Source organism: Qipengyuania vulgaris (assembly GCF_009827325.1).
Taxonomy (GTDB): Bacteria; Pseudomonadota; Alphaproteobacteria; order Sphingomonadales; family Sphingomonadaceae; genus Qipengyuania; species Qipengyuania vulgaris.
Genome location: NZ_WTYC01000012.1, coordinates 1 through 115343, shown reverse-complemented (window position 1 = coordinate 115343; position 115343 = coordinate 1). Strand labels below are relative to the sequence as shown.

The window sequence follows — 115343 nt, the reverse complement described above, 5'->3', positions numbered from 1 at the left end:
CCGGTGAACCGAACCCCAAATATGACGCGGTGACGGTCAAGGGAACCGGTCGATTGCTCGACGCACTTCAGGATTTCGAAATCGACCAGTTCGTGTTCGTGAGCACGATGCTGGCCCATGCCCCCATCAAGGGCGGCGGGCTGATCGACGAGACCTCGCCGCTGGACACGGATCTGCCCTACCGCGAATCGAAGGTCCGCACCGAGCAGTTGATCCGCGAGAAGCGCGGCGACATCGATGCGGTCTTCGTGCGGCCTGCGGGCGTATACGACGATGAAGGCCATTCGGCGTTTCTGGCACAGCAGGTCGCGCGAATTTACGAGAAGCGGCCGAGCGCCCGCGTCTATCCCGGTGACCTCGACACCGGACAGCCATATTTGCACCTTGAGGATTTGCTCGACGGGATCGAGCGAATCGTCGACCGGCGGAGCGAGCTTCCCAGTGAATGGCCGGTTCTTCTCGGCGAAGATGACGTGATGTCCTATGGCGAACTGCAAAAGTCGCTTGGACGCCTGATCCACGATGAGGACTGGACGACGCGCACGGTGCCGAAGGGCCTCGCCAAGACCGGCGCCTGGGTCGAAAACGAAGTGCTTGGCGAAGAGACTTTCATCCGGCCGTGGATGGTGGACATTTCGGACGACCACTACGAACTCGATCTCAGCAATGCGCGGGAAAGGCTGGACTGGACGCCGCAGCACAGGCTGAGGACCGCCCTCCCGCGGATCGTCGAAGGTCTGAAAGCCGATCCTTCGGCCTGGTACGCTGAGAACAAGCTCAATGCCGCGCGGGTGGCCGGCAGCAATTTCGATGAAGCCGATGAGGCAGAGCCTGCCCCGCTAAGCGAAGATGCTCTGGCGGACCACGCCGGTCACATGCGCAAGATGCATTTCAACATGCTCTGGGTTCATTGGTTTACGATGTTGCTCGGCCTATGGCTCGCGACCACACCGTTTGTCTTCGGGACCTTCGACCAGAGCGAATTTACCGCTGCAGTCACGCGCATAACCGAGGATCGCGATCTCTGGGATCCCGCGCTACGAAGCTGGCTGACAGCCTGGAACGATTTGGTGAGCGGCGTGCTGATCATGATCTTCGCGGCCATTTCCCTTTCGCCGCGCGGAGGCTGGGCGCAATGGGCGAACACCTGTATCGGCATCTGGCTGCTCGGCGCCCCGTTGCTGTTCTGGACGCCCGATGCTGCCGTCTATGCCAACGACACTTTCATCGGCGCACTGGTGATCGCTTTCACCATCCTGGTGCCCATGATGCCGGGCATGGCTCCGGAAGGCATGATGGACGACAGCGACGTGCCGCCGGGTTGGACCTATTCGCCCTCGACCTATGTCCAGCGCATGCCGATCATTATTCTCGGCGCCGTCGGTTTCTTTCTTTCACGTATCCTCACGGCATATCAGCTCGGCCATATCGACGGCGTGTGGGAGCCGTTCTTCGCTTCGCCAAGCGCGCTCAACGGGACCGAATACATCATTACCTCCGATGTCTCCAAGGCCTGGCCGGTGGCCGATGGCGGCATCGGTGCGATGAGCTACATGTTCGAGATCCTGATGGGCGTCATGGGCGGCAGGGCCCGCTGGCGGACCATGCCCTGGATGGTGACACTGTTCGGCATCGTCGTCGTGCCCCTCGGCGTGATCAGCATCTACTTCATCATCATCCAGCCGATCATGATCGGCACCTATTGCACGATCTGCCTCATGGCGGCGGCCGCGATGCTGATCATGATCCCCTATTCGCTCGACGAGCTGGTCGCGATGGGCCAGTTCCTGGTTCTCAACACGCGGCGCGGGCGACCGTTCTGGCGCTCGTTCTTCCGCGGCGACGCGCTGCCAGGCGGCAGCAAGGACTCACATCCCGGTTTCGATGCTCCGCTCGCGGCGATCGGCGGTTCGGCGGCGCGCGGGGTCACGGTCCCATGGACATTGGCCATCAGTGTGCTGATCGGTGCTTTCCTGATGTTCTCCAGGCTCGTTCTTGGGAATGTACCGCCTCTTGCTGACAGCGACCATCTGGTCGGCGCGCTGGTCATCACGGTATCGGTAATTGCCATGGCGGAGGTCGCAAGGCCATTGCGCTTTCTCAACGTCGCGTTCGGTGCCTGGCTCATCGTGGCTCCGTGGCTTATGGACGGAGGCGCCAGTACTGTTGGCAACGTTGTCGGTACGATGCTCGGAGCGCTTCTGATTGTACTGAGCCTGCCAAGAGGGCATCGGAGCGACGAACATTACGGAAGCTGGGACCGGTTCGTTGTTTAGCGGATCGGCATGGCGATGGCGGAGCCAATGCAATAGGATGGTGAGCTTTGGAGCCTATTAATACGGGTAGGCCCGAAGCAGTGTGGCGGGGCGCGCATCCCGCCCTGTGGATCGCCATTTTCGGCGGACTGATTGCCTTCGCCTGGGAAATGTTCCAGCTCCCGTTCTACAGCACTGACGGGCTTGGTCCTGTTGAAGCCGCATACCGATGTGGTCTGGCATCGTTCGGTGACGCGGGTATCATGGTGGCGGCCTATCTGGGCGCCTCGTTGGGAAACCGCCGAACACCTTGGCTTGTCGACTGGCCAATATCCCGCTTCCTTATCTATCTCGCCATCGGTCTCGCGATAACATCCGTGGTCGAAATATTGGCCGTTGGGGCTGCCTGGGGCTGGACCTACAGTCCCACTATGCCGCTAGTCCCTGGGACAAAGATCGGACTCGTTCCCATAATCATGTGGGTTCTTGTCCCGACCGCGACCCTTTGGCTCTCACGAAAAATGGGACTTGGGTCAGCCTAGTCGAAGCGAGCGAAAGTGATTCCTAATGAGCAGCGGTCGCCGGGATGAGCAGCGCGACGAATTGCATCAAGACTGTCACCATCAGGAGAGACAATCGTTACCCGGCCGCCGAAAACATCACCGTCTCCGGAGTCCACCGCAAGGATGGTTTTGATGGACCAGTACTCATGCGGTCACCTGCAATAATTGAAAGCGGTTGGCCTTCAATGGGCTTTGAAAGGAAGTTAGCGTAAGCCAGCAGAGGTCGTGCTATCACGTAACTGCCTGTCGGAGTCCCTTCTCAAGCAGAGCGCAACTCACCGCGCGCTTGACCGAATACCTCAATACTGCCCCAAATTGCTAGGCTGGCCATAATGGCGGCCACGACCAGGTCGGGCCACGCGCGCCCGGTTCCGAAGACACCCAGCGCCGCGCCCAGAACCGCTACATTGCCGATCGCGTCGTTGCGCGAGCAAATCCACACCGAGCGCATGTTGGCATCACCCGTGCGAAACCGGAACAACATCGCGGCAACTGCGAGATTCACCGCAAGCGCGACGGTTCCGATAATGCCCATGGTCCCGGCGTCCGGCGAGGCACCGACAAAGAAACCCCAGATCGCGGAGCCAAGCACCCATAGCCCGAACGCCAGCATGGTCGCTGCTTTGGCAATGGCTGCGCAAGCGCGCCACGCAAGCGCCATTCCGGCAACGCAGAGACTTATGGCGTAATTTGCCGCATCGCCCAGAAAATCGAGTGCGTCAGCCTGCAATGCACGCGAATCAGCAGCAAGGCCCGCCACGATTTCGACGCTGAACATAACCGCATTGAGAATGAGAGCGATCCACAGGATACGGCGCCACAGCGGATCATTATTCGCCTCGACGTCCTCGACAGGACCGCAGCAATTTTTTCCCATTCGCTCGACTCCTTGTGTCGAATCGATTTATACACCTTGTAGTCGCTACAAGGTCAAGCGATCGAGGGAAGCCTATGCGGATCGGTGAACTCGCCCGCGCGGCGGGCGTAAAAGCGGAAACCATCCGTTACTATGAACGCGAGGGCGTTCTCGCGTCCCCGCCCCGCACACAGGCCAACTATCGCGACTACGGTCCCGAGCACGCCCGGAGACTGAATTTCATTCGCCGCGCGCGCGACCTGGGGTTTTCCATGACGCGCATTCGCGAACTTCTCGAACTGGCCGACGACCGGTCGCGGGCCTGCCATGCGGTCGACACGCTGGCACGAGCGCACCTGGGCGAAGTCAACCGCAAGATTGCCGATCTGGAGGCTCTCCGAAGGGAACTGCGCCGGATGCTGGAAAACTGCGAGCAAGGAACGGTCGGCACCTGTCTGGTCATTGAAGCGCTCGCCGAGGGGACTGAAGCGTGAACGCGATATGGATCTATCCCCTTGCCGCGCTCGCCGAGATTGCGGGGTGCTTTGCGTTCTGGGCCTGGTTCAGAATGGACAGGAGCGCCTGGTGGCTCCTTCCCGGAGTATTGGCGCTCGTGTTGTTCGCCTATCTCCTTGCTCGCATTGAGGCGGATGCTGCAGGGCGAGCCTTCGCCGCCTATGGCGGCGTCTATATCACCGCGTCGCTTGGCTGGCTCTGGCTCGTCGAAGATACACAGCCGGATCGCTGGGATCTGCTAGGAGCATTGATCTGCCTCGGCGGTGCCACAGTCATCCTTTTCGCGCCACGCGTGGCCTGAAAGATCGCGACGAATCCCTGATACTGAAAACACCGGTCGACTTTTCAGGGATACGATTGTCGTTCGAGAACCAGGATTCGCGGACGAGCTCACCCCCAGGCGTCCGCAACAGTCTTGGTGGGGAGTTCCGCCCTGCCCAATCCCGTCTGGCATTCGATCTAGGGTCAGCTTTCATCTCAGTTCTCGCCTCCAAGCACGCAAAATGAAGGGGGCGCGAACATCAACGCCAAAAGCCTCACGCGGAGTTTAAAAACTGACCCGAGCACCACCCACAATGCGCCGCGGAACCCCTGGTCGCAGACCGAACGGGCGCCTGCTCACGGCGTATTGATTGTCGAGAACATTGTCGACGCGCGCAAACAGGGAGAATTTGTCAGTCAGCGCGTAACTTCCCGCAATATCGAAGACGATGCGATCATCGATCCTCTCGTTTTCAGCAACGGCTCCGCTTCCTGGATTGTCGCGCAACTCGGAAACGTAGTTGGCGCCAACGGTAGCCGCCGCACGTCCCATGTTTACCCCCGCTTCGACATAGAGCTGATGGCGCGCGATGTACGGCAGGTCATCGCCTTCGTTTACGTCGCCAAAAAATTCGCTGTCGAAGCTGCTGTCGAATTCTGCATCCGTGAACGTGTAGGCAAGCGAGAGCGGGAACGAGACCGAATTGGAAAGGCGAGGTTCAACCGCCGCCGACAGTTCCAGCCCTTTGACCGTAACCGCGCCGCCATTGAACTGATCGCCAATATCACCGACGCTGCAGCCCACGGATTGAGTGCAGTTGCCCAGAAGGTTCGAGTAGTCGTTGTAGAAGCCGATCGCGGAGACCTGGACCTTGTCGCTCCGATAGCGGACCCCGGCTTCGTAGTTCCAGCTTTCCTCGGCCCGTGCATCAGGATTGCCTGGACCGGGAGGTGAGAAACCGCGCGACACACCTGCCAGCAATATGGCATCACCCAACTCGTAGGTGGCGCCAAGACCTGGCAACCACTGATCGATATTGGTCTGACGGACACGTGTCGGCCCATTTGAGCGATCCGGGTCCGACCCGGCATAGTCGAGCCGGGTCAGGTCAATCCCTTCATACCTCAAGCCGGGAGTCAGTGTCAGGGCACCGATCTCGATCCGGTCCTCGATATAGAACGCGATCGCCTTTGCTTTCGCTTCCCGGTTGGCTTGCTGACCAAGATCGGTCTGCCGTTCGAAGACGAGATCACCCCCGATCTGTGAGTAGAATTCCTCGTTTTGCAGCCTGTCTTCCTCATCCTCGTGGTAGCGGACAGATACGGCAAGGTTGTGCCTCGCGCCGCCCATCTCGAAGGGGCGCTCAAGCGAAATCTGAGCGCCTTCGCTGCGATAGACGCGGTTGTTGTTCCGTATGCGAACCGCGCCCTCGAAGCTATCCGCCCCGCGCAAGATGCTAAGCGCCCCGGCATTGTCCTCTGGATTAACGAAAACCGAGCTAATTGAATCGAAGCTGCCATCGCCGTCGAAGTCGATATCCTGGAGCTTGGACCAGCTGCGGGCAAAGTCGTTCCGGTACAGCGTAGCTGTGATCCTCGTTCCGTCAGAAAATGCCAAGCTGCCGGTAACGCGATATTGATCGTGCTCACCGGAAAAAGCGTCGCGCTGGCTTGCCGCATAGCGACGATAGGGCTCCGCGGCGAAATCGGTGTCGGCAAGTCCAAGGTACGTCTCGTTGGCTTCAAGGTCCGATCGGCCATAGACGAATTCCAGTCGCGCCTCGACAGGCGCGTCCGGTGCTGTGTGAACAGCCAAGCGTCCACGGTAATCCTGTCGCTCGAAACCGGTGTCGGCGTCGGGAAGCCCATCAATCGTCTTGAAGCCGTCGCTGCCCTGCTGGTAGGTTTCAAGCAGCGCGCCGACGTAGTCCGTGTCTCCACCGACCCAGGCCTGTCCCTGATAATAGTCGCGCGACCCGTATTGCCCGAAAGCGTAGCCAGCCAGCCCGTCGGCCGGAATGTCGGTCGACCGAAGATTGACCGCCCCGCCGATCGTACGGGGCCCATAGCGAATGGCGGCGGCCCCTTTCGTGACTTCGACCGCCTGCATGCGCCCGATGGCCGGGAAATAATACGCTGCCGGCGCGGCATAGGGAGCAGGCGCGATCAGCACGCCGTCTTCCATGAGCGTGATGTTGCTCGAACGTTCGACCGGACTGCCGCGCAGACCGATATTCGGGAACAAGCCGAACCCGTCTTCCTCCTGCGTGTTGATGCCGGGGACCTGCCGCAGGACGCGATTTACATCCCCGTAATCGAACCGGCGCAGATCCTCGCTGTCGATAAGATCGGCCGATCCCGCGATACGGTAGGGATCGATCCGGCCGCCGACCACGATGATCGAATCCACCGGATTCTCCCGGCGCTCGTCTGCAATCTGTTCGGCGCGCACCTCTCCGTCATCAGGCCCGGTAGTCTCTTGTGCCACCGCCGGTGCGGACAAAGCGATTGCGAGGGACGAGACGGTAGTACGATACATAAAAACTTCCTGTTCTCCGAGTGTGGAAATCCGGGCCCTAACCTTATTGCGATTGCCTCGCAAGAGCAAAAACACGCTTTGGGAAAACTTCTCGGTAGCGCTCGTGCGCGTAGCTGTGCAGCGCAGCGCGGGGGATTTGCGACACCGATGAGGCAAGGATGTGGTGATTTACCTGAGCTTCAAAGAGTAAGCCTGCGGTCGGCTGTTTTCCTTTGTAACCGAGCAACTGCAACGCATTTAACACCTTGCGCAGCGCGGTCCTTTTTGCACGAGCAGGGCCAGGCCGATGGCAAGCCCGACAATCCTCGCAAGCCTGAGTTAGGGTTGTTCAACGAACACTCGTACGCACCCAAACCTTGCGGCCGAGCTTTGACGGCCCGGGTTTCCGGTTTTTCAGCAATTATCGTGGTCTGCAGACGTCATCGAATACGCACACAAATCTAAGGCTGATGGGGTCCGCCAACTTCATGCGGATGTGCGGTTTGATGCGCGGGAACGAGATCGGCTTCGCAGTCCGTTTCAAAGCACGCTTCGAATGTCGCATGCTCAATTTGAAATTCTTCTTTCAACATCGACCTAGCCCGGCCCTTCACTTTCTCGAATTGCTCAAGTGAAGCGCCTTCAGGGGTTACATGCGTTTCCAGCGCCCGGTGATGCTCGCCGATCGACCAAACATGAACATGATGTACTCCGTCGATCCCATCCAACTTTTCGAGTGCCAAAACGATCCGATCAAACTCCAGCTCGTCGGGAACCGCGCCCATCAAGAGCCGGACTGTCCGCGGCATCAGGGTCACCCCCTGCCAGATGACATAACCGGCGATGATTAGGGTGATGATCAGATCCGCGATGTAGAGATCGTATAGCAGGATCAGCGCGCCAGCAACGATCACACCGACCGACGCGAGAGCATCGGAGACGTTGTGCAGAAAGGCCGCCTTCATGTTGATGCTGTCATGCGAACCGCGATAGACGATGAAGGCAGTCACCAGATCGATGACCAGCGCTATGCCCGCCACGCCTATGACGGTCCATCCCTCGACCGGTTGGGGATCGGCGAACCGGTTGATTGCCTCCACCAACAGGTAGAAGCCGATGATAAGCAGCGTCGTGAGGTTGATGAGTGCGGCGACGACTTCGCCTTGCGCATAACCGAAGGTCATAAGTTTGTCGGCGGGTCGCCGCCCGATTTTGCGCGCGAACCAGGCCAGGCCAAGCGAAGCCGCATCGCTGAAATTGTGCAAGGCGTCGGCTATGAGCGCGAGCGACCCTGAGACGATCCCGCCAATGATTTGGGCAACTGTAAGCAAAACGTTGATCGCCACTGCAAAGATCAGCTGGCGATCGCTGAGATTTTCTTCGCCGTGACTATGTCCGGCGTGACCGTGGGATTGCTCCATTACTCGCGTCCCATTGTGAAGGGTTCAATGCTAAACGCGACTGCCGGTCGCTCTGCGGGATGCTCCAAACCCGAATTCGGAAGATCCACCGCGTCTGATAATTCATCAAGCCCGGCGAAAATGAGTGCGAGAAGGGCGAACCCGACGAGAAAAACAAGAAGCGATTTGAAGTGCCCCGCTGTGTGTGCCGCTTGATGAAGAAGCAAAGCTCTTACCGCCGCAGCCAGGAGCAACCCTGCAAGGACGGTGAGGAGCCAAGGCAGCCCGAAACTATCGACACTGTGTACCATCCAGAATGCCAACAGCGCAGAACCGATGAAGGCCAGAGCGAGACCGACCTGTAGCGCGATGCGGTCCATTCGGCTTGAGCTAGCGGCTATGAACCTGGAGCCAATCTGACGACTGACCAAGACATTCGCCATGGCCAACCCTGCCGCGGTGACTATTGCCAAAGTCACGGAAGCGGCTGCTGCAATACCGAGGGTCAAACCATAGCCGATCAGATCGACGATGGAGAAGATCGACGATACAGCAACATTGGACAAATCCTCGTCATGATCATGCTGCTTTCTTTTGCCGTCCGCGAAACGGCCTCTGAGATAGCCGGCTGCCTTGCACAGAAGAACATAGGCTCCTCCACCGAGCAAAAAGAGCACAGGGATGGCCCAGCTGTCGACTGCCGATTGGACGAACGGCGTAACCGCTAGCGCAGCGGTCGCAAACAGAACGCCCGCAGCAGCAGGATACAACAGATCGGACCGGCGCAATCCCGCCCCCACACGTTCGACCCACAACGTCCCTACGACCAAGCCGGTGCTTGCGAATATCGCAAGAAGCAAAACATGCGATCGGCTTTGTGTCTCAAAGATAGTGTCGAAAAGGCTCATTAGCTTTTCAAACCCCGTACCGCCGGAAGTTCGTCTGCGACTTTCTTCCGCGCGACAGGCAAATCTCCATCAAAATCTTTTCGGGGAGATGTCCTCATAAGCAAGGGCTGATCGTCATGATCCTCTTCGCGGTGGCTATGGCCGCTCCGTTCACCCTGATCTCGGTTGTCATTGCTCATCCGGCTCCTCCGGAGACTTGCAAAGGCTTCACCCACAGGAATATTACGGCAATAAAAGCCGCATTGGCTGCCCAGAACGCGAAGATGTGCCATCGACCAAAGCCTCTTTTCTCTTCGTCTCCCAACGAAAGAAAGAGAGCGTATAGCGCGGCCATCAGCACGACGAACGCGAGACTGACCCAGAAGAGTTGAAAATTCTCGATCGGCGTTCCGATGATGGTGAGCGGGATGAAGGCGAGCGTCATGGTCACGACATGGTCGCCGATCACGCTTGTGCTGGCGGAGGTCACCTGACCGGAGCGCGCGACGCTCCAGGTCGTGAACACCTCGGGCAGCGATGCGACGGCGGCAGTGATGAAAAGACCGCCGACGATATTCGGGATGCCGAGTGCGCTCACGATCCTTTCGGTCGAGAATACGGTGAAGTAGGCCCCGACCGCCAGGGCGCCGACGCCCGCTATGGCCATCCATTTCTCCTTTAGACTCCACTCTACCTCCTCTCCCTTCTCTCGGCCCCGAACGAGAGCCTGAAGGAGATAGGCGAGATACGCGATCAGCAGCAGCCATCCATCGATCGGCTGCAACCCGCGCCAAGGGGCGGGAAGCGTCAGTAGAGCGAAGACCGCGAGGATCGCCAGGTAAGGCAGCGCCTGGACGGTAAGAGCCCCCTTATCGACCGCGACGTAATGATCACGACGATGCTTCTTGTGCTCCTTGTCAGCACCTTCAAGGGCCCCTTTACGGGTCGCCAGATAAGCGGTCGTCACGATCACCGGAATCACCAGAACGGTCGAACCCAGCATGGCGCCAAGGCCGATATCGGACACATCACGAGCAGCGCTCGTCACATTGATGCCCATCTCTGGCGAAGCGGCGGCTAGACCTAAAAAGGAGCCCCCCGCCGCGACGGAGAACCCCCATTGCTTGCGTAATTTCTTGAGCGGTGCGGACAGGCGTTCCGCGCCCCAATGAGCGGCCCAGACGGCGGCGAGGAGAACCGCTGCCCAGACCGCGATCACTTGCGCCAGCCCTCGTGCTCTGTGCCCTCTTCCTCATGGATGTCCATATGCGCATCGCGCAGGATCTCGATGCCGCCGTAGATCGCTATGCAGGCCACACCGATCCCGACGACGAGATCGGGCCAATTCGATCCGGTGAAAAACACTACGATACCCGCTATGATAATCCCGCCGTTCGAAACGAAATCATTCAAACTGAACGTGGTGGCTGCACGTAAATTGACATCCTTATTCTGCAAACGTTTCAGCAGGTAAAGGCACCAGAGGTTCACCGCACCGGCAACCAGCGCCATCACCATCATGACGCCGCCGATCGGATCCGAACCCTCCATGAAGCGCCGGATGGCATCGAGAATCACACCGCCTGCGAACACAAGCAGCATGACCCCGGAAAAACGCGCGGCTCCGCGCTTCCAGACCCGGGAGCGGGTGAGCGCAAGCAGGCTCAATGCATAGACAATCGCGTCCGACGAATTGTCGAGCCCATTGGCAATCAGCGCGTTGGAATCGCCGATTACCCCGGTGATGAAAAACCCTATCGCAATCGCCACATTGAGCCAGAAAACGATCCAGAGAGTGCGGCGCTTTTCGGCCGAATCGAGGTTGAGTTCGCCTTCGCCGCTCATGACGCATTCCTTCCGTCTCTCGCCCAGCTTTCGGCGGCAACCCGCTCGACAGGTGTGAAAAACCTCATCTCCGCGCGGAATAGCGGATCGAAAAGCTTGGTGCCCCACTCTTCCCAACTACTATCGCCGACCATCGCGATCCGGCCGAAGCTGTCCTTGTGCTTCGCATCGAATTTCAGGTCGCGCCAGAGACCGCCCATATCCCAGCCAGAAAAGTCGGGAGCAAGTTCGATAAGCATCGGAACCGTCCCAGGAACTCGCGCCGCGACGCGCTCGAAAAACGGAACGAAGCGGTCATAGTCGCTATCGGAAAGCGTTCCGTCCGCCCTGATGAGCAACAGACCGTTATCTTCGATTGCGGTGAGCATGGCGATTTCTCCTCTTGAATGTTCCGCGCGACCGTCGAGCGGCTTTGGCGCGTCCTCTGGACAGCGGTAAAAGATGCGCTCGAAACCTCGATAGTTGCAGGTGAAGGGCCGTCCCGGGCTACAATCTTCGATCGTAAGATGGCGCACTTGCATTGGCCGCGCATGCCGTTCGAAGGGCTTATGGTCATGGTATATGCGATGGCCTCACCCTCATCGCGCCAGATGCCGACAGCGGACAGATCACCGTCCGAAGGTTGCACCTCTGCATAGAAGCCATCGGCGAAAAACACCCACGCCGTGCCCGTATCGCAGCCGGGCGTTCTGCCGAGGCTCCGCGCGCCCGCAATTGAGTCCGATACCGGATCGCTTCGAGACTTGTCAGTCCCGAAGCGATCTGAGGCAGACAAATTGACCTAGCTAACTTCAATTAGCCCTCCCCTTCAAGTAACATCCCGAAGTTCTTTACGTTCCTCAGGCGTGACGTTGCGACGCAGGCGGTCCCACCATCTTTGGCGCCAGCTTCGCTTCTCCTTGCCATCATCGAGTACCAGGCGAGCGATCGCTGGCAAAACGAACAGCGTGAGCGCAGTGGCTGTGATCAGCCCGCCGATAACCACCGTAGCCAAGGGACGTTGCACCTCAGCACCTGTTCCTGTGGCAATCGCCATCGGCACAAAACCCAGCGACGCCACCAACGCGGTCATGAGCACCGGTCGCAGTCGCGCCAGCGCGCCATCGGCAATCGCCTCATCCAGTGACATCCCGCTGTCGAGTCGCTGCCGGATCGCGGTCATCATGACGAGACCGTTGAGCACCGCCACGCCGGAAAGCGCGATAAAGCCGACCGCTGCCGACACCGAGAATGGCAAGCCTCGCAGCGCCAGAGCGAACACCCCGCCAGCCAAGGCCATGGGAATGGCACTGAACACGGCAAGCGCTGGAACCCATCCACCCAAAGCCATGAACAGCAAGAGGAGAACCAGAGCGAAGGCAATCGGGACGACGATGGTGAGCCGCGCCTGCGCTTCCTGCAGGTTCTGATACTGTCCGCCCCATTCGATGAAGGAGGCCGGCGGCATATCGACGCCGGTCGAAACCCTTTCCTGCGCTTCCTCAACAAAGGAGCCGAGATCGCGCTCGCGTACGTTGGCCGAGACGATCACAAGCCTTCGGCCCTGCTCTCGCCGAACCTCGGCAAGGCCATCGACGACCTGAAAATCGGCCAATGTCCGCAAAGGAACGGTGACCCCGTTTTCAAGCACGATCGGGAGCGCGCCGAGCTGGTCGAAATCGTCGCGCGTAGCATCCTCGAGGCGCACGACAACATCGAAACGGCGATCGCCCTCGAACACCAGTCCTGCTGGCCGCCCGCCGAGCGCGATAGCAACCGACTGTGCCACTTCCTCGACGGTCAGACCATAGCGCGCGATGGTCGGGCGATCGAAGGCGATGTCCAGCGTAGGAAAGCCGGTCACCTGCTGCACCTTCACGTCCGCGGCGCCTTCGACACCTCCAAGCACGCCCGCGACCTCGCCCGCAGCTTCGGTGAGCGCAGTGAGGTCATCGCCGTAGAGCTTGACCGCGACATCGCCGCGCACACCGGCGATCAGCTCGTTGAAGCGCAGCTCGATAGGCTGGCTGAACTCGTAGAGATTGCCGATGAGGCCTCCGAGCGCGCTTTCCATTTCACCAACAAGCTCATCTTTCGGCAAATCGGGATCGGGCCATTCGTCGCGAGGCTTCAGGATGACATAAGCGTCCGAAGCATTGGGGGGCATTGGATCGCTGGCGACTTCGGCCGTGCCCGTCCGTGAGAACACAAGATCAACTTGGGGAAACTCTTCGAGCCGGTCTTCGACCCGCCGCTGCATCGCCAGCGAGCGTTCGAGCGATGTCGAGGGGATGCGCAAGGATTGCACCGCGATGTCGCGTTCATCGAGCTGCGGGGTGAACTCGCTGCCCAGAAAGCCGAACACAAAAACCGCTACTGTGAAGAGACCAACCCCGGCACCAATCATCGGCCAGGGCCGCGCAATGACCTTGCGCACGGCGGGACCGTAGCGCTCTTTGGCCCAGCGAATGGGCTTCACCTCCTTTTCGGTCAGCTTCTTGTTGAGCAGGACCGCAATCATCGCTGGCACGAAGGTCAATGAAAGAACGAAGGCCGAAGCCAGCGCGAGCATCATCGTGATCGCCATGGGCGAGAACGTCTTGCCCTCGACCCCGGTAAAGGTCAGCAGCGGCGCGAAGACGAGGAAGATAATCGCCTGACCGTAGACGGTCGGTTTGATCATTTCCTGCGCTGCGAGACGCGTTTCGGTCAGCCGCTCACCCAAGGTAAGCAAGCGTCCTTCGCGATGTTGCCGGGCCGCAAGCCGGGCGACGCTGTTCTCGACAATGATGACCGCACCATCGACGATCAGCCCGAAGTCGAGCGCGCCCAGGCTCATCAGATTACCTGAGACACCAAGCCGGTTCATCCCCACCGCTGCCATCAGCATCGAAACGGGAATGACCAGTGCGGTGATTATGGCGGCGCGGATATTGCCGAGCAAGAGGAACAGGACGGCGATCACGAGCAATGCGCCTTCGAGCAGGTTCTTTTCGACGGTGGAGATCGTCGCATCGACTAGTGAGGAACGATTGTAGACAATCTCAGCGACAACTCCGTCCGGAAGCGATGCGCGGACCTCTTCAAGTCTCTCGGCAGCACCAGCCGCAACGGTCCGGCTGTTCTCGCCCGCGCGCATCAACACGGTTCCCACCACCGCCTCTTCACCGTTCAGTGAAGCAGCACCGGTTCGCAGGTCGCCGCCGATCTCCACATCGGCCACATCGCCGATGCGGATGGGCACGCCCTCGCGGGTCGCAATGACGGCTTCTTCGATGTCGGCAATGCTGCCCAGCCTCGCGTCCACGCGGACAAGCAGGGCTTCGTCGGCACGATCGACGAAATTGGCGCCTGCCGCCAGATTGGCGGCTTCTAGAGCATCGATGAGTGAGTCGAATGACAGGCCATAGCCGGTGAGACGTGCCGGATCGGGCTGAACAAGGAATTGCTTTTCGAACCCGCCAATCGAATCCACGCCGGCCACGCCGTCGATCGAGCGCATCAACGGCGCGACCACCCAATCCTGCACAGTGCGCAGATAGGCCGCCTTAGCCACCTCACTCTCGAGGCGGTCGCCGCGTTCGGTGATGAAGCTGCCATCGGACTGCCAGCCTGTGCGGCCACCAGTGGTCGCACCCTTGCCACCGGGATGCTCATACTCGATCGTATACATCAGCACTTCGCCAAGGCCGGTGGAGATCGGCCCCATGGTAGGCTCCGCTCCTTCGGGCAATGAAGCGCCAATCGGCGCGAGCCGTTCGTTCACCTGCTGCCGGGCGAAGTAGAGGTCGGTGCCCTCCTCGAAAATCGCGGTGACCTGGCTGAAGCCGTTGCGCGAAATCGATCGTGTCATCTCCAGGCCTTCGATCCCGGCAAGTCCGGTTTCGATGGGGAAGGTCACCTGCGTCTCGACCTGCGAAGGTGAGAGCGCGGCAGCGCTGGTGTTGATCTGGACCTGCGTGTTGGTGATGTCGGGAACCGCGTCGATCGGCAGGCGCACCAGATTGAACGCTCCGTAGATCGCTGCGAACACGGTCAGGACGATGATCGCCCAGCGGAAACGAACGGCGACATCGAGGATGACTCCGATCGGGCCGTGACGGTGGCTACCTTCGTCCGAAGACATGGGAGAAGATGCCGTGGTTTGATCAATGGCCATGTTCTGCGCCCTCCTTTTCGAGCTCGGACTTCAACAGGAAGGCATTGGCAGTCGCGATCCGCTGACCGGGCTCGAGCCCGGAGAGGATCGTCACCATTCCGGCAGACCGGCTGCCGATCTCGACCTCCCGAGCCTGAAATCCGCGTCGTGTCCGCACGAAGACAACATCGCGTCCTTCGAGCACCTGCACAGCATCTTCGGGTACCGCGATACGGCTCTGGTCCAATTCGCCCGAGGGGCGAATACGCGCCTGAAGGAACGATCCGGGCTGCAGACCGGGAACGGCGCGCGTCAAGGTAAGAACCGCTGTCGCGCTACGGCTCTCGGCATCGAGCGAAGGCGTTACCGACCGGACGCGAGCGCCGATCTCCCTTCCATCGCCGAGGATCAACGCAGCCTCGTCGCCAGGCTGGATGCGTGAAGCATCTTCGGAAGGCAGCGCAACCTCGATCTGCAAGCCGCTGGGATTGACCACGCTGTAAAGCTCCTCCCCGGCGTCGACGAACGAGCCGAGCACGATTGGAGCGGCGGTCACACGGCCCGAAAGCGGACTGGTGACAGCGAGCGAGCGTCCATCGCCGCTCACGCCTGCCGCGGCGACGGCCGCCTGCGACCGGTTCAGTTCGGAACGGGCAACGTCAAGATTGGCGCGCGCCGCTTCGAGATCCTGGCGTGCGGTCACGTTGGCTTCGAATAGCCGGCGCTCCCGTTCATAGGCCGCCGAAAGCTCGGTTACGCGGGCGCGGGCGGCACTAAGCTGGGAAGCGAGTGCAGCCGCATCGGCGCTTTCGATCCGAGCGACGGTCTCGCCCTGCCGGACATAATCGCCAAGCGTCTTGCCAACGCTGCGCACGACACCGGAAGCCCGTGCATCGATGCGTGCGCTGGCGGTCGGACTTGCCGCAACCGTTGCAGGAAATACGAGTTCGACAGCGGCACCCGTTTGCACCGCTGCGACCTCGATCTCGGCGGTGCGGATCTGCTCTTGCTCGATTAGCACGAGCCCCTCGGGCAGTTCTGTCTCTGCGACCTCTTCGTCCGCGTGGGTGTCGACCTGGCTGTCAGGCCAGAACATCAGCATCAAGGCCGAAACAAGTATGACAATTCCGGCGATGATCGCCAGTCTTTTGCGGTTCATTTTGGTATTCCTCATTGTGCGGCCAGCCTGATCAGTTCGGCGGCAGCTTGTCCCCGGTCTTCTTGCGCAGCAATCAACGCCTCGCGAATGGCATCGCGCGCTTCGGCTGCGCTCAACACTTCGATCAACGGAAAACGGCCATTGCGATAACCGATGCGGACGAGCCGAAGAGCCTCCTCGGCCTGGGGGAGTGATGTCGTGGAAAGCGTCTCGACGCGCGCTTCGGCAGCAAGATATTGCGATCGTGCGCGCGTCACGGCTTGCTCGAAATCGGCCAACGCTACAGCCTCGCGAGCATTGGCGGCGCGCAGCCTTGCTTCGGCTGCAGCGATATTGCCCTGATTACGATTCAAGAAGGGAAGCGGGATCGAGACACCGAGAAGAAAGGCACTGTCATTGCTTTCCTCGAAGCGTCGAACACCGGCGGAAACGACGGGATCGGGAATGCGCAGGCTGCGCTCACGATCGATCTCGGCGGCGGCGGCGGTGCTTTCCGCACGCGCCACTCGCAATTGCAGACCGCTTGCTGTCGCCATTACAGCACCGGGCGGTTCGATCCCGGGGAACCTGCTCGGAACAAGCGGCGGCGCCCCCTGATCGCCCCATAGCGAGGCGAGGGCCGTTCGGGCTGCAAGACTTGTCGCTTCGGCGGCCTGAAGTTCGGCTTGCGCTTCCGCCAAGGCCGCTTCGGCCCGAAGAGCACGGAGCGGGGGCTCGCGCCCGACTTCTACGAGGAGACCGGCAATGCGGGCGAGCTCTTCGTTTCGCTCAACCACATCGAGGGCCAGTTCGACGCGCGAGGCTGCTGCAGCCGCTGCTACGTAGCGTTCACGGACAAGAAATCCGAGTTCGGCCCCCGCAAGGTCAGCCCGCAGATCCGCCAGCTGTGCCTGCGCCCGGGCAGCCTCGACGCGTGTGCCGCGTTTACCTCCAAGTTCGAGCCGCTGTCCGACAGCAAGCGTATATTCGGTGGCGCTTAGCCCGGAGAAGGCCCCACTCCCGGCGATGTTCTCGACCTCGAGCGATATTTCAGGGTTGGGCCGCAACCGCGCCTGTCCGACAAGAGCCTGCGCCGCCTCGGCTTCCGCTCGAGGGCCGACGATGCGCGGGTTTAACTCGGTGTTAGCGGGTTCGGCAACCACGCCTGTCCGGCCCAACGCCTCGTCGAGCGTCAGAAGCTCCCGCTCCTGCGCTGCCACAGGCGTGACAATTGCGGCGAGGGTTAGCCCTGCTATCAGGGCCCCTCGCCATTTGATGGCTGGCATTTTTCAAAACTCTCTCTGCTGACAAATCGAAATGCGCTGCGTCAAGCAGCGCAGTGACGGTCGTCAGGCGCGAGGAGGGCGTTTGGGTAAATTGCTCGCATCGCCGAATAATTCTTCGGCCATATGCGACCCAACCGTGATGTTAAGCCGGTCGGGCATGTCGTTTAAAAGCTTCGATTTCAGTGCTGCGGCGACGTGATGGCAATGCCCGTGGGCGCATTCCTGCTGCTCCGGGCTTTCGTTTTGCGGGCTCTCGTCCGCATCAATGTCGAACATCTGGACCGAATAGGCTATTTCTGACAGCTCGTCCGCACATTGCGCTGCTTCGACCGCCGGAGACGCCATCAGCGCTGCGACCGCCAAAAGGGCGGCGACAATCCTGACGGGAATCAAGGCGTTCAGATCGAACATCCTGTGGCCCCTAACAAGGTGAAACGAAAGTTGAAACAAAAATCTTCTCGGTTGCTGTAATGTGATATTGTCACGAAGCGTCCGGACAATGAATATTGTTCGAGTAGTTTCTTTTTCGACCAAATTCCATGGAATGAATGCAGCGTTCTTATAAGGCGAAAGCTGATTAATATTCAAATTACCCAAGTTCCGTCATAATCAGCCATCCAATCCTAGATCACGACATCAGAATCTGGATTATCACGATGATAACGCTTCCAGCGACTGGAGGTGCAAGCACTTTTTTTGCTGTCTGGGTTCGGTGTCCATAGTCCCATTATAGCTTTCGCGTCAGCGACCCGCGGAAGAGGCGGCTGGGTTTCGAGAAAGCGTTTCGATGATTTTGCATTCGGAAACCTCGCCGCCCGTGCAGGCCGCGACCACACTTCTCAGTTCGGAACGAAGCGCTTGTAGCCGACTGATGCGCTCGTCCACGGCTCGAAGGTGCCGCAAAGCGATGTCACCCGCCTCGTCACAGCTCTGATCCGGTCTCGCCTTCACGCTTAAAAGCGAGCGTGTTTCATCGATCGAAAACCCCAATTTTCGAGCATGCCGAATAAAGGAAAGGCGCTCGACGTCCTGCTCTTTGTAGGTTCGCTGCCCCGCTGCCGTACGCGCGGCTTCGGGCATCAGTCCGATATCCTCATAAAACCTTATCGTATTGACCTTGGTGCCCGTCGCCTTCGAAAGACCTCCGATAAGCATGAACTCACTCCTCCAGCTCCGAAACCGCGAACCATTCGCAATTTTGGCTTGCTCCTACAGTTGCTAGAGGTGTTACCTAATGCCTCATGTCGAATAACGAAACATCGGATTGCGGCTGCACAGGCGATACGCAAAGAGCAGGCGCAGACCCCGCCTATCGCCGCGCCCTTTGGATCGTCGTATTGCTCAATCTGGGCTTTGGCGTTTTCGAGGCCTTCGGCGGGTTTCTGGCGGACAGCCAAGCGCTCAAGGCCGACGCTCTCGACTTCATCGGCGATGGATCGATCACGCTCATCGGCATCCTTGCTCTTGCGTGGACTGCCCGCACGCGCGCCCGGGTCGCGCTGGCACAGGGGCTGTTTCTGGGCGTACTAGGCCTCGGAGTGATCGGTCTGGCGGTCTGGCGATCGCTTAACGCGGTCGCGCCGGAAGCCGGCTTGATGGGCGGGATCGCCGTCGCAGCCTTGATAGTCAACATCGCGGCGGCGCTTGTGCTGATGCGGTTTCGCGAAGGCGACGCACATGTATCCGCGATCTGGCTGTTCAGCCGCAATGACGCGATCGCCAATGTCGGAGTGATCATCGCTGCTGCCCTGGTCGCCTGGACCGGGCAAGCCTGGCCCGATCTGCTGGTCGCAGCGGTGATCGCACTGATCTTCCTGCATTCGGCCTATCTTATTGTCCGGCGTGCCACCGAGGAACTTCGCGCGCAGCATGTTTCGGCTCTCGGAAAGGCCGCCTCCAAATGACGCTACGTGCTTTTGCGGTCCAATTGATCGCTTTCCTGTCGATCGCAGTCGCAATGCCCGCTTCTGCAGGCACGCATGACGCGGTTCAGACGACCTGGCGCCTGCTCGATTACATCGCCGTGGATTACACCGAAGCCGTTAGCGGCGGTGAAGTCACGAACGAGCTGGAGTATGCCGAAATGCAGGAATTTTCTGCCTCGGTAGCCGAACGCATGGCTGCCCTGCCCGCAAACGCGCACCGTGCCCAGCTGGTTGCGGAGGCAGAGGCTCTCGTCGAGTCAATCTCGACGAAGGTGGAGCCTGCTGTCGTCGCACGAGACGCGCGCAGATTGGCAAGCGAGCTGATCGCGGCGTTTCCCGTTCCGCTTGCTCCCGAGGCGGCACCCGACCTCGCGCGAGGTGCCGCGCTGTACGCCCAGAACTGCGCAAGCTGTCATGGCGTGAGCGGAGGAGGCGACGGCCCCGCGGCAGAGGGACTCGATCCCCCGCCAATCGCGTTCGACGACGTCGTCCGTGCCCGCGAGCGAAGCGCTTTCGCGCTCTACCAGGTCATTGGACAGGGTCTGGAGGGAACGGCCATGCCGGGCTTTTCCGATCTCGGGGCGGAAGATCGCTGGAGCCTGGCCTACTATTCAGGGTCGATCGCATTTGAGGATGTGGAGCGCGGCAGACGGATCTGGAACGACGATCCGGAAATCCGGGCGCGTATTCCTGACCTCGCCGCTCTATCCGGCCTTACGCCGGCAACCCTTGGCGAGGCGATCAGCACCGAGCGTGCCGATGCCGTTATGGCCTATTTGCGGGCTCATCCCGAAGCCATGGCGAGCGATACGACCGGCTCACTCGCTTTGGCACGCAAACGCTTGCAGCAAAGTCTTGCCGCTTACGAAGCGGGTAATGAGGCCGAAGCGCGCGAACTCGCACTCTCGGCCTATCTGGATGGCTTCGAACCATTGGAAGCCGTTTTAAGCACGCGCGATGCAGACCTGCTCGCATCTGTCGAAACCGGCATGGCGGAGCTTCGAGCGGCAATAGGTCGCGGGGATCCGCTGGCCGCCGTCGCCCAAAGGGTGAATGCGCTCGACGTTCTTTTCTACCGCGCCGAGACGGTCCTCGCCCCGGACAATGCCAGTGAGGCGTCGGCATTCGCAGGAGCCTTTGCGATCCTGTTGCGCGAAGGGCTCGAGGCATTGCTGATCGTGATCGCGATGATCGCGTTCCTGCGCAAGGCCGAGAGAACGGAAGTTCTGCCCTTCGTCCATGGCGGATGGCTGTCGGCCCTTGTCGCCGGTGGCCTGACTTGGGTGGCAGCGACTTACCTGATCGGCATAAGTGGAGCAGGCCGTGAACTCGTAGAGGGGTTCGGATCGCTTTTTGCCGCGCTCGTCCTGCTGTCGGTCGGTATTTGGATGCACGGCAAGTCGCAGGCCGGCGAATGGCAACGCTATATCCAGAAAACCATGCAGCACGCTCTCTCGCGCAGGTCCGCATGGTTTCTGTTCGGGCTGGCGTTTCTGGTGGTTTATCGGGAGGTCTTTGAAACGATTCTCTTCTTCGCGGCGCTCTGGACTCAGGGGCATGCCGACGCAATTCTCGGCGGCGCCGCCTCCGCAGTCGTGTTGCTCGGACTAATCGCCTGGGCGATGCTGCGCTACAGCCGCCGACTGCCGATCGGAACCTTCTTCGCGTACAGCTCGATCCTGATCGGCATTCTTGCCGTCGTTCTGGCCGGGAAGGGCATTTCGGGCCTCCAGGAAGCCGGTCTGCTGGGCATCACCCCGCTTCCGGACCTGCCCCGCGTTCCGATTCTGGGCATTGCACCAGCACTCGAGCCGGTGGCAGCGCAAATCCTCACACTCGCCCTGATCACGCTGGGTTATTGGCGCAACAGAACGAAAGGCCTGCAAGTGCGGACGCCGCAAGCCGAATCCGGCTAGCGGCGCTCCGGTCGCAGGAAAGCGATATGATCGACAGACGTTCCATTCTTGGCGGTGCGATGCTTGGCGCAGGTGCATTGGGGATAGCCGCATATGCCGGGCGCGACCTATTGATAGGCAAGAAAGCAACGCTTGCTTCGGGAACGGCACGCTCGCAACTTCTCATTCCTCCTCTTTATTCAGGCGAACGAGAAGGCGGCGAGAGGGTTTTCGATCTCAATCTGCGCCACGGCGTCTCGCAATTTTTTGACGGGATCGAAACGCCAACCATCGGCATCAACCAGCCCTATCTCGGCCCCACGCTTGAACTGAACGCGGGCGATACGGTGCGGATGAATGTCACGAGCGATCTATCCGAAACGGCGACCGTCCACTGGCACGGCTTTCATCTGCCTGCGCGCGCCGATGGCGGACCGCATCAACCGATCGAGCCAGGAGGCAGCTGGACCGCGCGTTTCGATGTCCGCCAGCGCGCATCGATGTTCTGGTATCATTCGCATGCGCACCGCCGCTCGGGGCCACAGGTCTATCAGGGTCTGGCCGGAATGATCTACGTTCGCGACAGCGCGAGCGAAGCGCTCGACCTTCCGAACGATTACGGCGTCGATGATATACCGCTGGTCGTACAGGATCGCGCTTTCGCGCGCGATGGAAGCCTCATTTACTCCACACGCATGCATAATGTCATGATGGGGATGATGGGTGATACAATGCTGGTCAATGGCATCGTCGAACCCGTCTTTGAAGCAAAGTCTGATCGCCTTCGGCTGCGTCTGGTCAATGGCTCGAACGCACGCTTTTACCGTTTCGGGTTCGACGATGGCCGCAGCTTCCATCAGATCGGAACCGACGGCGGTTTGCTCGCCGCGCCGCTGCCAACCGACAATGTTGTTCTCGCCCCGGGCGAACGCGCGCAGGTAATCGTCGATGTCAGCGACGGAAGGCCGGTTTCGCTGCTTGCGGACGGGCTCGAAATCATGGGCATGGGAAATAGGGGCCGGGGAATGAGAGGGCCCGGACCCACGCGCGATTCCGACCGGCCGGTGGACAATTGGATGATGGGCGAACGGGAGCGTCGCGATGGGATGATGGGCGGTATGATGGATGAAAGGCGTCGCTTTACCGTGCTGGACATCCGGCCGGCCGCAAGCCGCAGGCGGGCGATCGCTATGCCGCGCCAGCTCGCTACCTTGCCTCAGATCGATCCAGGCGACGCGGTCCGGACGCGCCGTTTCGTTCTCGATATGGGCATGGGAATGCGCATGATGCGTGGAGGCGGTTTTACCATCAACGGCAAATCGATGGACATGCAGCGTATCGACGAGACAGTGCGGGTCAATACCACCGAAATCTGGCAGGTCGAGAATGCCTCGATGATGGCGCATCCGTTCCACATTCATGATGTGCAGTTCCGTATCCTCGACCGGAACGGCCGGGCACCTGAGGCGGCGGAACAGGGGTTAAAGGACACGGTCGTCGTCTATCCGGGCGAGACCGTGCGGCTCCTTTTGCGGTTCGAGGACTACACCGACCCGGATTTGCCTTACATGTACCACTGCCACATCCTCGAGCACGAAGATGCCGGCATGATGGGGCAATTCACCGTCACAGCCTGAATCAGTAGCCGAGCAGAAGACCTGCCACCGACAGCCTCCAGGCCCTCACCAATGCGAGAACCATTCCATGAAAGCATCCGATCTTCTTGTCGCCGCGTTGGAAGCCGAAGGCGTCGAGTATATCTTCGCGGTTCCGGGCGAAGAAAACCTCGATCTTCTGGAGTCACTGCGGACCTCGTCGATCCGTCTGATCGTTACCCGGCACGAGCAAGGGGCAGGGTTCATGGCGGCAACCTATGGACGTCTTACCGGTAAAGCCGGCGTATGCCTTGCCACGCTGGGACCAGGGGCGACAAACCTCACGACGCCCGCAGCTTATGCCGCTCTGGGCGCTTTCCCTCTGGTCATGATAACCGGCCAAAAACCCATCAAGGTCTCGAAGCAGGCGCAGTTCCAGATCGTCGATGTTGTCTCGCTTTTCACTCCCTTGTGCAAGATGGCGAAGCAGATCGTGAATGGGGAGCGCATTCCTTCGCTCGTGCGCGAAGGTTTCAGGAGAGCTCAGGAAGAGCGACCCGGTGCAGTTCTGCTGGAACTGCCTGAAGATATTGCCGAGGAAGAAACCTCCGAACCGGTCGTTGCGCCCCACCCCCGCCAATATGCGGTGGCCGGAGATGCCGCGCTAGACGAAGCTGCCGAGCGAATTCTCGCCGCCGATCGCCCGCTGCTTTTGGTTGGTGCCGGGGCCAACCGACGTAGCGCCTGCAAGGCGCTCCGAAAGTTCGTCGACGATACCCAATTTCCGTTTTTTAATACGCAGATGGGCAAGGGAGTGCTCGATGAGGCAAGCCCCCTGTATCTGGGAACGGCGGCTCTATCGTCGGATGACTATGTTCATTGTGCCATCGATCGCGCAGACCTGATCGTCAATATCGGCCATGACGTGGTCGAGAAACCGCCCTTTTACATGGAGCCTGACGGACGCACCGTTATCCATATAAATTACAAGGCCGCAGAGGTCGACCAGGTCTATTTTCCGCAGCTGGAAGTCATTGGCGATATTGCCGGATCTGTCGAGCGACTAGGAAACCGGCTGCGCGGCAAACACCCTAGTGACCCGGCAGCCTACGCCAAAGTCCATGAGGACATCGCGGCGCACATCCGCCAAGGCAGCGACGATGGCCGCTTTCCGATGGTGCCCCAGCGCATCGTTGCAGATGTACGGGCGGTCATGGGCCGCGACGACATCGTCGCACTCGACAACGGCATCTACAAGATCTGGTTCGCCCGCAACTATATCGCGCATGAGCCGAACACGATTCTGCTCGACAACGCGCTGGCGACGATGGGAGCGGGTCTCCCCTCGGCGATGATGGCAGCGATGCTGTCGCCCGAGCGCCGCGTGCTCGCCGTATGCGGCGATGGCGGGTTCATGATGAATTCGCAGGAGGTGGAAACCGCGGTCAGGCTCGGCCTCAACCTCGTCGTACTCATCCTCAATGATTCCGCTTACGGTATGATCCGGTGGAAGCAGGAAGAACTTGGCTTTCCCGATTACGGTCTGAGCTTCGCCAACCCCGACTTCGTTACCTATGCGAAGAGTTATGGTGCGACGGGCCACCGGATCGAAAGCAGCGAAGCACTGGTACCGACCTTGAATGAAGGGTTTGAAAGCGGCGGCGTTCACCTTGTCGACTTGCCGGTGGATTACTCCGAGAACCGCAAGGTTCTGATCGATGAACTCAAGGCGATGGAGTGTCCCCAATGACGTGGCAGGTCCTCAATCCCTACGACCAGGAATGCATTGGCAGCGTTGAGCTGGTCGACTGGCCGCAAGTCGATCGTTGGCTCGACGAGGCGCGCGCGCTGCACGAAGACCGACAAGCGCGGCTCCCCGCGCATGAACGCATCGCCATCCTGCAGCGCGCCATCGGGCTGATGCGCGAGCGCGCGGAGACACTGGCAATGCAGATTGCGCTCGAGGGCGGTAAACCCATCGTCGACGCGCGCGTGGAAACCAGTCGCGCCATTCAGAGCGTCGAATTGTGCATACACGAATTGTTCGCCAGCGGCGGGCGCGAAATCCCGATGGACCTGACGCAGGCGGGGGCAGGACGCAAAGCCTATACCTTCCGTGAGCCGATTGGGCCGGTCGTGGCGATCTCCGCTTTCAATCATCCTCTGAACCTGATCGCCCATCAGGTGGGACCGGCAGTCGCAAGCGGATGCCCTGTTCTGGTGAAACCGGCCAAGGACACGCCCCTTTCCTGCAAGAGCTTCGTCGAAATCCTTTATGAAGCCGGACTCGATGAACGCTGGTGCCGCTTTGTGCCATGTTCGAACGATGTCGCCGAACAAATGGTCATCGATTCGCGGACGGCATTTTTCTCCTTCATCGGTTCGGCCAGAGTTGGCTGGATGCTCCGCTCCAAACTGGCGCCGGGCACCCGCCTGGCACTGGAACACGGTGGCGCGGCTCCGGTCCTCGTCGATGAGGGCGTCGCAAGCGGCAAGGTAATTCCTCCTCTCCTGAAAGGCGGCTTTTATCATTCTGGACAAGTCTGCGTCTCGGTGCAGCGCGTGTTCGTTCCGCGCGCCGAACTGCCGGACTTCGCTGCCGAGCTCGCTGAGGGAGCAGAAGCGCTGACTGTGGGCGATCCGACCAAAGCGGAAACCCAATGCGGTCCGCTCATTCGTCCTGCCGAAGTCGACCGCGTCGCATCCTGGGTCGATGCAGCCGTTCAGGGCGGCGCCAGGCTCGCCGCAGGGGGTAAGCGCATGGGTTCCACCCTTTACCAGCCCACGGTCCTTGTCGATCCGCCGTGCGACGCCGATGTATCGCGCAAGGAAGTGTTTGGCCCTGTGGTCTGCATTTACGGATACGACGACGTCGATGCTGCGATCGGCCAAGCGAACGCGCTTCCCTACGCCTTTCAGGCGGCTGTGTTTTCCGACCGAATGTCCTGGGCCGATTACTGCGTCGAAACGCTGGCCGCGTCAGCCGTAATGGTCAACGATCATACCGCATTTCGCGTCGACTGGATGCCGTTCGCAGGACGTCGTCAGTCGGGTCTCGGAACAGGCGGTATAGGTTATACGATGGTCGATATGAGCGAAGAAAAGATGGTGGTCGTGAATGCACCATCCAGCGTCCGATGACCTTGAGCGCGGCGAAACGGCTTGCGCCCGTTTTGATTCTGGTTAGCTTCGGCCTCGACCAATTGTCGAAAACCTGGGCGCATTCTTTGGTTGGTTCGGGTAACGTGATCGCAGTGTTCCCGGGCTTCAATCTAGTCGCCATCGCCAATAGCGGCGTGGCTTTCGGACTGGCCGGTGGAGCAGCCCCCGTGATCCTTATCGCGATCGGCGTTCTGCTTTCGGGCATGCTCGGGATTTGGCTGATGAGAACCCGATCCCCCATCCATGCGCTCGGCTTGAGCTTGGCGATTGGCGGAGCGCTCGGCAACGTTGCAGACAGGCTGATGTTTGGCGCCGTCAGGGACTTTATCGATTTGTACTGGGACAATTTTCATTGGCCATCATTCAATCTGGCCGACGTCGCGATCGTAGCGGGACTGGGGCTTTTGATCCTGGTGGGCGAAGACCAGCCTGAAACCAGCGCGAATACGAGCTGATTAAGACCGGACGCAATGAGAAAAGACGAACGCTTCCGCATAGCGCGGAAGGTCGCCACACCAGCACGCTGGCGATGCCGTCTATCGCGTCTGAACGCCGCTTGGTCGCGATCTCGGTTGCACCTACAGCAACTGTAGCACCCATCTGTACGTGTAGCTGCGTTGCTTTAGCGCTCACCACAGGAGATTTTCAATGACACTTCAACTTGGCGACACCGCACCCGATTTCGAGGCCGACACAACCGATGGCACGCTCAAATTCCATGAATGGATGGGTGACGACTGGGCGGTGCTGTTCTCGCACCCTGCGGATTTCACTCCTGTTTGCACGACGGAACTTGGTGAGGTTGCCCGCCTCAAGCCTGAATTCGACAAACGCGGCGTCAAAGTGATCGGTCTCAGCGTCGATCCGCTCGAAGATCATCGAGCTTGGGCGGGCGACATTGCCGAAACCCAGGGTCATGCTCTCAACTTTCCGCTGGTCGCGGACCCGGATCGTGAAATCGCTGATCTCTATGGAATGATCCATCCGCAGGCTGATGATTCATTCACCGTCCGCTCGGTGTTCATCATCGGTCCCGATAAGAAAGTGAAACTTACGCTCACTTATCCCGCGAGCACGGGACGAAATTTCGAAGAGATCTTGCGGATTATCGATTCGCTGCAACTGACGGCGGACCACAGCGTGGCCACACCTGTGAACTGGCAGCAGGGCGAGGACGTCATCATCGTGCCTTCGCTCAGCGATGAAGAAGCGCGTGAGAAATTCCCCAAAGGCTGGGAGACGGTAAAACCTTATCTGCGCGTCACACCGCAGCCGCAGGATTGATCGCAGCATAAGGGGCAATGCGAGACTTATCGGCGGGAGCATAATCAAAAGCGCGCCGGTTGGTTTTGCCGTGCCTGGCTCGGCACCGATATGCCAAATCGAGAGGACGGTATTGGTCTATGAAACGTTCCATAAAACAGAGCGAAGAACTCATACCGCGAGGGCCCTTCGACAGCACACTCCATTTCCTGAGGCGGCCCTATGACTTCGTAAACACGGTCTGCTCGCGAACCGGTGGCAATATGTTCGAAACCCGCCTGTTGCTCCGGCGGACTGTGTGCCTGCGCGGCGAAGCTGCGGCCGAGATGTTCTACGATAAAGCGCGAATGTCGCGCGACGGCGCGATGCCGGAACCGGTTCGGGCGACTTTGACTGGCAAGGGCGGAGTCCAGGGTCTGGATGGCGAGCGGCATCTGCGGCGCAAGGAAATGTTCGTGTCGTTGCTGACGCAAGAGCGTGTCGAGGCTCTGGGAGAGAAATTCGAGAAAATGTGGTTGGCCCAGCTCCCGGCATGGACCCGGGAATCGCAGGTAATCTTCTACGAAGCGCTGCATCCCATATTGGCCGAAGCAGTGTGCGACTGGGCCGGTGTGCCACTACCGGCTGAAGAGCGCATCAAGCGAACTCGCGACCTTGTTCTACTCTTCGACCGCGCGGCCGCGCTCGGCTTGGGCCATTTTCGGGCCCGGCGCGCTCGCAGCCGTTCCGAAGCGTGGCTTGCTCGCGTCATCAAGGATGCGCGTGACCGCCGTCTGGTCCCACCCGCTGAATCGGCGCTGGCTGTGATTGCTGCGCACCGGGATGAGGATGGTGCGCTGCTAAGTCCCAGGATCGCTGCCGTCGAACTGCTGAACGTTCTGCGCCCAACCGTCGCTACGTCTGTCTATATCACTCTCCTGGCGCATGCTCTCCATTCATTTCCCGATGTGGCTCCGACCCCTGCATCCGATCGCTCTGAGTTAGGCCGTTTCGTGCAGGAAGTGCGCCGGTTCTATCCGTTCTTCCCTGCGGTCGCTGCCAGGAGCCGAAAGGACTTTCGCTGGCGAAATGTCCGTTTTCCCGCCGGCCGACGTTTCCTGCTCGACTTACACGCAACCAACACTGATCCTCATCTCTGGAACGAGCCGGAAATCGTCAATCCGGATCGCTTTCGCAAGGAAGACTTTTCCGCGTTCGCATTAATCCCTCAGGGCGGCGGCGATGTCTCGAAAAATCATCGCTGCCCCGGTGAGACAGTCGTGCTCGAAGTGATGGAGCGCTCGTTGCGAATGCTTCTTTGCGAAATGGAATATCGGCTTCCCGCGCAGGATCTGCGCATCGATCGTTCCCGGATGCCGGCGCTGCCAGGCAGCAAGATCATTCTCGAGGATATCCGGCGCAGTGAGCGGTCTTTGAAAGAGACTTGAGGAGAGCCGGGAACGCGTTGAGATCTCTCAGAAAGGAACGTCCGATTGCACAGCAGCTAAGACGAAATCGCTCTTTGAGAAGCACCGACGCCTCATGGGAGGGCAACATGATGCTCGGATTTGGCTGGGCACTTCTCGACGCCCAAACAGGAGAGAACCGTCCGCACAGTCATCTGGCACACCAGATCAGTCTTTCGCTGGTCGACTCTTGCAGCATTAACGCTGACCGAGATCTTCGCTTGTCGCCCGGTGAAGCTGTTCTCATCCCTGCCACCACGGTTCACCGCTTGACGCCATCCGGTGCCATCCTGCGAAATCTGTATGTCGATCCGTTTTTCATGGGAACCCGTGACCTCAACAAGAGTGTTGGACTGGAACGGCTTTCGACCGCTGAAGCGAATGCATTGGCTCTGGTTGGATCTGGGAACGAGGCACGCAAATGGATGGAAGGCTTTTTGAACCGGAAGGGTTCGAGCCAAATCGACCCGCGCCTCCGCTCTACGCTGCAACGGATCGAACCCGGGGCGACACCTTCGGAATTGGCCAAAGCCGTCGGTGTTTCGACCACGCGGATGCGGGAAATTGCGGTTCGGGATTTTGGAGTGCCGACAACCAAGCTCCTGCAATGGTTACAGGTTCAGCGTGCCATCGAGAGCTTCGACCAATCTCATAGTGTCGCTGCCGCAGCGGCCGCGGGTGGGTTTTCCGATCAAGCGCACTTTACCCGTCGTTTGGTCGAATGGTTCGGCGTGACGCCATCACTGGGTCTTGCAAAAATCGCGATTACCATCGTGCGTTAAAACACCACCGAAACGTTCAAGACCGGTGGGCGACGGGAGCGTAAATGGATCCATCGTTTGATGGAGGCTCCAGTGGTCGTTTTTCGTTATCTCTATGCCCCACTCTATTTTTTTGGTTTTGTCGGGGGCGCTACGGCGATCGTGTCCTCGGATAGTTCGCCGGCCTGGCTGTTAGTTCTGGTCATCGCTGCGATCGGGACCTCACTTGCCGCCGAGCATATCGCGCCTTTCGAAAATCAGTGGAATTCGAGCCATGGGGATGGCGGGCGGGACGTTTTGCATGCCCTTGTAAACGAAGGGTCTCTTGTGGCTATGGTGCTGCTTCTTCCGCTCATCGCAAGCCTTGTCCCTTGGGAATCAGCCTGGCCAACGACGCTGCCCTTATGGGCTGATGCGGCCATCGCGATCGTGCTTCTCGACCTAGGGATAACCCTTGCCCATTTCGCCAGTCACAGGGTTTCGTTTCTCTGGCGTTTTCATGCCGTGCATCATTCGGTACGCCACATGTACGGCTTCAACGGGCTATTGAAGGTACCCATCCGGTGAGGCCCGCCTTGTCCGGCGAGTGAACGACCGGTCTTAAGAGCGCTCGTATGAGCGAGCTTAGGAGCGGAGCATGGGTCAGATCACGGTGATGACGGGGCCGGAGCGTCGTCGGCGTTGGAGCGAGGAGGAGCGGATTGAGATCCTCGCCGAGGCCTTTGCGCCGGGCGCCTGCGTTGCCGATGTATCGCGGCGGCGCGACGTTTCGACCAGCCTGATCTACACATGGCGTCGCAAGTTGCGCGAACAGTCGGCGGCTGCGTCCTTGCCGGTACCGGAGATAAATTTCGCCCAGGCCGTGCTCGCCGATGATGAGCAGCCTGCCGATCACGATCCGTGTGCCGCGGTCACGGTCGATCTTGGCAATGGTCGGTGCGTGCGCATTTCGTCGAATGCGCCTGCCGCACTGGTTTCGGCGACCTTGAAGGCGCTGCGATGATCCCATCGGGCGCGAGGGTCTGGATCGCGATGGGCCACACGGACATGCGCAAGGGCATGCAGGGGTTGGCCTTGCAGGTTCAGCAGGGCCTGAAGCGCGATCCACATGGCGGCGACCTGTTCGTGTTCCGAGGGCGGACGGGATCGCTGGTCAAGATCATCTGGCACGACGGCATCGGCATGTCGCTTTATGCCAAACGGCTCGAGAAGGGTCGCTTCGTCTGGCCCTCGGCGAGAGAGGGCATCGTCTCGCTGACCAATGCCCAATTGTCCTGCCTGCTGGAGGGGATCGACTGGCGTAACCCGCAATATTCATGGCGTCCGCAGAGCGCCGGATAGGGGCTGCATTTTCTTCGTTGGCTGGCGCATTTTGGGCTTTGACCGAAGGCCGATCTGTGATTCCATGCCCCTTATGGACACGGCCGCATCGCCCCTGCCGGACGACGTCGAAGCGCTCAAGGCGCTGCTGGCCGCCGCGCTCTCACGCGCCGATGATGCCGAGGCACGCCTTGCCAAGGCCAGGGCCCGCGAGAGCGCGATCGAGGCGCTGATCGCGCACCTCAAGCTGCAGATCGCCAGGCTGCGTCGCGAGCAATATGGCGCCAGCGCCGAACGCAGCCGACGTCTGCTCGACCAGTTGGAATTGCAGCTCGAAGATCTCGAGGCCGATGCCTGCGAGAATGATTGCGCTGCCGAAGCCGCTCCGGCGAAGACGAGCGAGGTTGCCGCGTTCGACCGCAAGCGCCCGAGCCGCAAGCCGTTCCCCGAACATCTGCCCCGCGAACGCGTCGTCATCCCCGCGCCCTGTTCGTGCCCGTCCTGCGGCAGCGCGCGTCTGTCAAAGCTGGAAGAGGATATCACCGAGACGCTGGAAGTGATCCCGCGCCAGTGGAAGGTGATCCGGACGGTGCGTGAGAAGTTCTCCTGCCGGGATTGCGAGACGATTACGCAGCCCCCGGCGCCGTTCCATGTCGTGCCGCGCGGATGGGCCGGGCCCAGCTTCCTCGCCATGCTACTTTTTGAGAAGTACGGTCAGCACCAGCCCCTCAACCGGCAGGCCGAGCGCTTCGCCCGCGAAGGCGTAGCGCTCAGCACCTCGACCCTGGCCGATCAGGTCGGTGCCGCCGCCTTCGCACTCATGCCGCTCTACCGGCGGATCGAAGCCCATGTGCTGGATGCAGCCCGGATCCATGGCGACGATACGACCGTGCCGGTCATGGCGAAGGGCAAGACCGATACGGCGCGCCTGTGGGTTTATGTGCGCGATGACCGGCCCTTCGCCGGCTCCGATCCGCCAGCAGCCTTGTTCCACTATTCCCGCGATCGGCGCGGTGAGCATCCACGGGAGCATCTGGCGTCCTGGGCAGGGATCCTGCAGGCCGATGCCTATGGCGGCTACAACGAGCTTTACGCTCCCGGTCGTCAGCCAGCACCCGTGATCGAGGCGGGCTGCTTCGCGCATGCACGGCGCAAATTCTTCGAGCTGGCCGATGTCGAGGGAGCCGCGCGCAGGAGAAGCCGCGGCGGACGCAACGGCATGATCTACCCGATCGCGCTAGAAGCCGTGCAGCGCCTCGATGCCCTGTTCGAGATCGAGCGCGGCATCAACGGCAAAACGCCAGGCGAGCGTGTTGCACTCCGGCAGGAACGCAGCGCGCCGCTGATGGCGGGCCTGCACGCCTGGCTCACCGCGCAGCTCGCGAAGCTGTCGCGCAGCCATGATATGGCCAAGGCCATCAACTATATGCTCCGGCGCTGGGGTGCCTTCACCCGGTTCCTCGATGATGGCCGGATCTGCATCACGAACAACGCTGCCGAGCGGGCGCTGCGCTGTGTGCCGCTTGGCCGCAAGGCATGGCTGTTCTGCGGTTCCGACCGCGGCGGACAGCGCGCGGCCGTGCTCTACACGCTGATCCAGACGGCCCGGCTCAACGATGTCGATCCGCAGGCGTGGCTGGCCGATGTCCTCGCGCGCATCGCCGGACATCCTGCCCACCGGATCGACGAACTACTGCCCTGGAACTGGGAATCTGGGCGAGCCAGAATCGCAGCTTGATGGCGCACGTTAACAAGGTCCATTCGGTCAGCACGATCGCACTCGTAGCGCGTCATCTAAGCGTCGAAGAAGATCTGATTGCTGAACTCGCGTCGGGCATGGACCCGGAAGACGGGCTGATCTGGGTGTACAGCCTTGATCGTCCGGACGGCGCGATGGCATTTACCGAATACGGCGTCGAAAACCTCACAACGCTCATCGCCGACCACGATATATAGCACTGCCGCGGCCTTCACCGGATGGGTACTATTGAAGCATCCGGTCCACCAGTTCTTCGAGGTTTCCGCCGGTGCCTTGCCATGGCTTCTATTGGGGATTCCTCTAGATGTCGCTGCCGTGGCTTCCTTTGCGGTGTTGATCCAGCTCCAGTTACAGCATTCGAATGTCGAGATGCGGGTCGGGCCGCTGGCATATGTCTGGGCCGTCGCCCCTGTCCATCGGCACCACCACCTTGCGTCCCAAACGGACGGCGACGTCAATTTCGGTCTGTTTCTAACGCTCTGGGATGTTCTGCTTGGTACAGCGCGCTTTGGATCGAGTGAGCATATCAAAGCCGGGGCGATCGGCCTCGCTGGCATCGAAGATTATCCTAATGCGTACCTCGCACAGTTGGCCGAACCATTTAGAACGCAGGCGTAAACTGGCCGGCGCCGACGCCCGAAGCGAAGGATGGGCATGACGGAACAGCAAGTATCCTACGCATCACCAGCCGGTTGTCGTGCCCTCACTCCGCTTTTCGGCATGCCGGAGAAATCCAATATGTCGCCGAATGCCTGAGAGCAACGACGCAACCCAAAGTTACCGCGGCAAGCGAACTGCTCATATAAGGCCTTCTCCCGCTGCGGAAGCATTGAGCGCTTAAGTTCCGCCACCTATTCCAAGTGCCAAAGCCGTCGAGATCTGATCGCTCAGTGTTGCGATTCCGAGCAGCGTAATGCGCGTAGCCGCAAATTGTCGGCGGATCTTCACCTTACCATCAGCAGGCCGATCGCGCCCAGCACCATCGAGGCCGATCCGAAGATCGTCTTTGCGAGGGACATTTTGCGAGCGACGGCACCTCGACAAATCCGCTTTCTGACCTTGTCCAGGCCGGTTCTGAGGCCTGCCGTTCCGTCCCAGACATCGATCATTCCCCAAGTGAGGAGAGCGCCAGCGACGATACAGGCGTAGCTGTCGGCCTCGAGACGACCCATGGCGAACGATATGGTCGCACCTGCCATCACGGGCAGCATAATGATCTTCACGACGTCGATCGCGCTCAGAACCGACCGATAATGCCGCGAGGAGATGAAAGGGAGCAGGAAAAGGGGCCGTGCGCAGAGCGTGCAGGTTTTGCCGGGATAGCGCGACATCCATCCCGGCATAAGACCCCTGCAGAAGGGGCATCGGACCTGCGGCTCGTCGATGATCGCGGCCCTTCCTCCCGAGCTCACGCCTTCTTTTGGCATTTCGTTTTCCGGCAATCATTCCGAACATCGCATTTCGCCTGATCGCCGCAGTCCTGCTTCTCCTGTTTGCAGTCGTGGCATTTGACCATTTCGTCCAGCGACATACGGCGCTGCTTGCGCTCGACACTGTCTTCGAGCGTCGCTTTCGCCTTCGCTTCCCGGGCGACAAGATCGAGCATCTGCCGGGCCACATTGCCGGTGCTCTGATTCACCCCATCGGCGATCGTCTTCGTGGCGGCAGCGTGTTCGTGCATTTCATCCGCCGCTAAGGCATCCTGTGCTGCTGCCGGTACGGCCATGAAAGCTCCTGCCATTGCAGCGGCTGCCATCATCTTCTTCAACATTGTTAGTTCCCTCTTCTTTCCGGTTGCCCGGGTGGTTGATGCGCCGGTGGCGCGTGATGCCCCTTGCGGAGCGGTTTCGCGGAAGGTGAATGCCTCCCGGACCTTTGAGGCGCTTGCGCGCGAGCATGGGCGTCATCGCCAGAAGCCGTCGCGCCTTTCGCCGCTGCGGTTGTCGTAATTTTCCTTGTCGTCGTATCCGCTCTTGCGAATGCCGACCTCGACGCGATCGCCTCCGGCGTTGCGGATGTGGAGGTCGCGCAGGTCCACCCTGTTACGGTGTGCCCAGTCCTCGGCGGCTCGCTTGCTTCCGAATGTGCCTACGTCTTCGTAATCGAACGCCATCGTGGTCCTCCTTCAGGTTTGAGTTGCTTGCCAGGGTGATTGGGTTCGGTGCGCAACGAGCGGTCCGAGCGCGGCTTCGATGTGCCGTTCGACGCTCGTCTTGGTCGGCCGCTCTCCGGCCGGAAGGCGGACGGTCGTATAGCCTGCGTGTCGGGTGAGAGCGTCGCGATCGGTATCGCTGCGGCGGCACCTTGAGACGGGAGAGCTCCCGGCGCGGCAGACCGCTCCAGATCGCGGCTGTCGCGATGATGACGCCGGCGATGACGAGGAACAGGAGGGTCTGGCTTGTCCATGACGTCAGTTCTCCGTCGATGAGCGCGGGTCGGCCCAGAAGATCAAGGGTCAGTCCGGTCGCCACGGCGAGGACGACGCCGGTCGCGGAGAGCTCTTCGGGCGTGGCGGGGAGAAAACCCCACGGGCCCGTCAGGAGGTGTGTCATGTCGTACTGCCATTCCAGAATTCGTTCAGGCGGCGCGGAAAGAGCGCGTAGACGCGGTTCATTCCGAGCGGCGCTGCGAACTTTGTTGCGAGATTGACGAAGGCCACGGCGATCGAACCAACGATCACCGCGATGAGGATGGCGAGACCGATTGCGACGCATTCGGCTACCATCTGCTGGTTCGCGACCATTTCGCGCATGTCGGCGCATCCCTGGACCCCGTGCAGATCCAGATCGCACGCCACGAAATTGTCCCCCTCCACCAATTCGGCGAGTTCCTGCAGTCCCGCCTGCTTCACGAAGTTGGAAAGCGTCGGCTGTTGCTCGAGAACGGAGTTTAGACTGTCCTTCTGCGGGGCGTTGGCGATCAGGTCATGCTGGGTCTTGTCCATTGCCGGTCTCCTATCGGGCACGTTCGATGTTGCGTTCGGGAAGGTCGATCTGCGGCACCGCGCGCAGGCTCTCTTTGTCGACCGAGGGCAGGCGATCCGCGCTTGCTTCTCCGACCTTCAGGTGTTCGGGGATCTTCGGATTGAAGTCGGGGGCTGCGCGATCAATGCGGGCATCCGCGATCCGCTTCTCGCCAAGCGTCTCGAGCGCGCTGGTCTTGTCACCGGGGTTGCGGCCGATCTGGGCGAGCAGCTGGTCCCTGTCGTTGGTGACGATCGTGATGTCGTCGCGCACGCGGGTCATCATCACCAGCGCGAGCCGCTGGTTCGAGAGATGGCGCGCCGACGAATGCATCTCGCCGATCGCCATATCACGGGTGTCGCCCTGCGCCTGGTGCATGTTGATCGCGTAGGCGAGGCCCATGCGCTCGAGCATCTTGTCGTTCTGCTTGAGTTCGACCGTTTCCCCGTGACGGTTCTCGACCGTGACGACGCCGTCCTTGACGCCGAGGATCTTCGCCTCCTCTGACTTCATCAGCTTGCGGGCGTCGTCCTTCTCGGTCCAGCGGACCTTGTCGCCCTCGTGGATGGTTTCCTTGGTCTTCTCGGACAGACGCAGTGCGTCGCGTTTGTCGACCGGGTCGATGCGCGACGGGTCGAAGCGCTTCAGCTTGCCGTTTTCGTCGCGCAGAAACACCCTGCCCTTCGCGTCCAGGCCCTCGACATCGTATCTGCCGCGAGAAAGCCCTCCAGGGGCATTCTGGCGCATCACCTCGAGCAGCTGACCCTTGGCGTAGGTTGCTGCGTAGCGAAGCTCCTCGCGGGTCGCATGGGCCGGCCTGAGCGTATCGAGCGTCAACCCCTCGCCCTTGATCGATCCTTCGGCGCGCAGCCCGTCCTGCACCATCCGGTTGAGCGATGCGCGTGCGTCGCGACCGGAGGAATAGATCGCGGTCCGCTCGCGGTCCTCCGGGGGTAGATCGAGCCAGGTCTTCGCCGCAACCTCCAGATGGTCCTTGCCCGCCTCGACCACCTTGTCGCCGAGCAAGGCGAAGCTCTCCCGGAACCTGCCCGCGCGGGCGAGGCCCGAGGCTTCCTTCATGTGCTCGGTGCGCTGACGTAGGCTCGTGTCGAGCCGGGCCAGCGCGGGATAATCCGCCTGGATCAGCGAGAAGCTCTTGCCCGCCTCGATCGGTTGCAGCTGCGCCTTGTCGCCGATCATCACCAGCTTCTCGACACCCAGGCGATTGGCGATGGTGAGGAGGTCGTTCATCGGCTTGTTCGCGACCAGCGAGGCTTCGTCGAGCACGAGGACCTTGCCCTCGAGCGCAGCGCGCGATGCTTCGAAGGTTGGTCCGCTGCCATGAAGCGCACCGCGCAGGTGCTGGTTCACGAACGAGGAGACGGTCCTAGCTTCGATGCCCTCCTTCACCGCCTCGCCGTTCGCCGTGCGTATCTCGGTCTCGTTGCGCAGGTCATTGACCATCTTGTTCGCGAAGGCGAGGCCGATCACGTCCCTGCCCTCCTCGCGCGCAACGCTAGCGATCGCGGAGATGAGCGTCGTCTTGCCGGCTCCGGCCACGCCCTGAATGACGACGGTGCGGTCGTCGCTCGACAAGGCCAGCGTGCCGGCAGCGATCTGCTCGGCGTTGAGATCGTACTCGCCCGACACCGCGCGCAACCGCTCGGGGGCCCCGCTAGCCTTTATCATGCCTGGACTCGCGTCCTTCCCCGCAGTCACGTTGGCGAGGGTCGCCCGCTCTATCGCCACGTGTTCGGGGGTGGTGTATTTCTCGATCGCCCCATCGAGCCGGGCGCTCTTGCCTGGCAGCATCTGGCCCTTGTCGACCAGCGCTTCCATTCGCGCTTCGACGCCTTCGACTGTCACTCCCCTGGCGCCGAGGTCGAGCGCGGTCTTCACCAGCTCGCCGCGCGTCCACGACGTCTCGCGCTCGCCGATCACGCGAACAGCGGATGCCGTTACGAGTTCGGTGCGCAGCTGCGTCGGGGTCAGACCCATGCGCTGCAGGCCGTTCGTGGTCAGTTCGTCGGCGGGACGCGTGTAGAGCTGCGCGGTCTCCTGGACCGCTGCGATCACTCCGCGGACGCGTTCGGCCGTTCCCAGCGGTCCCTCGCGGCCGTTGTCGATGCGGGCGCGCGTTTGTTCGACCATCGCCTTGGCATCGAACTCTAGTCCTTCGGCGCGCTTCGCCCATTCCTGGCGAAGCGCCTGCTTGTCATCAGGATTGAGTTTCGGATCCCGGGTGTTCTTGGTGACGCCTCGCAGGAATTCGGTCTCGTTCGCGCGTCGGCCGAGCTTTTCGGCTGTCGCGAGTATGTCCAGTCTACGTTGACTGAAGGCTTCGATCACCTCACGCGAGACGCCTTGGATCTCGAACTGTCCGTGTTTTCCGGTAAGCTCGGTCCGATAGCCAAGCTTCTCGAGGTTCGTTCGGAGCGCGGCATTGTAGATCGAGCCCAGGACGGAATTGTTCTTCCAGACCTCGCCGTTCCAGAGTGCCTTCCAGTTGCCCGCCTTGTCCTGGGTCATGGCGGCGATGACGGCATGGGTGTGGTTCTGCGGATCGAGCTTGCGGCTCGTGTCGTGCTGGAAGAGCGCGTACAGCAATTTTCCTGTCTGAACCGCTTCGCCATTCGGATTGCGCGAATAGTCGCGCGCCTCGGCGAAATGCTTCTCGAGATAGGTCATGGTCGCCTTGACCGCCGCCTCCTGCGCGGTGAGGACGCGCTTGTCTCCGCCGAGCTGCGCCATGAGGCTTGCGGACTTCGGCATGGAGAAGGTGAGGTCGATCCCAGCTCTCCGGTTCTCGTTGCCGTTGACGATGGTCCCGTCGGGCAGCTTGCCATCGAGGACCTTCTCGAAATCCTCCTTCGTGACGGGACCGCTCAGGCCCAGCGCCTCGGCACCCTTGCCGCCCCACTCGCTGAGCTCGGCAGGGCCATCGCCGACATAGTAGTCGTCCTTGGCGAAGTAGTTCGCTGCTCCGCCTGCGGAGGAAACCGATGCGACGGACAGCATCAGACGCTCCCGAGCCTGATTACTCTTCGAAGCATTCGGCCGCGGCCGCGGAGGAGCCAGTCGGCGCTTATGCCGAATTGCTCGCCGCCGATCCCGGCTCTCACCTCATTGTCGAGGAACCGCGTCTTCGTAGCTTGATGGGGCAGCGCGGCGATCATGTGGTCGCTCCGGCTTCGGCGCATGGATGGAGAGGGGGTCACCGGCCCATCTCCTGATCCTCTTCGATGGAGACCTCATGGTGCTCTTCCGTCTCACGGCCGAACCCTTGACGGTTCTCCCGTTCGAGGATGCTTTCCTGGCCGTCGTCGCGTCCTCTGACCTGGCGCGTCTGCGCGACGACGTTCCGATTGGACGCGTTTCGCTCTTCGACGTCCCGCTGGGCCAGGCGCTGCCGTTCGCGATCGTCGCGCTTGCCGGTGTGCTTGAACTTCGACAGGTCGTCGTGAACGCGCTGGTCGCTGGTTCCGTCGACCACTTCCTTGGCAGCGGTCCTGTGCTGCAATTCGCCCGCGGTTTGCTCCACCGAACGATCGAGCGAACCCTCCACCTCCTCCCGCAACTTCTCGGCTTCGATCTCCGCCTGGCTGAGGACGACATCCACCCCGTCGCGCGTGTCCTTCGGCACGTTGTCCGGCCCCTCCCCCTCGCGCCCCCCGACACCCATTTCCGTGGCTTCCTCTTCGGTCGGCACGTATTCGGCAGCGCGCATGTCGGTGACGCGGCAGAAGCCTTCGGCGCGTTCGGGATAATCGTTCCAGGTGAGCCGGATGCGTGACGCCGGGAAGCCGTCGGGGAATTTGATGAAGCCGGTCAGGCTTTCCAGATTGCTGATGTCGTCCGGCATCACGAGCTCTTCGACATCCGAGCGCGGCGTGATGGTGGATGCGTCGCGGCTGTTGTTGTACCCGTAGGAATAGGCTTCATCCATCAGCCGAACCTTGCGGTTGCCGATGAATTCGGAGCATCGCCGGGAGGTTTCCGGATCGGCAGTCTTGAGGATCAGCTTCGTGCCGGCAAGCGAAGCGAGATTGGTCGCGCCATGCTCGCCGTAGGTCTCTTCCAGCTTGTCGAAGGAATGCATTCCGAGGACGAACGCACCGCCGAACGCGCGGGCGGTCTGCAGGCCGTGATCGATTGCGGGAAGGCGGTGGAGCGCATGGACCTCGTCGATGAGGAACCATGTGCGCAGATTCCGGCTCCGCCTCATTTGGAACAGGGCATTGACGGCAAGGTCCATCCACAGCGTCAGCAGCGGCCGATTGAGTACGAGATCGGGGTGGGTGGAGGTGATGAAAAGGATCGAGCCTTCCCTAACGTCCTCGCTCATCCATCGCTTGATCGAGAAGCCCTCTTCGCCCGGCTTGGGTTCGGGCAAAAAGCGGAAGGCGTTGGCGTTGGCGATGAAGGTGGTCCGGATCGATTCCGCCATCTTCGCGGCGGATGGGGACATCATCGGTCCGGCAATCGTGCCCTCGAGCTGGGCATGGATCGTCTTGAGGTCCGACATCATCAGGAAGTAGGCGAGACCCCCATTCGAGCGGACGCCCATCTTGAGCATCTTGACGCACATCTCGACCATGAGTGTGCGGGCTGACTTCTGCCAGAAATCGTCCTCGACCGATTGCCCGCTGGGAACGAGCGCTGTGGCCGCGCTCATGAACTCGGCGTAGTTGCTGCAATCGTTGAAAATGGACCAGGGTTTGCAGCGCTTGTCCATCGGGTTGAGGATCACGTCGGTGTCCTCGTTGTAGAAGCTCTCGACGAAGGTTCCTGTGAGGTCGAAGATTACACAGCGATGGCCGCGTTCGCGCGCCTGCTTGACGATCTTCTTGAGCTCTGTGGTCTTACCGGCGCCGGTCGTGCCGACGAACATCGCATGGCTTTGTTCGAGGCGCCACGGATAGGGCAGTCCGGCAAGCCTGTAGGGGTGGTGAAGGCCGCGTCGGATTCGGTCTTTGAGCGGCTCTTTCAGAACAGCGTTGGGATCTTCCGGCGGGGTGCGCGAGAGGCATTCTTTCTGATGCTCGCGCCAGTTGTGGGCGAGGATGGATTGCTTGAGGATCGAACGCTCGACCAGGACGGCGCCGCGTTCGTGGCGCTCGGTCAGGATGTCCGATCCGCGCTTGCGCGAAAAGTCGATGAACCAGATGGTCAGCGGGACGCAGATGAAGGCCGCGCCGAGCATCGAAGATACGGTCACTTGGATAGCCCGCGACCACGCGGCTTCGACGGCGGGATGGTAGGGCACCATCGACATCGTCCCCTGCACCACCTGGCCGGAAGGAAGCGTCAGGTTGATCGCCTTCATCGGATCCAGCGACATCCATCCCCAGACCGAGGAAAGAAGCTTCATCAGGACGAGGTGGATTTCGTGATTCTTGAACGTGAAATAGCCCAGCACGAAGAGCAGGAGGACGGTGGTTCCGATCCATGTGTAGAGCGGGATTCTGATCCCCGCCCAGGTCATCAGGATCTCGTGATGGAACAGCTGCGATCCCCGCGTGAAATTGCCCGCGTTCCGCTTCACTTTTCCGCGCGCAGAAGCGTGCGTCAGAGTGATCGCCTGCTTGTTGTATCTGATATCCTCACGCATGGTGCTCTCGCACGTTGCGCATGGCCGCACGGATCAGCTCGTCACTGTCCTCCGGATACTGCCTTTCGACCAGGAGGGAGAGCGCAAGCTGGGTGTGCTCGAGGATGGTGAGCGCACGCTGGCCATTGAGTGCGATACCCAGCTTGAGCATCGGCAGGCCGATATTGACGGAGGTGCGTATTACCTCGGCACGCGTTATGCCTTGTGCGGCCGCGTAGGCGTCGAGGGCTTCGAGAGCATCGGGGGAGAACCCTACGCCGATGCCTTTGTAGGTACTGGCCATGCAAACTCTTTCCGAGTTGTGCATGGTTTCTCTATCGCAAGCCCTTTATATATCCGCCGAAACGGAAAGGGAAGCGCGTTTGCGGAAGAAAGATATTTCGGCGCTAACGCGCTGATGTACCGGCATATTCCGATCATATCGCTTCTTTCGTCTTTCGCCGAAATATGTTTCGGGAGCGCCATTCTGAACTAAGTGGCTGTTCCAAAGCCTATTTTGTCCCGAAAAGAGCTACGGCGCAGCCGTGTTCGGTGTGCATAAATCAGGGACTTGGCGGTTCTTCTCTTGGTCTGCTGGTCTTGGGGGAGTCGTAGAGGAGCTGGTCATCCAGCTGGAGGTGCCGGCTTTCTAGCCGGAATGAACCTCACGCTTGGTCCGCAGGGCTGATCCTCGATACTGCCAGGGCGGACAAGAGTGGACCGACAGGTCCACGTCGATCGTGACCCGCAGGGCCGAGACAGGCATCGCCCGGCTCGGTGGAGCTTGATGACGAGACGGCCCTAGCGAAGCCAGGGCAGTGAGGAACCTAGCGCAATAGAGCGCGGTCCTGAGCGGCGCAGTCCGCGAAGGATGGGCCGAAACCCTCCTTCCCGAAACGATAAAAGAGCGAGAGCAGATCGCAAAAAAACATCTCGAAATTGCAGTCAGGATCGGCCATCAGATTCCACCTCGATCATTCCGGAAATGGAGTTGAAAATGGTGTCGAAAGTGGAACGCGAACGGGCGGCGTTGGAAGCGGCCGAACAGGACATTGCCGAGCGCAAGAAAAGGCTCGCGCAGATGGAGAAGGAAGAGGCCGGAAAGGAGCTTGCGCGACTGGTCCGCAAGGTCGGGCACGAACGGTCCGTGAGACTGTTGGAGCTGGCCGTCAGCGTGAAGCCGAAGAGCGCGATAGAGGCGCTCGAAAAGATGGAGCCTGCGGGTCAGAAGCAGGCGTCCTGATGGGCGGCGTCCGAGAGGTCTCGGCGGCCGCCCATACCCGTCAGTATTGGTCGTCCATCTTGCCGGTTGCGGTGTAGACTATGTCGTCGATGAGGTGCATCGGGAGCTCGCCGTAATCGCCTTCTTCTATCAGGATGTAACCTTCCTCCGTCTGGACGACATGGACGTCGAAGAAGGAGTGGTAAGAGCGCCGCTCCGCTTGCAGAGTCTTCTCATCGAGTGCGATTGTATCGGTGTTGATCTGGCGCGTCGTGGCGGTGTCAGCTTCGAATGTTTCCGTGGTGTAGCACATGGGTAGCCTCCTGTCGTTGGCGGCTCGTCCGCCATGCCATGAATCAGCGCTCCGGCGGTGCGCGGGTCACCGGAGCGAAGCGGAGGGGAAACGAAAATTGATCGAGTGGTGCGGAAGGTGCGCAGCACCTTCACGGTCGGTCCATTTTCGTTTGACCCGTGCATGGCCGGAGTGCTCATGGCGATGGTGGCGGACGGGCCATCGGCGGGAGGCTTAGATTATCTCTGCACCGCATGTTCGAGGCGCTGCCGGGATGCGCCAGTGCTCCGATTGGCTTGCATGAGAAAAGGGTGCCGCGGCGCGTGGCCGGGCACCCTTCCCCAGGCATCGTTCCAGCGGGGAGGCTAGTCGCTGGTCGATGGGATTTCGCGAGAGGCTGCACTCTGTTCGATCGGGCAACACTGCACGCAATGTGGAACGCCGGTGACGGGATGCGGCTGCATGACATGTCGTTCGCCCGAAACGCAGTTTTCGGTCAAGCCTTCGTCGGGTTCTGATCCCATGATCGCGCCGGTTTCGATGTCGATCCTGTCGAAGTGGTCATCCCCTTCGTGCTCGCATTCGATTCAGGTTTCACGATCGTAGACGCCGCCCAGCTCCCGTCGCTGATTGGTCTCGTCCCAGGCGGCCCACGCGTCCTTGCAAATCGATTCCGAACCGCAGTTTGGGCACCGCATCTTTAGCTTGGGGCGAGGCTTTGCGACCGCGTTCATGAGGCCCACGCCAGAACAGGACGTTGTTCGCCGCAATTCGTGAATGCGAGGTATGCCAGGCTGTCGTAGATCGGCATGATCTTTGCGCCGCGGAACGCGTCGTAGGTGCGATGGTTCTGCAACAGGGTCCGCAGGCTATCGAGCGTGAGTTCGCCGGCATCCGCATTGTCCCGGCCGAGCGCGAACAGCACCTTTCCCGCGAGGTCTGGTCCCATCATCAGATCGCGCGCGAGAGCGATATGCTCGGAGACCTCGATCGTGATCGGAGCGAGACGGCCGAGGTGCCGGACGCGCAGCGTTCGCCCGAGAAATTGCGCCTCCTCGACAATCGCGATGATCTCGGCGCGGTGGTCGAAGCAGGCCGTGAAAGCGGCCATCGAAAGTGAGTTCGCGTTGATCTCGAAGTTGAGCGGCGCAGCTCCGAATTCGTTCGCATCGACGTCCAGTGCGATATCGCTTGCATGAAGCCGCCGTGTCAGCGCGGCGAGTTCGAGCGCCGAAATTTCGGCGGGCGTCGAATGAAGCTGGGTGCGCGTGTCTTCGATGCGGAATGTGACGAGCATCCTTGCCTCCTATGATGGCTCGTCTCCCTCCTTCCCTCTCCCCTTTGATGCGCTGCCCTGGCATTGTCGGATGAGCTTGCCGGTTGCGCAGAGCCGTCGGCATTCGGCTAGGCGACAACCTGCTCCGGCAAGTGACCGCTGTCTCAGGAGGATTGTGATGGCGAAGCGCAGGCGAACGTATGTTCGTCAGCGAGCCGGAGCGATGCGGTCGTGGTCAGCCGTTCGAACGCGAGGGTTTGATACCCGAGGAGGGCGACGATATCCGCAGCGGCCTGTCTTTACGTGGCGGTGGCACTGACATGACTCGCCTCGGCAGGCGACACCTCCATGTCGGAAAATTGGGTGGGGAGCAGAATGGCAGCTTTTGAAAACGACGTTCCGGAAAACCGCCGTTGAGCGAAAGACTATCCTAACTTGCTCTCTAACCGAGCTTTCTTCGCATCGCGAAGAATTTCCAGAGCTTCCTTGACAACATACAACCCTATCGCTGCGCCCACGAAGAGGTCGAAATAGCCGATACTGGTAAGCAGAACCGCAACGCCTGAAGCAATGACAGCAGAGTTGGCTACGATGTCCGCGCGCGTAAAAATCCATGCCGCGCGGATATGGACCTCGTCCCGTCGCTGCTTACTCAATAGGCGAAGAACAATGATGTTCACGAGAAGCGCGACCAGCGCGACAGCGATCATCCAACTGCCTTCGGGAGTTGACCCGACAATCGCACGTCGGACGACATCCGCAAGAACTCCGATGCCGACGAGCATGAGCAAGCTACCGCTCAGTGTTGCGGCTTTGGCTTTGAAGTTTGCGCTTCGCCCAATTGCTGCCAATGCAATCGCGTATGCGCTTGCGTCCGTCAGCATGTCCAAGCCGTCTGCGATCAGGCCAGTCGACTGGGCGATAATGCCCGTCGTGGCTTCGACGACGAACATGATGCCGTTCAAGATCAATGCGATCCACAAGGCACGGCGCTGCTCTTTCGTTTCGGCTTCGGTTGGTCCGCACCCACAATCGCTCATGGATTGCAGATAACCGAGTGTCGCAAAGCCGTAAACACGTGGTCCCCCAACGATCTAACCCGAGAACACGTTGGTATTGCCCATGAGCCTGCCGACAACTCGATCACGGCCGATTACGGCGATTTCATTCGGAAATGGCTGTGACTGCAACGAGGTCGGAAGTTGCCAGCGCAAGCCATGTTGAATGCCACCGCCATTTACCCGCAGTCGACTGGCCTGACCGCGAAGGCTCCAGAAACATCTAAATCCGGGCAAGGCAGCCATGCCGGTTCGGCCAAGGCGGACCGCGCTATGCGCAGGCGACTGAATAGTCGCCAGCGAGCAAGTGATCGCCGGGGTCCTGTGATGCGCCCACACGGGCGACGGGGGCTCGATGCCACCCGAGCCCGTTCTGCTGAGACAGAAAAGGAAGGGAGGCCCCGGCTTCCGCCGGAGCCTCCCGAGAGGCGCTCACCCGAAGGTGGACGCGCCGACCCGCTGCGTTTGCGGCCGCTGATCGGCGATGCGGCGGACGTGAACCGGCACGCCTGCCTGCCGCAGTCGCTGTGCCAGGTTCGACTGGATGCCGGAGCCTTCGCCCACGACTGCTTCGACCGGGCTCAGCTTGACCATGTTCTCGTTGCGGAGGAACGGAGCGCGGTTGCCGTGGCGTCGGTCAGGCATGAAGAGGATCGTCTGCACGCCGTTCTTCTGTGCCCATGCGTTGGCCATCGCGTCGACACCCTTGCGCATTCCGGTCGTTCCGAGGACCATGTTGGGCACGCGCGACTTGATGTCGTCGAGGATGTCCCAGATCATCTCGTAGTCGTGCCATTCCTTCATACCGCCCGACACCACGACCAGCGGCCCTTCGGGCTGGAACTGCGCCCTGCGGTCCTTGGCCCGTGCGGCGAGGAAGTCGCGTGCCTGGATCTGCGAGGCGGTCACGCCGTTCTTGCTGACCTGCGATCCGCGGGTGGCGGTGAACGGACGTCCGGTCTCGACCCGGTATAAGTCCGAAGCGTGATCCCGCATCGCCTCGAGCGCTTCGCGGCATCCCTGAAGGGTCTGCACCAGCATTTGCGTCTCTTCGAGCTCGACCGCGTAGATTTCGGAAGGATCGAAGTGGCGAGCCATCTCTCCCAGCTTCTTCGCGGCATCGTCCTCACGTCCTTCGACCAGGCGGGCTGTCATGTGGAAGGAATTGACCATCCCCCAGGCGAGCTGCTGGGCGAATTCCTCCATGCGGGTGTCCTTCAGGACGTCGAACACGGTGCCGATCGCCAGTTCTACCGCAGCCCGGGCCATGTCCGGATCGGGCATCTCGGCGGCCATCGGCTCTTCGACGACGCTCAGCTTCGCCATGTCGCTCTGCTCGAGGAAGGCGCCATCATACGCGGTGGTAACATCGGAACGGGTGTCTGCCAGTTCCATGCGGGCGTTCGCGAGATCGGCGAAATTGTTGAACTTTTGCATTGTAAGCCTCCATTGGTTTTGTGTCCGTCATCTTGTGATGACGGGGTCCAATGGTGCGCAGCGGACAAGCGAGGTCAGGGACGTTGACCGGGAAGCCGGCACGTCAGTGCCGGACCCCGGTTAACGCCTACGGGCCGTGGGGGAGCCGATTTTTTCCCGTCTGCTGAAAGCAGACAAATGCGGGGAAAAAATTGGGGGAACCGCGGATCCTTGACCGGATCCTTGCCGCAAGTATCCTTCGGACCCCATCACACGAGGATGCAATCAAACACACCCTCCCCCTCCCCTTTGCTTGAGAATATCGGGCTCCCGCAGGAGCTGCGGCAGACAGGCCGGGGCGTCTCGCGCGCGCGGCAACGCCAGGGGTCGTTGCCCTCGCGCGGCCGCTTCGGACGCGAGCGGCGGGACCGAGAGCCCGCGGTGTGGAATCATAAAATGGAGGCCCGACCGTAGGCCGCATCGCCCTCTTTGGAGCGCGGAAGTCTGTTGGACGCCAGTTAGCCTTCGAGGCCATGCGGGCCGCAGGACGAGCCGATGCATTCTGCCCCGCTCTTCTGGCCGCAGCGCGATAGCGCGGTGCGCGGCTGTCCCGCCATGCGATCGTGACCCGGATGGGCCGAGACCCGCAGGGTCTCGGTGGAGCTTGATGACGCGGCGAGCCCCAGCGAAGCCAAGGCCGCAAGGAAGCTAGCGCAATAGAGCGCGGTCCCGGCCGGAGGACGGGAGGCGGCAACTATTATAGTGTCACCTGCGCAAGAGTCTCACTATCCTGACGACAATCATGGAACGTCCAAGGCACTTAAACAGTCTCGGCTATGTAATTGCAGGGAGCGCCACTGAGCGCGCGTCCTCCCAGGCTATGATCGCATGAGGTGAGAAGCCGCGAAGAGTGGGACCAGTACCTTGGAAAAAGCGTATGATCCTTTTGGTTCGGTAATGCTGGAACCGCTGCAGCGCGAACTTGATCTGTGGGCGGCCACTGGGTTTTCGTTGGGGTAAATCTATGGCGAAGAAGCGGATCTCTCGGAGTTCTTCAACAACAACCCTCGGTCAATTCAACAGAATGCGGAAGGACCGACGCTTCAACAACCTGCGTTGTACGGCGCGGGCGGCTCTGGCCCCCGCCCCGGCACAGCTGGTTTGCAACATATACGGCCGCTCGTAGAGCGCCGTCAGGGCTCCCACACATAGGGGACATAATCGTCCGGCTTCACGACGTAGTAGCGGGCGGAATGCGGCCCACTGTGAAGCTGGTTCATGCTCTGAGCTTTCTCTTCGGCGGCCCTTGCACTCAGGCCGGTCGAGACGACGCGGTCGCTGATGTGGTCGCGGCCGAAATTGTCGATCGCGATAACTTGCATGGCGAGATCTCCTTTCAGGCTGCGCGCGGAAGCGTTGCGGCGATCTCGGCACGTTGTGCTTCAAGCGTCGCGAGATGGTGAACATAGATCGGGCCGAATGCGAGCGTTTCGGCAAGATCCTCGTCGGTCTCGAGAATGTCGAACGCGGTGTTGCGATCGAGTGCATCGAGATCGATGGTTTCCAGAAGCTGTTCGCGACGTTCTGCGAAGCGGGTGAAGTTGTTGAGCTTGCGTTGCGCATGTGCGGCGTCGCGCTCGGCAAAGAGACCGAAGTCCTTCATGGCCATTCTCCTGCGATAGATGGTGAAAGGGCGGCGCTTTCGCGCCGCCCCCCTGGTCGGTCAGATGAACTCGACGTTTTCGGCGATGATCTCGCAGCCGTAGCGATCGTTGCCGTCGGCATCCTGCCAGCGCGAGTAGTGCAGGCGGCCGGAGACAGCGAGCTGGTCGCCCTTCGACTTGTGCTCGCGGAGCGGAAGACCCATGCCGTTGAAGACGGTGATCTTGTGAAACTCGGCGTCCGTCTTGGTGTAGCCGGTTTCCGGATCCTTCTGGACGCGGCCGTCGCGGATGACGGGACGTTCGGTGACGAGCAGCAGCTCGGTGACCTTGGTCTTGGCGCTGTCGCGGGCGATGGGGTCCTTCGCCAAGCGGCCCACCAGATTGATGTTGTTCATTTCGTAATCCTCCATTGGTCCCGGCGGACCGTCCGCCGGTGCCCTCAACGAGCCCCGGAAGGAGGGATGGGTCACCGCGCACTCGTGCGCGGGAAACCTCGAAAATCGAGGTGGTGCGGGCAGCTCGCGAAGCGAGCAACACGGCTCGCATTTTCAGGTTGGCCTTAATCCCGATCGGAGGGGCAGGGGCACTAGGCGGCGGACGGACCGCGCAGGGAGCAATGGGACCGATCCGAGTATCGACGACGACCGGCATGGTCGCTTGGCCCGTAGGACCTTGCTCGCGACTTTAGCGAGATCGCGCCAGCCACGCTGATTTCGGCTAACCAGTGAATTCGGCCACAAGGCCGTGATATCCGGTTCGAACCGCTACTCCTCTGGAGCCGGTCGCAGGATCATCGTCTCCGGGCGTTTCTCGCGGAAGTGACCATGTGAGTGCCCCTGCCCATCGGACGCTATGATCGTGCCGGGAAGCCGGGGGCTATACGCTGACATGGGAGCATCCAGAACGCAGTTCGCGGCGCAGGGGCGGTGCGCGAGGGCCGCTCAGTTTGGCCCGAAGCCCGATCGACTGTCTGCTACAATTGGATAACGGTTTTCAGCGCCACGATTTGTCGTTTTTCGGAAGGCGGCGGTCCTGATCGATTACGCGTAGTATGGCCTCGCTATTCAGGTTCCAGGCCCATAGTGCGACATTCTCGAGGTCATTGTGCATGGATGCATAGGACGCTCCATGAAAACCGTCGGCAGCAAGGGTATCTGCCAGATCCCAGGTCGGGGCTTGGGTCTGCTCCACTACGTGTGTGTACCAATTGGTAGCGAGCAAATCAGGGGTGATATCGTACTGGGCGTGTGTGTTCGGATCACGTGTATCGAAAACTCTGGCATTGCGCAGTACGTAGGAGATGAGCGTGACAGGTTTGAACGGGTCTAGACTGGGCTGGCTCTCGACCATCGCTGTGGTCGGGTCGGCACTCAGATAGAGCATTTCGACTCCTGGCGGATTCCAGCGTCCTCCGTTTGAAGCGGCTCCTGCACCGCTCAGAGGCGCGCAGGAGCTGGCCGCAGTAAAAAGGCCCGCCCGCGGGGTCGCGCGGACGGGCCTTCGCAGTTGGCCTGTGCGGGAGGAGTCGCACCGGCCCGGGGGACGCTGTTGGTCAGGCGTCGGCGGTCTCCTTCGCCTTGGTCTTCGCCTTCGGCGAGGGAGCGGTGCTCTCGCCCAGGCCGTCGCCGCCGACGGTGGAACCGGGCTGCTCGGGCTCGCTGCCGGTCGCGGTCGCGTTCAGCGGCGGCAGCGCCTCCTCGCCTTCGCTGGCCATGCCGGGGAGCGTGCGCTTGCGCTGCGGGCGGCGCCAGGCGACGTTGTAGGCGCCGTCTTCCTGGCGGAACATGGCGACGTCGATCGGCTTGTCGAGCGAGGGATCGTCGACCCGGCCCGAGAGGAACACCTCGCCGGTGTCGTTCGACGAGTATTCCCACAGCGCGCCGACCTTCACCCAGCTGCGGCGGTCGGCCGACAGCGCCATGACGTCGAAGGCGGGGGCGCGCTCGTTGGTCGAGACGAACTCGCGCAGGGCGATGGTGGCAGCGAATGCCATGGTGACGATGCGACCGATGTGAACGCCGTCCGCATTGGCTTTGAGGGTACCGATGTTCATGGGAAGTTCTCCTGATGCTTTTGCCCGAACCCCTTGTCCGGACCACCTTCCTTCATCCCTCCTTCCCCCCGGGCGCAGCCCGGCAGCGCGCGAACGCGCGCAATCCGCACCCGGACCCTAGGGCGGGTGCGTCACCGACTTGTGGTGGTTGTTAGGCCAAGTCGCGCTTGTCGCGGGCTTCGAGACGAGCGAGGAAAGCCCTCGCTTCGACTTGATTGGGCCCGTCGGTTTTCGCGAGCGTCTTCATTCTGTCGATCTCGAGACTGGCGGCGGTCTCGGCGGGAATGTCGCAGTAGGGCTCGAGCAGCCTGATCGCATCGATGGGCCGCGGCAGTTCGGCCTCGACGGTTCCTTCCCACAGGATCGGAACCTCTTCATCCTCGTCCTTCGGGTCAGTGGCGAAGACCTGTGCGAAGAAGGTACGCAAAGGACGATCCCAGCCTATCCATGCGGATGTCGCGGGCACGCCGTCTCGCAGCTGAAGCTGATGGCGGCTCATGCTTGCGTCCTCGCACGGCGGTGGTCGCAGTTGCGCCTTGCCCTTTCGATACTTTTGATGGCGTTTCGCACTTTTTCGAGGACGCGTGGGCAGTTCGTTTGGCGGAGTTTGGTTCGGCCCGCACGCAGATGGCGCAGCGCGCTCTCAACGCTCGCATGGGTTGAATCGTCCGCTGTCCTGATCGTCATGACTCAGTAGTCCTCGGGTTTCATGAGCGTAATCGCTCGCCGTGTCTCTGCCGCGTTCGCCGGATCTTCCGAACCGTACTCGAACGCGGCGTCGTAGTAGTCGATTTTCATCATCACCTTCACTCCGTCGACCTCGAACCAGGCCATGTCCCTCTCGGGTGAATCGTCTGAAAAGGTGCAGTCGCGCATGGCCTTCATGATGCGCGCCTGTGCGAGGATGTCGTTGCGGCGGGTTCCGTCGCTGAGGCTGTCGAGCAGATTGAGCGTGAAGATAATTCGCGCGGTACAATCGAGCCCGAGCCGGGCGCGGTCGTTTAGAGTGGCGATCCTTTCAGTCGTCGAAGGTGGGGGTTGAACAAGCATGTCAGGCATGGTGGATCTCCTGTGCGTGGAACCGCTCGAGCCAGGTCGACATCGGTTCGCGAGCTTCGACGGGTTGCTGCGCGGCGCGCTCCTGGAAGGCGACCAGGTCGGACGGGGCGCTCTCGATGATGCGATTAATCTCGGCCTCTTCGAGGAGCGCTTCGCCGTGGATGAAATCGGTCATTCGTCCGGGCCGCGTCTTTGTCGACTTCCGCTATAATCCCTCTACCGTCTTGAGCCGCGGCGCCGCGCGCCCCGATCAGAACGATCGTGCGCAGCCATTCAGCGGATAGTGCGCGGACCTCGTCGGGTTTCGTTGTCCGTCACGCGGTGACGCATCGTAACCGATGTAGCGCACAACCTTGGCGCCTTCCGCCCAGGCGTCGATGGCTGGTTGCCAGGGCTTGTTGAAGGCTTCCTGCGGGGCGGCCTTGTATTCGAGACTGCAACTGTGCCGCTCGAAGGCGATCGATGGGGGGCACCCGTTGGTTAAGAGCAATTCCGTGAGGTCGCGATATGGCGGCCAGTTCTTGGAGCGCTTGGCCTCGTAGCGCACGACTTCGTACGCGATGGAGCGCTCCGCCATCCAGCGCCCATGATTTCTTGGAAGGCGTAGATCTCGATTTTCTCCGCGCCGGTGTCCGCGGTGAGGACGAGATCGGGGGCCTCGCGATTTGCCAGCTCGATCAGCAGGGCGGTGCTGTCTACGCCGATACCATAGCAAAGAACGCTTGATGGCTTCACGTCGCCTGCTCCAGATCGGAAACGGCCACATCGATCGGGCTGTCGTGCGTAAAGCCGATCGTTACGCTTTTACCCTTGGGCAGAGTCCACATGATGCGCGCCACCGCGTCGCGGAATTGGGATGCGATGGCGGCGTTCTCGCCGACCAGGATGCGGTATGCGAGCTCTCGTGCGTCCCGGAGGAACCGGTCGTGCTGTGTGTCCCAGCTGTCGGCGTCGGAATCGTTCCAGGCTGAGAAGCACGCGTTGTCTAGGAGGTCCACGAGGCCATCGGGCTGAAGGCTATCCGATGACACGTAGGCGATGGTAACGTCCTCGATCCCGTCGGAGCAGCAACCGTCCGGGAAGGTGAGAACGATGTCGGCTTTCACCCGTTCGCGCTGAGCGGTGCTGCAGCCTTGCTCCTTGATCGCGTATTCGAGGTGGATTTCCTGCGCGGCGCTGATCGCGGGGAGGGGCGGATCGGCGGCGATCGCGTCGACCGTGTGGATCGTACCATCGGCGTGCACGATGAAGGTCGGATCGCTGAGCTCGCGCAGCTCGTCATACCAGCTATACCCTTCGAAGGCGGTGTTACGATCGACCAGTTTGGCGCGGATTGGAGTGCCGTGCAGCGCGCGGGCAATGATTTGTCCGAAATGCGCTTCTTGGGCGTCCATCAGGAATTCCTCACTGGTGATCGTCCGGCGCTGCCCGGCCTCGCTGCCGCTTTCGTTGTCGGCAATGTCCGGTTCCCACGCATTGAGAACGGCCTCGGCCTCCGCGAGGTTGATGCCGAGCTCGGCGGCTCTGCGGTAGCGTTCGAAGCTGAGGCTGTGCGACGTCTGGGCCGCGATCGCGCGGTAGCAGGCGGCCTCGCAGGCGACTTTTAACGCGTCCAACCCGGCGTTCTCCACGAATTCTTTGCGTGCCGGGAGAACGAGCTGCAGTTCGGGCGTATGCCCGATGTCGATCCGGGCGTGCATTTCTTGCTTGCCGATCTGCGGTATTTCGAAAAGCCGCGCGAAGACAGCGACGCCGTGGAAGTTCACCGTCGGTGCCCGGTGATAAGTTCGGCCTTGGAAGACGCCGATACGACTTCCGCGCCAGTCTTCGACATGGATCGCTCCGCAGAGGAAATCCTTCTTGGGCATTTCCTTGCCATGAAAGCAGACGGGCACCGGGAAGAATTGCACGGCTTCCCGAAGGGCGTTTTCGGCTGTGCCTTCGTCAACGCCGGGGACAACGAATGAGACTGAGGTTCCCGTGGTCCTGTTGGAGCGGTCGACAACGATATCGACGTCTCCCGTCCAGGCAGCGGGCGCGATTTCGATCCGCCAGGCATCGCTCGACGAGCTAGGTCGGGATTCGATCACCGTTGCCTTACCGGCCAGGCTGAACACGCCCATTCCTGCGGGGTCTTCGCCGTTGGCGACGGCGGCGTCCCATCGCGATGCTCCCAAGGCGAGAACGCGTACCGGATCGTCAATCCCGCAACCATTGTCGTCGAGGGTAATTCGCAAACCGTTCTTTTGAGGCGTCGTGGTGACGTTGACGACGCTCGCGCCGGCCCGGCGAGCGTTCTGCAGGAGTTCGTTCAGGATGTCGCTTAGCGAGCCGTTGAACAGACGCGTTACCTTTCCGATCGTCTCGGGGCTCACGCTCGCGCGAATGGGTTCGTATTTCATCGGGTTCCTCCTTGTCGGACTGATTCCCGTCTTCCTCTCCCCCTCCTCTTTGCCCGAGATGGCCTGAAGCGATGGCGCGGGCGTTGCCCGAATTTCTTCGTCGGTGGTCGATCAAGCCGCCTTGGCGGCGTGAAGCTCGGCAAATCGCTCGCGGATCGTCAGCGCGTCGGGCCAGTGGTTTACGAGGTTGTGCGTGGTGGTCATTTCCCTCCGCACGCGGTGAATGGTGTGTGCTTCGTCGAGCGTGGGAACGCGCGGTGGCCACCCCTTCATGAACCGGAGGTCGTTGGGTAATTCGCTCTCGATTGTACGGCGGCGTTCCGCCATCAATTTGGCTTTCCTGATCGCAGCCGTTCCCTGCGCGTCGAGGAGCTGTGGGCTGACGTCGGCTAGCCAGCGCCCCGGTTGGAACGAGAATCCGGATTTGGCCTCGATCCCGACGATGGCGCGATAGGCCGGGTGGTTTCCCTCGCATGTCGACGAGACGGCGAGGTTGTTGAGTCCTGCGAGCACGCAGTAGCTGCAGCTCAATCGGTCCGCTCCGCGGCCGTAGGCCTCGTGCAGCGGGATGCGGCGCGTGGCGTGATAGGCGAACACGTCGCGCGCCGACCATTCGACTATCGGATGCCACGTCAGCATGGTCGTCCCTGCCCGGTTTCCGATAGGCGCAAAGCGGGTATCAGGCTTGCTGATCGGGGCCTTGGACCGGACGATGCTTTCCTCGCGGCGAATGCCGACCACAGAAATGACGGTTTCCCCGGCAAACCTCTTCCTGAGATTTGCGCCGATCGGTTGCACCTTGGTCTCACCCGTACAGAAGCGCAGGCGTGCGGAGGAAAATGGCGGCACGAGCTGGTACGTCTCGAGGTTCTCGTATCGGCGGAGCGAACTCTTCCAGCGCTGTTCCCATCGCTGAACAAGCCCGCCGGCCTTGCGCCTCACGACGGATAGGTCGACCGCGAGCATCGTCGCGATTGTTTCGACGAAGCCTGATGTGGATGGCCATTCGATCATGCCGAGATCCGCATGGATTGCATGGCGCCGATCGCGCGGATGTCCGATCCGGTCGAGGTAGGCATCGACAACAAAGGCGGCCGCGCTGGAATCCTTCCCGCCCGAAAGGCTGTAAACGACGTGTGTGCCATCGGACAGAGCCGAGGCGACGGCGTCGTCGATGGCGATGTCGTTAACCTGCGTGGTCATGCCACTCTCTTCGACCGAAGCTCGGCGGGCGGATCGATAATTTCATGCGGTATCGAGGCGAGCATGGTGACCTCGCCGCGCTGGGCGTAAGCATCCTTGTCGATCAACGCGCAAACCTCATCGTCGGCGTACGTTGGGCGCCCGAGGTGATTTACCGACGTGAGCCGGCGAGCGATGACGCCGGTCTTACCCTGCGGGACCCAATCGGCCCAATCGCCCCACGCGCTGGTCGTGCAGAACTCGCCTATGGCGGCTTGGTATGCTGCACGAGTACGCAGGATATGCGATTCATTGGGCGCGACGGTTTCGCTGGTATGCGCCGTGAACCGGTCTGAGTGCCAACACCGGGCGGTGTCCCGCGCGAGCTGCAGGAAGCCTGCAGTGCAGGTTTTCTGCTGTGCAAGTTCTCCTTCGAAAGCCAGGTAGACCAGACACCAGTCGGCGTCTTCCTCGTAGGCGTTCTCATCGAGACGGAGCACATCGGGCATTGCGTCCTGTCGCGCATCCGAGAGGAGAAGGCCGCCGTGGCTGGCCGTCATTACGGACCAGATGCCCGGTGCGAGCTGATCGGCCTGCTGGATCGCCCCCCAGGGCGAATTTACCGGTCGTGGCGTGGCGGGGAATACTGACATGAGCGAAACCTCCTGATTGTTCGCTCAAATCCTTCCCCCTCCCCCTTTCAGCTTATGATCTGTCTCGCGCGTTCGGCGATGATCTGTACTGTGATCTCATCCAAGGGCAACGCTACGACCGGGCCTATCTCGAGAAGGCGCTCGTGTTCTATGCTGCGCAGTTCGAGATAGCCGCTATCGGCAGACTGGAGGATCTGCAGGGCGAAGGTAATCTGTCGCTGCGACGCCTGGTCTTTCACCGCCACAAGGAAGTCAGGTCTGGCTGAACCGTGTTCGGTCTCGATATCAAAGAGGATTTTCTTGACCGCCATGCGGATGCCGTGACGCCGTAGGCTGTATTGCGCTTTCTGGAGTTCCAGCAGGATATCCCGATCGTGGTCTCGTTCTGCCGGTACGAACTGGTTGCCGGTGAATACGGGCTGCGCATAGGCCCGCAAAGCTCGGTAGCCCTCACGCTTGCTGTGTTCACCGACGACGGCGAGAACTAGGAAAGGGGGCTGGACTTCGGCTCGAATGATTCCGGTGTGCTGTATGCGATTTCGGATCTGCACTGTGCCGAGCCCGGTCACGATCTCGCTGCTTGTCACCTCGCTCGCTTCAAGAAGGAGGAAGGCCTGCGGCGCGTATTCTTCCGGCCAGTCGTCTTCGGCCTCGCGCAGCCTCGCATGGACCTTGCATTTCTCGTACTCGATCGCGTTCGTGTAAAAATGATGAGCGAGCTTGATGCCCGGGGCGATTTCGAACTGTCCGGCCACCTCGCGCAAGCGCCTCATCTCTGCGCTTATCGAGCCGTCGCGCGGACCCTCTGGCGGAAGCTCGCGCAATACGTTTGATCGCGCGCGTTCGAGCAAAAGCCAAAGGAGTTTGCCGAGCCTGGGGATGGCGACGCCGCGGGATCGGTCGTCTGGCTCGCTTTCATCAGGTTTCTGGGCGAGCTTCTCTGGCGCTTTCTGGTGCGCGTTGAACAGTCCCTTGGGCTGCTTGATCTCGTAGAGTGTGTCGCGGCCGGTTTCGCGGATACGTTGTGGCGCTTGCGGCATGTAGAACGGGCACCTGGGGCTGTGGCTCGGACGAGCGGTCAGGCGGCGGAGATAATAGGTTTCCTGGAAGCTGAGATAAGCGGGGCTCATGAGCGGCGGCGATCGATCTTCCGCCAGACAGTCGCAGGCTAGCCATTTACCGTTTTCGCGTGAGGTCACGACGAGCGAGACCGAGGCTCGGTGATCCGCCTCGTCGCCTTTGCCGATATACCATCGCACCAGCGCCGCTTTCAGCCCGTCGCTGATAGCGACGCGGTTCGTCATGCCGCTGGTATCTTTGGGTATGAGCCACATGATCTAGACCAGTTGACGCGCCTCTTTGTTCACTCTATGTTCATCGCATAGAGGAGTTTTGCGTGATGAACAAGGCATTCGCGGTTGGTCGGTTCGATCTGGATATTGCGCTTCGCGATGCGTCGCTCGACGAGATGAACCGCGTTGCCCGCCGGTCGCTGGCGAATGCGTCGATCGGCGTCGAAGCGTTCGACGCGTATCATTCGGCCCGAGAGCTTTTCGAGACTCTTGAGGCCCTTCACGAAGGCCAGCGCGGAGCCAAGCGCAAGCTCGCCCAGGTTCTTTCTTGCGAGTGCGACGATTATCAGCGTTGTCTGTATTACACGGTTGCCGGTCGCGGTGTCTTGCAGATGCTGGACGATCTGGAATGGCTGATCGACCTGCTCAAGGCGCGCTGCGAGGTTTCTGCCGGTCTCTTCCGTTCAGGGACGCTGCCGCTCGTGCAGATCAATCCTTACGTCTCGGCCGAGCCGGATGGACCTGTACCGGCGCGTGGTGGCGAGTTCGAGCAGGGCGCTTCGTGGTTCCTGGATCCGGCCCTCGGCGGCCAAGTCGGCGAGTAGTCAGAGCAGGATCACCTGCAGCTCGAATGTTGCCGGATCATGGCCATGCGACGGCATGACGCGCAGCGGCTGCAGCGGGCACTCGGTGCGCACGACGGCGTGATCCTCGCCGGTGGCTTCCGAAAGCCGGAGCGCCAGCCTTTCGGCGTTGTTTCTTCCGCATAGCTGGCGGCGTCTGGGATCGAGACTTTCGCATTCCATCATGGAAAATCCGGTTCATGCGGCAGGGAAGAAAGTCTTCGCGACCTTCGGTTCGCGGACGATCTCGAACCGGCGCTCGAGAAGGCGGGAGATCTTAAATCGGCCGCGACCGTCGGTTAGCGTCAGGACGGTCTTCTGCCCTCCCCGCCGAAATCGAAACTCGCGATGTTCGCTGCCGTCGCTGAAGCGCATGGGTGCGGGGAACCGGATGAGGTCACCGTCGCCGAGGCGCCGCCCCTTGAGAGCGAGCAATCTGTAGCATCGTCGCCTCCAGTCGAGCGCCCAAGGATGGCTTGTCGGTGTCAGGAGCTCCAGAACACTTTTCGGGCAGGCCGTTTCGACGGGCCCACATGTTTCGTCGAGGTCCTTGTAGGCGAATATATACCCGTCGGCAGCGCGAGGATTCCAGCGAACGAGACACACGACCGCTGTGATGTCGATCGTCTCGTCATGTTCATCGTAGCGCTCGGCGGCGGCGTAATAGGCTGATCCTGAATAAACGCTCTTGAGCACCCTGAGCGCGCGAAAGGGCGTCTCATCCGCCGCCGGATGTTCGTAAGTCAGCTGAGCATCCAGATAGGCCTTCGGCGTGTCGTAGGCACCCATCCCCATTCGGGTCATTGAAAGCCATCCCATATCGGTTTCCTTCAGATGAGGCCGGCTTGCGCCGGCGCCGGGAGTTTCAGTTCGCTTGCGATCCGTTTCGCGAGGGCCGGAATGTCTTGCAGCACCGTGATCGGGGCCTTGCGCATCGTGGCTCCGGGCGGTTTCCAGTGCGGGTTTCGCCAAGCTACACCTGGTTCGCCGAAGCGCTCAGGGGAAATGCGGATATACAACCCTCTCGCTTCCAGCGTGTGATCTCCGGCAAGCGATTCCTGCGGCGTCGTGTATCCGAGGCGATAGTCGTTGTGCGCCATGCCGAGTTCGAACGCGATCATGCGGAGGGTCCGCGATCCTTCGCGGCGATAGTGGCGAAGCTCCTCTTGCCGGTAGTCGATGCCGCGTCGTACCAGCGCCACGATCGCGGGCGATCGCTTCAAGTCTGCAAGCTTGTCGATGCACTGCCGTCGTAGGTCTGCATCCTCGGTATCTTGGCGGGTTCGCACCCCTTCTGCGATCCGGGAGAGATGCCGCGTAAGTAGGAGCACCGCTGGACAATCCGCGGCCGATCTTCCGGCAAGGCGAGCATCTTCGATCGCCTCGTTGAGCGCGCGGATCGCAGTATCGTATGTCGTTAGACCATCGGGCTCGAGGGCTCGGCGGTAGCGGTAGTCGATGTCGCAGATCATGAGTTCGCCCTTCCATTGCTGATGCAATGGCCCTCTCCCCCTCCCCTCAATGCAGCGACCTAGATATCGCCGTGAGCGTATTTCCTGGCAGCGGCTCGAAGGCGATCGGCTTGAGAAATGCCTCGGGTGCGACCTGCTCGAGGATCCGGGCGATGGCGGAAAAGGCGACGCCGGAACCCTCGGTGGAGACCACCAGCAATGATCTGCCGTCCTCGTGTCCTGAAAGGTTCCATCCGGCGGGACCTTCGCCCAGAAGGCTGTCGAGTACGTCGCGGGGTTCTCTGGCCGGGAAGTTCAGCAGCATCCGCCCCCTGAGCGCCGGTCCGATCAGTACACGCTCGCCATCCACGAGATCAGTTGCGTATTGATGGAGTTGAGCGAGACGCACGATCGCCTTGAGACCCGGTTCAAGCGTAGGCTTGAAGTGTAGCCGTTTCATGGCCCTTCTCCTCAGCTTCGCTGTCGTATCCGGAGAACGCTGCGAGATAGTTGAAGGCCTGGTCGGCCTTGGCGGCGGCGGTGATGATGGCGCTCTTGTCCGACTTCAGGATGTCGAGCCAATGGCCGATATAGCTGGCATGGCTTTCGTGCAGATCGGCGGGAAGGCCGAGCTCGTAGCAGATGCGGGCCGAAATCTGTTCTGCGACGAGCTCTTCGAAGGCGTAACCTTTGTCTCCGAATCGTTTTCCGAAGGTGCGGGCAAGCCTGCTGGGATGGCCCGTCCAGTGGCCCGTTTCATGGGCGATTGTCGCGACGAGGCCATCCTCATCGACGAAGCTGTGCCGGTGAGGCATCTGGATGAAGTCGCTGCCTGGGGAATAGAACGCCCGATCACCGCCATAGCGGACCTCGGTCGGAATGGGTGCGAAGAATGCGTCGATCGCCGCCGCTTTCTGCGATGGTGTCGGAGGTGCCTCCGGGACCGGGTCGGGATAGAAATGGGCCGGCAGATCGTCGATCTGCGACGCGTTGAAGACGGAGTAGGCGCGCATGAATCGGATCGTTCGCGAAGATTCCTCTCCTGTAGCCCGATCGACCTCCGTTTTCTTCGTCGTATTGAAGTAAATGCTTGGTTCGGCAGCTTCCCCCCGACGGACCTGTCCGCCGAGCTCCTGCGCCTGGCGATAGGTCATCCAGTAGCGGGATTCGTATCCCATCGCGTCTGCAGCGGCCCACAGGTAGAGCCGGTTGATGCCGGTGTACGGCACGCCGTTCGCGCGCAGCGGCGCGCCGCCGGCGCCGGTCTTCTTCCAGGGGCGGCGCCAGGGCAGCGTGCCCTCTTCGATCTTTCGGATGATTAGGTTCGTAATGTCTTGGGCGACGTCGCGCTTTGCGGATCGTTTCATGATGTGTCTCCGGGCATGAAAAAGGCCCGGTCGCTTGGTGGAGCGGCCGGGCCAGTGCATCAGGAGGGTTGCGGCGCCTTCAGGCGTCCACCGCCGCTTCTTCGTCGACGTCTTCGGGTTCCTCGAAGGTCGGTTCTCCGTTTGCGTCCGCGAGATCGGTGTCGTCGTCGGGTTCGACCGGTGTATCGTCCTCGCCGCCGGGATCCTGAGCGAAATCGAATTTCATCGCTTCGGGCAGCCAGGCGAGAGCGCGTTCCTTGATGTCTTCCTCGACGATCGCATCACCGGAAAACAGCTTCTCGCATGTCTTGGAGAGTTCGGCCTTCTTGGAGGCGGCGTACCGGGCCGCGAGTTCGGACCCGCCGATGTCGATCAGCGCAGCGAGGCAGGACGTCTTGTTGATGCGGTCAAAGAGATTCTCCGAAGTCGGCCGCCACATGGCTGCGACGTCGACGTCGAGGATACTTCCGAGGACCGCATGAATCGGATGGTATTCCGAGTTGTAGCCCTTCTTCGCCTCCAGCGAGACCGCGACTACGTAAGACAGCCATGCGGCCTTGGTCTCGTCGTCGAGTTCGCGGAAGGCCAGGAAACGCTGGGCGACCTCCTTGGGCTCGTGCCAAGCCTTGTCGAGTGCATCTTCCGCCTGTGCGAGGATGCCTTCGGCTGCCGACTGCGGGATGTCACCGTAGGCCGGATCTTGGGGCTTGCCCGCCTTGAGCGAGGTCCCCTTGCTCTCGTAGCTGCGATCGTCGCAGAGCGCGAAGATGGCATAGTCGAGCGCCAGTCCAGGATCGCCGAGAAGCGATGCGGCGAGGATGTTTCGGCGCTGGACGGAGAGCTCGTCGAACAGCTTGGCGCTGATCGGCTTCTCACCGCCCGGGGCGACTGCTTCGGGGGTCGACGGGCGAGCGGCCGAGCTGCCGGTGCTCCCGCTGGTCGGCATGTCTTCGCTGGTCGCGGTGATGTTGCCGTCTTCATCCTGCTCGAAGCTCAGCCGTTTCTCGCTGTAATAGTCGCTTTCCAGGACCATTTCGCCTTTGTTGGTCAGGATGAGGAAGCGTCCGGCTTCGCCGTGCCATTCCTCGGGCAGCTCACGGACCGGATTGTTGAGATCGTCGCGTTCGTTCGACAGCGTGTCGTATTCGACCTCGAGTTTGTCGAGATCCACGCCGTCTTCTTCCTGCGCGCTCTCGTCCTCGAAGATCGCGTTGATGTCGTCCATCCGTGCGTCGATCTCGTCGATGCGAGTGCGTGCCTCCTCGGAGAGCGGCGCAGGAGGCAGGCGCACCGGATTGAGGCCGAGTTCGCTGCGGGCGCTCCACGAATTGGTGGCAGCGACGGGGTTGATCCAGGCGAGCCCTGTTTCAGCCGCCACACGTTCAGCCTCCGCCTCCATCTTGGCACCCGCGAGCTGATGCGCGATTTCCACGTCGATCCAACGATCATCGGCCGCTTCGCTGAAAAGGTCGCGTTCGATCTTGCCACCGGCCGCGACATAGGTGTCTTCACCGACGAGAAGCGCGATCGGATCGTTGCCGCGGAGCGAGCCATCCGCGATCATTCGCCGGATGGCGTCCGCGCTGGGGTTCCATGCGTGGCGCATCTGTTCGAATACGCGCAGTTGTACCTCGTGCTGGTCGGTTGCGGCGTAGGCCTTGGCGATGTCCAGCGTGATGTCGCTGGCTGCGAGTGCTTCGAAGATTGGACCGGCAAGGTTGGCGAGGCGCAGGCGCCCGTCGACGAAACGCTGCGTCAGTCCGAAGCGCTTCGCAACCGCAGCCGTATCGCCGTCTTCTTTGATAAAATGCTGGAACGCCTGGCATTCCTCAGCAGGCGTCATCTGCAGTCGCTGGAAGTTCTCCGCCAGCGAGACCTCGCTCGCATTGTGTTCGCGGCGATCGATGACGAGGCACGGTATTTCGAAGTCCGCGTCCATGGCGCCCCGCTCGACGATGCGGTGCATGGCCCGCATCCGCTTCCCGCCGCCTATCACCTCGAAGCGGCCGCGCTTTTTCGCCTTGGCGACGATGAGGTTCTGCAGCACGCCGCGCGCCTCGATATCGAAGGACAGTCGCTCCTCGAATTCGGAATTGGGCCGCTTGCAGACATTGTCTTCGCTCTGATCGAGCTTGCTCAACGGGATGAGTTGCATGATCGTATCTCCTGATGGTCGACCGGCGATTCACCGGACACCAATCCCCCTCCCCCTCCCCTTTGACCGGGCATGAGCCATCAGAGAGGCGCGAGAAGAGCCCTGACGACGGGTTCGGGATTGTCGGCCGGAACGAAGATTCTGGTGCGGTACGCGATGATCTCGGTGAAGCATCCGATGGTCTTTAGCCATTCGATCTGATCGGCGGGGACTCCGGCGATTTCGATGCGAAGATCCCCTGCCACGCGCGAGCGCTTCAGGACCGCGCCGAACGGCTGCTCGATGGTGATGCTGCGGTTCTCCCGCAGTGCCTTCACGACAGCCTCATCGGTGAGCTTCACGCTCGAATTGACACCGAACGCCTTCAGCACGTCGGCGACATCCGTGTCGTAGACGATGCGGCCGAGCCAGCTGCGGCCTTCGAGGTCTACGATGCGGTTGACCTCGAGATAGTCGCGGGGAAGGTTTGACCAGATCGGCAGCAGCAGTCCGGTTGCGAGGTGGATCGTCTCGGTGTGCAAACGCGAAGCGCTGTCTTCGGCCTCGGCCAGCCACAGCTTTGCGAAGCGAAGCTCCGCACATTCGACCCAGGCGGATTCTTCGAGGTCACGCAGCTGATGATATTCGCGGCGTAGCGGTCGGTGCAGGATGACCCGCTGGATAAGCTCACCCTTCTCGGTCATGAAATGCCGTGAGGGCTCGCACAACGCCGCCTTGTCGCTCTTCGTGTTGCGCATCAGGATGCAGCCGTCCGACCATTCGCGTCGCTCCAGCACCCTTTCTAGTGTGGTCGGCTGATACCGGGTCGTCAGATCGATTCGAAGCAGATGCGATGTCGCACCGGTGCGCTCGTCGGTGCGAAGGATGATATCCTCGTCGACGCTCGCGCTTTCGACTTGGATGGTCTCGATGCCGACATCCAATGTGCCGGCATCGCGCGCGGCGGATATCCGAGCTTCCACCAGGGCCAGGAATTCGTCGAATATCGCGTTCTGCATCGCGATCGGTAGGGCGAGGATGCGATTGAGCCAGCGCTGGATGGGCGGAAGATCCTCTTCCAGGATGCCGTCGGCGGAGGCGATCTTAAGACCACTGCGTTTCTGGAAATCGACCAGCGTGGCGCTGGTGAGTTTGCCTTCGGCTAGGAGGCCGAACCATGTCACGAGCGCCGCCTTGGCATATTCGCTTTCGAGGTTGTCGGCCGGGTCGAACAGGTTCTGTCCGCCGGTCTGGCGCTGGCCGCGCGTGAGCGCGCCCAGGCTGTCGAGCCGGCGCGCGATCGTACTGGTGAAGCGCAGCTCGCCCTTGCAGTTTGTGGTCACGGGGCGGAACAGCGGCGTTTCGGCCTGATGCGTCCGGTGCGTGCGTCCGAGACCTTGGATGGCGCGATCGGCCCGCCAGCCCGGCTCGAGGAGAAAATGCACGCGCTGGCGCCGGTTATCTGCGTCGAGGCTTGCGTGGTAGGAGCGGCCGGTTCCGCCAGCGTCGCTGAACACCAGAATGTTCTTGCGCCCGTCCATGAAGTGATCAGTTTCGGACTGGTTCGTACGCGCCGACCTCGTTTCGAGTTTCTGGCTCCCGTCGCCCTGCGTTACGAGCCGCTTGGTGCGTCCGGTGACTTCGGCGACCTTCTCGGTGCCGTAGTGTTCGATAATGCCATCGAGGGCCGGCTTGATCGGGGGAAGCGCGCAGAGGTGCTCTATGAGCCGCTGCTTCTTCTCGATTGCTTCCGCATTGTGAACCGGTCGTCCCTCGTCATCGAACATTGGCATCGAACGCTCTTCACCGGTATCGTCGACGAAGACCTGCATCTGCTGGGTGGGAAAGGCACGCTCGAGATAGTCGATGACGTTCTCGCGAGGACTGAGGTCCAGATCAAGCTCGGCGCGTTCCTCGGGAGATAGACTGTCGAGACGCCTGTCCAGAATGCTCTCGGCCGTGGAGACGAGCTGGACGACGATCGCCTTGTCGTCGTCGATATGGCCATTGATTGCGGCGATCAGGGTCGGCAGCTTCATGGAGAGAAGGACCTGGTTGAAGAAGCGTTGCTTGGCGCCTTCGAAGCGAGAGCGGGCCGCGGCCTTTGCGCCGCTGTTGAGCGTGTCGCCGTCGAGATCGTCGACGACGTTTGTAAGCGCCAGTGCCTCCTCCATGTTCTGATGGATGATCGCCCAGGCGTCCGCATAGGTGTCGTAGATGCCGATCTGATCGTTTGTCAGATCGTGCTTGAGCACCTCGTATTCGACACCGGCAAAGCTCAGTGCCCTCGCCTGATAGAGGCCCAGCGCCTTCAGGTCACGGGACACCAGTTCCATCGCGGCGATCCCGCCCGACCGGATCTGGCTGATGAAGTCCTCGCGGTTCGAGAATGCGGTTCCCGGTCCCCAGAGGCCGAGGCGAACGGCATAGGCGAGGTTGTTGACGTCGGATGCGCCCGTGGCAGACGCGTATAGAACGCGGGCATCGGGGAGGTGGTTCTGGAGCAGGACACCGGCGATCCCTTGCAGGGAACCCGGCTTCGCGCCGCGCGCGCCCTCGCCTCCTGCCACGCCGCCCATCTCGTGGCTTTCGTCGAAGGCGATGACGCCGTCGAAGTCGGTGTCAGCCCAGTCGAGCAGCTGCTTCAGGCGTGTCGCATCCTGGCGTTGGCTGCGCAGCGTTGGATAGGTCACAAAGACGATGCCGTCGCGGAAGGGAAGTTCTTGGTCGATCTTCCAGCTGGAGAGCGGTTGGATGTCGGCGGGGAGCCCGCCGATCGCGGCCCAGTCGCGGCGGGCATCTTCGAGGAGGCTTTCGTTCTTGGATATCCAGATCGCTTGCCTGCGGCCCGCCAACCAGTTGTCGAGGATGCAGGCTGCAATTTGGCGCCCCTTCCCCGCTCCGGTCCCATCGCCCAAGAAATAGCCCTTCCGATAGGCCTTGCCGTTCTCGGACAGCGAAAGACCCACCCCCTCCTCTGACGGCACGAACTTGCCCGGAAGAAACTGCGTCCAGGCGTTGCCGGCGTAAATGATCGTTTCGAGCTGCGCTTCGGAGAGATGCGCCTCGTTCAGAATGCAATCGTGAAGCCGCGGTATGTAATCGGGCACCGGCGCCGGGATCGATCCCATGGCGACGCTCTCGACGAGGGGTGTCGGGTGTTTCCGGGAGCCCTGGATGTTGATCCGGCTCGGCCGATAGGGAACGTAGACGCCCGATTGCGCCCCGAGCGCGCGGGGCGCTTCCAGCTTGGCATAGTCCACCGTGACGATCTCGCGCGCCGCAAGCTTGCGCTCGATCTTAGGCGTGGTGCGCGGCTTGGCGCGCATCGACTTGAACAGGCTTGTCGCCTTCGGCTTGATCCGGGTGGGTCGTGCCGGCGGCGCTGTCGCGGGGTCGATCCGCTTCACGATCAAAAAGCATTCGGCAAGCTCGGAGACGGTGTCGCGTGCAATCAAGGACGGTTTCGAATTGCCCGGAACCTTGTCGATGACCAGCAACCGGACCGCCACGCTCGTGCCCTGCTTGTGATAGCATTTGGCGAGCCTGCAGGATGTCTGCACCGTGCAGTTTGCGAAGGTTTCCTCGTAGATCCGCAGCATCTTGGCGCTGGGGGTGAACCAGTCAGGCATGATGGCAACGACGCGGCCGCCCGGAAGCAACTTCGCCAAGGCCGCGCGCAGGTGACGGACCGCTGCGAATTGGTCGACCCCCCTGCCCTGCGAACGCGAAAACGGCGGGTTCATCAAGATCACCGTTGGCCGGAGGTCGTGCGCCGAAAGGGACGTCAGCATCGCACCGTCGAAGCCGGTGATCGTGGCTCTTTCGAAAAGAAGCGACAGCTTCGCACGGCGACGAGGATCGATTTCGTTGAGGTGGAGCTGCGCGACAGCCGGCAACATGCTCACGAGAGAGCCATGCCCGGCACTCGGTTCCAGGACGATGTCAGTGCTGCGGGGTTGCGCGGCGATCACGGCGAGCGCCGCCAGATCGGCCGGCGTCGAGAATTGCTGGAAGCGGATCTGATCTTCGCTTCGAACGGTGTGGGTGGGCAGCGAGTCGACCAGTTCCGACAGCGCAGGCACATCTTCGAGCAAGGGTGTCGAACGCGCCGAAAGATGAAGCGCCAGCCCCGCCTCAAGCAAATCGTAGGCATCGCGCTGCGTCCAGGATCCATTCGCCGATGTGCAGCCGTGCAGCTGCTCCATGATCGCAAAGAGGCTCTTCTTCGAAAGGATCGAGCCTGCGATGTTCTGGGCGACTTCCTCGATCGCCCCCTTGAGGCGGTGGTCGGATTGTTCGAATAGGTCGGTCACGGTCTGCTCCTGATGTTGATCCGCAACCAAGCTTCCCTCTCCCCTCCCCCTCGAACCGCAGTCCTATCCTCCAGTGTTCTCGTTCACCTCGGCCCAGTCGCCCGCCTTTCGTGGCGGAGGATCGCGGAGAACCGTCCGGTCTTTAGTCGCGTACGCCTCAATCGCCGCCAGTGCGCCAAGCCGCCCTGCCCTGTTGTTGTCCTCGGCGATCACGACCGTCTTTACGCCGTCCGGTATTCGGACAAGAGCCAGGCGTTCGGCTCCGAGCGTACTCCAGCACGGAATTCCTTTGATCCTGGTGTAGGCGACTGCATCTTCCATGCTCTCCGCAAGGCCGAGCGTGTCGCCTTTGAACGACGGTGACCAGGCGCCCATCCCCGGCCGCCCAAGCATGTATTTGCCTTTGTGGCACAGCCCTTTCGATCCGAGCGCGATACGCTGGATTGCCATGATCTCCAGGCGATCCCTCACCGCAACGAGAAGCGCGGGTCTGAAGACGGCATTGGGTTTGCGTCCGAACGGACATTTATGGTGGTAACGGATATCGCGGAGATCCAACGGAAGATTGCGCGATTTCAGGTATGCCTCAGCGAGCGTTTCGCAGATCTCCCGGCCCTGGTCCCATATTCGCCGCGCATTCGCTGACGATGGACTTGGCTGAAATTTGGGTGCTGGCGAATTGAATACGGGCCGCGTTCGCGAGATTGCTCGCAGTACGTCTTCATTTTGGCATCCGGCAAAGCAGTGTACCAGTATTCCGTGCTGGCCCTGCCTGATCGAGAGGGACGGCGTGCTGTCGCGGTGTGCTGGACATCGGCACATGGCGTAGCTGCCATGCCACTTGCCGCGAAGTCCTGCTACCGTGTCGATTGTTTCCTGAGTTGGGCTCAGACAGGTCAGCATAGTTGCTCCTCCTTTACCCCGAACCTCTTCCTCCACTTTTAAGAATGAAACCGAGACGAGTGTTGATACTTGCACCATGCTTGCCGGTCTCAGGGGGTCTGGCGATATTCAAATCACGCCAAAGGTGTGGTTGTGAAAAATCTTTTTCTGATTCCAGGGTCAATGTTCCTTTCTCAGCCAACACAAGAGGCCAAGGTCGAGAGGTTCGTCAGTGCTTTATCCCGAATTTCGTGGTTCTGGTTTTTGGAGTTAACGCACAAGCGGATCGACCGGAGGGCAATCAAGCCTTCCCAGGAATTGCCTCTGCTCAATAGTAGCGGAAAGCCCGTTTCGCCGGGAATGTGGCAAGATTCATTGTGTTCTCGGTGTCCCCGTGAAACCAAGAAGCCGACGATGCGCGTATCGTAGGACTATATGGCAACGGTGGCGGGACACCACACGAGAAGGTTGGTGCCTCTGCGCGATCGTCCGTATGGGCGTAAGTGCACCGCTCCTATTGGTGCGCGGCTCTCCGCTTGGCATAGGAGATGACGAAACTTTCCCAGATGCGAAGCCATTCTTTCTCGGTTCGAGGGCGTTCGAAGTCCGGGCAGCCACTGCGGAATTGGCTCGCCATCAGATCGACATCCCAGGGAGCACCCTTTTCGCGGCCAATCCGCAAAAAAGCTTCTTCGCGCTTTCCATACTGAAGCGACCCTGACGGAAACGCCAAGGTTTCGACTTCCGGCAACGTCTTCGCCCTGCCCTCTGCTTCGCCTGTCCTTTTGGACAGGGCTTTCCGCTTGCTGCGCGGTTCGATTCCAACGAGCCGTAGATGGGCTCCAACGAGCTTCTTCTCGAGCGGCGCTGGTGAAGGATAAAGGACGACCTTCCTCCCCGAAACATCGACATTGGCGTTCGGATAGACTGATGTAACAAGTTGCATTGTTTCACGGACGGTCTGGCGAAATCGTTTGCTGTCCGCGGCGTTGCCCAAATGCTTGGCCAACTGGTCCCACGAGAGTGCCTGGCCGCGCTCGGCGGTAACACGGGGGAGCCGGTAGGCAAGATAGGTGTAGAGATCGAGCGCGGTCGGCGCTCCCTTCAGTTCTCGGATCGCCACTTCATTGAGTGGAACCGCATGTTCAACGAGATGCTGATAGAAGACCTCCGACATTCTGATTTCGCGAGCGAAGGCACCGTCCTTGTCCAGCGAGCCGGCATATTCGCTGGAAATCTTTACATCCCTGACGGCAAAGGCGTTCTGGTCCGTATCGGCGCCGTCCCATCTGATCTGCCATTCACAGGCAAGCAACCGATCGACCTGCTGCTTCATCAGATTGGCAGTACCGCGTGGCCCGTATGAAATCGTCTGATATCCGAGACGCCGCATCCAATCAGTGAAATTGCGGCCGAGATAAACATCGCGCGACCGTTGCTGAACCGCTTGCGAGAGCATGTAGATTAGCGCCACGCGGGGATAGGATCCGAAAGGAACACCCAGACTCTTCATCACTCGCTTGCCATCGATCTCCTGCAGCACCGGCCGGGGATTGATTGCCAGCGCATAGCGACCGTCCTCGCGAATGATCGGTTCGAACTCGTCCTTGGGGCGCTTTGTTGGGAGCGACATGGCGCATAACGCCGAATGCAGAAACGCCGGCACCGGGTTTTCGTCCTGAACTCTCAGGAATGCGTCGAGCGTCAGTTGCGAGCCAGCATGCTCGGCAAGTGTACGGACCTGTTTCTCGCCGCCAGCCAGCATTGCCAGAGCGTATTGGTGGCCAACCGGTTTCTTGTCATCCTGCGTCATAGTCCCCTCCCCCGATTCGGCGGGCCTCGGTGGCTGGATCAACAACAGGGTTGGGGGGCTAAATCAAGCCCTTTGGCGATTTACGGACGATTTGTGGCCGAAAACCTGCAAAATCACCGATGATGTCGGGTCCGTTGAGCAAAACATGCCAATATCAAACTTTCAAACTCAAAATTTAACCGATTGCGAATCGGATTCGAAGGAGGAGATTCTCTATAAGTAGGTATGCGCTCTGAGATCATCGGTTCTTAGGCACCGAGATCATTGCATTTCTGCACTGAGTTCATCGGCCTGGCTCTGAGATCATCGGTTTTCGTCCACAGCTCGGTTTTGCGAGTCCGATGGTTGGATCAAGCAGTTCAAAAGGGCTCGAAGATCATCGGCGAACGCGTTTACTCGCCCGCGACTGCCCGCAAGTGGCTCGGAGATCATCGGTGTAGCTGTAAGTTTTTTGGCCAAGTCGTTGCTGAAAGCGTCAACTCGGGCTAAATTGATGTCCAGACTTCCAAGAAGGATAGTAGATGGCCACCAAGATTTCAGCCGATGGGCTTCCAGGCAGCTCAGCAACCGATGATCTCCGTTCCCTTCATCGCAAGTCACTGGCAATTCTCAAGCGGCTCCAGACACACGCGCTCGATCCCGAAACCGGAGAGAAGGCGGGCCCAACCTTCCCCATCTCGAAGGCCGCAGAACTCGTCGATCGAACGGCATCGGCAATCCGAGAGGCCGAACGCGATGGCCGTTTGCCCGAGCGCAGTCGCACCCCTTCGGGTCACCGCTTGCCGTACAATCTCACCGAGCTTGATAAGATGCGCAAGGTTTTCGGAACAAGGCCTTGGCGCGATCCGGAAGACACGCCGGCGATTATCTCGGTGTCGAACTTCAAGGGCGGCGTCGGCAAGTCGACGATCGCGGTGCACCTTGCGCAGCACTTTGCGATTAAGGGGTACAGGACCTTGCTCGTCGACTGCGACAGCCAGGCCAGCTCGACCATGATGTTCGGATATCGTCCCGATATCGATCTCGGTGAGAACGATACGCTTTACGGGCATTTTCACGACCCCGAGTTGCTCGGGGTCCGCTCGATCATCCGGGACACGCACTTTCACGGCCTCAGCCTTATCCCTTCAAATCTCAAGCTCTATAATCTGGAGTATGAGATAGCTGCGCACCTGGCTCAGACGCGAAGCTTCGATGTGATTGATCTGATTTCGAATGCGATCGGCGAGGTCGTTCACGACTATGATGTCGTTATCATGGATCCGCCGCCGGCTCTCGGAATGGTGTCGATGGCGGTTCTCCAGGCAGCGAATGCCATGGTGATCCCGATGCCGCCAAGCGTGATCGACTTCTCTTCGACTGTATCCTTCGTCGATATGGCGAGAACCACTATGGAACAGCTCGAGCAGTTGGGGGGCAGGGCGCGACCGGCCTACAATTTCATCCGCGTGGTCGCGAGCCGCGTCGACGAGAACAAGTCGATGCATCGCGAGCTTCTGGCCATGATGCGCGATGTGTTCGGCGGGTCTTTGCTTACATCGATAATGCCGACGAGCGCCGAAATCGACAATGCGAGTTCACGCCTCAAGACCGTTTTCGAGCTCGATCGGCCGGTAACGTCACGCGAGGTGCACATGCGGTGCGTGAAGTACCTCAATGCGGTTTGTGAGGAGATCGAGCAGGAAGTTATCGGCAGCTGGGCGAGCCGGGCAGGGGAGGTGATGGCATGATGTTGCCACGTGGCAACGATCTGGAAGGTCGTTCTGAATCAATGAGATATAGCTATCAGGCGAGTCCCGTGCCGGTGCCGGCGCATTGCCATGGTCAGCTGGTGTACGAGACCATTCAGAGTGCCGTTGCCACGTGGCAACAAACTGCCGCCACGGCAACACACGAAAGGAGATTGAGTCTTGGCCAAGGGTAATAAGGGCTTCGGTTCGCTGCTTACCGAATCGATCGATGATGACATCGAGGAGGGGGAGGCGGCGCCGGCAAGGAGCATAATGGCCAGTCGCAGCGAGGCGCTCAATCGCCTGGCATCGGGTAAGGTTGTAACGGATCGCACGGAGTTCGTGGATCCAGCCCGCTGCCGGCCATGGCGTCTCCACAATCGCGATCTCGATCATCTATCGGAGGAGAGTTGCCGCGATCTCATCGACGCCTTCCTTTCGGCGAAAAAGCAGCGCATCCCGGCAATCGTCAGGCGACTGCGCGACGACCCAGAGCATGATTACGAGATCATTGCCGGCGTCAGGCGCTGGTGGACGGTGCAGTGGCTGCGCGAGCACAACCATCCAGAGTTCGATTATCTGGTGACCGTCCAGCAACTTACCGACGAGGAGGCGTTCCGGGTATCGGATGTCGAGAATCGGTCGCGCAAGGACATCACCGACTGGGAGCGCGCTCATGAGTACGAAGCGGCGCTGTCCGAATTCTACGAGGGCTCGCTTACCCAGATGGCCGAGCACCTCAACATATCGAAGTCCTGGCTCAGCCGGATGCTCAACGTCGCGCGGCTACCCGAGGAACTCATCGTAGCTTTTGCCGATCGTCACGACATCACCGTGCGCATCGCGCGAGACCTTAAGCCGCTTGCCAACGAAATGCGCTCGCTTTCGGCGATGCGCAAGGAGACGGAGGCGATCCTTGCTGAACGCAGCTCGGGGAGCGAACCGCTTTCCGGGCCTGAGACGGCTAAACGCCTGATCAGGGCGACCACCGCGCCTGGCAAGCCGAGGACGAAGGTCCAGACCGAAACCGTGCCGACCAAATCCGGTGTTCCGATGCTCTCGGTGACCAGGCCGACCAATGGGGCAGGGCTCACCATCAAGATCCTCCCGAATTCAGGAGCTAATAAGACGACGATCATGGCGGCGATCGAAAAGCTTCTCTAAGTTTCGGTGTGCTTTCGCGAATGATCCGACAGCATCTGATCGATCTCCGCCATTTCTCTGTCAAACTCGGCAAGAACAGTGTCGAGGGCCGGTGACGAGCGCGACGGGGAGGGCGGACGCCCGCGCGGGGGTGCAACAATCCCCAAGGCAATCCCGACATCGGGAGTAACATAGAGACGCCAGCTCGTCCGACCGCTTGTTTCTACCAGCAGACCCTTTTCAGCCGCTCTTGAGAGGAGCTTCCCGGCTCCCGAGAGTGTGATGTCAAATCGGTCAACAAGTGTTCGCGCGGCCAGGAAGGGCGTCTCGAGTGCCAAGGTTCCTAACCGGGGAAGATGGCCCGGACGATGCTCGGCACCGACAGCAGCGCCGTAGCGCATACGATAGCCCTCGAGGCGGCCGAGACGCCGCAACCCTTCGTCGGCTAGTTCTCGCAAGGATTTGAGCAAACGCTTAAGCTGGGCTTCCCGCGTGCCGTGAAGAAAGCGAAGGCCCGGGTCGCCGGTCACCAGGCAAGGGAGTGGGTTCCTGGTCAAATTCATTCGCCGCAGCAACTTGGGAAACGCCAGCCAGGGAGCGGGCGTGTTATCCTGCCGCGACCAGGAATCGAGAACGGCGAGGGCGCGGGCGAGGGGAGGGGCGTCGCGCCAGCCATCGGGAATGTCGAAGGTAAAGGGTATGTCCTCGCGCCAATGACGGTCGTGACCGGCTGCCAGCTCTGCGGCCCAATCGGCGTAAGCGCCGAACGGATCGCCCGCGGTGACAACGGGGGGGCGGCCCGGGATCGAAACGCCGGTGAAATGTGAAATTACGTCGATTTCGTCGATTTCGTGCCGCTGCAGCCTCAGAGCTGTGGCGTAGCCGGTCCAGCTGGCTCGCAGCATCCACGCGGGGGCAACCGAACTGGCGGATATCCGGGCGTCAAGGCGACCGATCGATGCCATCGTTCGGCCGAACTCATCGACCAGATCGGGCGACCAGAGTATCGCACAAAGAGGACGAGCCGGACGTGACATGTATCAATAGTAGCTTAAAACGAGCGGTTCAGTCCACTGAGGAAGGCACGTAATGTTGATAATGCCTGCTTATCACTACTAGACAGATGGTGGAAATGTGCGCAAGCCCGTCGAATGGCTTCCGAAATCGCTCCAAACGGCGTCCCCGCGTATTTGTCGAACGAACTTGCGGACCGAAAGGGCGAACCCGTGGTCGCGACCGTCGCCGCGCTCGGCGGTGCTGGATCGGCGATCGATCCGGCCGTGATCGACGCGGCGGTTCGCGCTTGGGCGGCCAATACCAAACGCGCGTTCCTGTCGGATCTTGCGTTATGGAACGAATGGTGTCGGGTAAATGGAGTTCGGGCGCCGGGAGCGGACGCGCGACTGGTTGCGGATTGGGTAAGGGCGCTTGGCGGCCTGGAAACCGAGCGACGGCTGCGCACCCCGATCAAGAGACGCGCGCCCGCGACAATCGCGCGCTATCTCGTCCATGTCGGAATGGCCTATAGGATGGCGGGGCTGACCGATCCGACCGCGGCACCGCTGGTGAAGCTCGAATTGAAGGCCATGCGCCGTGCGCGTGGCACCCGCCAGCGCCAGGCAAAGGGGATCCGCTACAAGGGAGATATCGCCGATCTCGACGGACCGCCTACGGGCGTGTGCCTGGCGCATCTTCTGAAAGCCTGCCGCCGCGACTGGCTGGGCGTGCGCGATGCGGCGCTCCTGCGGGTCGCCTATGACACCGCCTGCCGGCGTTCCGAACTGGTGGCGATCGAGATCGATCATATCGAGGCGGGCGAGGGCGGGGCAGGGGTGCTGTTCATCCCCTCGAGCAAGACCGATACCGAAGGGGAGGGCGCCTATGCCTATCTGTCGCCGAGAACGATGGAGGCTATCCGCGTCTGGAAGAAGGCGGTCGATATCCGTTCGGGACCGCTGCTGCGGCGGGTCGAGGTGCATTTCGACGGATCGGTCAGCCGGGTCGGCAATCGTCCGATGCATCCTAACAGTATCACGCTGATATACCGTAGGATGGTGCGCGCGGCGCATGCGAAAGGACTGCTGGGCGAAATGAGCGAACAACGGCTAGAGCGGTGGGTGAGCGACATCTCGAGCCATTCAATCAGCGTCGGGGTGGCTCAAGACAATTTTGCGGCGGGGGAGGGGCTGCCCGCGATCATGCAAGCCTATCGCTGGCGCGATCCAGCAACGGTAATGCGCTATGGGGCTAGGCTCGCCGCGCAAAGCGGAGCCAGCGCGCGCCTCGCAAAGCGGTTCTCATCACATGAGTCGGGCGACCGTTAACGCTCGGCAAGGTGATTTCGTCGCCGCTTTTCGGGCGGCCATCAAACAAGAACGATGTCGGCTTTGCGCCCCAAATTCGGTCATTTTACGGGCAGAATGCTGATCCCGGAAGCGGGCATTCCGGGAAGACATCTTCACACGATGAACGAGAGCGAATTGCCGAAATTGTGAAGCAGAACCGGCAGGAGCAGGCTTCCGGTGCGCAAACGCAGCCAGACCGCGATAAAGGCTGGGATTGCCGTCAGCGCCATCGTGATGGGATCGAAGGCAAAGCTGTCGTCCGAGAAGCCACAGGCATGTGCCAATCCGAACAGGAAGCACGACAGGACCGCGCCCCATCCCCAATCGACCCGAGGAACCGTCTCCTTCCGGTGAAAGCCTGATCCAGCGCGAACAGCAGGATGCCACGATAGAAGAGCTCCTCCTCCAAACCCGTTATGGTGAGCTGAAACGCGATATCTTCGCCGCTAGCCGGGTTTCCAGGGAAGATGAGAGCTATGACGTAGTGTCGCCGAAGCCGTTCGGTCTTCATGCGACCGCCATGCCTACCGCTGCTTAGTCAACTGAGGTAGATCGACGCCAAAGACAGATACGCTGATCTTAGATGCGGTTTGGCTTCGAGCGCTTCCTGCGATCAAGTGCAAGCTAGGTCGCGACAACTTGCAGGTGATGGATAGCGAGGCCAGGCGAGCCTTCGAATGGCCCTAGATGGCGGTGCGGGAGCATGCTTTCATCATGGTCAACTATTTGAATATTGGCTGAGACCGCTACTTGTCATCGGGCCGCCCGCTTTCTGGGTCGCTGAGCGGCGGCTGCCGGGCATCGCTTGTGGTTGATCCCGTCAACAACCGCGCCCCGCGTCCGTAAGTAAACCATGCCCAAGCCCAGTTGACATAGACGACCAGGCGGCTGCGAAAGTCCACAAGCAGCATCAAATGTATAAGTGACCAGACCAGCCAGGCGAGAAATCCCGTGAGCCGGAGCCTGCCGAATTGCGCCGCCGCACGCGAGCGCCCGATCACCGCCATGGTACCATAGTCGCGGTAGCGGAAGGCGCCGGGCTCGCGCCGACCGGCGATACGGGCCGCGAGCAGCTTCCCGACATATGTGCCCTGCTGCTTGGCAACTGGTGCAAGAGCCGGCAAGCGCTCGTCGCCGCCTGCTTCGAAACTTGCGACGTCCCCGATCGCAAAGATGATTGGATGACCCGGCACCGAACAATCGGACCGGACCGTTACAGCCCCGTTGCGACCCCATCGATTCCAAGCCATTCAGCAGCCGGACGGGCCTCAGTGCCGGCACACCACAGCACGGCTCCGGTATCTATCCGCTCGCTACCGAGCACCACGCCGGTGGGATCGATTGCCTCGACGGCCGTGCCAATCCGCACCTCCACCCCCATCGAGGTTAGAGCTTCGGTCGCATAGGTCGAAAGCGCGGGATCGAAACCCGACAGCAAACGGCCGCCCGCCTCGCATAGGACCACACGCGTGTCGCGCGGATCGATGCGAGAGAAATCGCGCGCCAAAGTCGCGCGTGCGAGTTCGGAGATGGTCCCAGCCAGTTCCACGCCAGTTGGGCCGCCCCCAACAATAGCAAAGGTCAGGAGGCGTCGTATCTCTGCGTCGTCGGTCGACTGCTCGGCCCGCTCGAAAGCTTCCAGCAACCGCGCGCGGATGGCAAGCGCATCCTCAATCGTCTTGAGAACCAGCGTGTGTTCGCGCCAGTTGTCCTGTCCAAAAAAGCTCGAGGCCGATCCCGTGGCGAGTACGAGATAATCGTATGGCAACCGATGCCCATCGCGCAGCAGCACCGAGCGCGCCCTGATATCGACGCCTGTAACCTCCGCCATCAACACACTTAGGTTTGACCCACCGCGCATCAGCACACGATTGGCCGTAGCGATATCGGACGGGGAAAGCGCCGCAGTCGCGACCTGGTATAGCAGCGGTTGAAACAGGTGATGATTGGTTTGGTCGATCAGCGTCACTTCCGCGGCATTGCCGCGAAGAGCGCGCGCTGCAGCCATGCCGCCGAAACCGGCGCCGACGATGACGACCCGGGGGCGGTTCGCCGATTCGGGATGAGACAGGTTCAGCGAAAGCGTTTGGCCTTGCAATTGGGTCTTCCTATTGCGACGAGCGATGATATGTAAACTTATTCGTTTCATTTTGGGCGCATGTCAAAGTCTGATTCGCGCCGAACCGTTTTTGGGCCCAAACCCTTCATGCTGCGCATATTCGTTTCGCTCATTTTCACATGTCTGATCGCAGGTTGTGACAACGCCCCCGTTCCGGAGGAGGCCGATCGGCGTCCCGTCAAACTCTACACCGTGGCGACAGGCGGCCAAGCCAGGACTTATGAATTTCCCGCGATTATCGAGGCAAGCACATCTTCGGATCTAACCTTCGATGTTCCGGGCAAGATCGTCCGGCTAACGGTGGATCAGGGCGATTTCGTCAGGGCCGGCACGGTGATCGCGCAGCTCGACCAGACCATCGCGCGCAACCAGCTCGTCCAGGCACGCGAACAGTACGAGGCGGCACAGGATGCATTCCGCCGCGCCGACGCGCTGGTCGGCGAAGGCGCGATTCCGCGGGCAGTGCACGTTCAGCGCGAAACGCAGCGCGACACTGCGCGAGCCGAACTTGACAATGCGCGCGAGCAGTTGGAGAAGACCGTCTTGCGGGCGCCCTTTTCGGGCCGCGTGGCCAGGCGACTGACCGAGCCGTTCGAATATGTTTCGCCGCAGCAGCCGGTCGTGACCTTACAGACCGCCGGTTCCGCCAAGGCGGTGGTCCAGGTTCCCTCGTCCATCGTTGCCAATGCCGAGCAGCGGGCCCCGATCAACGCGGCGATCGCGCTCGACAGTCTCCCCGACAGGCGGTTCGCGGCCCGGTTCGGCTCGTTCGCCACCGACGCCACGCGTCAGTCGCTCACCTACGAGGCGACGTTCCTGTTCGATCCGCCTTCCGGCGCGCTGATCCTGCCGGGCATGACGGGAACACTGCATGTCGAGCTCGATACCGATGATGCCGAGATGCCGGCTGTGCCACTGGAAGCGATCGTTGGGCGTGACGAAAAGACATTCGTCTGGCGCGTGGACCGCAGGACCGGAGCCATCGCGCTGCGCCGCGTCACCGTAGGCAAGGGAGCAGGCGGAATGCTGCCTGTAACTGCCGGCATCGGCCGCGGAGACCTGATAGTGGCTGCTGGCGTGGCCAATCTCGAAGAGGGGATGAAAGTCCGCCCCTACGAGCGGGACTGAGCCATGTCGTTTAATCCCGCCGTCTTCTCGATCAGGAATCGCCTGCTCATCCTGCTCGTCATCATCGGGACGATCGTTGCCGGGATGGCGGCCTATGGGTCGCTGCCGCGCTTCGAGGATCCCGAGTTCACCATCCGCCGCGCTGTCGTGGTAACACCCTATCCTGGCGGATCGCCGATGGAGGTCGCCACCGAGGTCACCCAGCGTCTCGAGCGGGAGATCGGGCAGATGCAGGAGGTGAAGGAGATTGTTTCGACCTCCGAGGCGGGCCAGTCGCGCATCGAGGTGGAGATCAAGTACGAGTTCGGGCGCAACAAGGAACAGCTCCAGATCGTCTGGACCAAGCTGCGCAACCGCGTGGCCGATGCCGCCCGGCTGCTTCCGCCCGGGGCAGGTCCCTCGATCGTCAACGACGATTTCGGCGACGTCTTCGGCATCTTCTACATGCTAACCGCCGATGGTTATTCGCCGGCCGAGCTGTACGACTATGCCGAAAAGCTGCGCACCGACCTGAGCGGTGTGGAGGGTGTGGGCAAGGTGGTGCTGTCGGGCGAGCAACGCGAGGCCTTCTATGTCGAGATCATGCGCGAGCGGGTCGCGGCGCTGGGGCTGTCGGTGCAGAGCGTCTATCAGGATCTAGCACAGCAGAATTCCGTCGTCGCAGCGGGCAGCGTGCGCGTCGGCGACCAGCGTCTGGAGATCGTTCCCACCGGCGAGATCGATTCGGTCGAGGAATTGCGCGATCTGCCGGTGATGACCGGCCAGGAAGGCGCGGTCGTGAGACTGGGCGATCTGGCCCGCGTGACGCGCGGCTATGTCGATCCGCCGATGCAGATCCTGCGCTACAATGGCAGGCCGGCGGTGGGCATGGGCATCTCGAATGCGACCGGCACAAATGTGGTCGAGGTCGGCGAGGCGATCGAAGCCAAGCTGCGCGCGAGCGAGAGCGACCGCCCGATCGGCATCGAGATCCACGAATTCTACCACCAGGGCAAGGTGGTGTCGGACGCGATCGGCGATTTCGTGATCAATGTCGCGACGGCGCTCGTCATCGTGGTGGTCACGCTGCTGATCTTCATGGGCTGGCGCTCGGCCGTGGTCATCGGCGCCGTGCTCATGCTCACCGTCGCGGCGACGCTGGCTGGGATGAATGCCGGCGGGATACCGATGCACCGCATCTCGCTGGGCGCGCTGATCATCGCGCTGGGAATGATGGTGGACAACGCCATCGTCGTGGTCGAGGGGATGCTCGTCGGCCTCAAGCAGGGCAAAAACAGGCTGGAGGCGGCGCGCGCGATCGTGGGCCAGATGCTGTGGCCGCTACTAGGAGGCACGCTGGTCGGCATCATCGCCTTCGCCCCGATCGGCCTCGCCCCCGGGCAGGTCGCCGAATACACCAATCACCTGTTCTGGGTGATGATGATCTCGCTCTTGTTCTCGTGGTTCTTCGCGGTCACCGTAGCGCCTTTTCTCGCCAACTGGCTGTTCGAGAAGGAGGAGGATGCTGCCGCTTCCGGCACTGATCGGGAGACAGGATTCGATGCAGGCCACGACGGTCTCGAGGACGAGGCCGCCCCGCAGCGCGAAGCCGGCCGGATCGGCACCGCCTATCGCGAATGGCTCGCGCGCGCGCTGCGCCATCGCTGGCGTACCATGGGCCTGACCGGGGGGTTGTTCGCCGTCTCCCTTGTGGGCTTCGCGTTCGTGGAACAGGGTTTCTTTCCCGCCTCCACCACGCCGCATTTGATGGTCGATTACTGGCTGCCTGCGGGCACCGATATCGAGCGGACCAATGCCGACCTGGAGGAGATTGAGGAGGATCTGGCGACGATGGACGGCGTTACTGACGTTCAGACCGTGGTCGGCATGGGTACCTTGCGTTACAAGCTGGTCTATCAGCCCGAGGCGCCGACATCCTCCTTCGGCCAGATGATCCTGCGGGTTGAGGACGCCTCGACGCTCGAGCGGCTGCAGGCAGATGTGCATGCCTATTTGCAAAAGAACGCCCCCGAAGCGCGCGCCAAGGTCTGGCTGTTCGAACTGGGGCCGGGTGGCGGCTCGAAGATCGAGGCGCAGTTTTCGGGGCCCGATCCGGCGGTTCTGCAGAGCCTGGCGCAGCAGGCCAAGGATGTCTTCGCCGAGGACGAAGCGGCCATCCTCGTGAAGGATGACTGGCGCGAGCAGGTGCCGGTCATCCACCCGCTCTATTCCGAAACGCGCGCGCGTCGCCTTGGCGTCAGCCGCGAGGACGTGGCCGAGGCCTTGCAGGGCACGTTCGCGGGCCGTCCGATAGGCGTCTTCCGCGAGGGCGACGACCTGATCCCGATCATCGCCCGCTCGCCCGAAAGCGAAACGCGCGACGCGCAGAACATGGAAGCAATCCAGGTGTTCAGCGCCAGCGGCGCCTCGCTTCCGCTGCAGGAAGTGATCGACGGTTTCGAGACCCGCTGGCGTCATTCGCAGATTCAGCGGATCGATCAGCGCTGGGCAATCAACGCCCAGGCCGATCCCGCGCCGGGCGAAACCGCCAACCGTCTGCTCGATCGCGTGCGCGGAGACGTCGAGGCGATCGAACTGCCTTCCAGCTACCATTTCGAATGGGACGGCCAGGAAGGAACGAGCACCGAGGCGATCGATTCGCTGATTGGCGTGGTCCCGCTCGGTGTCATCGGCATGGTGCTGGTGGTAATCGTGCTGTTCAACGCAGTGCGCCAGCCGGTGATCATTTTCATGATCGTGCCGCTGGCGATCATCGGCGTAACCATCGGCCTGCTCATCACCGGCATAGCGATGGAGTTCATCGCCATTCTCGGTGTGCTCTCGCTCTCGGGCCTGCTGATCAAGAACGCGATCGTGCTGGTCGATCAGATGGATATCGAGATCGGCGAGGGTAAACCGCGTTTCGATGCCATCATTGAGGCAGCCTATGATCGCGCCCGCCCGGTCATCCTGAGTTCGCTGACGACGGTACTCGGCGTCATCCCACTGCTGTTCGACGCCTTCTTCAAGGCGATGGCCGTGGTCCTGGCCTTCGGGCTGGCCTTCGGGACGGTACTGACCCTGTTCGTGGTGCCGGTCCTCTATGCAATCTTCTTCAAGATCGGCCCTGACGAGACCGCAGCCGAGCCACAGGGGGCAAGTTGAACCATGCGCATCGTCCCTCTCACCGCCATGTTGCTCGGCCTGATGCTGGTGTCAGGCTGCTCGCATCCCGACAGGGTCGGCGATGGTCCGGTCGCACCCGCCCGCGCGGCCCTGCCGCCTTTGCCGGAACGCTGGCGGGCAGTCGCCGATGCCGCAGGGCCGGTCGCGGACGGATGGGTCGCCGCCTTCGGCGACCCGCGCCTCGCCGCGCTCGTGGCCGAAGCGCAGGAGAAGAACAGTGATCTTCAGGCCGCCGCGGCGCAGGTCCAGCGCGCCGCAGCACTTGCCCGTCAGGCGCGTTCCGGGCTGCGTCCGGCCGTTCAGGCGGTCGGCCTGGGTTCGCGCAGCCATATCGAGATCGATGATATCGAAATCGGCGGGCAGGCCGGACTGCCGGTGCCGTCCAGCATCGAATATGACAGCACCAGCTTTCTGGGACTGGCGCAGGCGAGTTGGGAAATCGACCTGTGGGGCAGGATCAGCGATGGCTGGTATGCCGCGCTCGAGAACGAGGCGGCTGCCCGCGCCGACTATTTCGCGGCCCGGCAATCGATTGCCGCGGGCGTGGCGCGCGCCTATCTGGTCTCGATCGAGGCTTCGCGGCAGGTGGGGCTGGCCGAGGAAGCGGTTGATACGCTCGAACATCTGCATCGCCTGGTGGGTCTGCAGGTCCGCGAGGGCGTCGCGATGGATGGCGATCTGGCACTGATCCGCGCCAATCTCGAACAGGCGCGCGAGGCTCTCGCACGGGCACAGGGCGCGCGGCGCGAGGCGATCCGTGCTCTCGAACTACTGGTCGGGCGCTATCCCGCGGCCGAGTTCGCCTCGGGAATTGACTTGCCGCCCATGCCAACGCCGCCGCCTGCCGGGCTGCCTTCGACGCTGCTCGAGCGGCGGCCCGATCTGGTCGCGGCCGAGCGGCGCGTCGCCGCCGCACTGCATGCCGAGGACCAGGCCAGCAAGGCGCGCCTGCCGCGCCTGTCGCTCACGGGGCTGGCGGGCGCGGTGTCGGACGCCCTTGAAAATATCTTCGATCCTACCGCGACCCTGTTCAGCATTGGCGGCAATGTCGCGGCGCCGATCTACCAGGGCGGCGCGCTGGCTGCCGGCGAAAACATTGCCGATGCCGAACTGCGCGCGGCGATCGCGCAATATGCCGGCGCCGCGCTGGCCGCTTTCGAGGAGGTGGAAACCGCGCTCGACAGCGGCGTGGTGCTTCGCCGCCGCCGGGACGCGGCCGTCATCCGCGTGCGCGAGATAGAGGAAGCGCTCAGGATCGAGGATCTGCGGTACAGGGTCGGCGAAAGCAGCCTGCTTGACGTGTTGCAGATCCGGCAGCAGGCGATCACTGCGCGCAGCGATCTGGCGACGATCGAGCGCATGGAACGCGAGCAGTTCGTCACGCTCAATCTGGCGCTCGGCGGAAGCTGGAACGCGCCGGAGGCTGATCCCCCAGAGATTTCCGAGAAGGATGGCGATGCGAACCCGTAAAGAACTCCGCCTGACCATGATGCCGGGACAGGCCATCGACCTGGTGCGAACGCTCGTCCTGGGAGTGCTCGGCCCCGCATTGCTGCTTGGCGGTTGTGCCAGCTTCGACCGGCAACCGTTCGAGGCCGCGCAGATCGAAGCCGCGCACGCGCCGGATTCGCCGAAAATCCGCCATTGGGCCAATTCCCCCGACCTGTTGACACAGATCTCGATCGCCCCGCCACCGCCGGGCGAGCCACTGCGCGTGCTCGCGCTGTCGGGCGGTGGGGATGACGGGGCCTATGGTGCGGGTTTTCTCAACGGATGGTCGCAAACCGGCAAGCGACCTGAATTTGCCGTGGTCACTGGAGTCAGCACCGGGGCTCTCATCGCCCCCTTCGCGCTGCTCGGGCCGGACTACGACGACGAGCTGAAACGCGCCTATACCGAGATCACGCCCGACGACATTTACAAGGACCGCTTCGCGTTGGCGATCCCGTTCTCGACCAGCGTCGCGACGACCGGGCCGCTCGAGGCTCTAATCGCCCGCTTCGCCACTGATGCGGTGATCGATGCCATCGGCGAAGAGCACCGCAAGGGCCGGCGCCTGTTCGTCGGCACCGTCAGCCTCGACCGCCCCGGCAATGCGATCTGGGACATGGGAGCGATCGCGGCCGGTGATGCGCCCGGTCGCTATGCCCTTTTCCGGCGCATCCTGCTCGCCAGCAGCTCCGTCCCGGTGCAGTTCCCCCCGGTGCTGATCGAGATGGAAGCGCAGGGAGAGCGAATCAGCGAACTCCATGTCGATGGCGGCACCATTGCGACCCTGATGGCCGCTCCGCCGGTCGCGAACGACCAGATCCTGCGGGACAGCCAGTCCCCAACGGAGCTGTATCTGCTGGTCAACGGCAAGATGGCAGGCGAGTTCGAGCTGATCGAAGCAGGTCTCTCCAGCATCGCCAAGCGGACGCTTGAGGTGATGCTCTTCTCCAGCCTCCAGGACCGTGTGGCCTCGGCCTATGTCTGGGCGAGATCGACCGGCGCCGGATATCACTTGACCTTTATCGAGCAGGACTTCGACGCGGACGAGCACGATCTTTTCGAGCAGGATTATATGCGCACGCTGTTCGACTATGGCGTGGAGCGCGGTCGGGCACAGGCATGGCAGGATAGTCCGCCATCGTCGGATCCGGACACTGTCGCATCAGCCGTGCCCGAAACGACGAGTTCCGAGGATTAGCGCCCGTCATGGCACCGGGACGAACATACCGCATGAGCTTCGCCTTTTCCGATATCCCCCATCAATCCGGACGGCCGGCCGTCGTTAACGGCGCCAATAGCGGCACCGGCTACGAGATCGCCCCGCACCTGGCGATGAAAGGCGTGCGCGTGCTGCTGGCGTGTCGCGATGCCGAGCACGGCACTTTGCGTGTCTTACAGGCCGTGACCGATCCGCAAGCGGAAGGCGGCGACCATCCCGGTCCTTGCGGTCTCATGGGGATGCGTGGCCAGACTTCGGGTCGCGCGGTCGTGACAGACCCGACTCGCGACCGGGAGATGACGAGAAAGCTGTGCAACAGGTCGGTTGCACTAACCGGAACAGAACCGGACATTGGCCCTGCTGTTCCGTCGCAGACAACGCCTCCCGACAGCGCACCGTAACGCGGATGCGCGACCGGCACCCTCCGTTCATGATACAGCGCGCAGCTTCTCATGCGTTCGGAAATACGGCACTTTCCGCAATCGGCTTGAGTGTCGCTAAGCACGCGGTGGGCCATCCCGGCCTGACGGGCGTTGCACTTGTCGAGGACGGCATAGACGCGTTTGCCATCCGCTCTCGACTCATCGCCGCGGCCGAAAGATCGATCGACCTGCAATATTACATCTGGCGCGACGATCTGACCGGTAATCTCCTGCTGGAAGACTTGCGCAGAGCGGCAGCGCGGGGTGTACGGGTCCGTCTGCTGGTTGACGATAACGGCATTCCCGGCCTCGACCGCAAATTGCGCTGGCTGGCCAGCGACCGCAATTTCGAAATCCGCATTTTCAATCCGTTTCGAAACCGACACTTCAAGCCGCTCGATTTCCTGCTGGATTTCCACCGCGTCAATCGCAGGATGCATTCGAAAAGCTTTACAGTCGACAATCAGATAACCTGTGTCGGCGGGCGTAATGTCGGAGACGAGTACTTCGCCAACCGAGAGCAGGGGATTTTTGCCGATGTGGATGCGCTTTGCGTAGGCGCGGTGGTGCAAGAAGTCTCCGAATGTTTCGATGCGTTCTGGAATTTTCCCGCTGCAGTCGAAATCGACTGCATCGTGAAGGAAGATCCGAAGCAGTACGCGGCAAGCGGGGCAACTGATTTCACGCGGTCAGTTTCCGGCCCCTCCGCGACCGATTATCTAAGCCGTGCCGCCGGATCTGTTTTGCTTGAGCGTGCGCGGGCCGGACGGATTGAATTCGAATGGGTGCCCGTCGAGCTGGTCAGCGATCGGCCCGCCAAGGTTCTCGGACAATCGCGTCAAGGCGATCTCATGGCTAGCGTCCTCAGGAGTCTCATCGGTCAACCGGAAAGGGAATTGCTCGTCGTTTCGGGCTATTTCGTGCCGACCTCATCAGGTGCCAGGGCCTTTGCGCAAATGGCACGCAACGGGGTCGATGTGCGCGTCCTGACCAATTCCTTTGCTTCGACCGATGTCGCTATGGTTCATGCCGGATATGCAAAGCATCGGCATTTTCTCGTGAAGTCGGGGGTGCGTCTGTATGAGATGCCTGCCCCTGGAGACCGGCCCAAGACCACCCGCAAATCTCTGCGTCGACCTTCGCCGCGCAACACAAACGAGAATGCCACCCTGCATGCCAAGATGTTCGCTGTAGACGGCCGTCGGGTCTTTGTCGGTTCTTTCAATTTCGATCCGCGCTCTTTCGCTCTCAATACTGAGCTCGGGATCGTCATCCAGAGTGAGAATCTGGCGGCACAGATGCACCACGCCTTCGATACCATGATCGCGTCCGGCTCCTACAAAATCGTCGTGGATGACAAAGGCCGACTGAACTGGATGGACATGCGCGACGATGTCCGTCAATGTGAACTGGCCGAGCCTGGAACCACATGGTGGTCGCGAGTGCTCACTCGCCTTCTCAGCAAAACGCCGATCGATTGGCTGCTGTGAATACCATCTGGGCGCGGCGACCTACGCGCCGACGTCATTCTCCTGGGTCACCAAATGGACCGTCCGCGTCGGGTAGGCGATAGCGAGACCGGCTGCCTTCAACCTCTCGAAAATGGCCAGCAGCAGTTCCTGCCGGATCAGTCGGCTTTCCGCGTAATCGGCAACCATGATGTAGGACCAGATCTCGATATCCAGCGAGCTCTCGCCGAAATGAGCAAATCGAGCACGGAGGCCATCCTTTTCAATCAGGTGGTGATCGCGCAGGATCTGCTCGATAATCTCCACGGCCCGGCGCAGCTGGCCTGCGGAGATACCGTATTCGACGCCGATCGTGGGATTGAAGAGAAAGCGGTCGCGCTTGGCGAAGTTTTCGATCTCGCGGGAGGAAAAATCACCGTTCGGGATGGTGACGAGCGTGCGTTCATTCGTGCGAATCCTCGTCGAGCGCATACCGATATCCTCTACGGTGCCGACAATATCTCCCGCGCGGCAGAAGTCTCCGACCTGAACAGGGCGGTCTGCGATGACGTTCAGGCTGCCGATCAAATTCTCCACGGCCTTCTGTGCGCCTAACGCCAAGGCGATGCCGCCAATGCCCAATGCGGCAATGCCCGTGGTCACATCGACCCCCAGCGTGTCGAGGACCGCTACCGTCGCCAATAGGAAGAGCACTATCTTTGCCGTACGCCGCAACAGGACGACGACCGACACTGCCTGCCGCCGCTGGCGGCGTTCCATCCGGGCACTAGCAACGCGTGCGATGGCATCGACCAGGCGCAGCGCAAACCAAGCAAGCGCTACCCAGCCAACGATACCGATATAGCGCAGCAAGGTCTGGCGCGCGACGATGGACGCCTCGATGCTGCCCGTCCACAGGTGGAAGGTCACCACTGCGAGAAACAGGCTGAGCGGCGGCAAGGCGGCCTGCGTGAAGCGGTAGATCGCGCTTTTCTCGCGGTCGGCCACAAAACGCCGCATGATGGCCAGAAGTCCGGCCGATATAAGCCAGTAGAGAAAGAAACTGCCGGCTGCGCTCCCGAGCAAGAGAGCCCAGTCCTGCAGCGGGGCTCCGGCCACCTCGGCGCTTTCACCGTCTTCCGGTTCAGCCGGATTTGTCGCCGCCACAGACACTGCTTCGAGAGCTTCAACGGTCTCCTGCGAAATCCCCCAGACCTCGCTGCCGACAGGGCTGTCGGTCCGGGTGAGAAGGATCGGCAGACTTTCCTCGCCGCCGAGCCTGCCTACCTCTTCGGTGTCGGCCGGCAGTTCATCGTCGAGACGCCCACTCGCTTCGTTCGACAAGGCACCGAAAGGCAGGAGCGTCCCCTGTTGGTCGAGCGCGGCTTGCAGCTTGGTGGCCCAGATCGCTCCTTGATCGACAAGTTGAGCCTCATCCTCTTCCGCAGACAGGTGGAAATAGTGAGCAGCCCTCGTGTAGTCCTTCGCCGCCAGGGCGCTGATCAGGCCGGTCACCGTTCCACGCGGCGTCTCGCGACCGAAAGGGTCGGTAGCCACTTCAGCGGCCTGCTCGGCCATCGGCTCCGCCACAGGAGCGATTTGAGCGGAAGCCGGTGTTAAGGCGGCGCAGGCGACCAGCAATAAAAGGGCAGAAAGACGGAGAACCGATATCGGTCCGATCGGGATATTATCTGGAAGGCGCTGGCCATCGCAGTTCCGCAATGGCTTCAACCCTACGAACCTACGAAAGACAGAGATTGCATTCCAACCGCTAAAGCTCGGCTCACTGATCGATCGGAGAGATTGCCTTGGGGGAAAGGCCATTTTTGCTGGCGCCGGCGATGAAAGAAAGTAAACTCACCGGTACCATGCCGTTTTCCGTTGCGGCAGGCAAGCGTTCATGTGGGCATCATTAGTCCGCGTTGCCCGCTGCGGAGCTTTGCCTGGCCATACCACAAAGGCCTCGTCCTACTGGGCAGCAGATCAGATGGCCGAACCAATGCAATAGTGAGAGAATAGATGTCACTTCCCCGCAGAACCTCAAGCGGCGGTCGTCCTTCAAAAGAGGAGGCCGAGAAACTAGGCGAGCACATATTGCAGGAAGCGCTGCAGGAATTTATCGCTAAGGGCCTCGATGCGTCCCGGATGGACGCGATCGCCGCTTCGGCCCACGTATCGAAGCGAACACTTTACGCACGCTACAAATCCAAGGATGAACTGCTATGTGCGACGATGGACTATGGTATTGCGAAGCACATCCGTCCGGTGAGCACTCTTCCTGCCAATGGCCCCATTCGCGAGCGCCTCGAAGCCGTTGCGCATAAATTTCTAGAAGCCTCGCTCACCGCAGAAGGCCGCGGCATACAGACCTTGCTGACATGGCTTGCCAATTACCGCCCCGATTTGCAGAACAAGATCAGGGCCAAAGCCGTGGCTGACGTTACCGGCGTTATGAACCAAATTCTAAAGGACGGCTACGCAAACGGAGAAATTGCGTTCTCAGACTTCCCGGCGATCGCTAAGATCGTCTTCGACTTATTATTCTCCTTGCCGAATTATGAAATACTGAGGGGCATGGGTCCCGAATATCATGGCAGCGAATCCGTCAGCCTGGACAAGGAACTTGATTTCGTGATGGCTGCACTTCGCACTGGCGTCGTCTTTTCGACGAATGGGCGGTAAGCTGGCGCATATCTTATAAATCAGTAACTTCGTTGCATTGGTTTGAACCTAAAGATATTTCAGTATCCTTCGGATTCATCGTGATCGGAGTGTCCAGAAGATGGCCCCGGCTCAATGTGCTCTGGAATCTCGTCGAGCAATGTTCTGCCAGAGGCGTACCGCCGCCCGAGCGTCTCGATAAACCCTTAGTAACGCTTCGCATCACGATCTCCTACAGATCAATGCCGTCGTCGGGGTTGCGAGGCCTGTCGCGCCAGCCCTTGCATCCGTCGCCGCAAGGCCGATGCGCGCGCAGCTTCATCCGGGTCATCCTCGAAAATCGCGAACTCGCCGGTCGGTAACGAGTCCGGCGTTTCTCGTGCGATATCGAGATGATCGGGCAGTTCGGGTTCGCGGCGGAGCCCATGAGTTTTCTCCATGACGGGCCGGTCGGGAGCCTCTCTCCTGACCTCAAAACTTTCACGAAGCGCAGCGTCGCCCTCTTACTATAAAGAGAGCGACGCCGCGGTCTGGGCGACGGTGGAGGTCAACCTTACGGCTCTGACTGGTGATCTATTGGCGCTGCATTCAGATGAGGACCGCATCGGCCTCGACCTTTCGCCGGCAAGCCATGTGCTGGGTGATCCCACCGCGCTCGGACGGATTTTTGATAACCTCGTCGATAATGCCCTGCGCCACGCCTCGACCGTCACGGTAAGGAATGTTTCGGATGGCGGTAAGACCTGCTGGTCGTTTGAGGACGATGGCCCGGGAGTTGCGCCCGACCAACAACTGACGTTAGGCACGGCCTATGCCCGTTTCGATCCGTCACGCGATCGACAGACGGGCGGAGCCGGCCTTGGCTTAGCGATCGTCTGCGGACTTGCCGAAGCCATAGGCGGCTCCGTCTCGTTCCGGTCCAAGCCGGGCCGAGGACTGCATGTGCAAGTCGTGCTGTTGTCGGCGGGTAGAAGCTCAGAATGAGCGAGACTCCACTGCAGACTGATAATAATCGGAGGAGTAAATCAAATTGATAAAATTGAGGATCATCAACGATGAGTATCGTCGCTCAACTCGCGATCGGAACGGTGACCGTTGCACTTACCATCATCATGCAAGCGTGTTTTGCCGCAATAGCCTTCTCAGTCGATGATCGCTTCACGCCGCCTCGCACGCGAACAACACGCTTTGGAGCGACCTTGCTTCTTGCCGCTTCTACGATATGGATGCTGCTCGCTATCACGCTGGCGGCTTGGATTTGGGCGGGCCTGTTTATTGTATTGGGTGCCTTCGAAGCGCTGGAACCGGCGCTCTATTTCGCAACGGTTTCCCTGACGACGCTAGGCTTCGGCGACGTTATCCTCTCGCAGGATGTGCGGCTGCTGTCTGCGATCGTGGCTGCCAACGGCCTCGTCATGTTCGGTTTGAGCACTGCGTTTCTTCTCGAATTCGTGGGTCAGGTGCGCGAGGAGAAAGGCAGTTCGACGCGATCCCACATTTCGACGGCAGAATGACTTCGTACAGAACCGGCTCACTTTGGCTAGCATAAACGATTGTGCCTGCCCACTCTACCCGCATCGCCTTGTCCAAGTAGAAAACGCCGATCCGCCCGGGTTTCGACAAATAGTCTGGGGCTTGGCGCTTGCGTAGACTGGATGGTCAAAAGTGGAATGGCGGGTTGCGACTCTAATGTCGGTCCTAACCACCAACTCGGCGGTTCGCCAGAAGCAGATGTTCGCATGGCATGCGCTCAGGTCGGCTTCGCCCTCTCATCCCAGTCATCCGAGCATTGAGGGCTACGTTCCGAAAGCGGACGTCGGTTCGAGGGCGTCGGAGCGATGCCCATATCGGACAATAGGATTAGTCGGCTTAACGGAGATGGATTGGGCTTAAGGACATCTCGAACGGTGGCAACAAAGCGACCTGGGTTCGGTCTTTATCCGCCTTTGACTTGTGCAGGGTCGAGCGCCTGCACCGGGGTTGCGAGAAAGCGGAATGGCTCGGCGGTTCCTTGCTTCGCGGCCGCGACAGCGTTGATGAGCAGCGCCGCCGAAGCGGCAAACCCTTCGATTGAATTTGCCTTGCCAAGCCAGACCCGCGAGGCCTTGGGCGACACGCCCACGGTAACTTCCAGCGCGGCATTGCGCGAACGCGCGGCCGACCGGTAGAAGCTCTGGTCATCAAAGGGGTCGAGCGAATAGTCCAGATCCTGTCCGGCAAGGATCTTGGCATCGGCCTTCGTGGCACTTCTCCGGTGAACGCCCGACAGCCACAGGGTCCGCGCCTGGCCATTCTCCAGAAATGCGGCGGCCATGGTTGAACGGGATATCGGCAAGAGCCAGGTCGGTGGAACGGCTCGACGTCTCTGACCTTGCCGATTCATCGGAAAGCCTCGCGGTTTGGCTGAAGTGCGATCTCACCTTTGATGCTGCCGAGATTGTCGCGAACGTCGACTACGCCAACCTCGTCTTCCAGCAGCGCCTGCACGTCCTGCGACAGCTCTTGCAGCTTCAACATGTCGGGGCCGGTCAGGACGATTTCGATCGGATCGCCCGATGTTGGCTGTCCGGTCTCGGGTGCCACCAGTAGAGTGGCACCGGCGACATTGCGGTCGAGATAGGTCTGTAAAGTCGGGTCGGCAGTCCTCATTTACGCGGGCGGGCGAGAGGAAACGAACTGCATCGCAAGGTCGCTCGACTATCGCCAAGCGTCCCAGTGGACGCCCCACGAAGATCGGACAGGCAATCCTCGCAGACGTGCGACACCTGCTGAGAGGCTTCACCTCTTCGAGCCGGTTTGCTCCGCAAGCAGTTCGACAAGCCTGCGCACGCTGTCCCGCAGTTCGTCAATCCCTTCGGATTTGCGCCCCCTCGCGAGGGTTTCGGGAACATACACTGCCTGGTTGCGCAGTATTTTTCCACTCTCGGTCAGTTCGATAACCACTCGGCGCTCGTCTTCCGGATCGCGTGTTCGTCGAACCAGGCCGGCGGCCTCCATACGCTTCAGCAGAGGGGTGAGAGTTCCGCTATCGAGGTAAAGCCGCGCGCCGAGGGAGCCCACCGTCTGGGGTTCTTTCTCCCATAATACCAGCATGACCAGATATTGCGGATAGGTGAGACCCAGCTCCCGAAGAACAGGGCCATAGAGGCGGCTGAGGAGGTTGGTGGCAGCATAAAGGGGAAAGCAAACCTGTCGATCGAGCAACAAGGGATCGCGCGGGTCCTGTGCTGCTGCCACTCCGTCATTCATTGGGCGAACACATTAATTTTCACATCGACGTTTCCGCTGACTGCGTTGGAATAGGGGCAAGCAGCGTGGGCGTTCTTCACGATCTCGTCAGCCTTTGCCTGATTGACCCCGGCAATTTCGACATCCAGTGTGACAGCGAGATTAAAGCCGTCATTACCATTCGGCAAGAGGCCGACCTGGCAGGAGACTTCAATGTCGTCGTCACCCACCTTGTCGGTCTGTGCCCGCGTTACATGGATCACGGCATTTTCGAAGCAAGCCGCATAACCAGCAGCGAAGAGTTGCTCGGGATTAGTCGCGTCGCCCTTGCCACCGAGTTCCTTCGGTAGAGCGAGGTCGAGCTCGAGAATGCCATCTTCGCTTTTGACCTTTCCGGCGCGGCCACCATAGGCGTTAACGCGAGTGTTGTAGAGATTTTTCATGTTAGCTCCTTACGGTTAGACAGCAGGATAAATAGTATCCAATTATATTGTGCGCAATATATAATTTGCAAGGCGCGTCATGCTGGCAGACACGCCTTTGCGTCAAATTCTGACCGCGTCACCTGCCCAAAGCCCTCAGAATAGTCTTCTCGACCGGCGAGTAGCTATTGTCGGAACGCTCGAGACTGATCGGCTCACGCGGTAGCAGTGGCGGCTGCGCAATGAAGCGCGGCTACTTACCGTAATCCTTATATGCAGAATGCACGAGGAAAGGGTGGCACAGATACACCTTGCCGGCCGGACCCGTTGCCAGTTGCTCCAGGCGATGGGCCGATCCGGCGAATCCGTCCGAGGCCAACTCTCGAAGGGTCAGACCGGCTTCCTTGGCCGGTGCGAGTTGTCGCGCTGTATCGATATGCGAGCCGACCCGAATGCGCGTTGAGGAATCGTGAATACCCACATCCGAGAATAGGAACAGCATCAACAGGGCGCGGCCCTTGCGGTGCACATTGGCCCGCCACTCCATGAAGTCGGGCTTCTCATAAGCGAAGCTGACCTCGATGTGCCACCCGTCGTCTCCAGGTTCTTCGGCAGATGGAAAGCCAACAGCAAATGTTCCGAGTCCGCCCCGCGGCAGCCACCGACCTTTGCCCACAAGCTGGTCGAATGCTGTATGCAGGGCGGTTGTGTTTGCCGCTTCGTGAAACGGAGCCTGATCGAACCGCTCGAGACGGGCCGGGTCCAGGTGGTCGAGTCATCGGGATCGCATCCCGTGGCCACCCACAGGATCGCGCGCGCTTCTGCGGCCACCTTGGATGAAAATGCAGCACCCACCCAGACGAAGCCGTCGCGAACGAAGCGGGCAATGGCATCTGCGCCAAGCGCAGAGAAGTATCGATTAGGCGCGTATGGTCGAGCGGCATTGCTGCTTCACGAGCCGGAAACCCGGCCAGCTCAGCCCAACGGAAAGGGTCGAGGCGCGATTGAGAGTGATGAACTTCATGGGCTTCTGCTACCTGATGTATTGTAGAGACACGACAAACGGCTGCCATTCAACAGGTGCTGGGCATACATGGGTGGTCTGCCATGGGGTCGGAAGCAAAATGGCCGATTTGCATTGGTTGCCTGCCCAAAGCAGACAGTCAGCAACCGGCCCATTTTGAGCCACCACTTATATACCGAGAGCTACTGGCTTACGGTCGGTGTGCTCTCAGCGAGTAGGGTGAAGGAGCGGACTTTAAGCACACCGTACGCCGCCATGCGGAAGAAAGAGATTGTTAAGCAATAGGTTACGCGAAGTTGTTCCTCTACAAAGAGGAGCAAGTCAATGCAAGCAAATGGCTATCTGCTACCAGAGAATGAAGCCACGAATCAGTTCAGTAAAGGGCGCGGGAGTGGTGAAAAGGCCAAACCGTCGAACCGGGTAAGGCTCAACGGCAACATAGTCCGCCGCAAACCGGGCAAGCGCATCCGCGAGTATTGGGACATAGACCTGCCTGGCTTTGGCCTTCGGGTAAATCCCGGCGGCAGGCGAACGTGGTTTGTCCTGTTCCGCCAGCGCGGCAAGCTGCGGCGGGTGTCGCTTGGAACTTCCCGCGACATCTCGCCCGCCACGGCCCGACGCCTCGCGCGGGCGAAACTGGCAGAGGTGGCGCTGGATGGGCTGCCGACACGCAAGAAGGCCCGCGCTGCGCAGAAGAGCGATGCGCCGTTGCTGCGTGATTACGCCGAACGCTTCTGGGCTGACTATTCGCGACACTGGAAACCATCGACCCGCAAGCGCAACGAGAGCGCCATCTTCAAGGAAATCCTCCGCGCGTTCGGCGACCGGCGCATCGACGAACTGGCGAAGGGGGATATCCTGTTCTGGCGCGACAGCTTTGTCGAACGCCCCGGCGTGTTCAACCGCACCCTGCCGGTCTTCTCCGTGATGATGGGATACGCGGAGCGACTTGGCCTGCGACCGCGTGGCTCCAATCCGTGCAAAGGCACGCCCCGTTACAAGCGTAAGCCAATGGAGCGGTTTCTGTCGCCGCATGAATATGCGCGGCTTGCCACAGCATTGCGGGATTACGAGGCCGAGCAGCCGCACTACGTCGCGGCGATCCGCCTGCTGATGTTCACCGGCGCGCGATGCGGCGAGATCGAGCAACTGCGCTGGGAATGGGTGCAGGAACCGCGCCTGATGCTGCCCGACAGCAAGACCGGCGCAAAGATCGTCTATCTCAACCGGCAGGCCGTGGATGTGATTGCATCGCTCCCAGACCGGAAGCCGACCGGGCTGCTATTTCCCTCGTTCCGAAATCCCGACAAGCCGATCATGCTCGGCATCCATTGGTCGAAAATCCGCAATCGAGCAGCATTGCCGGATGTGCGCCTGCATGACCTGCGCCACAGCTTCGCCTCAGTCGCAATCCGCGACAACATCTCGCTGATGGTGATCGGCAAGCTGCTGGGCCACGCGCTGGCAGAAACGACAACCAGATATGCCCACCTGTCCGACGAGATAGTCGCCGATGCTGCGGAGCGCGTCTCCGGTTCCATCGCTCGCCTGATCGGAGTCGGACAATGAACGCGCTGACCCTGAGGGGGATCGTCGCCGAAGAGCTGGGCAGCCTCAAACTCCATGTGATTGGCAAGTGCGGTGGCCTGGGCGAGCTGCGCAAGACCTGCTGGACTCGCGAACTGCCCGGCTTCGGGACGCGGCATTATGCTAGCGGGCGCAAGGTCTACATCGTCCAGGCACGGATGGAAGGGCGCACCCGCACGGTGACGATTGGCAACGCAAAGGTGCTGAGCCGCGTGCAGGCAATGGATGTGGCGCGCCGAGTGCTGCTGCGTGCCCAGACTGGCGACAATCCGGCGGAGGAGCGCAAGCGGCTGCGCAATGTTCCATCCTACCGGGACTTCCTCAAGACCTACTGGGAGCGCGTATCGCCGAAGTGGAAGCCGTCCACGCTCTACACCCACCGCTATTACAAGCGGAAATATCTCGACCGGGCCTTTGAAGGCCTGTTCCTTGATGAGATCGAGGAGCGCCATGTGCAGGAATGGTTCAACCGGATCACCAACACTGGCGGTCCCGGCGCCGCCAACCGTTGCGGCGAAATCCTGCGCGCCATGTTCAACAAGGCGGAGCAATGGAGCGTGCGGCCCGAAGGATCGAACCCTTGCCTCTATATCCGCAAGAACAAGGGGCGGAAGTGCGAGCGATTCCTGTCCGATCAGGAGTTCAGGCGGATTGGCGAAGTGCTTGACCGCCACCGCAAAGCCTTCCCGCTGCATTGCGCGGCGATCAGCCTGTTGATCCTGACTGGCTGCCGCAAGTCTGAGATCACCTGCCTCAAATGGAGCGAGGTGCGGGGAAGGCGTTTGCTGCTGACCGACAGCAAGACCGGCCCGCGAACGGTCTGGCTGGCTGAAGCGGCTGCAACGATCCTCCACGCCCTACCACGTCGGGAAAAGCAGCGCTATGTGTTCTGGAACCCGGCCACCCAGCGCCCGATCACCGATATCGGCAGCTTATGGAGCAAGCTGCGTGACGAGGCAGGCCTTCCCGGCGTGCGCATCCATGACCTGCGGCACAGCTTCGCCAGCCATGCCGCCGCCCATTCCGAAACCCTGCCGATGATTGGCAAGCTGCTCGGTCATGCAGACGTGCGGACCACTACCCGCTATGCCCACCTTGACGATGGGCACGTCATCGAGGCAGCGCAGCGCATCGGCGACCAGATTGAGCAAAACATGAGCGGTTCTTATTCATTGAGCCGTAACACTAAGTATGATAGTGGGCCGTTGCTGCATGACTGAGAATCCGCGCATCCGCATCTACGCCAACCGCTGGTTCGCCAAGTTCGCGGCAAAGGAAAAGATCAGCGATGCCACGCTTGCTGATGCCGTGCATCGGGCCGAATCCGGCCTGATCGATGCCGACCTTGGCAGCGGCCTCATCAAACAGCGTATCGCACGCCAGGGCGGAGGCAAGTCGGGCGGTTATCGTTCGATCCTGATCTTCCGCTCGGGCGAGCGGGCCATATTCGTGTTTGCCTTCGCCAAGAGCGACAAGGCGAACCTGAGTGCGGCGGAACTGAAGGTCTATCGCAGCGCGGCCAGTATCATGCTGGGGCTGGGCGATGACCAGATCGAAACGGAAGTTGAGGCAGGCCGATTGGTCGAGGTGAAAGACGATGAGCAAGGCTAAGGCAAAGACCTACAAGAGCGAGGCGATGGCCGCCCTCCACGAGATGATGGAAGGCCTTCACAATGCAGGCAGCATCGACAAGCGCACCATGCGCGAGTTCGATGAAGCCTGCCTTGCGCCTGCGCCCATTCTGTCGCCCGACGAGATCAAAGCGATCCGCGAAGCGGAGCATGTCTCGCAACCGGTGTTCGCGCGCTATCTCAACGTGTCGAAGAACCTTGTGTCGGACTGGGAGCGCGGAGCGAAGAAGCCGGGAGGCCCCGCGCTGCGGCTGCTGTCGATCATTCAGCGCAGCGGGCTGGATGCGGTGGCGTAAACCGGGACAATTGCCACGCCACATCTCCAGCCAGCCCCCTAATCCTGTCCGGTCAGCGGCATGTAGTGATTGTGCCGATGGTGTTGCAGATGACCTTGTTTCCGCCCGGAGGGGTGATGGGTTGCACCTGAGGTGGCTGCCAGCTTTGCACTCCCTGTAAAGTCTGCTGAGTTTGCTGTTGGAGCTGTCTGTTGGCTTGGCTGATATCGTTCCACGCCTGTTGATTCCGCTGCTGTTGCACCATGTATTGCTGCATCGCTATTTGCTGCTGAATCTGGCGCTGCTGTTCAGCGGTAGCGGCTCTCTGCTGCAAGCTTTCAAGCTGCCTTTGGTAATTTGCCGAGGCCACGGCATAGGGTTCCTTGAACTGGTCTCTCCAAGTGCAGATCTTGGTGTATTCGGTCTGGTCCAAACCACGGACGCTGCCTTTCCCATTGCAAGCCTTATACAGGTATTCGCGCTCAATTTGCTGTGCGCGCTGGAGGGTCGCACTGGCGCTCGCAGTTGCCGTTGCAATCTCCTGATATTTTGCCTGCAAATGCTCGGTGTACGCGGTTGGCAACCTAACCGGCTCCGGCCTGCCGTTGACGCGTTTGAAATGAGCAACGGCTCCATTTCCATATCGTGCAATGGCAACGCCACCCGGTGTATTGGTCTTCGGATCGATGATTTCGATAGCAAAGGTTGCCGCGTTTGGATTAACTACGGGCGCAGCCGAATTATCTGAAAATTTGAACGCTAGCGCGCCATAATTTTGCGTAAGGAGATAATTCCGCTGCGGGTTAAACGCTGCGCTTTGAATGATGTAGCCGTTGCCCTGCCCGTCGATGACGCTCAGAGTTTGAAGCGCGTTAAACCCGTTGATTGAGTTGTCCATTTTCTCAGCGAGCTGGGTCACTGAGGGGAACTGCGATCCACCGACTGCATAGACCACCATGTTGTTGACGAAATCATAGTCTACTCGCGGGGCAGACCAGTCGCCTCCGGTGCCGTCGTGGATCGTGATCTCTTCCACATGATGGGTATCAGACATCGCAATGTCCCGACCTAGCCCAAAGGCAAAACCGTTCCGACATTCGCCGTCCCAATATGCGCGGAAGTTGGGCCGTTCGAGCTGATCCCGAGTGGTCGGCAACTTGCACGGCTCGGTCTTATTGGCGGGTTGAACGTAAAGCTTTTCAGGGGGAGGAGGAGCCGCTGCCGGTCTGGCTAGCAACGACCGTTCGAACTCTGAGGCCTCCTGATAGTTGATCGCCTTGGGCTTGGATCCGGCATATGCCGAGGTCGCGCACGCAAAGACGCTTGCAATGGACACCAGGTAGGAAAGTTTCCGCATCTTCATTTCATCTCCGTCCGATAAATGCGTTGCAGTGCATTTATCGCCTTTTCCAATCGTTCATTGAGAGACGCATTCGGTCCGTTCTGCCCAGCAGGAAAGACGCTGTCCTCGCGCAGTTGATGCACGATGTCATGGACTTCTTTCACATCCGCGCGCCCTCTCGCGGGCACCATGCCTTCGAGCACAAGAACACTATGCCTTACCTCTGCAATCTTCTGTTGAAGTCCGATCACGTCCTCGTCCGCCGCTCCAAACACCGGCTGACCCGCGAGCGTTTTCAAATAGTAAAGTTGCTGCAAGAGCTTAACAATTTGCTCTATGCTCGCAGCCTTCAGCAGTGAATTTCTTTGGAAAGAAAACGTGCTTTTCGCCACCCAAAAGGCGGCGATGGCTGCGATTGCGGAAGCCAATGCCGCAACCGTCTGCAATGCCGTAGAGCAATCAGTCATCGTCTGTTTTGGAGCCCCAAATTCTAGAAACATCATCGGTTTAGTCAGCGACATGCCGATCTTGCAAGGGCAGATGACTGATAAAAATTCGGGCTGCCTGCGACTCGGCATAGCGAGTTCGAGTTCCGGACGAAGCGATGGCCAAGTGCTACAAAAATCGCCTCATGCGCAGTGTTCGACGTCGCAGGGAGGCTATCTCTCAAGCGCCGAATGGGCTAGGAAATCCGCGTGAAACCAAGGCCTTTGCCACCAAAAGTTGGGCGGGGAAGTGGTCGATCACAACGGTCCAAATAGGGAACAACTTCGCGCACACCGGACGCAGCCTAAGCTGCATGAATGAAAGAAAGGCACTCTAAAACAATAAGTTCAGTTTCGGTAACACGTGAGCGATCGCATGGTAGCCAAGGCTCAGTCATAGCCCCTCGAAGGCCATCGTTCAGGTTGAAACTGACTGGTCATATCGCCCGTCGCAAGTCGCTTCCGATCGGTATCACGTGGGACACGGAACTTCCCGGCTTCGGACTTCGCAAACGGCAATCGGGACACCTTACTTGGATAGTCAAGCATAGCCCGCGAGGTGTGCAGCGCATGGTGACACTTGGTTGCGCGGGGATAACGGCAGGTGCGCTGAGCGCGCCCGCCGCGCGCGCTGCCGCGCGCAGTTTGCTCATCAAGGCGACGCTTGCCGACCTTCCGACCGCGCCGGAGAAGAGGCGAGTACCTCTGTTCGCTGATTATGCCGAAGAGTTCTGGCAGGATTATTCGCCACATTGGAAGCCAGCGACCCAGCGATCGTCGCGTTCACGCATCGATCAGTTGCTTGTGCCGAGGTTCGGTGACCTGCCGGTCGACATGATCGAACGCGGAGACATCAACCGCTGGCGCGACAGCATGGCGGAGCGGGGAGGGACCTTCAATCGCGCCATCCCCATCATTTCGGTGATGATGCAGTATGCCGAGAAGCTGGGTTACCGGGCGAAGAACACCAACCCGTGTCGCGGTGTCTCGCGCTTTAAACGCGACCTTCCCGAGCGCTACCTTTCCGCCGATGAATATCGCAGGCTGGGGCGCGTTCTGGCCGAACACGATGGGGTCAATCCTTTCGTCATTCCCGCGCTGCTCATGCTCATCTACACTGGCGCACGGGTCTCCGAGATCGCGACCTTGCGCTGGCGATATGTTCAGCCGCCACGGCTGCAATTGCCAGACAGCAAGACTGGCCCGAAGACGATCTATCTCAACCCGCAGGCTATTGCAGTGCTTGATGGACTAGAACGTCGCGCCGACGGGCTGCTGGTCTTTCCTGCCATACGTCGCGAGGCTCCGATCAATCTCGGTCAGTACTGGGATCGCATCAGGCGCAAGGCCGCGCTGCCCGACGTGCGGCTCCACGATCTGCGCCACAGCTTTGCCTCGGTTGCCATCGCTCAACACATTCCACTGGCGACCATCGGCAAGCTTCTCGGCCACGCACTTCCGGAAACGACTGCGAGGTACGCGCATCTGGCAGACGAAGTGATTGCTGAAAGCGCCGATCGCATCTGCTCCAATCTCGCCAGTGCAATGGGGATCGCTGCATGACCCAGTACGATCTCAGGCAGATCATTGCAGAGGAACTGGCACGCGTCGTTCCGGGCGAGGCAGGCAAGCGCCGCTCGAGATTCGACTATGTGCTCCCCGGCTTTGGTGAGCGCATCCATCCATCGGGCCGGAAGAGCTATGTCCTGCAGCGCACGATAGGCGGCAAGCAACGGCTCATCACCATTGGCGATGGAGCAATCCTGACAGAGCGCATTGCCAAAGATGTTGCCCGACGCCTTATCCTGCGCATTGAGCTTGGCGAGAACCCTGCCGACAAGAAGCAGCGCGGCCGCAAGACGCCGACCTATTCGGCATTTTTGCAATCATACTGGGAAGTCGCGGCGCCGACCTGGAAGCCATCAACGCGGGAGATCCAAGACATTTACCGGCGGACCCATCTCGATCATGTGTTTCCGGGCAAGTTCATCGACGAAATCAGCCATGCCGATGCGATCCGGTGGCATGCTGAGCTTACGCGCTCGGCCGGCCCAGGCGCTGCCAATCGCGCCATGGAAATCATGAAAGCCATGTTCGGCAAGGCCGAGGTTTGGGGCTATTTGCCGGAGCATTCAAATCCGTTTCGCGGTGTGAAGCGCAACCGGGGACGCAAGATCGAGCGCTTTTTGAGTCAGGACGAGATGGCCCGGCTTGGTCGCAAATTGGTGGACAATCGTGCTGAAAACCCCGTCGAGGTCGCGGTGATCTCGCTTCTTGCGCTGACAGGCTGTCGTCGCGGCGAGATCCTGAACCTCACTTGGGGCGAGGTTCAAGGCCGTAAATTGAAACTCACAGATTCGAAGACTGGCCCGCGCATTGTCTGGCTTGGTCAGGAGGCGAGGGCTGTGCTCGACGCATTCCCGCGCGGAAAGAAGGACCAGCGCGTTTTCACCTTCGATGTTCTGCCGAGATCGGCTTTGGATTGGTTTTGGCGGAGATTGCGGACCGAAGCCGGACTGGACGATGTCCGGTTGCACGACCTTAGGCACAACTACGCCAGCCTGGCGGCGCGATCTTCCGAAACGCTTCCGATGATCGGTAACCTTTTGGGACACAGACACGTCTCTACCACCGCTCGTTACGCGCACTTGGACGACGGTGTTCTCCTCGGGGCTGCCGCTTCGGTCGGGGCGAGCATTGCGCGGCAACTAGCGGGAGACTGATGAGGCAACTTGGAGAAGTCCGACAAGGCTAACTTGGCAAGTTCCTTGCATAATCGGGAATCTTAGTCTTGGGGCGGCTATGCACCCAAGTTTCGGTCGTCAGCTCATGTCAGGAGCCCATATTCGGTGTCTGTTGGTCGATAGCAGGGTTTCGTCAGGACGGGCTGAACGATGCTGCCGTTCATCCTCTTCTTATTGGCACCGTTACAAAATAGGTGCCATTGCATTTGTCGCGGAGGGGCGCATTGCATAGCCGCCGTGTGCTGCATCTGCCTTCTTTGACACTCAGCGATCTTCGAAACCAACGAATGGCTAAGCCTAAGCGGTCATTCGATAGCAGTGGCGGAATATACATTGGGTGTTTAGAAGTTGTGGTTTAGCCCCATATGCATTTCAGCTTCGAACACCAATATTTCGTTCTCGCCGTCCTGTCGCATTCGCTCTATCAGTTCTGGTCTGATATTAACAATGGAATCGTCTTTCTGGACATCAACAAAATCTGAGTACTTGTCGATAAGCTTCCCCGCAAGTATCGAGTTCACCCCGAAGTTCATCAATCTGATCTTTTCCTGATTGGTCGTTCCGTACTTGATCTTTAAGTATAGCTCTTCATCAAGCTTCCCGAGGTCGTGCAGAAGCTCTACGTATTTGAGCAAGTGATTATCAACGAAATCCTGCTCCTCTTTGATCCGTACTATCGCCAGATTCACTTGTTCGGCATGCGTTTTTTCACTGATGACAACCCAGCTCGGGCGAAAAGAGCCTTCCCTGGCGATTTCACCCCACTTCCCGACATACACTTCATCGCCGCCCATACCCTCCCAATAGCGAAGGAAATTCCTGATCATCTCCGCGTAGGAGGCGCCTTTGATCTTCCAATCAATCAGCATGGCGTAGAATGTCTGTGCGTTCTCCTCCTGCAAGCGGCGAAGAATGTCGAAAGCTGCACCGTCCTTGAGAAACGGCACAAACGCGCCAGCAATCAACTTCATGACGTCATTTGAATTCTGAAGCGGCTCAACAAGACCGTTGAGTATACCTTGGATTTCTACCTCGTGCTGGAGGACCTCTAACTCAGAGATGTTGTTCAAAAAGCATGCGCGGCCTACTGGTGTAGCGGCGCGGGTAACATCCAAGCCCGTGGTGCCCGGAAGGACATTCTCAAGAAATTCATCGGCCTCGCGCTTACGCTCTTCGGCGTCGTCATCTTCGATCAACCTTTCTTCCAACAATACGTTATCGATCTCATCTTGAAGCTTCAGGTCAACCTGTGCGACGGTCTTGATGAACTTTTTCAGATTGGCCCGATTATCCAAATAGGCGTCGCTTCCAATCAGGTATATTTCCGGTTCAAGCATCCTGAGATTGCCAGTCTCGCCACTGAATATTTCATTGAACCTGCATACCCGGCCTACAAGATTTCGAAACTCGGACTTGGTAAGGTTTCTTGGTCCCTTTTTGTTTTCAAGAATGAACATCTTCTCTGCTGGGATGTTCACTCCTTCCAGCAAAGTTGAGTTGCAAACAATATGACGAATTTCAGGGATCTCGGTGTAGGCGCGCTCAACGTAAAGCTTCACGATGTCCGGGACTGAACCATGGTGGTACAAGACGCCTTTGCGCAGGCCCTCAACAAGCAAATACTCAGTATGAAGAAATTCTGAAATGCTATCACACACTCGCGCAACACGATCGCTTTCGATACTGTCAATTCGCGAAAGAAATACGCGCATAAACTGTTCAATTTTTTTGGGCAGGTTGAAGAATATGATATTCTTTTTCGCAGCCTTTTCCAAAATCAAATCAATTTCGTCGTCGAAGGTGTCTTCCCCGCACTGAACGAACCGGTCAAAATATTGATCGTAAAGCTGGACGGCTTTGCCTTCTCGGCAGTCAACTAAGTAGAACCGTTCGGTCTTCAGGCCTTCCGTGACCTTGTATTTCTCTGGCTGGATTTCAGCGTATCGAAGTTGCAAATTCGTTTGATCGACTAGAAACGGAGTCAGGTACTTGAAACGCACGGCCGGATTTCGTCGCTTTTGCAGGATGATCACTTTAGCGAGCAACAAAGCCCGCGTGTCCTCTCCAAGCAAATTGTGCGCCTCGTCAACAAAGACAAAGTCGAAATTAACACCCGGATGCTTGATGAAAAACCTCAGCAATCGCTCTTGTGTAAAGACCGCCAGAAATTTGCAATCACCACCCTGCAACATTTCGGCGTGGGTGATGATTTGACGATCGTCTCCGGTAACGCGCTTTCTCAGCAAGCGTTGCTTGGTTTGGGCCAGCAGGGCTTTGGTTGGCACCAAGACGCAGACGCTGCTCTCGAGATTTTGATTGCAGAACTGGGAAATCAGTTCGGACTTCCCGTAAGACGTAGGAGCCGTAACCGTTACGTCCGTAAGTTTGTGCTCGGAAAAGAAGTTTCCCAAATCCAACTGTTGTTGCGTGAAGACAGCGCCTTCGACTTCGAACAACTTCAGCAGTGCTGAAAAATATACCGGGAAGAAATGCGTGGCCTCGCCCTTCGCCGCCAAGCCCGATTGTACACTGTCCACAATCGGCATGAACCCCCGGCCAATCGCAACGTCGTATAGCGGGACGTAGTCGCCCGTAAGGTTCGAATACATCACAACAATCCGGTATCCCAAAGCGGTGACATCCGGATTGTCGTTGTTCAGGAACAGTACCGCAGCGGTGAGGAGTGTTTCCGCTTGCGCCCGGCTCAATTCACTACGAGTTAACAGCGATTGATAATGAGCAAAGAAATCCGAATTTCTGAGTGTTTTGAGCGGTGCCTTAGCCAACTTCAATCTCGCTCCGCAGGAAATCTACGACGCTTTGTATGGTAGCCTTTTGCAGGGCAATTGACATCAAATCTCGGAACTCTTTCATATCCCTTTGTGAGATGTGCCTTCCTTCAAACTCTGCTCCGGTAGCGAACGTCTGTTCGCCGGAAAAACACACAGCCACCAGGACAGCGTTGTAGTCCGTACTAACTGATGCACCTGCTACAGCCTTTTCGTTGAAACTCTCAAGCAGTGTCTCGATTTGTGACTTGAGCTCTGAATCCTGCATGACCAGATTTGCCCCGTTTACCGCGTTTTGCCAAAGCGTGTTTCGTTCGCTGTTCAAGGCGGTCTTCAGATCATTTTTTGCTAGAGACAAAAGACCGCCCAGCTTGTTGATGCTTGATTCCACACCGCATTCACCAGCTTTCACCTCAACAAACCAGATTTCGCTTGTGCCCCTATGATGTAGGACGAGGTCAAATCCCTTTTTGATCGAGTCCTCTTCCATGTTGAAGAATGGTGAGGCCGCACGAAACTCGTCTTCATAATGCAAAAATAGTACGTGGGTCAGCAGCTCGCCGATCATGCCCTTTTGCGTGTCGAGGGATTTGTTGTCGAATTTTCCGAAGAAAGCTTTGAGCGTCGCTTGGTACGAATAAATAAGCGTCGTTCTCGATGCCTTTGCTGCGCCATGGCAAATCTCCGACAGGCGCGCCCGGATAACGACTTTCAATTCATCAGAGATATCTTCGATCGTGAAACAGAGGGAACCGGTTTCACTCTTTTCTAATTGAACCCCTTTCAACATGCTCCTTTCACGATCCTTCTAGAAGCAAAATCTAGCCATATCGACAATCTGATCCATTGAAAGCTACCCTCTCCTTCAAGTTCCTCGCCTCCATCTATGCAGCCACATAGATATATGATTATGTCGTACTAACGCTTGCTCGTCAGAACGCTGGCGATGCTCAACTCGATGTCCAGTTAACACCGGAAAATATTGGGTGCCGTCATTTTGTTTGTGACGTCCGAATGAAAAGATTGAGGATGTCTCCCGATCCGTTCCTCCAACCCTTGCCTACGGGGACGAATTTGAAGGACGGTAGCACACCTTTTTTCATCGCGGAATTGCTTGTAGTCGCAAAGACGCCGTTTCCGGCCGCAAGGCGCAGCACTTCTGCGACTAATGCTTTCGCTATGCCTTGGCCGGAATGGTTGGGCGAAACCGAGACGTAGCCGAGCTCATACGGGTATTCGCTTTCCGGTAGGGAGTAGCCCGCCTTTGCGGCTTCTTGAAGGCCAGATCGGTAGCCGACCAGCGGAACTTTCAAGGCAGCAACGCCAACCGTTTGGCCATAACCTTCTGCGAAGACGAGTTGGGCGCCCGGTCTTACCGCACCTCTCCGGACGTGGTTCTCATCAACAGCACCGCCGGACCCAACCAACTCAGCGAAGGTATCCAATTCTTCTCTTGTAGCGGTCGCACCAGCAAGTGACTTGTACTGGATCATACGGGCTCCGATCGAACTTGAAGTTGGAAACCTACTTGGCGCGGATGACCATTTTGGGGAAGCTTTTTAGATTGAACAGAAAGTGGAGGTCCCTGAGGTGCTTTCGTGCGATGTCGGCTCATTGAGGGCTGCTTTTTGCGTGCAATCATCCGCAAACAGACTGCCTGTTTGCGGCCCAAGAGCGGCGATACCAGAAGTGCCGAAACGCGGTGCGGAACGTTCCGCGCAATACACTCACCGGTGCTCGGAAAAATACGGAAGTCGCTTGTCCGAGGCTTCAGGCCAGTGCTTACGCTCGAAATCCCAGTCTTCGGGCCTCAGCCAAGATCTTTTCGCCATGCTCCGCTTGTTTGCGCGAAGGTTGCTTCGATGCTCGCGCGAGCTTGCCAAGGCTGAATGAAAGGCTTCTCTGCCAAGGTTGAAGATTGTTCGTGTCCTTGGCCCAAGCCGATAAGCCGAACCATGTTTCGGACGGAACTTCAGTTACCGCGTCGATCGTCTCTTGGTCCTTCTTCGAAAGCGCTCCCCCAAGTGCTTCCGGCTTCTTCCTCGTATTTCCCTTTTCCCTAGAGAGAAGGCCAGCCTCCACCCCTGCCGGAATCGCAATGTGCTTCTCGCGAAAGATATCCCAGCATTTTTCCTTCTTGCACCACTCAGTCACGTTCTGACCGCCGGGGGGATTAGTTACGTGCTCGTGGGCATGCGTTGAGATGGTCTCCACAAAACCAGCCAGCGCGTCAGACATTGACTGCTGAGCCCAAATTGCATCCAGATCGACACGCATCGCCGTGTGGTGGGAAAGCCACGCCAAGGAGTAGGTAACGATTTCAGCGCGGTGACCTCCGAACTTCTGCCGCGATACGATGCGTTCCGTCTGCCTGAACATGATGGCCCTGGCGATTGCCTCTCGAAAGTACTCGCCATCGGGAACGAAGCCTCCGCGCGCATCCAGACGATCCATGAAATCGAGGTAGCACTTCTGGGCATATCGGCTGACTATGTGAGGCAGCTGCGACCATGAGTGCTCGAATTTCGCGAGATCGGTCTTGGTGATCATCTGCTTCCGCGGGTGGATTGCTTCCCAAGCCTTCCGCTGCGCTGGCGTTGGGTTCTGAGCGAGAGCGTCGTGATACTGGCCTCGAGCCCGCTCGAAGAACCACTTCGTTTGCTTTTGGAGACCGTCGGTTGGCGGTGCCCATGTCGAGCGCGACAACTCCTCGAAGGCAATGTGAAACGGATGGTTGGAAGAGAAATCGGCAATGTTGACCTTGTTCTGATTGTTCGCCGATTGCGAGATGCGCGGTGCGATTTTTTCAACGTCTCCATCGGACAGGATCTCAGTTATCTTTACAGGGACCAACAGTTCGACGGGATCGACTTTGTCTTTTCTCGATGCTCGGAAGATGGATCCCGTAGTTTGCCCGCCGTTGACGATCTGCAGATCCCGGGCGGAGTGCAGCGCAACCGTGCCATCGCCGTTATCTTCGACTTTCAGTCCGGAAGCGGTGATGGACAGTCCGTTGTTGAACGCGAGGAACATCTCGGGCTCGTCCAGTATCGTCTTGCGGATACCTTGGTTTACCTTGCCACGAAGCTGGAGGAAACTCCTGACGTTGCGTTCGAGAAGGCGGGGTCCATGATCGCGATACATCTCTACGATCACCGAACCTGGAAGCATTGCCATCAGGCACCGATACCCGCCGCCACGCGGCGTTGCCGCAAGGCACCTTATGGGAGCTCCGTTGAGGCGCGTGAAGTCGATCTCGATGGGTTCGCGCAGTGAGCCGGAAGACGATGAACGATGGAGGCGCTGCAGATCCCACAGGTGACTGGAAACCTCGATACCGCCCAGCATCTCGTTGTCGATACGGTCTACCTTGGCTGTGCCGTCAGTAAGCACGAACAGCCGCACGCTACTCAGGTCATTTCGAGCGTCCCAGATCGAGCGCGCCATATCGTAGCCTTCCAGGGCGCTCTCGAGTGAACGGTGCATGCCGTCCAGAGACTTCTCCAGGAATGATCTGAGCCGCTTGAATGCCTGATCAATCTCTGACTTCGGCACGGGAACGACCGTGCCTTCGAGCCGCGGGAGCACCAGAAACAGGTCGAGACGTTCGTTGTCCTCGGATATGAAGTATCCGCTGCAGCGGTGGCCCCGACCCTCGATAAAACAAGCAATCCCGTCTTCGATCTCTTCGGCGTCCCGAAGATATTCGAACATGATGTTGGCGAAGGATTCCGCGCGCATTGCTCCATCTTCGACCGCGTCGGCACGGGATAAAACATCTTGCTGCAGGTTCTCGGCGAAGACCTTGAGTTCTTCAGTCTCCATTGGTTGTCTCTTCCAGTGATTTCGTCACGTCACCGCGCTGACACTCGTATTGTGAGAGATCGTCGGCGATGACGGAATACTTGATATCTCCGACCCCCGGCGGAAGGTTGGCTTCGGTCAGTCTCGGGAAGTGGTCACGGACATGGAAAAACCTGCACCCCGACACTTGCCAGCAGCGTTCTTGATAGAGGTTTGCATGAACATCGAGATATCCTGCCTTCAATAGGCAATCGTCCAGCAGGCGAGCCGCATAGAGATCGCTCGCTACCTTCTGGCGGCAGTTCCCGACTAATTCATTCAAGTTGCGCCCTGCGGCTGCGCTTTCGTCCAATCGAACATTGGCGAGGTAGAGGATCGAATGAGGCACCTCGTCAAGCTGCTTCTCGTTCGCGATCGCAAGTCGTGAATGCCTTTTCGCTAAGGTGGTCTTGACCTCGATGGCGACACCGAGACGAACGAAATCCTGATTTCCCGGATCTGGGCCGCGCCATGCTTCGACAGCTTCAGACGGATCCAAGACCTCCAGCATGAAGGTCTCAAGCACCCAAAGTTCGCCGAATAGACCCCTCTGTGCTTCATCTGAAAGCCCGTCTGGCGGAAGGCGTTCGAATAGACCTTGCCACATCGAGATCCGGTCGATGCAGCGTCGCAATGCGAATTCTGAGGTAGACTGATCTCTGGCAACGTCCAGAAGGTCGATCGCAAGTATCGCGAAGATGTCCCTGAGCCGCGGCTCCTCCAAGAGTATTCTCACCGACGTTCGAGCTGGGTCCGTTCGAAACGTTTCGTGCACCAGCTTCACGCCACGACACTTGGGGAGCCGCCCTCCGGTCGGACGAACGGTCCCGTCGCCTTCTATCAGAAGGCCAGGCTGACCTCCTGGCCAGAACACACACGCGTAGATGCCTACCGGAGCCTCGACATCCAAGAGTCGGCGATCAAGCCCGACGATTCCAGACGTCGCCAAGGCGAGGTTGTCCCAGATTTCGAATAGGTCTTCCGGTCTCACGCGAAGAGGTCTTCGAGCTGTTTCACGCTGTTTGCCGCGTAATCGACCAGCGGCGCATCGTCATCGAAGGGGAGACTGACGCCAAATCCGATGATCGGCGGAACATCCGCCTTGGATGTTCCTGGATCGAGGGGATAGACGAGTAGCAAACCTCTGTCCGGCGAACGTTGACGACGAATGAAAGGCCCCGAGGGATTCTTCGGCGCGTCCCTCTTGGGCCCCGACCTAGCCTCCCACGCCGAAAGGGTCTGGGCCATCGCTCGTTCTCGCTGCTCTGGTTCGAAGTCGATCATCTCGTCTGGGGGGCTAACAAGTCTACCGATGGTGAACTTCTCACTGTCTCCTTGAGACCTGTCATCTCGCTTGTTCAAGGGAACATCGTAGGGTCCGATTTCCGCTCTTCGCCTTGATGTCCCACCGGCTAAGAGAACGACCGTCCAGTCCGCGAGTCGCTCGTTCTCGAGCCTGCCACGAATGTACATCGAAAGAGCCTGAGCGTTCGCCTTCCACGAATCGCGAGAAGTTTCGATCTCTGACATAAGGTCACGGATCATTGCTCCATCGACGTCATTCCAAACATAGCGGCCGCTGGTCAGTTGTTTCTCCGGAAGTGCACGGAAGAATCGGTTGAACGCGTCGAGATTCTGCTGAGCACTCCGAGTCTCGAAGGAAACGGTTTCCGAAATCGTGCCGGAAAAGCCTGCTCGGATGCGACTGCTTGATCGCATCTTGTTCGCAGCAGTGATCATCAGGCCATCAGGATGTGTCCTGACGCGGTGTCCAAATTCAAGCGGATTGCCCCCTCGATCGAAGACCAGATCGAATTCTTCGCGCAGTTCCGACGTTGCGGTAGCAATATGACGATACCACTCAGTCAGGACCGGCGACGTGTACAGCCGACATAGATCGGCGTAGCGCGGACGATATCCGAACCAGCGCCCCATTTGCATGAGCGTATCGTACATCTTCGAGGTGCGTACGAAGTAACTGACGGATAGACCTTCCAAGGTCAGGCCGCGGGAGAGCTTGTCGCCTCCAATAGCGATGACCGACAGACCTTGTGGGTGTTCGGCATAGTCCAGTGCATCCTTTGCCGTCCCGTTGATCTCCCTCACAGTGATGCGCTTGGTCGCCTTGAAAAGCTCCTCTTCCACATCCTTCCACTCGACGGGAGAGAAATCCTCTAATGGGAGTGCCGCTTCTATAGGTCCGAACTTTGGGACAAATTCCGTTTCCCAGAGCTTCCGGAGCTTGGCCAGCACATCGCCGCCGGTTCCCGGAAATTCCAGCTGTCTTCGGATGTCCGTGAGAAACTCTCTGACATGTTCGGCTACCTGTTCTTGGACAAGCGTAAAGCGTGTCACGTGGATGAGCATGGAGTTGTCGGCTTCGGCGTCCCCACGGACCCGACGAGCGGCGCATGCTAGAATGAAGCAGAGGATCGCCTCCTGCATCGAGGGTGGCAGGGAATCGACCTCAAGCCATTTGTTATGACGTGGAGGAAAGATGTCTTCGGCATCTGCGATGCTCTTGATGATCGGCAGGCCTCGAGTTTCCTGACCATCTCCGGGGCGGTCGAGTCCAAACACCTTCTCGGCGCCGATGTAGTTTGAAGGCGCGGGGATGTTGATGATGAAACTTCGGGGAAATAGATCTTCACCGACCGTCTTGTTTGTCGCCTCATGGTGGATAAATACGTTGGCGAAGGGGGTCGCTGTATAGCCGACATACGCACTCTTCTCGAACAGCGTGAGCAGCTTGCGGATCAGCTCATTGGTGCGCGTTGGATCGGCATCCGGATCGATCTCGCCGAGATCGTCGCGGTACTCCTTGGTGTTTGCCGATGCATAGTCCGCTTCGTCATCGATTACGAGCAAGGGAACGTCACGCACAATCTTGCCACCCGGTATGGTGTCGTCGTTCTCCCCGCGAACCGAGGCGACCCACTTCAGTAGATTGCCAAGGATGCTGACGCTCTTCTTTACGACAAGTAGCACGGGGTCCTTGCCGCCGGGAATGATCTTGGTCCCATCTGCTGTGGTTCGCTTGAAATCACCGCTGTCGCTGCTGCTGGTGAGCGAATGTGCGATGAGCAGCTTCTGGCCCGGAAGTGCGCCGGCGCCGATCCTCTGGTTCTCCTGATCCCCTCTGAGACTCAAGCGAGTATCGAAGCCGAGAAACCCTTCGTCCAGGCGGATCTGGGTCTGACTTCGCAGGCTGTTGTGTACGCCGGCTAGGACGATGATCAGCGGATAGCCTGCATCCACGGCCTTGCAGATCAGCCCGGTATAGTTGGAGGTCTTGCCGGACTGAACATCGCCGACCACGAGGCCCCGGCGATCCCAGTTTCCCGACGTCCTTGGATCCCGAAGCCGGTCGAGAATGTCATCGGTCAGACCATCGAGTTGATCGATCACCGCCTCTGGGAATCTCTTCTTCAGTTCCAAATACGAACGATAGCGATCCCAGAACTCGAATTCTCGGTCCTCTCGCGCCGCTGCGATCCACGACTGAAAGTCCTTGTCGTCGATGACGGAATAGCCGCCGACGCGAATGTTGTTCTTGGCTTCCAAGGCCTTGCGAAGCCGATTGAGGTCCAGGTCGGCGAACTTGGGCATCGCTCCGACGACGGCAACGGTGCGATCAAGCGCTTCCATGGTGATCGGCTTCTCCAACTGCAGCAGCGACGTCGCTACGCCATACGCGGCAGAGAAGATTTCCTCGTCCATCGGTTTCATTCGGCGGCCCTTCCAGCATTGCTTCGTCGCATTTCCATCGACTGTTCGACGAATGCGGCAACTATTTCCGGATAGGCATCGAACGGCTCCATCCTGATCAGTTCCTCTCCGGCTTCGAGTGGGGACCTGCCCGATGACACGAGAGCAGCGAAGACGGCTTCCATGGCGCTTCGGAGCTCTGCGCTTGCTCCTTCAAAGGGCTGCGCAAGGGAATCCGGGGCCTCGGCATTGTTGACCACGATCAGCGGTGCGGGGACGGTCTGTTCTATCAGGCTCATTAGTGCTCTGATGGGCTTCTTGTCTTCCGCTTCAGCCAAGACTGTTGCCACTAGCGGGTGGTCGCGGTTGATCTTGTAGAACGTCTTCCCATGCTTGGTCAGGTGCTTCCAAAGGAAGGCGCCGCCGTCTCCTAGCGTGCGCTGGATCAGCTTTCCACGATGACGATAGATACTGGATGCTCGGCTCCTCGCCGCACGCGCAATTCGCCTAAGGTCCTTTCTGAGAGCAGCAGGTGGATGAGCTTGCGACTTTTTCACGTCGATCTGCCAGCTCAGATCGGTCGAGTTCGGAAGGTCGATTCGAATGCGCGCCAGCTTGAAATGCTCTTCCTTCTGCATACCAAGACCGAGCCAGTCGCCGGCAACGAGAAGCCGCCGATTTCGGTAGATATAGAAGCCCTGATGTGCGTTCCAGCCATTGTATCCGGCAGCACTCGCGTGTGCTTCGGCACTGATTCTGCTGTGGTGGGGTAGAATGAAGCCCTTCACCTCGAAGCGTTCGGAACCGACGCCCAGCGTCTCTGACGGCAGTGCCTCGGAAAGACCCGAGTCTTCGAGGAACGGGTCCCATGGCTCTACAGGGCGGCCATTGAGATGGATCTTTACGGAATGGCGACCTCGAAGATATCGATGGAAGACCATCGCGAGATGGTCTCGCACTGCCTCGGCCCGCTCGCGGAAATGCCGCTGGACGACATCATTATCCTCGTCGACATCACCTACGAGAGTGTCGAGCCTATCCCAGAAGAGGACAGTGCCTGAGTTCTCTCGATCCAGGAGTTTCTGATCTTCCGGTTTCAGCAGGCTTCTCCCCTTGAGCAGTCGCCATTCGCCGGATCGAACCTGGGAGAGATAATCGAGGTCCCACCGCCTTACTGCCAAGGCAGAGTCTACCTCACGCGTCATGACAGTCAGGCATCGGCACTGGGAGATCGAGGCCGTTTTCATTCCCAGTCCAAACCTTCCTAGGTCGTTCGGGTCGCGATCCTCGACCGGGCTTGTGCTTCCTGGACGCATTGCTTCGACGAGCTTTGTCTCGGACATCCCACGTCCGTCATCCCGGATCGTTACCCGAGAATTTCTCCCGGCCCATGTAAGATCGATCCAGATATTCTTCGCGCCTGCCGTAAGGCTATTGTCCAGAACATCTGCGATAGCAGTCGGAAGATCGTACCCGAAAGCGCGAAGAGATTCGAAGAGATCGGTCGCCCCCGGCCCCGCGAGATCATACTCAAGCTGCATCCACGAGGTCCGCTGTCTTGGGTTTCCCGTCCTTCGGTGCTTCGGTCACTTCGCCTCCGGCTCCGCGCAGCATCGTGAGAAGCGTATCTCCGATCTTCCTTGCCAGCAAAGGCGGAACCGCGTTTCCTACTTGGATGTACTGGGCGGTTCTCGTTCCCATGAAGAAGTAGTTGTCCGGGAAGGTCTGAAGCCTAGCCGCCTCCCTTACCGTAAGGCTGCGACATTGCAGCGGATCGGGATGAATAAAATAGTGCCCGTCCTTTGAGATGTGGCATGTGATCGTCGTTGATGGATTATCCCAAACCTGCACCCGAAATCTATCGGCGAACTTCCCGCTGGCCCAACTCTTGTGTGAAGGTGCCAGTTCTTGAGGAAACATCCCCGCCGTTGGCGACTTGCCGGACAATTCGGCAGATAGTGAGGCAAAGAAGTACCTAGCCAGATCGCCTGGCATGTGGCCCCTCGTTTCGTTGTTCGGTAGGGTAACGAGTTTTGGATCTATAAGCCATTCGCGCAACTCAGCCGGGCATTCCGACGCAATTCCGATCCCTTCCCCCCGACGCGGCGGAAGGGTGTTAAGTCCCGCCACATTCGCTCGATAGAATTTCGCCTTTTCCCTCAAGAGATCGTCGTGCGCGCCAAGCTTCCCTCGGCCGACTGAGGTGATCGCATCGATAGCGGTCAGAAGCGCGCTCCGCCACTCCGTCGGTCCGTCGGAACTCTTGCTTAAGCCGCTCCTCATCGGGGGCATCGACCCCAAAACATCCCGTACAGCGGCCGGCTTTTCCACTCCTTCCATGCGTACAGATAGGAGATCTGGTCCGATGGCTTCGGCGACGTCCTCTCTGACGCCGACAATGATGACGCGATGCCTAGCTTGCGGAATGCCAAACTCTTCGGCGCGAACGAGAAAGTCGCGCGCGTCTGGACCTTCCGCGTCAAGTTCGATTTGGCCTGTCGCCTTCGACGCAATGGCGAGTAGGCGGTACTTCTCCCCTTCAGACCTATCGCCGCTGAGGTCGGATAGCACCTGCTCAACGATCCGGGCGCGGCCATCGACAGATGACGAGAGCAGCCCCTTCACGTTCTCCATGACGAAGGCCACGGGGCGAAGTCGGTCAAGGATGCGAATGTATTCCTGGTAAAGGAAATGCCGTCCATCCTCTGACGGCACATAACCCGCCTTTCCAGCGTTCCGTGCACGGCCCACCAGCGAGTAGGCCTGGCAGGGTGGGCCGCCGATTAGGATCACCCGATCCTGTCCTTCAGCCCTGATCTCGTCGAGGCGATTGTCGAGCCTTAAGGACGGATCTTCCTGGCCAAGTTCCATGAGCCAGGCTTCTTCCACCCCCTTATCCCACTCAGGTGGATAGAGTTCGCTCCAGTTCGGCTCATCGCAGTTTCCGTTGATGAAGTCGTAGTACTCGTCGGGAGGACTTTCGAATTGACGAAGGAAGCTGCGCAGCCTCAGTGTGGCATGTGCGGTAGGGTCTTTCTCGATGGAAAGGACGACGCGGAACGGGCGCGATCCGTCTGGATGCTGTACCCTCGAAAAGCCCTCGGCTAGTCCCCCCGGACCCGCAAAAATGTCAACGACGGAGTATTTGTGCAAGGAAGGCCCCAGAATTCATCACTAAGAAGACGACATCGGATGTCGAACTAAGATTGCTTCTCTATGGCAGAATCTACAGTCGCTACAACAAGATCAAGAATGATGGCCGCGATCCGTGGAAAGGACACGAAGCCCGAGCTGATGGTCCGTCGTGGTCTCCACGCAAGGGGATTCCGCTATCGGCTCCATTCCTTGAAACTACCAGGCAAGCCCGATATCGTGCTCACTTCACGGAGGGCAGCTATCTTCGTCCATGGGTGCTTCTGGCATAGGCATATGGGATGTCACTGGTGCACTTTCCCGAAGACAAGGAAGGAATTCTGGACGTCGAAGTTTGCTCTCAATGTCGCCAGAGATACACGTCAGCAAGAGGAGCTACTGCAGTTAGGCTGGAGGGTGGCCATCGTCTGGGAGTGTGCGACGAAAGCGTCTGATTTTGGCTGCACCATCGAAAAACTCGCAGCATGGCTGGAATCCTCCGACCGTTCTTTTGAAACAGCCGTGATCAGGGCTGGCGATACCGATGCACCGACGTGCTTGTGACCTTTTGGGCAATCCACGCCAAGGGCGCTTCCCGATCCCGCTTGCCTCATCGAGCAGAGTGCGAAATTCTGATTGCAGCAGGGTCTCGGCACCTTCAGACCCGCACCCGATACCCATCCGGCTTTCTTCGCGAACAGTCCTGAACCAAGTCAGCTGAGGACGGCAACCCGTTCCTTTCCGGCCGTGTGGTCGCGCTTCGCGCGCCTGCCCGCACCACCCGTCA

The 115343-nt window shown here is 60.0% G+C and carries 104 protein-coding genes (1 of these 104 running past the window's edge); 39 read left to right on the top strand and 65 right to left on the bottom strand.

Annotation, left to right across the window (positions count from 1 at the left end):
- Positions 1–2276 carry the 3' portion of an NAD-dependent epimerase/dehydratase family protein gene (locus tag GRI69_RS14875; RefSeq protein WP_050600431.1) on the top strand. It extends 265 nt beyond the left edge of the window, so 2276 of the gene's 2541 nt are visible here — the last part of the coding sequence; the start codon falls outside the window, past its left edge; the stop codon is at positions 2274–2276.
- Between the two features lie 801 nt (positions 2277–3077).
- Here the strand turns inward: GRI69_RS14875 and GRI69_RS14865 are convergent.
- A complete protein-coding gene (locus tag GRI69_RS14865) occupies positions 3078–3695 on the bottom strand; it encodes a cation efflux transmembrane domain-containing protein (RefSeq protein ID WP_050600433.1) in 618 nt (205 codons plus the stop codon).
- Between the two features lie 74 nt (positions 3696–3769).
- Here GRI69_RS14865 and GRI69_RS14860 point away from each other — a divergent pair, with 74 nt between their 5' ends.
- Entirely contained in the window at positions 3770–4168 is a 399-nt protein-coding gene (locus GRI69_RS14860; protein WP_050600434.1) for a MerR family transcriptional regulator, read from the top strand.
- Positions 4165–4491 (top strand): YnfA family protein, encoded by a 327-nt coding sequence (locus GRI69_RS14855; protein ID WP_050600435.1) that lies wholly within the window; start codon positions 4165–4167, stop codon positions 4489–4491. The genes GRI69_RS14860 and GRI69_RS14855 overlap by 4 nt, the downstream gene beginning before the upstream one ends.
- Before the next feature lie 246 nt (positions 4492–4737).
- Here the strand turns inward: GRI69_RS14855 and GRI69_RS14850 are convergent, their stop codons facing one another.
- The 11 genes from GRI69_RS14850 to GRI69_RS14800 form a co-directional block, all read right to left on the bottom strand.
- Positions 4738–6990 carry a TonB-dependent receptor family protein gene (locus GRI69_RS14850; RefSeq protein ID WP_063506156.1) on the bottom strand — a complete coding sequence of 751 codons (2253 nt, stop codon included), beginning with the start codon at positions 6988–6990 and terminating at the stop codon, positions 4738–4740.
- Positions 6991–7430: 440 nt separating this feature from the next.
- Positions 7431–8390 carry a cation diffusion facilitator family transporter gene (locus GRI69_RS14845; protein ID WP_050600437.1) on the bottom strand — a complete coding sequence of 320 codons (960 nt, stop codon included), beginning with the start codon at positions 8388–8390 and terminating at the stop codon, positions 7431–7433.
- Entirely contained in the window at positions 8390–9277 is an 888-nt protein-coding gene (locus GRI69_RS14840) for a ZIP family metal transporter (protein WP_050600438.1), read from the bottom strand. Before GRI69_RS14840 ends, GRI69_RS14845 begins: the two co-directional genes overlap by 1 nt.
- A gap of 175 nt (positions 9278–9452) precedes the next feature.
- Positions 9453–10475 carry a sodium:calcium antiporter gene (locus GRI69_RS14835; RefSeq protein ID WP_050600439.1) on the bottom strand — a complete coding sequence of 341 codons (1023 nt, stop codon included), beginning with the start codon at positions 10473–10475 and terminating at the stop codon, positions 9453–9455.
- Positions 10472–11101: a cation diffusion facilitator family transporter gene (locus GRI69_RS14830; protein WP_050600440.1), complete on the bottom strand. Its 630-nt coding sequence runs from the start codon at positions 11099–11101 to the stop codon at positions 10472–10474. The genes GRI69_RS14835 and GRI69_RS14830 overlap by 4 nt, the downstream gene beginning before the upstream one ends.
- The gene (locus GRI69_RS14825; protein ID WP_050600441.1) at positions 11098–11469 is read right to left on the bottom strand and encodes a SpoIIAA family protein; all 372 of its coding nucleotides are present in this window, start codon (positions 11467–11469) and stop codon (positions 11098–11100) included. The genes GRI69_RS14830 and GRI69_RS14825 overlap by 4 nt, the downstream gene beginning before the upstream one ends.
- 440 nt (positions 11470–11909) lie before the next feature.
- On the bottom strand, positions 11910–15206 hold the full coding sequence (locus tag GRI69_RS14820; protein ID WP_050600442.1) for an efflux RND transporter permease subunit: 3297 nt from the start codon (positions 15204–15206) through the stop codon (positions 11910–11912).
- A 22-nt stretch (positions 15207–15228) separates the two neighbouring features.
- The gene (locus tag GRI69_RS14815; RefSeq protein ID WP_050600443.1) at positions 15229–16377 is read right to left on the bottom strand and encodes an efflux RND transporter periplasmic adaptor subunit; all 1149 of its coding nucleotides are present in this window, start codon (positions 16375–16377) and stop codon (positions 15229–15231) included.
- A gap of 11 nt (positions 16378–16388) precedes the next feature.
- Positions 16389–17642 (bottom strand): TolC family protein, encoded by a 1254-nt coding sequence (locus GRI69_RS14810; RefSeq protein WP_050600444.1) that lies wholly within the window; start codon positions 17640–17642, stop codon positions 16389–16391.
- Positions 17643–17705: 63 nt separating this feature from the next.
- The gene (locus GRI69_RS14805) at positions 17706–18053 is read right to left on the bottom strand and encodes a hypothetical protein (RefSeq protein ID WP_050600445.1); all 348 of its coding nucleotides are present in this window, start codon (positions 18051–18053) and stop codon (positions 17706–17708) included.
- Between the two features lie 330 nt (positions 18054–18383).
- Complete coding sequence (locus tag GRI69_RS14800) at positions 18384–18797, bottom strand: MerR family transcriptional regulator (protein WP_050600446.1); 414 nt, start codon at positions 18795–18797, stop codon at positions 18384–18386.
- 86 nt (positions 18798–18883) lie between these two features.
- On the opposite strand from GRI69_RS14800, the gene GRI69_RS14795 reads away from it, so the two are divergent.
- From GRI69_RS14795 to GRI69_RS14725, 15 genes are all read left to right on the top strand, one after another.
- Entirely contained in the window at positions 18884–19546 is a 663-nt protein-coding gene (locus GRI69_RS14795) for a cation efflux transmembrane domain-containing protein (RefSeq protein WP_063506155.1), read from the top strand.
- Positions 19543–21483: a cytochrome c/FTR1 family iron permease gene (locus GRI69_RS14790; RefSeq protein ID WP_063506154.1), complete on the top strand. Its 1941-nt coding sequence runs from the start codon at positions 19543–19545 to the stop codon at positions 21481–21483. Before GRI69_RS14795 ends, GRI69_RS14790 begins: the two co-directional genes overlap by 4 nt.
- 26 nt (positions 21484–21509) lie before the next feature.
- The gene (locus GRI69_RS14785) at positions 21510–23099 is read left to right on the top strand and encodes a multicopper oxidase family protein (RefSeq protein WP_237453149.1); all 1590 of its coding nucleotides are present in this window, start codon (positions 21510–21512) and stop codon (positions 23097–23099) included.
- Between the two features lie 67 nt (positions 23100–23166).
- Positions 23167–24807: an acetolactate synthase large subunit gene (locus tag GRI69_RS14780; protein WP_067505934.1), complete on the top strand. Its 1641-nt coding sequence runs from the start codon at positions 23167–23169 to the stop codon at positions 24805–24807.
- A complete protein-coding gene (locus tag GRI69_RS14775) occupies positions 24804–26198 on the top strand; it encodes an aldehyde dehydrogenase family protein (RefSeq protein ID WP_160728996.1) in 1395 nt (464 codons plus the stop codon). Before GRI69_RS14780 ends, GRI69_RS14775 begins: the two co-directional genes overlap by 4 nt.
- A gap of 32 nt (positions 26199–26230) precedes the next feature.
- Positions 26231–26674 carry a signal peptidase II gene (gene lspA, locus GRI69_RS14770; protein WP_160728995.1) on the top strand — a complete coding sequence of 148 codons (444 nt, stop codon included), beginning with the start codon at positions 26231–26233 and terminating at the stop codon, positions 26672–26674.
- A gap of 193 nt (positions 26675–26867) precedes the next feature.
- Positions 26868–27503 (top strand): peroxiredoxin, encoded by a 636-nt coding sequence (locus GRI69_RS14765; RefSeq protein WP_063506149.1) that lies wholly within the window; start codon positions 26868–26870, stop codon positions 27501–27503.
- 119 nt (positions 27504–27622) lie between these two features.
- Positions 27623–28909, top strand: coding sequence for a cytochrome P450 (locus tag GRI69_RS14760; RefSeq protein WP_082837348.1), 1287 nt, complete (start codon positions 27623–27625; stop codon positions 28907–28909).
- Between the two features lie 107 nt (positions 28910–29016).
- On the top strand, positions 29017–29709 hold the full coding sequence (locus GRI69_RS14755) for an AraC family transcriptional regulator (protein WP_160728994.1): 693 nt from the start codon (positions 29017–29019) through the stop codon (positions 29707–29709).
- Between the two features lie 72 nt (positions 29710–29781).
- The gene (locus GRI69_RS14750) at positions 29782–30255 is read left to right on the top strand and encodes a sterol desaturase family protein (RefSeq protein WP_160728993.1); all 474 of its coding nucleotides are present in this window, start codon (positions 29782–29784) and stop codon (positions 30253–30255) included.
- Positions 30256–30325: 70 nt separating this feature from the next.
- Entirely contained in the window at positions 30326–30691 is a 366-nt protein-coding gene (gene tnpA / locus GRI69_RS14745; RefSeq protein ID WP_062068004.1) for an IS66-like element accessory protein TnpA, read from the top strand.
- Positions 30688–31029 (top strand): IS66 family insertion sequence element accessory protein TnpB, encoded by a 342-nt coding sequence (tnpB, locus tag GRI69_RS14740; RefSeq protein WP_062068002.1) that lies wholly within the window; start codon positions 30688–30690, stop codon positions 31027–31029. The genes tnpA and tnpB overlap by 4 nt, the downstream gene beginning before the upstream one ends.
- Positions 31030–31102: 73 nt before the next feature.
- The gene (gene tnpC / locus GRI69_RS14735; RefSeq protein ID WP_160728992.1) at positions 31103–32746 is read left to right on the top strand and encodes an IS66 family transposase; all 1644 of its coding nucleotides are present in this window, start codon (positions 31103–31105) and stop codon (positions 32744–32746) included.
- Entirely contained in the window at positions 32746–32964 is a 219-nt protein-coding gene (locus tag GRI69_RS14730) for a hypothetical protein (RefSeq protein WP_062067998.1), read from the top strand. Before tnpC ends, GRI69_RS14730 begins: the two co-directional genes overlap by 1 nt.
- Positions 32965–32995: 31 nt before the next feature.
- Entirely contained in the window at positions 32996–33385 is a 390-nt protein-coding gene (locus GRI69_RS14725; protein WP_067502887.1) for a sterol desaturase family protein, read from the top strand.
- A 326-nt stretch (positions 33386–33711) separates the two neighbouring features.
- Here GRI69_RS14725 and GRI69_RS14720 read toward each other — a convergent pair whose 3' ends face one another.
- From GRI69_RS14720 to GRI69_RS14685, 7 genes are all read right to left on the bottom strand, one after another.
- Positions 33712–34194 carry a hypothetical protein gene (locus GRI69_RS14720; protein ID WP_160728991.1) on the bottom strand — a complete coding sequence of 161 codons (483 nt, stop codon included), beginning with the start codon at positions 34192–34194 and terminating at the stop codon, positions 33712–33714.
- Positions 34176–34538 carry a hypothetical protein gene (locus tag GRI69_RS14715; protein ID WP_160728990.1) on the bottom strand — a complete coding sequence of 121 codons (363 nt, stop codon included), beginning with the start codon at positions 34536–34538 and terminating at the stop codon, positions 34176–34178. The genes GRI69_RS14720 and GRI69_RS14715 overlap by 19 nt, the downstream gene beginning before the upstream one ends.
- 132 nt (positions 34539–34670) lie before the next feature.
- Complete coding sequence (locus tag GRI69_RS14710) at positions 34671–34880, bottom strand: hypothetical protein (RefSeq protein ID WP_063612683.1); 210 nt, start codon at positions 34878–34880, stop codon at positions 34671–34673.
- A 435-nt stretch (positions 34881–35315) separates the two neighbouring features.
- A complete protein-coding gene (locus tag GRI69_RS14700; protein WP_160728988.1) occupies positions 35316–35711 on the bottom strand; it encodes a hypothetical protein in 396 nt (131 codons plus the stop codon).
- Positions 35712–35721: 10 nt separating this feature from the next.
- Positions 35722–38748, bottom strand: coding sequence for a MobF family relaxase (gene mobF, locus GRI69_RS14695; RefSeq protein ID WP_160728987.1), 3027 nt, complete (start codon positions 38746–38748; stop codon positions 35722–35724).
- A 196-nt stretch (positions 38749–38944) separates the two neighbouring features.
- Complete coding sequence (locus GRI69_RS14690; RefSeq protein WP_160728986.1) at positions 38945–41341, bottom strand: type IV secretion system DNA-binding domain-containing protein; 2397 nt, start codon at positions 41339–41341, stop codon at positions 38945–38947.
- A complete protein-coding gene (locus GRI69_RS14685; protein ID WP_149036579.1) occupies positions 41334–41624 on the bottom strand; it encodes a hypothetical protein in 291 nt (96 codons plus the stop codon). The genes GRI69_RS14690 and GRI69_RS14685 overlap by 8 nt, the downstream gene beginning before the upstream one ends.
- A 693-nt stretch (positions 41625–42317) precedes the next feature.
- Between GRI69_RS14685 and GRI69_RS14680 the strand changes: the two genes are divergently transcribed.
- Positions 42318–42563: a hypothetical protein gene (locus tag GRI69_RS14680; protein WP_149036580.1), complete on the top strand. Its 246-nt coding sequence runs from the start codon at positions 42318–42320 to the stop codon at positions 42561–42563.
- Positions 42564–42603: 40 nt separating this feature from the next.
- Here the strand turns inward: GRI69_RS14680 and GRI69_RS14675 are convergent, their stop codons facing one another.
- From GRI69_RS14675 to GRI69_RS14600, 17 genes are all read right to left on the bottom strand, one after another.
- Positions 42604–42855 carry a hypothetical protein gene (locus GRI69_RS14675; protein WP_202392059.1) on the bottom strand — a complete coding sequence of 84 codons (252 nt, stop codon included), beginning with the start codon at positions 42853–42855 and terminating at the stop codon, positions 42604–42606.
- A 709-nt stretch (positions 42856–43564) separates the two neighbouring features.
- A complete protein-coding gene (locus GRI69_RS14670; protein WP_063612689.1) occupies positions 43565–44131 on the bottom strand; it encodes a hypothetical protein in 567 nt (188 codons plus the stop codon).
- Positions 44132–44535: 404 nt separating this feature from the next.
- Complete coding sequence (locus GRI69_RS14665) at positions 44536–45150, bottom strand: cation diffusion facilitator family transporter (protein WP_063612691.1); 615 nt, start codon at positions 45148–45150, stop codon at positions 44536–44538.
- A 450-nt stretch (positions 45151–45600) separates the two neighbouring features.
- On the bottom strand, positions 45601–46605 hold the full coding sequence (locus GRI69_RS14660) for a DUF2493 domain-containing protein (protein WP_063612692.1): 1005 nt from the start codon (positions 46603–46605) through the stop codon (positions 45601–45603).
- A gap of 1172 nt (positions 46606–47777) precedes the next feature.
- Complete coding sequence (locus tag GRI69_RS14655) at positions 47778–47966, bottom strand: hypothetical protein (protein WP_063612693.1); 189 nt, start codon at positions 47964–47966, stop codon at positions 47778–47780.
- Between the two features lie 14 nt (positions 47967–47980).
- Positions 47981–48247: a hypothetical protein gene (locus GRI69_RS14650; RefSeq protein ID WP_149036581.1), complete on the bottom strand. Its 267-nt coding sequence runs from the start codon at positions 48245–48247 to the stop codon at positions 47981–47983.
- A 60-nt stretch (positions 48248–48307) separates the two neighbouring features.
- Complete coding sequence (locus GRI69_RS14645; RefSeq protein ID WP_063612695.1) at positions 48308–48643, bottom strand: single-stranded DNA-binding protein; 336 nt, start codon at positions 48641–48643, stop codon at positions 48308–48310.
- Positions 48644–49241: 598 nt separating this feature from the next.
- On the bottom strand, positions 49242–49688 hold the full coding sequence (locus GRI69_RS14640; RefSeq protein WP_149036582.1) for an RES family NAD+ phosphorylase: 447 nt from the start codon (positions 49686–49688) through the stop codon (positions 49242–49244).
- Positions 49689–49800: 112 nt separating this feature from the next.
- Positions 49801–50301, bottom strand: coding sequence for a DUF736 domain-containing protein (locus GRI69_RS14635; protein WP_063612697.1), 501 nt, complete (start codon positions 50299–50301; stop codon positions 49801–49803).
- 151 nt (positions 50302–50452) lie between these two features.
- Positions 50453–50800, bottom strand: coding sequence for a hypothetical protein (locus GRI69_RS14630; protein ID WP_160728985.1), 348 nt, complete (start codon positions 50798–50800; stop codon positions 50453–50455).
- A gap of 191 nt (positions 50801–50991) precedes the next feature.
- Positions 50992–51360: a DUF3768 domain-containing protein gene (locus tag GRI69_RS14625; protein WP_149036583.1), complete on the bottom strand. Its 369-nt coding sequence runs from the start codon at positions 51358–51360 to the stop codon at positions 50992–50994.
- A complete protein-coding gene (locus GRI69_RS16200; RefSeq protein WP_227819749.1) occupies positions 51353–51535 on the bottom strand; it encodes a hypothetical protein in 183 nt (60 codons plus the stop codon). Before GRI69_RS16200 ends, GRI69_RS14625 begins: the two co-directional genes overlap by 8 nt.
- A 75-nt stretch (positions 51536–51610) precedes the next feature.
- A complete protein-coding gene (locus GRI69_RS16195; RefSeq protein ID WP_227819750.1) occupies positions 51611–51937 on the bottom strand; it encodes a hypothetical protein in 327 nt (108 codons plus the stop codon).
- 154 nt (positions 51938–52091) lie between these two features.
- The gene (locus tag GRI69_RS14615; RefSeq protein ID WP_063612700.1) at positions 52092–53762 is read right to left on the bottom strand and encodes an ATP-binding protein; all 1671 of its coding nucleotides are present in this window, start codon (positions 53760–53762) and stop codon (positions 52092–52094) included.
- A 111-nt stretch (positions 53763–53873) separates the two neighbouring features.
- Positions 53874–54965, bottom strand: coding sequence for a phosphoadenosine phosphosulfate reductase domain-containing protein (locus GRI69_RS14610; RefSeq protein WP_063612701.1), 1092 nt, complete (start codon positions 54963–54965; stop codon positions 53874–53876).
- Entirely contained in the window at positions 54962–55597 is a 636-nt protein-coding gene (locus tag GRI69_RS14605) for a DUF7007 domain-containing protein (protein ID WP_063612702.1), read from the bottom strand. The genes GRI69_RS14610 and GRI69_RS14605 overlap by 4 nt, the downstream gene beginning before the upstream one ends.
- A 47-nt stretch (positions 55598–55644) precedes the next feature.
- Complete coding sequence (locus GRI69_RS14600) at positions 55645–56901, bottom strand: hypothetical protein (protein WP_160728984.1); 1257 nt, start codon at positions 56899–56901, stop codon at positions 55645–55647.
- Between the two features lie 95 nt (positions 56902–56996).
- On the opposite strand from GRI69_RS14600, the gene GRI69_RS14595 reads away from it, so the two are divergent.
- A complete protein-coding gene (locus GRI69_RS14595) occupies positions 56997–57494 on the top strand; it encodes a hypothetical protein (protein WP_063612704.1) in 498 nt (165 codons plus the stop codon).
- On the opposite strand, the gene GRI69_RS14590 is transcribed toward GRI69_RS14595, so the two are convergent.
- The 9 genes from GRI69_RS14590 to GRI69_RS14550 all read right to left on the bottom strand — a co-directional run bounded on the left by GRI69_RS14590 (position 57495) and on the right by GRI69_RS14550 (position 69475).
- Positions 57495–57698 carry a hypothetical protein gene (locus tag GRI69_RS14590; RefSeq protein WP_063612705.1) on the bottom strand — a complete coding sequence of 68 codons (204 nt, stop codon included), beginning with the start codon at positions 57696–57698 and terminating at the stop codon, positions 57495–57497.
- 12 nt (positions 57699–57710) lie between these two features.
- Entirely contained in the window at positions 57711–58331 is a 621-nt protein-coding gene (locus tag GRI69_RS14585) for a DUF6927 domain-containing protein (RefSeq protein WP_063612706.1), read from the bottom strand.
- A gap of 11 nt (positions 58332–58342) precedes the next feature.
- A complete protein-coding gene (locus GRI69_RS14580) occupies positions 58343–59011 on the bottom strand; it encodes a hypothetical protein (RefSeq protein WP_160728983.1) in 669 nt (222 codons plus the stop codon).
- A 19-nt stretch (positions 59012–59030) separates the two neighbouring features.
- A complete protein-coding gene (locus GRI69_RS14575) occupies positions 59031–59423 on the bottom strand; it encodes a hypothetical protein (RefSeq protein ID WP_160728982.1) in 393 nt (130 codons plus the stop codon).
- Positions 59392–60330, bottom strand: coding sequence for an ArdC family protein (locus tag GRI69_RS14570; protein ID WP_063612709.1), 939 nt, complete (start codon positions 60328–60330; stop codon positions 59392–59394). Before GRI69_RS14570 ends, GRI69_RS14575 begins: the two co-directional genes overlap by 32 nt.
- A 79-nt stretch (positions 60331–60409) precedes the next feature.
- Positions 60410–62485, bottom strand: coding sequence for a ParB/RepB/Spo0J family partition protein (locus tag GRI69_RS14565; protein ID WP_160728981.1), 2076 nt, complete (start codon positions 62483–62485; stop codon positions 60410–60412).
- Positions 62486–62565: 80 nt separating this feature from the next.
- Positions 62566–66780, bottom strand: coding sequence for a strawberry notch-like NTP hydrolase domain-containing protein (locus GRI69_RS14560; protein WP_342356018.1), 4215 nt, complete (start codon positions 66778–66780; stop codon positions 62566–62568).
- Between the two features lie 63 nt (positions 66781–66843).
- Positions 66844–67602: a DUF7146 domain-containing protein gene (locus GRI69_RS16450; RefSeq protein WP_419957076.1), complete on the bottom strand. Its 759-nt coding sequence runs from the start codon at positions 67600–67602 to the stop codon at positions 66844–66846.
- A gap of 574 nt (positions 67603–68176) precedes the next feature.
- The gene (locus GRI69_RS14550) at positions 68177–69475 is read right to left on the bottom strand and encodes a replication protein RepA (RefSeq protein ID WP_063612551.1); all 1299 of its coding nucleotides are present in this window, start codon (positions 69473–69475) and stop codon (positions 68177–68179) included.
- Positions 69476–69996: 521 nt separating this feature from the next.
- On the opposite strand from GRI69_RS14550, the gene GRI69_RS14545 reads away from it, so the two are divergent.
- Together GRI69_RS14545 and GRI69_RS14540 are read left to right on the top strand one after the other, a co-directional pair.
- Positions 69997–71205 carry an AAA family ATPase gene (locus GRI69_RS14545; protein ID WP_063612552.1) on the top strand — a complete coding sequence of 403 codons (1209 nt, stop codon included), beginning with the start codon at positions 69997–69999 and terminating at the stop codon, positions 71203–71205.
- Positions 71206–71385: 180 nt separating this feature from the next.
- A complete protein-coding gene (locus GRI69_RS14540; RefSeq protein WP_063612553.1) occupies positions 71386–72369 on the top strand; it encodes a ParB/RepB/Spo0J family partition protein in 984 nt (327 codons plus the stop codon).
- On the opposite strand, the gene GRI69_RS14535 is transcribed toward GRI69_RS14540, so the two are convergent.
- Entirely contained in the window at positions 72366–73385 is a 1020-nt protein-coding gene (locus GRI69_RS14535; protein ID WP_082834645.1) for a hypothetical protein, read from the bottom strand. The genes GRI69_RS14540 and GRI69_RS14535 overlap by 4 nt on opposite strands.
- Positions 73386–73499: 114 nt before the next feature.
- On the opposite strand from GRI69_RS14535, the gene GRI69_RS14530 reads away from it, so the two are divergent.
- A complete protein-coding gene (locus tag GRI69_RS14530) occupies positions 73500–74672 on the top strand; it encodes a tyrosine-type recombinase/integrase (RefSeq protein ID WP_160728980.1) in 1173 nt (390 codons plus the stop codon).
- A 134-nt stretch (positions 74673–74806) separates the two neighbouring features.
- Here the strand turns inward: GRI69_RS14530 and GRI69_RS16185 are convergent, their stop codons facing one another.
- The 3 genes from GRI69_RS16185 to GRI69_RS16175 form a co-directional block, all read right to left on the bottom strand.
- Complete coding sequence (locus GRI69_RS16185; protein ID WP_230292605.1) at positions 74807–74977, bottom strand: CPBP family glutamic-type intramembrane protease; 171 nt, start codon at positions 74975–74977, stop codon at positions 74807–74809.
- A 462-nt stretch (positions 74978–75439) separates the two neighbouring features.
- Entirely contained in the window at positions 75440–75886 is a 447-nt protein-coding gene (locus tag GRI69_RS16180) for an NAD(P)/FAD-dependent oxidoreductase (protein ID WP_237453146.1), read from the bottom strand.
- Positions 75887–75906: 20 nt separating this feature from the next.
- Positions 75907–76791 carry an NAD(P)/FAD-dependent oxidoreductase gene (locus GRI69_RS16175; protein ID WP_237453145.1) on the bottom strand — a complete coding sequence of 295 codons (885 nt, stop codon included), beginning with the start codon at positions 76789–76791 and terminating at the stop codon, positions 75907–75909.
- 108 nt (positions 76792–76899) lie between these two features.
- Between GRI69_RS16175 and GRI69_RS14515 the strand changes: the two genes are divergently transcribed.
- The 6 genes from GRI69_RS14515 to GRI69_RS14490 all read left to right on the top strand — a co-directional run bounded on the left by GRI69_RS14515 (position 76900) and on the right by GRI69_RS14490 (position 85727).
- A complete protein-coding gene (locus GRI69_RS14515; protein WP_160728979.1) occupies positions 76900–77940 on the top strand; it encodes an efflux RND transporter periplasmic adaptor subunit in 1041 nt (346 codons plus the stop codon).
- Positions 77941–77943: 3 nt separating this feature from the next.
- Positions 77944–81084: an efflux RND transporter permease subunit gene (locus tag GRI69_RS14510; protein ID WP_160728978.1), complete on the top strand. Its 3141-nt coding sequence runs from the start codon at positions 77944–77946 to the stop codon at positions 81082–81084.
- Positions 81085–81087: 3 nt separating this feature from the next.
- Entirely contained in the window at positions 81088–82575 is a 1488-nt protein-coding gene (locus GRI69_RS14505) for an efflux transporter outer membrane subunit (RefSeq protein ID WP_053833465.1), read from the top strand.
- Positions 82562–83794 (top strand): patatin-like phospholipase family protein, encoded by a 1233-nt coding sequence (locus GRI69_RS14500; RefSeq protein ID WP_158246558.1) that lies wholly within the window; start codon positions 82562–82564, stop codon positions 83792–83794. Before GRI69_RS14505 ends, GRI69_RS14500 begins: the two co-directional genes overlap by 14 nt.
- Before the next feature lie 32 nt (positions 83795–83826).
- Complete coding sequence (locus GRI69_RS15910; RefSeq protein ID WP_046903475.1) at positions 83827–84216, top strand: hypothetical protein; 390 nt, start codon at positions 83827–83829, stop codon at positions 84214–84216.
- 86 nt (positions 84217–84302) lie between these two features.
- Positions 84303–85727 carry a phospholipase D-like domain-containing protein gene (locus GRI69_RS14490; protein WP_160728977.1) on the top strand — a complete coding sequence of 475 codons (1425 nt, stop codon included), beginning with the start codon at positions 84303–84305 and terminating at the stop codon, positions 85725–85727.
- 21 nt (positions 85728–85748) lie between these two features.
- Here GRI69_RS14490 and GRI69_RS14485 read toward each other — a convergent pair whose 3' ends face one another.
- Positions 85749–87263 carry a mechanosensitive ion channel family protein gene (locus GRI69_RS14485; protein WP_063612715.1) on the bottom strand — a complete coding sequence of 505 codons (1515 nt, stop codon included), beginning with the start codon at positions 87261–87263 and terminating at the stop codon, positions 85749–85751.
- A gap of 441 nt (positions 87264–87704) precedes the next feature.
- On the opposite strand from GRI69_RS14485, the gene GRI69_RS14480 reads away from it, so the two are divergent.
- The 3 genes from GRI69_RS14480 to GRI69_RS14470 all read left to right on the top strand — a co-directional run bounded on the left by GRI69_RS14480 (position 87705) and on the right by GRI69_RS14470 (position 89860).
- Positions 87705–88367, top strand: a complete 663-nt coding sequence (locus GRI69_RS14480) for a TetR/AcrR family transcriptional regulator (protein ID WP_053833462.1) — start codon at positions 87705–87707, stop codon at positions 88365–88367.
- Positions 88368–88784: 417 nt separating this feature from the next.
- Positions 88785–89330, top strand: coding sequence for a sensor histidine kinase (locus tag GRI69_RS14475; protein ID WP_082347913.1), 546 nt, complete (start codon positions 88785–88787; stop codon positions 89328–89330).
- A gap of 71 nt (positions 89331–89401) precedes the next feature.
- Positions 89402–89860 (top strand): ion channel, encoded by a 459-nt coding sequence (locus GRI69_RS14470; protein WP_087910621.1) that lies wholly within the window; start codon positions 89402–89404, stop codon positions 89858–89860.
- Between the two features lie 422 nt (positions 89861–90282).
- Here the strand turns inward: GRI69_RS14470 and GRI69_RS14465 are convergent, their stop codons facing one another.
- From GRI69_RS14465 to GRI69_RS16170, 5 genes are all read right to left on the bottom strand, one after another.
- Positions 90283–90660, bottom strand: a complete 378-nt coding sequence (locus GRI69_RS14465) for a hypothetical protein (RefSeq protein WP_063612560.1) — start codon at positions 90658–90660, stop codon at positions 90283–90285.
- A 65-nt stretch (positions 90661–90725) separates the two neighbouring features.
- Entirely contained in the window at positions 90726–90995 is a 270-nt protein-coding gene (locus tag GRI69_RS14460) for a hypothetical protein (RefSeq protein WP_046903470.1), read from the bottom strand.
- A gap of 129 nt (positions 90996–91124) precedes the next feature.
- On the bottom strand, positions 91125–91595 hold the full coding sequence (locus GRI69_RS14455) for a MarR family winged helix-turn-helix transcriptional regulator (RefSeq protein ID WP_046903469.1): 471 nt from the start codon (positions 91593–91595) through the stop codon (positions 91125–91127).
- Entirely contained in the window at positions 91592–92017 is a 426-nt protein-coding gene (locus tag GRI69_RS14450) for an organic hydroperoxide resistance protein (protein ID WP_046903468.1), read from the bottom strand. The genes GRI69_RS14455 and GRI69_RS14450 overlap by 4 nt, the downstream gene beginning before the upstream one ends.
- A gap of 232 nt (positions 92018–92249) precedes the next feature.
- Complete coding sequence (locus GRI69_RS16170; protein ID WP_237453144.1) at positions 92250–92672, bottom strand: hypothetical protein; 423 nt, start codon at positions 92670–92672, stop codon at positions 92250–92252.
- A 672-nt stretch (positions 92673–93344) separates the two neighbouring features.
- On the opposite strand from GRI69_RS16170, the gene GRI69_RS14440 reads away from it, so the two are divergent.
- From GRI69_RS14440 to GRI69_RS14425, 4 genes are read left to right on the top strand one after another with little or no spacing between them, the layout of a single operon-like run.
- The gene (locus tag GRI69_RS14440; protein ID WP_160728976.1) at positions 93345–94589 is read left to right on the top strand and encodes a tyrosine-type recombinase/integrase; all 1245 of its coding nucleotides are present in this window, start codon (positions 93345–93347) and stop codon (positions 94587–94589) included.
- Positions 94586–95827, top strand: coding sequence for a tyrosine-type recombinase/integrase (locus GRI69_RS14435; protein ID WP_160728975.1), 1242 nt, complete (start codon positions 94586–94588; stop codon positions 95825–95827). The genes GRI69_RS14440 and GRI69_RS14435 overlap by 4 nt, the downstream gene beginning before the upstream one ends.
- Positions 95820–96218, top strand: coding sequence for a type II toxin-antitoxin system RelE/ParE family toxin (locus GRI69_RS14430; RefSeq protein WP_237453143.1), 399 nt, complete (start codon positions 95820–95822; stop codon positions 96216–96218). Before GRI69_RS14435 ends, GRI69_RS14430 begins: the two co-directional genes overlap by 8 nt.
- Entirely contained in the window at positions 96205–96534 is a 330-nt protein-coding gene (locus GRI69_RS14425; protein ID WP_160728974.1) for a helix-turn-helix domain-containing protein, read from the top strand. Before GRI69_RS14430 ends, GRI69_RS14425 begins: the two co-directional genes overlap by 14 nt.
- A 52-nt stretch (positions 96535–96586) precedes the next feature.
- Here GRI69_RS14425 and GRI69_RS14420 read toward each other — a convergent pair whose 3' ends face one another.
- Both GRI69_RS14420 and GRI69_RS14415 read right to left on the bottom strand, forming a co-directional pair.
- Complete coding sequence (locus tag GRI69_RS14420; protein ID WP_160728973.1) at positions 96587–97876, bottom strand: hypothetical protein; 1290 nt, start codon at positions 97874–97876, stop codon at positions 96587–96589.
- Positions 97873–98376, bottom strand: a complete 504-nt coding sequence (locus GRI69_RS14415) for a hypothetical protein (protein ID WP_160728972.1) — start codon at positions 98374–98376, stop codon at positions 97873–97875. The genes GRI69_RS14420 and GRI69_RS14415 overlap by 4 nt, the downstream gene beginning before the upstream one ends.
- Positions 98377–98910: 534 nt before the next feature.
- On the opposite strand from GRI69_RS14415, the gene GRI69_RS14410 reads away from it, so the two are divergent.
- Together GRI69_RS14410 and GRI69_RS14405 are read left to right on the top strand one after the other, a co-directional pair.
- Positions 98911–99903 carry a tyrosine-type recombinase/integrase gene (locus GRI69_RS14410; RefSeq protein WP_160728971.1) on the top strand — a complete coding sequence of 331 codons (993 nt, stop codon included), beginning with the start codon at positions 98911–98913 and terminating at the stop codon, positions 99901–99903.
- Positions 99900–101063: a site-specific integrase gene (locus GRI69_RS14405; protein ID WP_160728970.1), complete on the top strand. Its 1164-nt coding sequence runs from the start codon at positions 99900–99902 to the stop codon at positions 101061–101063. The genes GRI69_RS14410 and GRI69_RS14405 overlap by 4 nt, the downstream gene beginning before the upstream one ends.
- 362 nt (positions 101064–101425) lie before the next feature.
- Here GRI69_RS14405 and GRI69_RS14400 read toward each other — a convergent pair whose 3' ends face one another.
- The 8 genes from GRI69_RS14400 to GRI69_RS14365 all read right to left on the bottom strand — a co-directional run bounded on the left by GRI69_RS14400 (position 101426) and on the right by GRI69_RS14365 (position 114577).
- The gene (locus GRI69_RS14400; protein ID WP_237453142.1) at positions 101426–103870 is read right to left on the bottom strand and encodes a DEAD/DEAH box helicase; all 2445 of its coding nucleotides are present in this window, start codon (positions 103868–103870) and stop codon (positions 101426–101428) included.
- Complete coding sequence (locus tag GRI69_RS14395) at positions 103863–104663, bottom strand: Hachiman antiphage defense system protein HamA (protein ID WP_160728968.1); 801 nt, start codon at positions 104661–104663, stop codon at positions 103863–103865. Before GRI69_RS14395 ends, GRI69_RS14400 begins: the two co-directional genes overlap by 8 nt.
- Before the next feature lie 202 nt (positions 104664–104865).
- Positions 104866–105366: a GNAT family N-acetyltransferase gene (locus tag GRI69_RS14390; RefSeq protein ID WP_160728967.1), complete on the bottom strand. Its 501-nt coding sequence runs from the start codon at positions 105364–105366 to the stop codon at positions 104866–104868.
- Positions 105367–105655: 289 nt separating this feature from the next.
- A complete protein-coding gene (locus tag GRI69_RS14385) occupies positions 105656–107698 on the bottom strand; it encodes an AIPR family protein (protein WP_160728966.1) in 2043 nt (680 codons plus the stop codon).
- On the bottom strand, positions 107688–108707 hold the full coding sequence (locus GRI69_RS14380; protein ID WP_160728965.1) for a PD-(D/E)XK motif protein: 1020 nt from the start codon (positions 108705–108707) through the stop codon (positions 107688–107690). The genes GRI69_RS14385 and GRI69_RS14380 overlap by 11 nt, the downstream gene beginning before the upstream one ends.
- Entirely contained in the window at positions 108704–111445 is a 2742-nt protein-coding gene (locus tag GRI69_RS14375; protein ID WP_160728964.1) for a Z1 domain-containing protein, read from the bottom strand. The genes GRI69_RS14380 and GRI69_RS14375 overlap by 4 nt, the downstream gene beginning before the upstream one ends.
- A complete protein-coding gene (locus GRI69_RS14370; protein WP_160728963.1) occupies positions 111442–112965 on the bottom strand; it encodes an ATP-binding protein in 1524 nt (507 codons plus the stop codon). The genes GRI69_RS14375 and GRI69_RS14370 overlap by 4 nt, the downstream gene beginning before the upstream one ends.
- Entirely contained in the window at positions 112955–114577 is a 1623-nt protein-coding gene (locus GRI69_RS14365) for a DNA cytosine methyltransferase (protein WP_160728962.1), read from the bottom strand. The genes GRI69_RS14370 and GRI69_RS14365 overlap by 11 nt, the downstream gene beginning before the upstream one ends.
- Before the next feature lie 63 nt (positions 114578–114640).
- Here GRI69_RS14365 and GRI69_RS14360 point away from each other — a divergent pair, with 63 nt between their 5' ends.
- Positions 114641–115120, top strand: a complete 480-nt coding sequence (locus tag GRI69_RS14360; RefSeq protein WP_160728961.1) for a very short patch repair endonuclease — start codon at positions 114641–114643, stop codon at positions 115118–115120.
- The last annotated feature ends 223 nt before the right edge of the window (positions 115121–115343 follow it).

Bases quoted from the DNA above. Each gene is read 5' to 3' on its own strand.
- GRI69_RS14370 (WP_160728963.1), bottom strand. From the start codon at position 112,965: ATGCAGCTTGAGTATGATCTCGCGGGGCCGGGGGCGACCGATCTCTTC.
- GRI69_RS14645 (WP_063612695.1), bottom strand. From the start codon at position 48,643: ATGAACAACATCAATCTGGTGGGCCGCTTGGCGAAGGACCCCATCGCC.
- GRI69_RS14455 (WP_046903469.1), bottom strand. From the start codon at position 91,595: ATGAATGACGGAGTGGCAGCAGCACAGGACCCGCGCGATCCCTTGTTG.
- GRI69_RS14590 (WP_063612705.1), bottom strand. From the start codon at position 57,698: ATGATGGAATGCGAAAGTCTCGATCCCAGACGCCGCCAGCTATGCGGA.
- GRI69_RS14415 (WP_160728972.1), bottom strand. From the start codon at position 98,376: ATGTCGCTGACTAAACCGATGATGTTTCTAGAATTTGGGGCTCCAAAA.
- GRI69_RS14800 (WP_050600446.1), bottom strand. From the start codon at position 18,797: ATGCTTATCGGAGGTCTTTCGAAGGCGACGGGCACCAAGGTCAATACG.
- GRI69_RS14410 (WP_160728971.1), top strand. From the start codon at position 98,911: ATGGTGACACTTGGTTGCGCGGGGATAACGGCAGGTGCGCTGAGCGCG.
- GRI69_RS14755 (WP_160728994.1), top strand. From the start codon at position 29,017: ATGATGCTCGGATTTGGCTGGGCACTTCTCGACGCCCAAACAGGAGAG.
- GRI69_RS14480 (WP_053833462.1), top strand. From the start codon at position 87,705: ATGTCACTTCCCCGCAGAACCTCAAGCGGCGGTCGTCCTTCAAAAGAG.
- GRI69_RS16200 (WP_227819749.1), bottom strand. From the start codon at position 51,535: ATGACCGATTTCATCCACGGCGAAGCGCTCCTCGAAGAGGCCGAGATT.
- GRI69_RS14715 (WP_160728990.1), bottom strand. From the start codon at position 34,538: ATGTTGAAGAAGATGATGGCAGCCGCTGCAATGGCAGGAGCTTTCATG.
- GRI69_RS14700 (WP_160728988.1), bottom strand. From the start codon at position 35,711: ATGGACAAGACCCAGCATGACCTGATCGCCAACGCCCCGCAGAAGGAC.
- GRI69_RS14690 (WP_160728986.1), bottom strand. From the start codon at position 41,341: ATGCGTGAGGATATCAGATACAACAAGCAGGCGATCACTCTGACGCAC.
- GRI69_RS14720 (WP_160728991.1), bottom strand. From the start codon at position 34,194: ATGCCAAAAGAAGGCGTGAGCTCGGGAGGAAGGGCCGCGATCATCGAC.
- GRI69_RS14610 (WP_063612701.1), bottom strand. From the start codon at position 54,965: ATGACCACGCAGGTTAACGACATCGCCATCGACGACGCCGTCGCCTCG.
- GRI69_RS14510 (WP_160728978.1), top strand. From the start codon at position 77,944: ATGTCGTTTAATCCCGCCGTCTTCTCGATCAGGAATCGCCTGCTCATC.
- GRI69_RS14530 (WP_160728980.1), top strand. From the start codon at position 73,500: ATGGCTTCCGAAATCGCTCCAAACGGCGTCCCCGCGTATTTGTCGAAC.
- GRI69_RS14865 (WP_050600433.1), bottom strand. From the start codon at position 3,695: ATGGGAAAAAATTGCTGCGGTCCTGTCGAGGACGTCGAGGCGAATAAT.
- GRI69_RS14435 (WP_160728975.1), top strand. From the start codon at position 94,586: ATGAACGCGCTGACCCTGAGGGGGATCGTCGCCGAAGAGCTGGGCAGC.
- GRI69_RS14585 (WP_063612706.1), bottom strand. From the start codon at position 58,331: ATGGGATGGCTTTCAATGACCCGAATGGGGATGGGTGCCTACGACACG.
- GRI69_RS14515 (WP_160728979.1), top strand. From the start codon at position 76,900: ATGCTGCGCATATTCGTTTCGCTCATTTTCACATGTCTGATCGCAGGT.
- GRI69_RS14765 (WP_063506149.1), top strand. From the start codon at position 26,868: ATGACACTTCAACTTGGCGACACCGCACCCGATTTCGAGGCCGACACA.
- GRI69_RS14450 (WP_046903468.1), bottom strand. From the start codon at position 92,017: ATGAAAAATCTCTACAACACTCGCGTTAACGCCTATGGTGGCCGCGCC.
- GRI69_RS14680 (WP_149036580.1), top strand. From the start codon at position 42,318: ATGGTGTCGAAAGTGGAACGCGAACGGGCGGCGTTGGAAGCGGCCGAA.
- GRI69_RS14670 (WP_063612689.1), bottom strand. From the start codon at position 44,131: ATGCTCGTCACATTCCGCATCGAAGACACGCGCACCCAGCTTCATTCG.
- GRI69_RS14405 (WP_160728970.1), top strand. From the start codon at position 99,900: ATGACCCAGTACGATCTCAGGCAGATCATTGCAGAGGAACTGGCACGC.
- tnpA (WP_062068004.1), top strand. From the start codon at position 30,326: ATGGGTCAGATCACGGTGATGACGGGGCCGGAGCGTCGTCGGCGTTGG.
- GRI69_RS14815 (WP_050600443.1), bottom strand. From the start codon at position 16,377: ATGAACCGCAAAAGACTGGCGATCATCGCCGGAATTGTCATACTTGTT.
- GRI69_RS14570 (WP_063612709.1), bottom strand. From the start codon at position 60,330: ATGAAACGATCCGCAAAGCGCGACGTCGCCCAAGACATTACGAACCTA.
- GRI69_RS14470 (WP_087910621.1), top strand. From the start codon at position 89,402: ATGAGTATCGTCGCTCAACTCGCGATCGGAACGGTGACCGTTGCACTT.
- GRI69_RS14710 (WP_063612683.1), bottom strand. From the start codon at position 34,880: ATGGCGTTCGATTACGAAGACGTAGGCACATTCGGAAGCAAGCGAGCC.
- GRI69_RS14785 (WP_237453149.1), top strand. From the start codon at position 21,510: ATGATCGACAGACGTTCCATTCTTGGCGGTGCGATGCTTGGCGCAGGT.
- GRI69_RS14730 (WP_062067998.1), top strand. From the start codon at position 32,746: ATGGCGCACGTTAACAAGGTCCATTCGGTCAGCACGATCGCACTCGTA.
- GRI69_RS14545 (WP_063612552.1), top strand. From the start codon at position 69,997: ATGGCCACCAAGATTTCAGCCGATGGGCTTCCAGGCAGCTCAGCAACC.
- GRI69_RS14760 (WP_082837348.1), top strand. From the start codon at position 27,623: ATGAAACGTTCCATAAAACAGAGCGAAGAACTCATACCGCGAGGGCCC.
- GRI69_RS14360 (WP_160728961.1), top strand. From the start codon at position 114,641: ATGGCAGAATCTACAGTCGCTACAACAAGATCAAGAATGATGGCCGCG.
- GRI69_RS14625 (WP_149036583.1), bottom strand. From the start codon at position 51,360: ATGCCTGACATGCTTGTTCAACCCCCACCTTCGACGACTGAAAGGATC.
- GRI69_RS14465 (WP_063612560.1), bottom strand. From the start codon at position 90,660: ATGGCCGCCGCATTTCTGGAGAATGGCCAGGCGCGGACCCTGTGGCTG.
- GRI69_RS14605 (WP_063612702.1), bottom strand. From the start codon at position 55,597: ATGTCAGTATTCCCCGCCACGCCACGACCGGTAAATTCGCCCTGGGGG.
- GRI69_RS14420 (WP_160728973.1), bottom strand. From the start codon at position 97,876: ATGAAGATGCGGAAACTTTCCTACCTGGTGTCCATTGCAAGCGTCTTT.
- tnpB (WP_062068002.1), top strand. From the start codon at position 30,688: ATGATCCCATCGGGCGCGAGGGTCTGGATCGCGATGGGCCACACGGAC.
- GRI69_RS14685 (WP_149036579.1), bottom strand. From the start codon at position 41,624: ATGGCCAGTACCTACAAAGGCATCGGCGTAGGGTTCTCCCCCGATGCT.
- GRI69_RS14660 (WP_063612692.1), bottom strand. From the start codon at position 46,605: ATGCAAAAGTTCAACAATTTCGCCGATCTCGCGAACGCCCGCATGGAA.
- GRI69_RS14575 (WP_160728982.1), bottom strand. From the start codon at position 59,423: ATGAAACGGCTACACTTCAAGCCTACGCTTGAACCGGGTCTCAAGGCG.
- GRI69_RS14550 (WP_063612551.1), bottom strand. From the start codon at position 69,475: ATGACGCAGGATGACAAGAAACCGGTTGGCCACCAATACGCTCTGGCA.
- GRI69_RS14535 (WP_082834645.1), bottom strand. From the start codon at position 73,385: ATGTCACGTCCGGCTCGTCCTCTTTGTGCGATACTCTGGTCGCCCGAT.
- GRI69_RS14665 (WP_063612691.1), bottom strand. From the start codon at position 45,150: ATGAGCGATTGTGGGTGCGGACCAACCGAAGCCGAAACGAAAGAGCAG.
- GRI69_RS14795 (WP_063506155.1), top strand. From the start codon at position 18,884: ATGTCGAATAACGAAACATCGGATTGCGGCTGCACAGGCGATACGCAA.
- GRI69_RS14830 (WP_050600440.1), bottom strand. From the start codon at position 11,101: ATGAGCGGCGAAGGCGAACTCAACCTCGATTCGGCCGAAAAGCGCCGC.
- GRI69_RS14845 (WP_050600437.1), bottom strand. From the start codon at position 8,390: ATGGAGCAATCCCACGGTCACGCCGGACATAGTCACGGCGAAGAAAAT.
- GRI69_RS14425 (WP_160728974.1), top strand. From the start codon at position 96,205: ATGAGCAAGGCTAAGGCAAAGACCTACAAGAGCGAGGCGATGGCCGCC.
- GRI69_RS14860 (WP_050600434.1), top strand. From the start codon at position 3,770: ATGCGGATCGGTGAACTCGCCCGCGCGGCGGGCGTAAAAGCGGAAACC.
- GRI69_RS14390 (WP_160728967.1), bottom strand. From the start codon at position 105,366: ATGATCCAGTACAAGTCACTTGCTGGTGCGACCGCTACAAGAGAAGAA.
- GRI69_RS14505 (WP_053833465.1), top strand. From the start codon at position 81,088: ATGCGCATCGTCCCTCTCACCGCCATGTTGCTCGGCCTGATGCTGGTG.
- GRI69_RS14460 (WP_046903470.1), bottom strand. From the start codon at position 90,995: ATGAGGACTGCCGACCCGACTTTACAGACCTATCTCGACCGCAATGTC.
- GRI69_RS16195 (WP_227819750.1), bottom strand. From the start codon at position 51,937: ATGGCGGAGCGCTCCATCGCGTACGAAGTCGTGCGCTACGAGGCCAAG.
- GRI69_RS14595 (WP_063612704.1), top strand. From the start codon at position 56,997: ATGAACAAGGCATTCGCGGTTGGTCGGTTCGATCTGGATATTGCGCTT.
- GRI69_RS14780 (WP_067505934.1), top strand. From the start codon at position 23,167: ATGAAAGCATCCGATCTTCTTGTCGCCGCGTTGGAAGCCGAAGGCGTC.
- GRI69_RS14775 (WP_160728996.1), top strand. From the start codon at position 24,804: ATGACGTGGCAGGTCCTCAATCCCTACGACCAGGAATGCATTGGCAGC.
- GRI69_RS14475 (WP_082347913.1), top strand. From the start codon at position 88,785: ATGACGGGCCGGTCGGGAGCCTCTCTCCTGACCTCAAAACTTTCACGA.
- GRI69_RS14485 (WP_063612715.1), bottom strand. From the start codon at position 87,263: ATGGCCGAGCAGGCCGCTGAAGTGGCTACCGACCCTTTCGGTCGCGAG.
- GRI69_RS16450 (WP_419957076.1), bottom strand. From the start codon at position 67,602: ATGTGCCGATGTCCAGCACACCGCGACAGCACGCCGTCCCTCTCGATC.
- GRI69_RS14500 (WP_158246558.1), top strand. From the start codon at position 82,562: ATGCGAACCCGTAAAGAACTCCGCCTGACCATGATGCCGGGACAGGCC.
- GRI69_RS14385 (WP_160728966.1), bottom strand. From the start codon at position 107,698: ATGGAGACTGAAGAACTCAAGGTCTTCGCCGAGAACCTGCAGCAAGAT.
- GRI69_RS14810 (WP_050600444.1), bottom strand. From the start codon at position 17,642: ATGCCAGCCATCAAATGGCGAGGGGCCCTGATAGCAGGGCTAACCCTC.
- mobF (WP_160728987.1), bottom strand. From the start codon at position 38,748: ATGCTGTCCGTCGCATCGGTTTCCTCCGCAGGCGGAGCAGCGAACTAC.
- GRI69_RS14635 (WP_063612697.1), bottom strand. From the start codon at position 50,301: ATGAACATCGGTACCCTCAAAGCCAATGCGGACGGCGTTCACATCGGT.
- GRI69_RS14440 (WP_160728976.1), top strand. From the start codon at position 93,345: ATGCAAGCAAATGGCTATCTGCTACCAGAGAATGAAGCCACGAATCAG.
- GRI69_RS14375 (WP_160728964.1), bottom strand. From the start codon at position 111,445: ATGAAACCGATGGACGAGGAAATCTTCTCTGCCGCGTATGGCGTAGCG.
- GRI69_RS15910 (WP_046903475.1), top strand. From the start codon at position 83,827: ATGAGCTTCGCCTTTTCCGATATCCCCCATCAATCCGGACGGCCGGCC.
- GRI69_RS14675 (WP_202392059.1), bottom strand. From the start codon at position 42,855: ATGTGCTACACCACGGAAACATTCGAAGCTGACACCGCCACGACGCGC.
- GRI69_RS14840 (WP_050600438.1), bottom strand. From the start codon at position 9,277: ATGAGCCTTTTCGACACTATCTTTGAGACACAAAGCCGATCGCATGTT.
- GRI69_RS14650 (WP_149036581.1), bottom strand. From the start codon at position 48,247: ATGAAGGACTTCGGTCTCTTTGCCGAGCGCGACGCCGCACATGCGCAA.
- GRI69_RS14820 (WP_050600442.1), bottom strand. From the start codon at position 15,206: ATGTCTTCGGACGAAGGTAGCCACCGTCACGGCCCGATCGGAGTCATC.
- GRI69_RS14655 (WP_063612693.1), bottom strand. From the start codon at position 47,966: ATGCAAGTTATCGCGATCGACAATTTCGGCCGCGACCACATCAGCGAC.
- GRI69_RS14805 (WP_050600445.1), bottom strand. From the start codon at position 18,053: ATGTTCGATCTGAACGCCTTGATTCCCGTCAGGATTGTCGCCGCCCTT.
- GRI69_RS14565 (WP_160728981.1), bottom strand. From the start codon at position 62,485: ATGCAACTCATCCCGTTGAGCAAGCTCGATCAGAGCGAAGACAATGTC.
- GRI69_RS14600 (WP_160728984.1), bottom strand. From the start codon at position 56,901: ATGACGAACCGCGTCGCTATCAGCGACGGGCTGAAAGCGGCGCTGGTG.
- GRI69_RS14630 (WP_160728985.1), bottom strand. From the start codon at position 50,800: ATGAGCCGCCATCAGCTTCAGCTGCGAGACGGCGTGCCCGCGACATCC.
- GRI69_RS14430 (WP_237453143.1), top strand. From the start codon at position 95,820: ATGACTGAGAATCCGCGCATCCGCATCTACGCCAACCGCTGGTTCGCC.
- GRI69_RS14790 (WP_063506154.1), top strand. From the start codon at position 19,543: ATGACGCTACGTGCTTTTGCGGTCCAATTGATCGCTTTCCTGTCGATC.
- GRI69_RS14825 (WP_050600441.1), bottom strand. From the start codon at position 11,469: ATGCTCACCGCAATCGAAGATAACGGTCTGTTGCTCATCAGGGCGGAC.
- GRI69_RS14395 (WP_160728968.1), bottom strand. From the start codon at position 104,663: ATGTTGAAAGGGGTTCAATTAGAAAAGAGTGAAACCGGTTCCCTCTGT.
- tnpC (WP_160728992.1), top strand. From the start codon at position 31,103: ATGGACACGGCCGCATCGCCCCTGCCGGACGACGTCGAAGCGCTCAAG.
- GRI69_RS14615 (WP_063612700.1), bottom strand. From the start codon at position 53,762: ATGAAATACGAACCCATTCGCGCGAGCGTGAGCCCCGAGACGATCGGA.
- GRI69_RS14850 (WP_063506156.1), bottom strand. From the start codon at position 6,990: ATGTATCGTACTACCGTCTCGTCCCTCGCAATCGCTTTGTCCGCACCG.